General features: G+C 71.7%; 96 protein-coding genes (2 of these 96 running past the window's edge). 42 read left to right on the top strand and 54 right to left on the bottom strand.

Annotated elements, in window-relative coordinates; all coding sequences use genetic code 11:
• The 15 genes from ACFYZQ_RS13450 to ACFYZQ_RS13380 all read right to left on the bottom strand — a co-directional run.
• On the bottom strand, positions 1-145 hold the 5' portion of the coding sequence (locus tag ACFYZQ_RS13450; RefSeq protein WP_389145830.1) for a condensation domain-containing protein. 1,484 nt of this gene lie to the left of the window's left edge; the window shows 145 of its 1,629 coding nt (coding positions 1-145); its start codon is at positions 143-145; its stop codon lies off the left edge, out of view.
• A 10-nt stretch (positions 146-155) separates the two neighbouring features.
• Positions 156-1,451: a cytochrome P450 gene (locus ACFYZQ_RS13445; protein WP_389145827.1), complete on the bottom strand. Its 1,296-nt coding sequence runs from the start codon at positions 1,449-1,451 to the stop codon at positions 156-158.
• Entirely contained in the window at positions 1,448-3,217 is a 1,770-nt protein-coding gene (locus ACFYZQ_RS13440; RefSeq protein ID WP_389145824.1) for an amino acid adenylation domain-containing protein, read from the bottom strand. Before ACFYZQ_RS13440 ends, ACFYZQ_RS13445 begins: the two co-directional genes overlap by 4 nt.
• Before the next feature lie 2 nt (positions 3,218-3,219).
• Positions 3,220-4,011, bottom strand: a complete 792-nt coding sequence (locus ACFYZQ_RS13435; RefSeq protein WP_389145822.1) for a thioesterase II family protein — start codon at positions 4,009-4,011, stop codon at positions 3,220-3,222.
• Complete coding sequence (locus ACFYZQ_RS13430) at positions 4,008-4,880, bottom strand: hypothetical protein (RefSeq protein WP_389145820.1); 873 nt, start codon at positions 4,878-4,880, stop codon at positions 4,008-4,010. Before ACFYZQ_RS13430 ends, ACFYZQ_RS13435 begins: the two co-directional genes overlap by 4 nt.
• Positions 4,881-4,892: 12 nt before the next feature.
• Positions 4,893-6,203 (bottom strand): MFS transporter, encoded by a 1,311-nt coding sequence (locus ACFYZQ_RS13425; RefSeq protein WP_389145818.1) that lies wholly within the window; start codon positions 6,201-6,203, stop codon positions 4,893-4,895.
• A gap of 3 nt (positions 6,204-6,206) precedes the next feature.
• Positions 6,207-6,437, bottom strand: coding sequence for an MbtH family protein (locus tag ACFYZQ_RS13420; protein WP_389145816.1), 231 nt, complete (start codon positions 6,435-6,437; stop codon positions 6,207-6,209).
• A complete protein-coding gene (locus tag ACFYZQ_RS13415) occupies positions 6,434-12,277 on the bottom strand; it encodes an amino acid adenylation domain-containing protein (protein ID WP_389145814.1) in 5,844 nt (1,947 codons plus the stop codon). Before ACFYZQ_RS13415 ends, ACFYZQ_RS13420 begins: the two co-directional genes overlap by 4 nt.
• A gap of 107 nt (positions 12,278-12,384) precedes the next feature.
• A complete protein-coding gene (locus tag ACFYZQ_RS13410) occupies positions 12,385-13,626 on the bottom strand; it encodes a cytochrome P450 (protein ID WP_389145812.1) in 1,242 nt (413 codons plus the stop codon).
• The gene (locus tag ACFYZQ_RS13405) at positions 13,623-14,222 is read right to left on the bottom strand and encodes a GNAT family N-acetyltransferase (RefSeq protein WP_389145810.1); all 600 of its coding nucleotides are present in this window, start codon (positions 14,220-14,222) and stop codon (positions 13,623-13,625) included. Before ACFYZQ_RS13405 ends, ACFYZQ_RS13410 begins: the two co-directional genes overlap by 4 nt.
• 3 nt (positions 14,223-14,225) lie before the next feature.
• The gene (locus ACFYZQ_RS13400; protein ID WP_389145808.1) at positions 14,226-16,586 is read right to left on the bottom strand and encodes a B12-binding domain-containing radical SAM protein; all 2,361 of its coding nucleotides are present in this window, start codon (positions 16,584-16,586) and stop codon (positions 14,226-14,228) included.
• 84 nt (positions 16,587-16,670) lie between these two features.
• Entirely contained in the window at positions 16,671-16,859 is a 189-nt protein-coding gene (locus ACFYZQ_RS13395) for a hypothetical protein (protein WP_389145805.1), read from the bottom strand.
• 19 nt (positions 16,860-16,878) lie between these two features.
• Complete coding sequence (locus ACFYZQ_RS13390) at positions 16,879-17,106, bottom strand: hypothetical protein (protein WP_389145802.1); 228 nt, start codon at positions 17,104-17,106, stop codon at positions 16,879-16,881.
• A gap of 46 nt (positions 17,107-17,152) precedes the next feature.
• Positions 17,153-18,193, bottom strand: a complete 1,041-nt coding sequence (locus ACFYZQ_RS13385) for a radical SAM protein (RefSeq protein ID WP_389145799.1) — start codon at positions 18,191-18,193, stop codon at positions 17,153-17,155.
• A 153-nt stretch (positions 18,194-18,346) separates the two neighbouring features.
• Entirely contained in the window at positions 18,347-19,411 is a 1,065-nt protein-coding gene (locus ACFYZQ_RS13380; protein WP_389145796.1) for an aKG-HExxH-type peptide beta-hydroxylase, read from the bottom strand.
• A 401-nt stretch (positions 19,412-19,812) separates the two neighbouring features.
• On the opposite strand from ACFYZQ_RS13380, the gene ACFYZQ_RS13375 reads away from it, so the two are divergent.
• Complete coding sequence (locus ACFYZQ_RS13375; protein WP_389145793.1) at positions 19,813-21,024, top strand: MFS transporter; 1,212 nt, start codon at positions 19,813-19,815, stop codon at positions 21,022-21,024.
• 788 nt (positions 21,025-21,812) lie between these two features.
• Here ACFYZQ_RS13375 and ACFYZQ_RS13370 read toward each other — a convergent pair.
• From ACFYZQ_RS13370 to ACFYZQ_RS13335, 8 genes are all read right to left on the bottom strand, one after another.
• The gene (locus ACFYZQ_RS13370; protein WP_389145790.1) at positions 21,813-22,886 is read right to left on the bottom strand and encodes an ABC transporter ATP-binding protein; all 1,074 of its coding nucleotides are present in this window, start codon (positions 22,884-22,886) and stop codon (positions 21,813-21,815) included.
• Positions 22,883-23,989 carry an ABC transporter ATP-binding protein gene (locus ACFYZQ_RS13365; protein ID WP_389145787.1) on the bottom strand — a complete coding sequence of 369 codons (1,107 nt, stop codon included), beginning with the start codon at positions 23,987-23,989 and terminating at the stop codon, positions 22,883-22,885. Before ACFYZQ_RS13365 ends, ACFYZQ_RS13370 begins: the two co-directional genes overlap by 4 nt.
• Positions 23,986-24,906, bottom strand: coding sequence for an ABC transporter permease (locus tag ACFYZQ_RS13360; RefSeq protein WP_389145785.1), 921 nt, complete (start codon positions 24,904-24,906; stop codon positions 23,986-23,988). Before ACFYZQ_RS13360 ends, ACFYZQ_RS13365 begins: the two co-directional genes overlap by 4 nt.
• The gene (locus ACFYZQ_RS13355; RefSeq protein ID WP_389145782.1) at positions 24,899-25,885 is read right to left on the bottom strand and encodes an ABC transporter permease; all 987 of its coding nucleotides are present in this window, start codon (positions 25,883-25,885) and stop codon (positions 24,899-24,901) included. The genes ACFYZQ_RS13360 and ACFYZQ_RS13355 overlap by 8 nt, the downstream gene beginning before the upstream one ends.
• A 93-nt stretch (positions 25,886-25,978) precedes the next feature.
• Positions 25,979-27,799 (bottom strand): ABC transporter family substrate-binding protein, encoded by a 1,821-nt coding sequence (locus ACFYZQ_RS13350; RefSeq protein WP_389145779.1) that lies wholly within the window; start codon positions 27,797-27,799, stop codon positions 25,979-25,981.
• A 246-nt stretch (positions 27,800-28,045) separates the two neighbouring features.
• A complete protein-coding gene (locus tag ACFYZQ_RS13345; protein ID WP_389145776.1) occupies positions 28,046-29,089 on the bottom strand; it encodes an NUDIX domain-containing protein in 1,044 nt (347 codons plus the stop codon).
• Between the two features lie 133 nt (positions 29,090-29,222).
• A complete protein-coding gene (locus ACFYZQ_RS13340; RefSeq protein WP_389145774.1) occupies positions 29,223-29,414 on the bottom strand; it encodes a hypothetical protein in 192 nt (63 codons plus the stop codon).
• A gap of 142 nt (positions 29,415-29,556) precedes the next feature.
• Positions 29,557-30,510: an ROK family protein gene (locus tag ACFYZQ_RS13335; protein ID WP_389145771.1), complete on the bottom strand. Its 954-nt coding sequence runs from the start codon at positions 30,508-30,510 to the stop codon at positions 29,557-29,559.
• A 203-nt stretch (positions 30,511-30,713) separates the two neighbouring features.
• Here ACFYZQ_RS13335 and ACFYZQ_RS13330 point away from each other — a divergent pair, with 203 nt between their 5' ends.
• Positions 30,714-31,763, top strand: coding sequence for a LacI family DNA-binding transcriptional regulator (locus ACFYZQ_RS13330; protein WP_389146241.1), 1,050 nt, complete (start codon positions 30,714-30,716; stop codon positions 31,761-31,763).
• A 7-nt stretch (positions 31,764-31,770) separates the two neighbouring features.
• Positions 31,771-32,511, top strand: a complete 741-nt coding sequence (locus tag ACFYZQ_RS13325) for a hypothetical protein (RefSeq protein WP_389145768.1) — start codon at positions 31,771-31,773, stop codon at positions 32,509-32,511.
• 196 nt (positions 32,512-32,707) lie between these two features.
• Here ACFYZQ_RS13325 and ACFYZQ_RS13320 read toward each other — a convergent pair whose 3' ends face one another.
• Positions 32,708-34,012 carry a DUF6986 family protein gene (locus ACFYZQ_RS13320; protein ID WP_389145766.1) on the bottom strand — a complete coding sequence of 435 codons (1,305 nt, stop codon included), beginning with the start codon at positions 34,010-34,012 and terminating at the stop codon, positions 32,708-32,710.
• A gap of 192 nt (positions 34,013-34,204) precedes the next feature.
• On the opposite strand from ACFYZQ_RS13320, the gene ACFYZQ_RS13315 reads away from it, so the two are divergent.
• Positions 34,205-35,098, top strand: a complete 894-nt coding sequence (locus ACFYZQ_RS13315; RefSeq protein ID WP_389145763.1) for an endonuclease/exonuclease/phosphatase family protein — start codon at positions 34,205-34,207, stop codon at positions 35,096-35,098.
• A 54-nt stretch (positions 35,099-35,152) separates the two neighbouring features.
• Here the strand turns inward: ACFYZQ_RS13315 and ACFYZQ_RS13310 are convergent, their stop codons facing one another.
• The 4 genes from ACFYZQ_RS13310 to ACFYZQ_RS13295 all read right to left on the bottom strand — a co-directional run bounded on the left by ACFYZQ_RS13310 (position 35,153) and on the right by ACFYZQ_RS13295 (position 38,316).
• Positions 35,153-36,127, bottom strand: coding sequence for an electron transfer flavoprotein subunit alpha/FixB family protein (locus tag ACFYZQ_RS13310; RefSeq protein ID WP_389145761.1), 975 nt, complete (start codon positions 36,125-36,127; stop codon positions 35,153-35,155).
• Positions 36,128-36,181: 54 nt separating this feature from the next.
• On the bottom strand, positions 36,182-36,967 hold the full coding sequence (locus ACFYZQ_RS13305; RefSeq protein ID WP_388790693.1) for an electron transfer flavoprotein subunit beta/FixA family protein: 786 nt from the start codon (positions 36,965-36,967) through the stop codon (positions 36,182-36,184).
• Positions 36,968-37,184: 217 nt separating this feature from the next.
• Positions 37,185-37,694, bottom strand: coding sequence for a flavin reductase family protein (locus tag ACFYZQ_RS13300; RefSeq protein WP_389145759.1), 510 nt, complete (start codon positions 37,692-37,694; stop codon positions 37,185-37,187).
• A gap of 208 nt (positions 37,695-37,902) precedes the next feature.
• Positions 37,903-38,316 (bottom strand): TlpA family protein disulfide reductase, encoded by a 414-nt coding sequence (locus ACFYZQ_RS13295; protein ID WP_389146238.1) that lies wholly within the window; start codon positions 38,314-38,316, stop codon positions 37,903-37,905.
• A 75-nt stretch (positions 38,317-38,391) separates the two neighbouring features.
• On the opposite strand from ACFYZQ_RS13295, the gene ACFYZQ_RS13290 reads away from it, so the two are divergent.
• From ACFYZQ_RS13290 to ACFYZQ_RS13275, 4 genes are all read left to right on the top strand, one after another.
• Positions 38,392-38,808 (top strand): DUF4395 domain-containing protein, encoded by a 417-nt coding sequence (locus ACFYZQ_RS13290; protein WP_389145756.1) that lies wholly within the window; start codon positions 38,392-38,394, stop codon positions 38,806-38,808.
• Positions 38,809-38,995: 187 nt separating this feature from the next.
• Positions 38,996-39,724: a lysophospholipid acyltransferase family protein gene (locus tag ACFYZQ_RS13285; RefSeq protein ID WP_389145754.1), complete on the top strand. Its 729-nt coding sequence runs from the start codon at positions 38,996-38,998 to the stop codon at positions 39,722-39,724.
• A 117-nt stretch (positions 39,725-39,841) separates the two neighbouring features.
• Positions 39,842-40,660: a hypothetical protein gene (locus ACFYZQ_RS13280; RefSeq protein WP_389145751.1), complete on the top strand. Its 819-nt coding sequence runs from the start codon at positions 39,842-39,844 to the stop codon at positions 40,658-40,660.
• A gap of 12 nt (positions 40,661-40,672) precedes the next feature.
• Complete coding sequence (locus ACFYZQ_RS13275) at positions 40,673-41,065, top strand: hypothetical protein (RefSeq protein WP_389145748.1); 393 nt, start codon at positions 40,673-40,675, stop codon at positions 41,063-41,065.
• Here ACFYZQ_RS13275 and ACFYZQ_RS13270 read toward each other — a convergent pair.
• From ACFYZQ_RS13270 to ACFYZQ_RS13255, 4 genes are all read right to left on the bottom strand, one after another.
• Complete coding sequence (locus ACFYZQ_RS13270; protein WP_389145746.1) at positions 41,004-41,648, bottom strand: transglutaminase domain-containing protein; 645 nt, start codon at positions 41,646-41,648, stop codon at positions 41,004-41,006. The two genes, ACFYZQ_RS13275 and ACFYZQ_RS13270, sit on opposite strands and share 62 nt — an antisense overlap.
• 105 nt (positions 41,649-41,753) lie before the next feature.
• Complete coding sequence (locus ACFYZQ_RS13265; protein WP_389145743.1) at positions 41,754-42,824, bottom strand: threonine aldolase family protein; 1,071 nt, start codon at positions 42,822-42,824, stop codon at positions 41,754-41,756.
• Complete coding sequence (locus ACFYZQ_RS13260; RefSeq protein WP_388791321.1) at positions 42,821-43,567, bottom strand: SDR family NAD(P)-dependent oxidoreductase; 747 nt, start codon at positions 43,565-43,567, stop codon at positions 42,821-42,823. Before ACFYZQ_RS13260 ends, ACFYZQ_RS13265 begins: the two co-directional genes overlap by 4 nt.
• Before the next feature lie 38 nt (positions 43,568-43,605).
• On the bottom strand, positions 43,606-45,003 hold the full coding sequence (locus tag ACFYZQ_RS13255; RefSeq protein ID WP_389145740.1) for a DUF6421 family protein: 1,398 nt from the start codon (positions 45,001-45,003) through the stop codon (positions 43,606-43,608).
• A gap of 370 nt (positions 45,004-45,373) precedes the next feature.
• Here ACFYZQ_RS13255 and ACFYZQ_RS13250 point away from each other — a divergent pair, with 370 nt between their 5' ends.
• Positions 45,374-46,057 carry a glycerophosphodiester phosphodiesterase gene (locus ACFYZQ_RS13250; protein WP_389145737.1) on the top strand — a complete coding sequence of 228 codons (684 nt, stop codon included), beginning with the start codon at positions 45,374-45,376 and terminating at the stop codon, positions 46,055-46,057.
• Positions 46,058-46,074: 17 nt separating this feature from the next.
• On the opposite strand, the gene ACFYZQ_RS13245 is transcribed toward ACFYZQ_RS13250, so the two are convergent.
• Positions 46,075-46,650: a GNAT family N-acetyltransferase gene (locus ACFYZQ_RS13245; protein ID WP_389146235.1), complete on the bottom strand. Its 576-nt coding sequence runs from the start codon at positions 46,648-46,650 to the stop codon at positions 46,075-46,077.
• Positions 46,651-46,684: 34 nt separating this feature from the next.
• Here ACFYZQ_RS13245 and ACFYZQ_RS13240 point away from each other — a divergent pair, with 34 nt between their 5' ends.
• A complete protein-coding gene (locus ACFYZQ_RS13240) occupies positions 46,685-47,077 on the top strand; it encodes a VOC family protein (protein ID WP_389145734.1) in 393 nt (130 codons plus the stop codon).
• Here ACFYZQ_RS13240 and ACFYZQ_RS13235 read toward each other — a convergent pair.
• From ACFYZQ_RS13235 to ACFYZQ_RS13220, 4 genes are all read right to left on the bottom strand, one after another.
• Positions 47,047-47,994, bottom strand: a complete 948-nt coding sequence (locus tag ACFYZQ_RS13235; RefSeq protein WP_389145731.1) for an N-acetyltransferase — start codon at positions 47,992-47,994, stop codon at positions 47,047-47,049. The genes ACFYZQ_RS13240 and ACFYZQ_RS13235 overlap by 31 nt on opposite strands.
• Positions 47,995-48,105: 111 nt before the next feature.
• Positions 48,106-50,682, bottom strand: coding sequence for a cellulosome protein (locus ACFYZQ_RS13230; RefSeq protein ID WP_389145728.1), 2,577 nt, complete (start codon positions 50,680-50,682; stop codon positions 48,106-48,108).
• Positions 50,683-50,782: 100 nt separating this feature from the next.
• The gene (locus ACFYZQ_RS13225) at positions 50,783-51,331 is read right to left on the bottom strand and encodes a MarR family winged helix-turn-helix transcriptional regulator (RefSeq protein ID WP_389145725.1); all 549 of its coding nucleotides are present in this window, start codon (positions 51,329-51,331) and stop codon (positions 50,783-50,785) included.
• Positions 51,328-53,061, bottom strand: coding sequence for an FUSC family protein (locus ACFYZQ_RS13220; protein WP_389145723.1), 1,734 nt, complete (start codon positions 53,059-53,061; stop codon positions 51,328-51,330). Before ACFYZQ_RS13220 ends, ACFYZQ_RS13225 begins: the two co-directional genes overlap by 4 nt.
• Before the next feature lie 163 nt (positions 53,062-53,224).
• Between ACFYZQ_RS13220 and ACFYZQ_RS13215 the strand changes: the two genes are divergently transcribed.
• The 6 genes from ACFYZQ_RS13215 (at position 53,225) to ACFYZQ_RS13190 (ending at position 58,945) form a co-directional block, all read left to right on the top strand.
• Positions 53,225-53,797, top strand: a complete 573-nt coding sequence (locus ACFYZQ_RS13215; protein WP_389145720.1) for a DUF5134 domain-containing protein — start codon at positions 53,225-53,227, stop codon at positions 53,795-53,797.
• A gap of 95 nt (positions 53,798-53,892) precedes the next feature.
• Positions 53,893-54,828 carry a M56 family metallopeptidase gene (locus ACFYZQ_RS13210; RefSeq protein WP_389145717.1) on the top strand — a complete coding sequence of 312 codons (936 nt, stop codon included), beginning with the start codon at positions 53,893-53,895 and terminating at the stop codon, positions 54,826-54,828.
• Positions 54,829-54,898: 70 nt separating this feature from the next.
• On the top strand, positions 54,899-55,588 hold the full coding sequence (locus ACFYZQ_RS13205; protein WP_389145715.1) for a phosphatase PAP2 family protein: 690 nt from the start codon (positions 54,899-54,901) through the stop codon (positions 55,586-55,588).
• A gap of 185 nt (positions 55,589-55,773) precedes the next feature.
• Positions 55,774-56,520 carry an HAD family hydrolase gene (locus ACFYZQ_RS13200; protein WP_389145713.1) on the top strand — a complete coding sequence of 249 codons (747 nt, stop codon included), beginning with the start codon at positions 55,774-55,776 and terminating at the stop codon, positions 56,518-56,520.
• A gap of 75 nt (positions 56,521-56,595) precedes the next feature.
• Entirely contained in the window at positions 56,596-57,279 is a 684-nt protein-coding gene (locus ACFYZQ_RS13195; protein ID WP_389145710.1) for a TetR/AcrR family transcriptional regulator, read from the top strand.
• Positions 57,280-57,601: 322 nt separating this feature from the next.
• Positions 57,602-58,945, top strand: a complete 1,344-nt coding sequence (locus tag ACFYZQ_RS13190) for an FAD-dependent oxidoreductase (RefSeq protein WP_389145707.1) — start codon at positions 57,602-57,604, stop codon at positions 58,943-58,945.
• A gap of 44 nt (positions 58,946-58,989) precedes the next feature.
• On the opposite strand, the gene ACFYZQ_RS13185 is transcribed toward ACFYZQ_RS13190, so the two are convergent.
• A complete protein-coding gene (locus tag ACFYZQ_RS13185) occupies positions 58,990-59,838 on the bottom strand; it encodes a LysR family transcriptional regulator (protein ID WP_389145704.1) in 849 nt (282 codons plus the stop codon).
• A gap of 100 nt (positions 59,839-59,938) precedes the next feature.
• Between ACFYZQ_RS13185 and ACFYZQ_RS13180 the strand changes: the two genes are divergently transcribed.
• Positions 59,939-60,664: an SDR family oxidoreductase gene (locus tag ACFYZQ_RS13180; RefSeq protein WP_389145701.1), complete on the top strand. Its 726-nt coding sequence runs from the start codon at positions 59,939-59,941 to the stop codon at positions 60,662-60,664.
• 64 nt (positions 60,665-60,728) lie between these two features.
• On the opposite strand, the gene ACFYZQ_RS13175 is transcribed toward ACFYZQ_RS13180, so the two are convergent.
• Positions 60,729-62,057, bottom strand: coding sequence for an SGNH/GDSL hydrolase family protein (locus ACFYZQ_RS13175; protein WP_389145697.1), 1,329 nt, complete (start codon positions 62,055-62,057; stop codon positions 60,729-60,731).
• 71 nt (positions 62,058-62,128) lie between these two features.
• Positions 62,129-63,436, bottom strand: a complete 1,308-nt coding sequence (locus ACFYZQ_RS13170; protein ID WP_389145694.1) for a PHB depolymerase family esterase — start codon at positions 63,434-63,436, stop codon at positions 62,129-62,131.
• Between the two features lie 374 nt (positions 63,437-63,810).
• Here ACFYZQ_RS13170 and ACFYZQ_RS13165 point away from each other — a divergent pair, with 374 nt between their 5' ends.
• Positions 63,811-64,617 (top strand): pectate lyase, encoded by an 807-nt coding sequence (locus ACFYZQ_RS13165; protein ID WP_389145691.1) that lies wholly within the window; start codon positions 63,811-63,813, stop codon positions 64,615-64,617.
• A 124-nt stretch (positions 64,618-64,741) separates the two neighbouring features.
• On the opposite strand, the gene ACFYZQ_RS13160 is transcribed toward ACFYZQ_RS13165, so the two are convergent.
• A complete protein-coding gene (locus tag ACFYZQ_RS13160; protein WP_389145688.1) occupies positions 64,742-65,317 on the bottom strand; it encodes a hypothetical protein in 576 nt (191 codons plus the stop codon).
• A 284-nt stretch (positions 65,318-65,601) separates the two neighbouring features.
• On the opposite strand from ACFYZQ_RS13160, the gene ACFYZQ_RS13155 reads away from it, so the two are divergent.
• Positions 65,602-66,687: a WD40/YVTN/BNR-like repeat-containing protein gene (locus tag ACFYZQ_RS13155; RefSeq protein WP_389145685.1), complete on the top strand. Its 1,086-nt coding sequence runs from the start codon at positions 65,602-65,604 to the stop codon at positions 66,685-66,687.
• Positions 66,688-66,843: 156 nt separating this feature from the next.
• On the opposite strand, the gene ACFYZQ_RS13150 is transcribed toward ACFYZQ_RS13155, so the two are convergent.
• Positions 66,844-67,521 (bottom strand): uracil-DNA glycosylase, encoded by a 678-nt coding sequence (locus ACFYZQ_RS13150; protein ID WP_389145683.1) that lies wholly within the window; start codon positions 67,519-67,521, stop codon positions 66,844-66,846.
• A 221-nt stretch (positions 67,522-67,742) separates the two neighbouring features.
• On the opposite strand from ACFYZQ_RS13150, the gene ACFYZQ_RS13145 reads away from it, so the two are divergent.
• Both ACFYZQ_RS13145 and ACFYZQ_RS13140 read left to right on the top strand, forming a co-directional pair.
• A complete protein-coding gene (locus ACFYZQ_RS13145) occupies positions 67,743-68,729 on the top strand; it encodes an N-acetylglucosamine kinase (RefSeq protein WP_389145680.1) in 987 nt (328 codons plus the stop codon).
• 153 nt (positions 68,730-68,882) lie between these two features.
• Positions 68,883-69,806, top strand: a complete 924-nt coding sequence (locus ACFYZQ_RS13140; protein WP_389145678.1) for a sirohydrochlorin chelatase — start codon at positions 68,883-68,885, stop codon at positions 69,804-69,806.
• Between the two features lie 112 nt (positions 69,807-69,918).
• Here the strand turns inward: ACFYZQ_RS13140 and ACFYZQ_RS13135 are convergent, their stop codons facing one another.
• On the bottom strand, positions 69,919-70,983 hold the full coding sequence (locus tag ACFYZQ_RS13135; RefSeq protein ID WP_389145675.1) for a lactonase family protein: 1,065 nt from the start codon (positions 70,981-70,983) through the stop codon (positions 69,919-69,921).
• A 114-nt stretch (positions 70,984-71,097) separates the two neighbouring features.
• Complete coding sequence (locus ACFYZQ_RS13130; protein ID WP_389145672.1) at positions 71,098-72,588, bottom strand: FUSC family protein; 1,491 nt, start codon at positions 72,586-72,588, stop codon at positions 71,098-71,100.
• Between the two features lie 229 nt (positions 72,589-72,817).
• Here ACFYZQ_RS13130 and ACFYZQ_RS13125 point away from each other — a divergent pair, with 229 nt between their 5' ends.
• The 3 genes from ACFYZQ_RS13125 (at position 72,818) to ACFYZQ_RS13115 (ending at position 75,074) form a co-directional block, all read left to right on the top strand.
• Complete coding sequence (locus ACFYZQ_RS13125) at positions 72,818-73,306, top strand: Lrp/AsnC family transcriptional regulator (RefSeq protein ID WP_389145670.1); 489 nt, start codon at positions 72,818-72,820, stop codon at positions 73,304-73,306.
• Between the two features lie 27 nt (positions 73,307-73,333).
• Positions 73,334-73,462, top strand: a complete 129-nt coding sequence (locus tag ACFYZQ_RS13120; protein ID WP_389145667.1) for a hypothetical protein — start codon at positions 73,334-73,336, stop codon at positions 73,460-73,462.
• A 193-nt stretch (positions 73,463-73,655) separates the two neighbouring features.
• Positions 73,656-75,074, top strand: coding sequence for a DHA2 family efflux MFS transporter permease subunit (locus ACFYZQ_RS13115; RefSeq protein ID WP_389145664.1), 1,419 nt, complete (start codon positions 73,656-73,658; stop codon positions 75,072-75,074).
• A 50-nt stretch (positions 75,075-75,124) separates the two neighbouring features.
• On the opposite strand, the gene ACFYZQ_RS13110 is transcribed toward ACFYZQ_RS13115, so the two are convergent.
• Entirely contained in the window at positions 75,125-75,886 is a 762-nt protein-coding gene (locus ACFYZQ_RS13110) for a LysR family substrate-binding domain-containing protein (RefSeq protein ID WP_389145661.1), read from the bottom strand.
• 58 nt (positions 75,887-75,944) lie between these two features.
• Between ACFYZQ_RS13110 and ACFYZQ_RS13105 the strand changes: the two genes are divergently transcribed.
• The 12 genes from ACFYZQ_RS13105 (at position 75,945) to ACFYZQ_RS13050 (ending at position 95,373) form a co-directional block, all read left to right on the top strand.
• Positions 75,945-76,340 carry a DUF5997 family protein gene (locus ACFYZQ_RS13105; protein WP_389145659.1) on the top strand — a complete coding sequence of 132 codons (396 nt, stop codon included), beginning with the start codon at positions 75,945-75,947 and terminating at the stop codon, positions 76,338-76,340.
• Between the two features lie 212 nt (positions 76,341-76,552).
• Complete coding sequence (locus ACFYZQ_RS13100; RefSeq protein ID WP_389145656.1) at positions 76,553-77,887, top strand: ABC transporter substrate-binding protein; 1,335 nt, start codon at positions 76,553-76,555, stop codon at positions 77,885-77,887.
• Positions 77,884-78,789 carry a carbohydrate ABC transporter permease gene (locus ACFYZQ_RS13095; RefSeq protein WP_389145653.1) on the top strand — a complete coding sequence of 302 codons (906 nt, stop codon included), beginning with the start codon at positions 77,884-77,886 and terminating at the stop codon, positions 78,787-78,789. The genes ACFYZQ_RS13100 and ACFYZQ_RS13095 overlap by 4 nt, the downstream gene beginning before the upstream one ends.
• Positions 78,786-79,739, top strand: a complete 954-nt coding sequence (locus tag ACFYZQ_RS13090; RefSeq protein WP_389145650.1) for a carbohydrate ABC transporter permease — start codon at positions 78,786-78,788, stop codon at positions 79,737-79,739. The genes ACFYZQ_RS13095 and ACFYZQ_RS13090 overlap by 4 nt, the downstream gene beginning before the upstream one ends.
• Before the next feature lie 24 nt (positions 79,740-79,763).
• Positions 79,764-80,666, top strand: coding sequence for a 5-dehydro-4-deoxyglucarate dehydratase (locus tag ACFYZQ_RS13085; RefSeq protein WP_389145648.1), 903 nt, complete (start codon positions 79,764-79,766; stop codon positions 80,664-80,666).
• Positions 80,663-81,919 (top strand): glucarate dehydratase family protein, encoded by a 1,257-nt coding sequence (locus tag ACFYZQ_RS13080; RefSeq protein ID WP_389145645.1) that lies wholly within the window; start codon positions 80,663-80,665, stop codon positions 81,917-81,919. Before ACFYZQ_RS13085 ends, ACFYZQ_RS13080 begins: the two co-directional genes overlap by 4 nt.
• Before the next feature lie 79 nt (positions 81,920-81,998).
• Positions 81,999-82,853, top strand: a complete 855-nt coding sequence (locus tag ACFYZQ_RS13075; RefSeq protein WP_389145643.1) for a DUF4132 domain-containing protein — start codon at positions 81,999-82,001, stop codon at positions 82,851-82,853.
• Positions 82,850-87,871 (top strand): hypothetical protein, encoded by a 5,022-nt coding sequence (locus ACFYZQ_RS13070; protein ID WP_389145640.1) that lies wholly within the window; start codon positions 82,850-82,852, stop codon positions 87,869-87,871. Before ACFYZQ_RS13075 ends, ACFYZQ_RS13070 begins: the two co-directional genes overlap by 4 nt.
• 103 nt (positions 87,872-87,974) lie before the next feature.
• Complete coding sequence (locus ACFYZQ_RS13065; RefSeq protein WP_389145637.1) at positions 87,975-89,144, top strand: AAA family ATPase; 1,170 nt, start codon at positions 87,975-87,977, stop codon at positions 89,142-89,144.
• A 5-nt stretch (positions 89,145-89,149) separates the two neighbouring features.
• Positions 89,150-92,680 (top strand): DUF5682 family protein, encoded by a 3,531-nt coding sequence (locus tag ACFYZQ_RS13060; protein WP_389145634.1) that lies wholly within the window; start codon positions 89,150-89,152, stop codon positions 92,678-92,680.
• The gene (locus ACFYZQ_RS13055) at positions 92,677-94,395 is read left to right on the top strand and encodes a hypothetical protein (protein ID WP_389145632.1); all 1,719 of its coding nucleotides are present in this window, start codon (positions 92,677-92,679) and stop codon (positions 94,393-94,395) included. The genes ACFYZQ_RS13060 and ACFYZQ_RS13055 overlap by 4 nt, the downstream gene beginning before the upstream one ends.
• Before the next feature lie 204 nt (positions 94,396-94,599).
• Positions 94,600-95,373, top strand: a complete 774-nt coding sequence (locus ACFYZQ_RS13050) for a LuxR C-terminal-related transcriptional regulator (RefSeq protein ID WP_389146232.1) — start codon at positions 94,600-94,602, stop codon at positions 95,371-95,373.
• A 419-nt stretch (positions 95,374-95,792) separates the two neighbouring features.
• Here the strand turns inward: ACFYZQ_RS13050 and ACFYZQ_RS13045 are convergent, their stop codons facing one another.
• Genes ACFYZQ_RS13045 through ACFYZQ_RS13035 form a run of 3 tightly spaced genes read right to left on the bottom strand, consistent with a single transcriptional unit; the run spans position 95,793 to position 98,960 of the window.
• Positions 95,793-96,626, bottom strand: coding sequence for a carbohydrate ABC transporter permease (locus ACFYZQ_RS13045; RefSeq protein ID WP_389145629.1), 834 nt, complete (start codon positions 96,624-96,626; stop codon positions 95,793-95,795).
• On the bottom strand, positions 96,623-97,681 hold the full coding sequence (locus ACFYZQ_RS13040; protein WP_389145626.1) for a carbohydrate ABC transporter permease: 1,059 nt from the start codon (positions 97,679-97,681) through the stop codon (positions 96,623-96,625). The genes ACFYZQ_RS13045 and ACFYZQ_RS13040 overlap by 4 nt, the downstream gene beginning before the upstream one ends.
• 1 nt (position 97,682) lies before the next feature.
• Positions 97,683-98,960, bottom strand: coding sequence for an extracellular solute-binding protein (locus ACFYZQ_RS13035; protein ID WP_389145623.1), 1,278 nt, complete (start codon positions 98,958-98,960; stop codon positions 97,683-97,685).
• 331 nt (positions 98,961-99,291) lie between these two features.
• On the opposite strand from ACFYZQ_RS13035, the gene ACFYZQ_RS13030 reads away from it, so the two are divergent.
• Together ACFYZQ_RS13030 and ACFYZQ_RS13025 are read left to right on the top strand one after the other, a co-directional pair.
• On the top strand, positions 99,292-100,044 hold the full coding sequence (locus tag ACFYZQ_RS13030; RefSeq protein WP_389145620.1) for a DeoR/GlpR family DNA-binding transcription regulator: 753 nt from the start codon (positions 99,292-99,294) through the stop codon (positions 100,042-100,044).
• Positions 100,041-101,402 (top strand): 6-phospho-beta-glucosidase, encoded by a 1,362-nt coding sequence (locus ACFYZQ_RS13025; RefSeq protein WP_389145617.1) that lies wholly within the window; start codon positions 100,041-100,043, stop codon positions 101,400-101,402. Before ACFYZQ_RS13030 ends, ACFYZQ_RS13025 begins: the two co-directional genes overlap by 4 nt.
• 6 nt (positions 101,403-101,408) lie before the next feature.
• On the opposite strand, the gene ACFYZQ_RS13020 is transcribed toward ACFYZQ_RS13025, so the two are convergent.
• Positions 101,409-102,431: a glycoside hydrolase family 3 N-terminal domain-containing protein gene (locus tag ACFYZQ_RS13020; protein ID WP_389145614.1), complete on the bottom strand. Its 1,023-nt coding sequence runs from the start codon at positions 102,429-102,431 to the stop codon at positions 101,409-101,411.
• Between ACFYZQ_RS13020 and ACFYZQ_RS13015 the strand changes: the two genes are divergently transcribed.
• A complete protein-coding gene (locus ACFYZQ_RS13015) occupies positions 102,430-102,588 on the top strand; it encodes a hypothetical protein (RefSeq protein ID WP_389145611.1) in 159 nt (52 codons plus the stop codon). The genes ACFYZQ_RS13020 and ACFYZQ_RS13015 overlap by 2 nt on opposite strands.
• A gap of 277 nt (positions 102,589-102,865) precedes the next feature.
• On the opposite strand, the gene ACFYZQ_RS13010 is transcribed toward ACFYZQ_RS13015, so the two are convergent.
• Positions 102,866-104,317, bottom strand: coding sequence for an amidase (locus ACFYZQ_RS13010; RefSeq protein WP_389145609.1), 1,452 nt, complete (start codon positions 104,315-104,317; stop codon positions 102,866-102,868).
• A 342-nt stretch (positions 104,318-104,659) separates the two neighbouring features.
• Here ACFYZQ_RS13010 and ACFYZQ_RS13005 point away from each other — a divergent pair, with 342 nt between their 5' ends.
• A complete protein-coding gene (locus ACFYZQ_RS13005; protein ID WP_389145606.1) occupies positions 104,660-105,844 on the top strand; it encodes a type III polyketide synthase in 1,185 nt (394 codons plus the stop codon).
• 78 nt (positions 105,845-105,922) lie between these two features.
• On the opposite strand, the gene ACFYZQ_RS13000 is transcribed toward ACFYZQ_RS13005, so the two are convergent.
• Positions 105,923-108,085, bottom strand: coding sequence for a SpoIIE family protein phosphatase (locus tag ACFYZQ_RS13000; protein WP_389145603.1), 2,163 nt, complete (start codon positions 108,083-108,085; stop codon positions 105,923-105,925).
• A 173-nt stretch (positions 108,086-108,258) separates the two neighbouring features.
• On the bottom strand, positions 108,259-108,681 hold the full coding sequence (locus tag ACFYZQ_RS12995) for a secondary thiamine-phosphate synthase enzyme YjbQ (protein ID WP_389145600.1): 423 nt from the start codon (positions 108,679-108,681) through the stop codon (positions 108,259-108,261).
• Positions 108,682-108,773: 92 nt separating this feature from the next.
• Here ACFYZQ_RS12995 and ACFYZQ_RS12990 point away from each other — a divergent pair, with 92 nt between their 5' ends.
• The gene (locus tag ACFYZQ_RS12990; RefSeq protein WP_389145597.1) at positions 108,774-109,850 is read left to right on the top strand and encodes an NAD(P)-binding domain-containing protein; all 1,077 of its coding nucleotides are present in this window, start codon (positions 108,774-108,776) and stop codon (positions 109,848-109,850) included.
• A gap of 21 nt (positions 109,851-109,871) precedes the next feature.
• Here ACFYZQ_RS12990 and mltG read toward each other — a convergent pair whose 3' ends face one another.
• Positions 109,872-110,768: an endolytic transglycosylase MltG gene (gene mltG / locus ACFYZQ_RS12985; RefSeq protein WP_389145595.1), complete on the bottom strand. Its 897-nt coding sequence runs from the start codon at positions 110,766-110,768 to the stop codon at positions 109,872-109,874.
• A 63-nt stretch (positions 110,769-110,831) separates the two neighbouring features.
• Positions 110,832-112,634, bottom strand: coding sequence for an ABC transporter ATP-binding protein (locus ACFYZQ_RS12980; protein ID WP_389145592.1), 1,803 nt, complete (start codon positions 112,632-112,634; stop codon positions 110,832-110,834).
• A 125-nt stretch (positions 112,635-112,759) separates the two neighbouring features.
• Between ACFYZQ_RS12980 and ACFYZQ_RS12975 the strand changes: the two genes are divergently transcribed.
• Positions 112,760-112,861, top strand: partial view of a MarR family winged helix-turn-helix transcriptional regulator gene (locus ACFYZQ_RS12975; protein ID WP_389145589.1) — the start only. It continues 348 nt past the right edge of the window; the window shows 102 of its 450 coding nt (coding positions 1-102); the start codon lies at positions 112,760-112,762; its stop codon lies off the right edge, out of view.

Below are 112,861 nucleotides of genomic sequence, written 5' to 3'. Positions count from 1 at the left end.
CGCGGGTCTGTGCCTCGGTGACGACGCGCAGCGCGGTGAGCGAGTCCCCGCCCATCGCGTAGAAGTCGTCGTCCGGTCCGATCTCCGGGTCGCCCAGGTGCGTACGCACGAGGTCCAGCAGCAGGTCGGTGACAGAAGCAGTCATGGATTCCCCCTCAGAGCGGACGGGCCTGGGTCGGCATGCCGCTGCGCGCTCGGGCGCGCAGCCGGGTACGGACGGGCAGCCGGGTGTACCCCGCGACGAAGTTGGAGGCGAGCCGGCGTGGCGGTCCGGCCGGCTCGAGTTCCTCGACGAGGGCGACGATCTGCTCGAAGAGGATCCGCAGGGTCATCCGGGCGACGGCCGCCCCCAGGCAGTAGTGGGGGCCGTAGCCGAACGCGATGTGCCGGTTGTCGGCGCGGGGCAGGACGAACCGCTCGGCTTCGGCGAAGACGGTCTCGTCACGGTTGGCGGAGCCCACCCACACGGCGACGGCGTCCCCCGCCGGCACCCTTCCGCCGCTCAGTTCCACGTCGGCGACCGCGTGCCGCAGGAAGGAACGGGCGGCGGACGTCCAGCGCAGCCCCTCCTCCACGAGCGCCGGGACCAGGTCCGGGTTCTCCCGCACGGCCCGGTACATGTGCGGGTCGTGCGCGAGTGCGAGCACGGTGCCCGCCGCGGTGTGCGCAGTGGTCGCGTTCGCACCGAGCAGCACGCTGTAGCAGTTGACGACGACCTCGTCGCGGCTGAGCGCGGCGCCCTCGACGCACATCGTCGCCAGACGGCGGATGAGGTCCTCGCCCTCGGTGCCCGCCCGCGAGCGTGCCTCGCGCGCGAAGTACTCGAACAGTTCGTGGTGGGCGATGGCGAGCGTCGCCCCGCTGCTGCCCACGCGACAGGCGGGGTCCTCGGGCGCGGCCGCCATGTCCGTCCAGCGGGCAAGGTCCGGCCAGTCCTCCTCGGGGAGGTCCATCAGGGCCGCGGCCGCGGCCATCGGCAGCCTCGCGGCCTGCTCGGCCACGTCCCACACCCCGTCTTCGGCGACGGACCGCACCAGTGTGTCCACAGCTGCCCGGACCCTCTGCTCCGCCGCCACCAGCGAGGCTCCGCTGAACAGGGCCCGCAGCGGTCGGCGCAGCTCGCCATGACGGGGCGGGTCCGTGGCGACGAGCATCTTGCCCGCGGCCGCGTCACCCTTGCCGAGCTGCTGCAGGAGGCTGCCGCGCTCGGAAGTGAACTCGCGGTGGTTGCCCAGCACCCGGCAGGCGTCCTGGTAGCGGGTGACGGACCAGAAGCCGCGTCCGTCCGGCAGTTCCTGGCGGTGCAGCGGAGCTCGTCTGCGCATCGCCGCCCACACCCTGTGGGGGTCGTCCGCGGCGTGGAAGCGCGCGTCGAACAGGTCCACGGCGTCCAAGTCGACCGCGTCGAGGTCTGCCGCGGACCAGCCGCCCGTCGGGCCGTCGCTCCTCATGGTTCCACCCTCGCCTTCTCGACCACGCGGGCCAGCCCGGCGGGGCTCGGGTCCCCGTAGAAGGAGCGCGGCGGTATGTCGACGCCGTATGACCTCCGCAGTTCGTCCAAGAGCGTGACGGCCAGTAGCGAGTGGCCCCCGATCTCGAAGAAGTCGTCGTCGGCTCCGATGCCCACGATGCCGATGTGGTCGGTCCACAACTGGACGATCGCCTGTTCCAGCGGTGACTCGGGCGCACGGTGGGCGGCGCTGAGTTCAGGTCGGTCGGCCACCGTCGCGCCGGCCAGGGCGGCGCGGTCCACCTTGCCGTTCGAGGTCAGCGGCAGCGTGTCCACGATCCGTAGGAGGGCGGGTACGCAGTAGTCCGGCAGTACGCGCCTCAGCCGCTCCCGCAGGTCGAGCACGGACACCTGGCTCCCTTCGGTGACGACCACGCGTCCGACCAGCCGGCGCTCCCCTGAGGGTGCTCGCTGGACGACTACGGCCGCCCGGGCCACGTGGGGCAGCGCGGCCAGCGCCGACTCCACCTCGCCGGTCTCCACCCGGAAGCCCCGGATCTTCACCTGGCCGTCGTCGCGCCCGAGGAACTCCAGCGTGCCGTCGGGCAGTCGCCGCACCCGGTCACCGGTGCGGTACATCCGGGTGCCCGGGGCGTCGGTGTACGGGTCGGCCACGAACCGCTCGGCCGTCCGCACCGGATCACCCAGATAGCCGTGGGCCAGGCCCTCGCCGGTCGCGTAGAGCTCACCGGTCCCACCGTCCGGCACGGGACGCAACCGTTCGTCGAGGACCCGCACCCCGCTGCCTGCGATCGGCCGACCGATCGGGACCGTACCGGTGGCCGGTGCCTCGCGCACGGGGTGGCAGCAGGTGAACGTGGTGTTCTCCGTGGGGCCGTATCCATTGACGACCGTCGTCGTCGGCAGCGCGGTCACCGCGCGCGCGACGTGCGGCACGGACAGTACGTCGCCGCCGGCCAGGAGATGGCGCAGCCCGCGCAGGTCCTCCAGGCCGCAGTCCACGACCTGGTGGAAGAGCCCGGCGGTCAGCCACATCACCGTGACGCCCTCGTGGGCCGCGTACGCGGTCAGTTCGGCGACGGAAGGCCGCCCGGGCGGGGCGACGGCCAGCCGTGCCCCGTTGAGCAGCGCTCCCCAGACCTCCCAGGTCGAGGCGTCGAAGGCGAGGGGCGCGAACTGCAGGAACACGTCCCCCGCGCGAATGTCGGCAATGTCCGTACCGACCACCAACCGCAGCACCGCCCGGTGCGGGACGCACACCCCCTTGGGACGGCCCGTGGATCCCGACGTGAAGGCGACGTAGGCGATGTCCTGCGGACCGGTCCCGGCGGCGGGCCGCGGGGCCGGTGCATGACCGGCCGCCGCTCCGGCAGCGCCGGCACCGAGCACGACACGGCCCTCGGCCCGCAGTTCGGCGGCGGCGCCAGGCTCGGCCAGCACCACCTTCACCGATGCGTCGTCGAGCATCTTCCGCCCCCGCTCAGGGGGCTGTCGCGCGTCCAGGGCGAGATAGGCGGCACCCGCCTTGAGCACGGCCAGCAGCATCACCACGGCTGCGGCGGAGCGTTCGGCGTGGACGCCGACCACGTCCCCGGGCCGCACTCCGTGCTGCTCCAGCAGACGCGCCGTCCGCTCGGCCCAGGCGTCGAGTTCGGCATAGGTCAGGTCGCCGTCGTGGGCGGTGACGGCGGGGGCGCCGGGTGTTTCGCGGACCCGTCGGGCGAACACACCGTGGATGGTCTGCATCGTCAGCCGTGCCCTTCTGTGTGACCGGTTCCCGCTCCGCTGGGCTGCGGGCTTCCCGGCTCGGCGAGCAGACGGGCGAGAAGTTCCGTCAGCTTGTCCGGCGCGGAGAGGAAGGTGTAGTGGCCGCCGTCGAGGACGGGGAACCGGACGTCCGCCGAGTACTCCTGCCAGGGCCGGATCTGCTCCGGGGTGATTTCGTCGTCGTCCGCCCAGTGCAGTGCGGTGATGCCGACGGGCAGACGGAGCGGTCGCTCCCGGCGGTAGCTGCGGTTGGCGTCGAGGTCCTGGTGGAGGACCTCCAGCGTCAGCTCGATCAGGGCTGGATGCGGGGTGCCGCCCCGCTCGACGATCAACCGGCCCAGTTCCTTGCCGAGTTGCTCGTCATCCATGTCCAGGAAACGGTCCTGCGGACAGTGGTGCGGGGGTACCTGGGCCGAGACGACCAACTGGTGCGGCAGTGGCAGGCCGTTCTCGGCGAGCAGGGCGACCGTCTCGAAGGCGGGCAGCGCTCCGGCGCAGTGCCCGAACAGCAGGAAGGGTCGATCCAGATAGGGCAAAAGCTGGTCCACCAGGTCGCGCGCGAGCACTTCATAGGTGCCGTAGTGCGGCTCCCGGACGCGATTCTCCCTGGCGGGAAGCTGGATCGGGCACACCTCGGCGGGGCCGATCCACCTGGGCCAGCCACTGAACATCGAGCCGCCGACACCGGAGTACGGGACGCAGAAGACACGAGCCCCGGCGGCGTCGGACGGCTTGCGCAGCAGTCGGCTCGGAAGCCCACGGACGTCGTTCATGTCCACGACACCACGGTCTGGTCGTCGACGAAGCCGAGGATGCCGGCCAGCGTGGTGCGACGCAGTTCGGGATCGGTGTTGGGCTCCACCGCGTGGACGTGCGCACCGTTGAACACGTAGACGTCCCCCGCGTGCACCTCGACCCACTGCAGCTCGATTCCCTCGAGGGTGTCCAGCGGATAGGGGGAGCCGGTGTAGTGCAGGCCCAAGGCCCGTTTGCAGGAGTCGTCCGGCCTGATGTTCCAGTAGGCGAGCCGACCGCCGTCGCCGTTCTCCAGGCATATGTTCAGGGCCGCGGGCTGGTACGCGGCGACCTTCTGTATCTCGAAGTCGGCCTGTTGCGGTTCGGTGCACTGCGCGAGGTCGTCGTGCGGGGCCAGCGCATACTCCCCCCGACCGTGCCAGGAGCGCAGCAGCCCGCGGCATGCCTCCCGGCCGTCGTGCCGGGCCAGGCGCGCCCTGGCGCCCTCCTCGGCGAGCGCCCGGTTCAGACCCTCGTGGAAGAGCGTCAGGGGATCGTCGGGAACTGCCAGCACGTCGTCGAAGGCGGCCGCCACCTCGGCCGTCTCGTCCAGGTAGGCCTTGGTGGTCTTGTGATAGTGGTAAGCGCCCAGGAAGTGGCCGGGGGCTTCCACGCCGCGGGTCTTCCGTGCTGGGCTGGCCCAGAATCGTTCCGCCAGCGCGGAGCAGGTACCGGGCTCGACCATGCCGCGGAACATGACTCCCGCGACGCGGCCGTGCAGGACGTCGAGGACGGCCTGGGGTTCGAAGGTGGCGTACTCGCGGAAGAGGAAGTAGTCGGTGTCGCCGCTCCAGCCGGTCAGACGTCGGCTGGGCGCCGTGCTGTCGGTCGTGGCGAACGCGGTCATGTGTTCCTCCAGTCAGGGGTGGCCGGGGTCCTGTGCGTCGCCGGCCTCGGGGCGGGCATCGGACGGGCCGGGGGCATGGACGCGGACCGTGGACGGCCCGCTTCCGGGGGACTGCCGGTCGTCCGCCGCCCGTACGGAGGGCAGCAGCAGAACGACGGGACCCGCGAGCACGATCAGCACACCGGCCCACAGCAGCGCGGGGCCGACGCCGAGTGCCGCCGACGCGGGACCGGCGAGGGCGAGTCCGAGTGGTACGAACGCGAAGGAGCCCACCGACTCGTAGGACATGACCCGCGCGAGCTTCTCCTCGGGCACGTTCTTCTGCAGGGCGGTGTCCAGCAGCACTTCGTAGACGTCGATGCAGACGCCGGCCGCGAAAGCCAGCGCGGCGGCGGCCACCACGGGCGCCTCGGCGGCGAGCAGGAACAACGGCAGCGGGAAGCCCATGGTCAGCACTGCGGCGAGCCGGATCGGGCGGTGCGTGCGCAGTCGTACGGCCGTGGTGCTGCCGACCACATAGCCGACGGCCTGGGCGGTCAGGATCGCGCTCCAGGCAGGTGCCCCGCCCAAGTGCTCCTTGGCGACCACCGGACCGAGCACGTAGAAGCCTCCGGCCAGCAGCACGTTGACGAAGCACAGTTGCGCCACCATGACCCACACCCACTGGCGTGCCGTGAACTCCTTCCAGCCCTCACGCAGTTCGTGGACCAGAGAAGGGGCCGAACCGGCCTGTCCGGTCGCCGTCAGCCGGATCCCGGACAGGAACGCGGCGGAGATCAGGAACGAGGCCGCGTCGATGGCCAGGGTCGGCCCCGGGCCGACCAGCGCGACCAGGACTCCCGCGATCGCCGCGCCGATGATGTTCCCGCCGCGCATGGCCAGTTGCAGCAGGCCGTTGGCGGACTGAAGGACGTCCCCGGAAACCAGTTGCGGCATGACGGAGCGAGAGGCCGGTTCGAACAGCGCGGCGGCAGCGCCGTTGACACAGGCCAGACAGGCGAGCGACCAAGTGGTGGCGTGTTCGGTGATCACCAGCGCGGCCACCGCGCTCTGCGCGAGTCCGGCCACCACGTCCGCCCCGACCATCACCCGGTACTTCGGCCACCGGTCGGCGACGACCCCGCCCAGCAGGACGAACACCACCTGGCTCGCCAACCGGGCGGTCAGCACCAGGCCGAGACCGGTGGCCGATCCCTCGGGCAGGCCGAGCACGGTGAAGGCCAGGGCGACCGGAGCCATGGCGTTGCCGAGCAAGGAGACGGAACGGGCCGTCAGCAGGTACAGCACCGAGCGGTTGCCCAGCACCTGGAGGTTCGACGGCAACGCTCACCCGCCCATGTCGTCGTCCAGCCGCCCGGCGGTCGCCAGGCCGGATGGCCGGAGATCGGTCCAGTGCTCCTCCACGTACGCCAGGCACTCCGGCCGGGGGCGGTCCGCGAGGGCCACGTCCCAGCCCGGCGGGACATCGGCGAAGGACGGCCACAGTGAGTACCGGCCTTGCGAGTTGCGCAGGACCCGGTACAGCGCGTCCGGATCGTCGAAGGGGTTCGTCGTCATCGTTCGCTTCCGTTCGCACGGGCTGTACCAGCCCGTTCGGGTGGCGTGAGTCGCTCGAGGGCGGCGGAGAGGTGGCGGCCGATCTCCGCGAGCGGGGCGGGGTGGTTCATGTTGGTGTGGGTGGTCTCGATCGGGTGGGAGATCACCTCGCCGCCGACGAACTCCTTCCAGACGTCCGGGGTGGGAGCTCCTTCGGTGCGGCCCTGTGTCGCCATGAAGAACAGCACGTCGCCGGTGATGGTCTTGGGCTCGTACGTGCCCACGATGTGCCGGTTGTGGGCCATCGCCGTCAGAAGGGCGACCAGTTGCGGTTCCCGGAGGCCGGCGAGGGCTCCGGTGTCGTTGCGGAGGATCTCCACCGCCTTGGCGATCTCGGGCGAGCCCTCCTGGGGGATGGCCTCGGGCCGGCTCGGGTCCAGCAAGGCGGCCAGCATCTCCCGGTCGTCAAGACGGTAGTGGTTCGGTACGCCCGGATAGCAGTCCAGCATGGTCAGCAACGCCACCTCGTGACCCTGCCGCTGGAGCCGGGCGGTCATCTCGAAGGCGACGATGCCGCCGAACGACCAGCCGAGGAGGTGGTAGGGGCCGGTGGGCTGGATGGCCCGCATCCGCTCCACGTAGTCGGCGGCCATGTCCTCCACCGTGGCGGGCATGTCGTCCGGGTGGAGCAGGCCCCGTGCCTGGATGCCGTGAACGGGCACGTCGGCGGGAAGGTGCTTGAGGAATCCCGCGTAGCTCCAGCTCAGGCCGCCGCCGGGGTGGATGCAGAAGAGTGGGGGGCGCGTGCCACCCGGGCGCAACGGGAGCACGACCTCCAGTGCAGCGTCCCCGTTGTCGATGCCGACGCGTTCCGCCAGCCCGGCCACAGTGGGCGCCTCGAACAGGCTGCGCATGCCGATCTCGAGGCCCAGGGTGGTGCGCACCCTGCTGATGAGCCTGGCCGCCAGCAGTGAGTGACCGCCGAGCTGGAAGAAGTCGTCGTCGATGCCCACCGTCGACAGTCCGAGGACTTCGGCGAAGAGTTCGGACAGCACTTCCTCGCGTGGTGACCTGGGCCGCCGGGTTCCGACTCGGCCGGTGAGGTCGGGCGCCGGCAGCAGGTCCCGGTCGAGCTTTCCGTTGCCGCGCAGCGGAAGGGTGTCCAGGCTGACGAAAGCGGCCGGCACCATGTGCTCGGGCAGTCGGGCCGAGAGGTGGTCACGCAGCTCGGCGGGGCCGGGAGCGCCCGGCGGCTTCGGTACCACGTAGGCGACCAGCCGTTTGTCACCGGGGTTGTCCTCGCGGACGACGACCGCCGCCCTGGAGACACCCGGATGCTCGGCCAGGACCGTTTCTATCTCGCCCGGCTCGATACGGAAGCCGCGCACTTTGACCTGGTCGTCAGCCCGTCCGATGAACTCCAGGGTGCCGTCCCGGCGCCAGCGGACCAGGTCCCCACTGCGGTACATCCGTTCCCCGGGCACTCCGAAAGGGTTGGCGACGAACCGTGCGGCGGTCAGTCCGGGCTGCCCCAGATAGCCACGCCCGACCCCGGCGCCCGCCAGGTACAGCTCACCCGTGACGCCGACGGGTACCGGGTTCAGCCACTGGTCGAGGACATGGACACGGGTGTTGGCCAGAGGTCGGCCCACAGGAATGACACCGTCGAGGTCCTCCCGGCGAACCCAGTGGACACAGCTCATCATCGTGGTTTCGGTGGGGCCGAGTTGGTTGACCACCTCGCAGCCCCAGACGTCGAGGAGCTCTCGCGCCTCGCCGGTTCGCAGCGTCTCCCCCGCCGTGCCGACCAGGCGCAGCGAGGAGAAGTCGGCCGGGTCGGCCCCGTAGACGATGATCGACTCCAGCAGCGAGGGAACCACACAGAGGATCACCGTGGGTCGGCTGCGGCGGATGGTGCCGATGACGACACCCGGGTCCCTGCTGCCCTCCTCCGGGAGGAGGGCGACGGAGGCGCCCACCGCCAGCGGCCCGAAGATCTCCCGCACCGGCGGCTCGAAGGCCAGGGATGTGATCTGCAGGCTGACGTCCCGCTCGGTCAGGCGGAACCGCTGCGCCATGTCGAGCAGCCGGTTCACCACGCCGCCGTGCTCGATCATCACGCACTTGGGCCTGCCGGTGGAGCCGGAGGTGTAGATGACGTACGCCAGGTCGCTGCCGCCGGTGATGCGGGCAGGCCGTGCCACCGGAGCGGAGGCGAGCCTTCTGTCGAAGTCCGCACGGATCACCTCGGTACCGGTCTCAGCGATGCCGTCGGCGAGGTCGCCCCGGCTGATGAGGAGGGCCGCACCGCTGTCGGCGACCATGTACCGCAACCGTTCCCGTGGCAGCTCAGGGTCCAGGGGCACGTATGCGCCGCCCGCCTTCCACACGCCGAGAAGAGCGGCCACGGCCTCGGGTCCCCGCGGCAGGCACACGCCGACCACCGTGCCCCGGCCGACGCCCCGTGCGCGCAGCAGGTGGGCGTACTGGTTGGCCCGTTCCTCGAGGCGTCGGTAGCTCCAGCGGACGTCCTGCTGCATCAGGGCCACCGCCTCCGGAGTACGGTCCGTCTGTTCCTCGACCAGATCCGCCACAGTCGCCCCGCGTGGGAAGGGCGCGTCCGTGTCGTTGCGGTCGATCACCAGCAGCCGGTGTTCCGCCGGGTCGAGGACGGCGAGGCGACCGAGCGGAACGCCAGGTCGGGCCACCGCGTCCCGCAGCAGACGTACCAGGCTGGCCGAGATGCGCTCGGCGGTCTCCCGGTCGAACAGGTCGAGGCTGTACTCCAGGTCGCCCTCGATCCGCTGCGGCCCACGGGACCGGCCGCCCTGGGCATCGAACTTGAAGGACAGGTCGAACTTCGCGGTGCCGGTGACCACCGGCTGGGGCGAGACCTCGAGGCCGGGCAGGGCGAAGTCGTCCGCGATACCGTTCTGGGCCGCGAACATGACCTGGAAGAGCGGATGCCGGGCGGCCGAGCGGTGCGGATTGAGCACCTCGACCAGCTGCTCGAACGGCAGGTCCTGGTGGTCGTACGCGACCAGGTTGCCGGCTCTCACCCGGCGCAGCAGCTCCGCGAAACCGGGATCGCCCGAGGTGTCGACGCGGGTCACCACGGTGTTGACGAAGAAGCCGACGAGGTCGTGCAGCGCCTCGTCGCCACGTCCCGCGACGGCGTTGCCGATCGGGATGTCGGTGCCCGCCCCGAGACGGGTCAGAGTTGAGGCCACCGCGGCCTGCAGGACCATGTGGACCGTGCAGCCGCTCTGCCGTGCCAGGGCGAACACCTCGGCGCTCAGCGTCTCGTCGAGATCTATGGGGACCGTGTCACCGAGGAAGCTCGGCGTGACCGGGCGAGGACGGTCGGTCGGCAGGCAGAGTTCCTCCGGGGCGTCCTCCAACGCGGCCTGCCAGTGGGCGAGTTGCCGTGCCGCCAGGGCGCTGGGCCGGTCGCCCTCCCCCAGCAGCCGCCGCTGCCACAGCGCGTAGTCGGCGTACTGGACGGCCGGCGGCGGCCATGCCGGCGCCGCGCCGGTCAGCCGGGCGGTGTACGCCTCCGCCACATCCCGCATCAGCGGTTCCAGCGACCAGCCGTCGCCGGCGATATGGTGCACCACCAGGAGCAGCACGCTCCGCTCGAACCCCGTCTCGAACAGCGTGGCCCGCAAAGGCAGTTCGGCGGTCAGGTCGAAGCTGCGTCTCGCCTCCGCGCCAAGGAGGGCGTCGACCTCGTCCGGGCCGGTACTGCGTACGACGAGCCGGGGTGCGGCGTCGGCCGGGTCGAGAATCCGCTGGTACGGGGTACCGTCCCGGTCGATGTACAGCGTCCGCAGGATCTCGTGCCGCCGTATGACGTCCTGGAGGGCCGCTTCAAGGGCCGGAACGTCGACGCGACCGGCCAGGCGCAGGGCGTAGGGGATGTGATAGGCCGGGTTCTCGCCGTGCACCTGGTGCAGGAACCACAGGCGCTGCTGGGCGAAGGACAACGGGACGTCGCCGGAACGTTCCACCGCGGTGAGAACGGGAAGGGAGGGATCCGCGTCCCTGTCGAGTCTGCGGGCGAGGGCCGCGGCGGTGCGGGTCTCGAACAGGTCCTTGAGGGCGATCTCCGCGCCCAGCACGGCCCGTATTCGGTTCACCACGCGGATGGCCGTCAGGGAATGGCCGCCGAGCAGGAAGAAGTCGTCGTCGGGGCCGACCGCGTCGCGGTCCAGGACCTGGCAGAACAGCTCGCGGACCAACTCCTGGCGCAGGGAGCCGGACAACGCACCGCCCCGTGTCCCCGGCGCCTTCGCCGGTGCGGCGGGCAACGCCACCCCCAGTCCCGCCAGGGCGTCGCGATCCAGCTTCCCGTTGGCGGTGAGGGGCAGTGCCTCCACCGTCCGCAGCGTCGCGGGGATCATGTAGTCCGGCAGCCGCTCCCGCAGGTGGGCACGTATGACGGACTCTTCGAGAGGGACCGACGGTGTCGGCACGACGTAGCCGACCAGTGCCGGTGCGCCCTCGATGTCCTCCCGCGCGGCGGCTGCCCGCCGTACGGCGGGGTGGTCCGCCAACGCCGCCTCGATCTCGCCCAGCTCGATACGGAAGCCGCGAACCTTGACCTGCTCGTCGGCCCGGCCGAGATACTCGATGTCGCCGTCGGGCAGTCGGCGGCCCAGGTCTCCGGAGCGATAGCCGCGCACGGGGTGTCCGTTCGGGCCGCGGACGGTCACGAAGCGCTGGGCCGTGAGTTCCGGGCGGCCCAGGTAGCCGAGGGCGACGCCCGGGCCGGTCACCACGATCTCGCCCTGCTGCCCGTCGGGGACGGGCAAGAGGTCTTCGTCGGCGATCAGCACGCCGAGGTCGGGCAGTGGCCGGCCGATCAGGCCGGCGCCGCGGCCGAGGTCCTCGTGCAGCACCCGCCGGAAGGTGGCATGCACGGTGATCTCGGTGATGCCGTACATGTTGACCAGGGCCGGGGCCTGGTCACCGTATTTGTCCATCCACGGTGCGAGATCGGTGAGGCGCAGCGTCTCACCGCCGAACACCACCCACTTCAGGGGCAGCCTGTCGGTGTGGCGGACCTCTTCGGCGACCAGTTGGGCGAAGGCCGTGGGGGTCTGGCTGAGGACGGTCACCCGCTCGGCCGCCAGCAGCCGACGGAACGAGGCCGGATCCCGGGCGGTGTCCCCGGGAACGATCACGATCCTGCCCCCGTGCAGGAGAGCCCCCCACATCTCCCATACGGAGAAGTCGAAGGCGAAGGAATGGAAGAGGGACCACACATCGTCCTGGTCGAAGCCGAACAGGTCGCGGGTAGCGTGGAACAGCCGCAGAACGTTGTGGTGGCTGACCTCGACGCCCTTGGGGCGGCCCGTGGTTCCTGACGTGAAGATGATGTAGGCCCGGCCGGACGGAGTGACGTCCGAAAGGGCGTCAGGCCCGTCCGCGGAGACGTCCGGCAGGTCGTCGACGTACAACACGGGTACGCCGGCGGGAAGTCGGCCGGCCAGCGGTCGCGAGGCCAGCACCAGCCCGGGGGCCGCGTCCTCGGCGATCAGCTCGGCCCTTGCCCGGGGGGCGGCCGGGTCGAGGGGGAGGTAGCAGTTGCCGGTCTTGAGGACCGCGAGCGCGGCGGCCACCATGTCGGACGAACGCTCCAGGAGGACCGCGATCGGCCGGTCCGCCGCCGGCACCCGGCGCAGAATGTGCTTCGCCAATGCGTTGGCGCGCATGTCCAGGCGTCGGTAGCTGAGACTCTCCCCACCGCATCGAACGGCTTCCCGCTCAGGATGCTCCCGCACCACGGCGGAGAAGGCGTCAAGCAGTGTCCCCGGGGAGGAACCAGCACTTGCGGAAGAATCTTCTGAGCTCAGCATCAAACCCCTCGTAAGGCCTCGCTGCACGTTGTGGAAGCGCGACGCAATGCTGGACCGAGAACTGCCGGACGGATCCTTTGTTTCCCGCCGCGAGGGCGAGTCCGGGGTCACCATCGAAGGGTGAGCCGCCTGGGTGACCTGAAGCCGCGGCCTCCGATGCCGTCGGTGTCGAGGACGGGCCGACTCGGCCACACCGTTGTCGTCGCCTGGGCCAGTCCGGCGAGGACTTCGTGGGCCTCCAGGGCGGCCAAGTGCCGGCCGAGGCAGATGTGCGGGCCCGTCCCCATCGCCAGGTGCGGCTGCGGCTGCCGGTGTACGTCCAGGCGGTCCGCGTCGGCCCAGCGGACCTCGTCCCGGTTGGCGGACGCCAGGTTGACGCAGACCAGATCACCCTCGCGCAGCCGCACACCGCACAGTTCCGTGTCGGTGGAGCACCGGCGCAGGACCCAGGTCAGTGGGCACTCCCACCGCCAGCACTCCTGCATGAGGGCAGTGGCGCCGGACTCGTCGGCGCGGGCGGTCTCCAAAAGCGCCGGGTCGGAGAGGACCGCGTACATCAGGGTGGCAAGGGAACGGAACGGGGGCTCGGTGCCGGTGGAGAGCAACAGGCGTACGGCCGGTAGGAGTTCGGGTCCGGTACCGATCAGCGGGTCGTTGCGGCGCAGCAGCCGTCCCACAAGGCTCTGCGGGGGCCACGACGAGGGTGTGCCGAGCCACTCCGTCATCGCGCCGGTGATCTTTCCGTCGGCGTCGTCGATCAGCCCGACGGCCCAGGTGTACAGGGTGCCGATGCGCGTTCCGGGCGGAAAGCCGATGATGCCCGCTATCGCCGTCAGCGCCACCGGGAAGGCCAGATCACGGACCAGGTCTCCACCGCCTCGGTTGGCCAGGGTCCCCAGGCGCGCGACGACGTCCCGGCGGATGAGCGCCTGCCGCTCGGACACGGCCTGCCGGTGGAAGCCTCCGTTCAGCACGTTCCTCCAGGCCCGATGCTCGGCGCCGTCCATCTCCAGGAACGACCGGCCGACCACCTGCCCCATGCTGTCGCCGTAGGCGGAGGACGAGAAGACGTGCTCGTCGCGCAGGACCTGCTCGACCGCGTGGTAGGACACCACGTGCCAGGCCGGAGTCCCGGTTGGGCCGAGCACATCCGTGCCGGTGAACACCTCTTCCAGCGTCGACCGGTGGACTGCGCCCCGGCGGCGCAGGGCGGCGAACTCGGCGTGCGGGTTCCCGAGCCGTGATCCGCTCTGGTCCGCGTCGAAGGCGTTCACCAGGGCGTACGCCGCTGCCATGTCCTCCTCGACGCCGCCGGGGCCGGCGTCGAGGAACGGCGGAGCGGCCGTCATGACACCCCGTCCTCGGTGTGGTGTCCCGCCGGGGAAGTACCCTCGGCGTCGTCTCCGAGGCGACGTACCGCGGTGCAGAGGTGGGTCTCCGCAGGGCGCCGGAGCCGGTTACCGACGGTGGCGGACTGCTGCGGCCCGGGTTGGCGCACCGCGAAGCCCAGCCGCTCCAGGAACGTGATGCCCGGCGCCCAGCTCTGCGGGCAGGTGGCCGTGACGCGCCGTGTCCCCCGGGCTTCGGCCTCCCGCAGCAGGTGCTGCGCCGCCCGTGTGCCGAGTCCCTCGCCGCGGGCCTGCGGGACGACGAGGAACAGCCCCACCGAGCAGGTGGACGGCTCGGGATGGCCCTCCACGGCGTCGACCAGGCCCACCGGGGCGTCCTCGCGCAGCAGTACCAGGAGGTGCTTCTGGTCGAAGTCCGCACCGTCAGGCAGGGAGTAGTACAGACTCTGCACGTCCGCGGGCAGGGCGGTTGAGCCCGTGGCGGCGACGAGGTAGTCGTCGCAGGCCGCCAGCACGTGGGAGACACCGGCTTCGTCCTCCGGTTGCAGCGGCCGGATGGTCAGCCCGCCCGGGGCGCGGATCGTGAAGGCCTCCATGGCTCACACCACCTGACCCTGTTGCGCGTACACCGGTCGTGACGGCCGGGCATCGGCCGGACCGCGGTACAGGAACCCGAACCGCGCCAGGGCGGCGGTGACCTCCGGGTCCGATCCGACTTCCTCGCCGCTCGACCAACGGTGCCACGTGTCGACGGCCGCACCGCGCAACCGGACCGTCACACCGGTCACGGGATTGGTGAGGCAGTGGACGCCGTCACGGTTCTCCACCGCGATGCCGATCTCGGCGCGCAGTCGGCCCGCAACCTCTTCGGCCTGCCGCCGCGAGGGCACCAGGAATCCGTGCCGTACCAGCAGCGTCGCCGTGGCGGCGGGGTCGGCGCCCAGGTAGTGGCACTCGCGGTCGGCCAGCCAGGTCTCGAGCTCGCGCCAGGTGATGCCGTCCAGCTCCCGCCAGTTCGCATCCTTCCCGTTGAGCTGGAGGAACCTGTCGTGCCGTGGGTGGTAGAGCGCGCTGGCCGGTCCGGTGTCGGTCTCGGTGGCCGGCCATGGGACCTGGGAGCACGTGACCTCCGGATCCAGGGCGAGCCGGGCACTGGGGTCCGGTGGCGGCCAGTCGAAGAGGGGCACGGGTGGGGTCTCGGGCAGGGGGGCTCCCACACTCGCCCGCAGAAAGGTGAACTCCTCTATCTCCCGGGCCAGCGGGTCACGGGCTGCGCGGAACCAGACGTTCGTGTCGCCGGCGGATCCCGCTGCGGTCTCGGCGACCCTCAGACCGTCCTGCTGGCTCATGCCGGAGCCGGTGGTGTAGTTCCGCGACAGGCTCAGGTCGTCCTCGGGTGCCGGGGGCTCGATACGGACGCCGAAGGCGTCGGGTTGCGTACCGACCGGCGAGTGCACGTCGAGCACGAAGGGTGAGCCGCCCCAGGTCGTGTGTACGACGCCGTAGGTTTCCACGGACAGGCGCCGCACCGCCTCGGCGAAGGCGACCGTACGTGCCGCCTCCTCTTCCGTCTCGCCGGGGAAGCCGTGGATGACGAAGAGGTGCAGGGGAACACCTGCCGTGAGCATGGCCTCGATGTTCGAGCAGGCGTCGTCGATCCTGGTGCCCTTGCGCATCAGGTCGAGGACGCGCTGACTGGCCGATTCCAGCCCGAAGTTCATCCGGCGGCAGCCGGACGCGTGGAGCAGTTCGGCGAGTTCCCGGTCCAACCCGCGCGCGAACCGCGTCTCGCCGTACCAGTGGATGCCGGCCGCCGTCCGTACGAGCTCCTCGGCGACACCGCGCAGGGTCCGCAGGCTCATGATCTCGTCGACGAACATGAAGAACGGGGAGTCGACTTCCGCACGCAGCCGGTGGATCTCCTCCACCACCGCGTCCGGGGGGCGTTGCCGGAAGGAGTTGCTGGCGAAGGGGATGGAGCAGAAGGCACAGTCCCAGGGGCAGCTCCGGGAGGCGAAGACGGGCAGGACGGGGCCGGGCGCGAGGTACTTGTGCAGCGGCAGCTCGGCATAGGCGGGCATGGCCGACGCCGAGAGGTCGGCACTCTGGCGGGGCGTACGCAGCAGTACGCCGTGGTCGTCCCAGACGGCACCCGGAATCTTCTCGCGGAAGTCACCTCCATGGCTGGGAGGCCCGTCGAGTCCGTCCACGATGGCGGCGAGCGCTCCCTCCCCCTCCCCTGTCACCACCGTGTCGACGTAGTCGAACAGCGGGTGGCGTCGCTGCCAGCGGTCCACCAGCCGGGTCGCGTAGTTGCCCCCGACGACCACGTGCACGTCCGGCCGGACGTCCCGAAGCATCCGCAGGAAGGTGACTCCCGCGATCAACTGGGTGTCGGCGGACATGCTCATCCCGACGACACCGACGGACGGGTCGAGGAAGAGGTCCCGGTCGAGCATGCGGTCGAAGGCCCAGCGGTACGGGTTGCCATCCGGGTCGTCCGTCGCGGCCAGCACCTGTGCCGTCGACTCGGCCGAATAGGCCGAGGTGTTCGACACCAGATCGAACTCACAGTCGGGGAAGGCCCCGGAGATGAGCCACAGCGCGTCACGCAGGGTGCGCCGGGCGGAGTGGAACACCTCGGGTTCACCCAGCGTCGCCAACGACTTCAGGCGTGCTTTCGCCTCTTCGACTCCGGCGATCGCGGCCGGCGCCACGAGCAGCGCGCGCTGCCGTGCCCACTCGTCGCGCAGACCGACCGCCCGGCGTCGGTGCGCCTTGTCCCGCAGCTCCGTCAGGGCGGCCTTCGACAGCAGCCAGTCGATGCACTCGATGCTCAGGTCGTAGGCGGCGGCCTCATAGCCCCGTGCGCGCAGGTCCCCCAGGAGCAGCGGCACTGCCAGGTGCGGCGCGTACGCGTTCCACAGGGGCGGATTCACCAGGACGGTCTTCTTGCCCATCTTCTTCCCCATCGGTCTCGGGGCCGGCCGGCACCCGGGGCGGTGCCCGGGTGCCGGCCGACGAGGCGCGGCCATACGGCGCGGTTACCGGCTCTCCGCCTCCGACTCCGGCGTGGCTCCGGACTCGTCCGGGCGCTTGGCCTTCATCGACGGCAGCAGGGCGTACTGCGCTCCGGTGCGGACTTCAGGCTGCACCACCTCCACGGCGGGGCCTTCACCGGTGGCGCTGGCCGCGGCCATGAGCTGCTCCAGATCCGTCTTCTTCCTGGTCATGAGTGTCACCTCCTCTCCGTCAGGGCCGGGTCGACCGGTTGGTGGTGACCAGCCCGCCTTGCACGAGCTGGTCCATGGCCGACTCGAACGCCTCCTTCAGTTCCGGTTCACTGATCCGGCCCTTGTTGAGTTGCTCGAACATGGCGAAGATCTGCGATCCGGACGATCCGTCGCACAGCTCGGTCACCACCCACGCAACGGGGTTCAAGTAGTGGATGGCCGGCTTGTGCGGGGTGTAGGCGAGCATGCAGTTCCACTCCGGGATGGGGCGGAACCTGGCTGACGAGCTCTGCTCATAGCAATCGGCTCGTCGCCGGTACGGCAGGGCGGACACGTCGTTCGTCAAGGTCGTCGGGGAGCTGTGAGACATCGATCCCTCCATTGGTCTCGGAGCAGAATGGGTCGGGGGCGTCCCAGCGGCCCGTGAACGCGAAGGCCGTGGACCTGCATCCGCCCGAGGAACCCTGCGTCTCCTCACAGGCGTCGCAGCCGTCGTCGACGTGACCGGAGCGATTGCTCACGTAGACCGGGTTCTTCCAGGTCTCGATGAAGCTCACCTCACGGACGTTGCCGTAGTCGGCGTAGTCCCGCAGGTAGGCGCAGCCGACCGAGCGGCCGGTGGCGTCGACCCCGGCGTTCTGCCAGCAGCAGTTGCCGTCCTTGGGGTGCCACGAGGTCATCAGGTGGACCGAGGCGGGAACCCGCAGCGCGTCCAGTGCCGCCATCTGGTCGGGCAGGCGCAGCGCCAGGTCCTTCCAGTGGGTGCGTGCCCGGCCCAGGGGGTAGAGCCGCAGTACGCCGACGCGGGGCACCCCGAGTTCCTCGGCCATGTCCAGCACCTGCTGCAGTTCGCCGACGTTGCGCCGGGTCATGATGATCAGGAGAACCACGGGCAGGCCTGCGGCCTGGGCGTTCTTCACTCCCTCGATCGTCTTGTCGAAGCTGCCCGGGGTCCTGACGTGCCAGTCATGGGTGGCGGCCGTTGCCCCCATGACGTCCACGTACAGCTCGCCGACGCCGATCTCCTTGAGCCGGCGGGCGACCTCGGGTGTGAGAAGGGTGGCGTTGGTCCGCAGGCGGGTCATCACATGGGGCGTCAGTTCGCTCAGGACTTCGAGGACGTCGGGGCGGTTCAGTGGCTCGCCGCCTTCGACGAACACCTCGATGAGCCCGGTCTCGGCCATCTCCTTGACGAGGGCGGCGTATTCGGCGCGGGTGAGTTCCCCGGCGCGGGGCTGGGCGGCGCAGTCTCCGTAACACTGCCGGCATGCGAGGTTGCACGACTGGGTGACTTGCAGCCAGCTCTTGAGGGGCTGATGCAGCACGAGTTCCATGGATCTCCGTCCTGGTCGGCACTGTGGCGTGTGCGCAGCGCGCCGGATACGGCAGCGTCGCGGAGAGGGTGTGGCGGGGGCCGGGCGGGAACCGGGGCCGGGTGTTGCCGGTGCCCGACGAGATGGTTCCCGGTTCGCTGCCGCTCTGGCGGGTTACGACGGCACCGGTGCGTCGACGGCCGCGCTCGAGGGTGTTTGCCGGTGGGCTTGGGTGAGCCAGTTCAGGAAGTCGACGCCGGCCGGGCCGAGACACAGGTGCGCTGACTGGGCGACCTTGTCGAGCAGGCTGGAGGCCCGGAAGTGTGCTGTCCGCGCGGACCGCTCGAGTTCGGGGCCGGGGCATGCGCGGGCGCGCTGCTCGAACCACGCGGCCAGGTGGACGTAGACGTGGGCGGCGGCGAGGGCCCGGTCGACGGGCCAGCGGGACACGGGAGAGTGCCGGTGCCATTCCGGTGCCACGGTGGGGGCGGTGCGCGTGTCGTAGTCGGCGACGAAGATGGACCGCGTCATCTGCAGGTCGTAGAGGCGCAGATGCACGAACTCGTGCACCATCGCCTCGGCCAGCCGTTCGGGGGTGCGCATGCACCGCAGTGCGACGAACGCGGCGCCGGGGATCTCGCGTGTGGAGGCGCTGTCGAACGCGTCGGGGCCGTCGACGGCGACGAGGTAACGGGCGTGCCGGAACAGCCCGGCGCACAGTTCGGGCGCGGTCTCCCGCATCAGGTCGACGGCGTCACGTGCGACCGCTGCCTGTTCGGGGCCGAAGGGGGTCAGGTGGTCGGCTCCCTCACCGGCGCTGAGGTGGCGGCGGAAGAGCGTGGTGAAATCCTGATGGGTCCGGGTGGGCAGGCCCGGGGTCGTGAGCAGGTCCACGTGTTCCCCGGCCATCTCCAACACGTCCCGAGCGCCGGCTCGTTCGGCCTCGGCGGCGAGCGTGGGCTCATCCGGGGTGCGCAGCAGCCTCGCGAGCCCAGCCAACTCGTCCCGGCAGGCAGGGGTGCGGCGGATCTGCCGCACCGCTTGGTCGAGTCTGTGCCGGACGGTGGGTTCTAGGGCGCTGCCGAATGCGATCCGTCGTCCGTCCGGCCCGGCGGGCCAGACGTCCGGGACGACGCACTCGAGAAGGAAGTCGTAGGTCTCGTATAACCGGTCGAGGATACTGGCGGCGTCGGCGAAGACGGGGTGTTCTGCCAGTGTCCCGATCCTGGGCTCTCGCATACTTGTGCCCCTGCTCAGATGCAGACCTTGCGGACCGAAATCACAGTCCTGCGGGTTGGTCGATCGCACGGGAGTAACGTGCCGATAAGCGATCGGGCGCCTTTCGGCGTCGCTTGCGTCGCATCGAACGTGCCATGGGCCGCAATCGCGTGTCAACCACATCGCGGACTTCAGCGGATACCGAATCATCGAATGAGAAAAGACTCCGCAAAATCGCTCTGCGACAGGCGCAGTTGGTTCGGTGCCGGGTACCGAGGTGTGGTGCGGTGTGTCGCAGGAAAGAACCGCAACCGCCGCGCCGCCCCTGGTTCGCCGACAAAGAGAAAACCGGCTCTATGAATTTCGGCTCGCGACCTGCCCTTCGTTCGGCCCCTCTTCGAGCGGCGCCGCCACTCAGCCGATTGGTCACCGCGAACGCGCTCAGCTCGGTCGGGGACGGCGCGCGGTTCGCGGCACTGCCGCTGCTGGCGGCGGCCGTCACACACGACGTGTTCTGGGTGTCCGTGGTCGCCGCCGCGGGGCGGGCGGCCTGGCTGCCGGCGCCGCTCATCGGCACCCTCGTCGACCGCATGGCGGCGCGTCGGTCCATGGTGGGCGCGGATCTGGCACGCTGCGCGCTGCTGGCGGTGCTGACCGCGATCACGGTCGTCGGACGGGTGCCTGTCACGTCGCTGGTGCTGCTGGCCTTCCTGTGCGGCATCGCCGAGGTGTTCTTCGACAGCGCGGCCCAGGCGGTCGTGCCGCGACTCGCGGCGGACCAGCAGTTGGAGCGGACGAACGCCCGGATCATCGGGGCGCAGATCACGGGGACCGGCTTCATCGGTCCTCCGCTCGGGGCGGCGCTGTGGACAGTCGGTGAGCCGTGGCCGTTCGCGGTGGACGCGTTGACGTTCCTCGCATCGGCGCTCCTTCTGAGGGGCTTGCCCACGTGCGCTCCGGGCGAGCGGGCGGAGCGTGGCACCGCGGGTCTGCTGCGTGGCACTTGGGCCGGCCTGCGGCTGCTCGGCGGGGACCGGGTCCTGCGCCGCCTGATGGTGGTGGTCGCGGTACTCGGTGTCGGCCAGCAGGCGGTCTACGCGGTGCTCGTCGTGTACGTGGAGGGCGAGCTCGGCCTGCCCTCATGGGGTTATGGCCTGATGCTGGTGGCGGCGGCCCTCGGCAGCCTGATCGGCGCCAGAACGGCGGCACGGACGGCGCACCGGCTGGGCACCGCCCGGAGCCTGGCGGTGTCGGTGACCGTGTCCGCGCTCACCTACCTGGTCGTCGCGGTGATGCCCTGGTGGCCGCTGGTGGCACTGATGCTGGCCGGGAACAGTGCCGCCGTGGTGCTGTGGAACGTCTGCACGGTCTCGCTCCGGCAACGGCTCGCCCCACCGGACATGCTGGGCCGTGTCACCAGCGGATACCGCCTCGCCGCCTGGGGCACCATGCCCGTCGGTGCCGCGCTGGGAGGCGTCCTGGCCGGACACGTCGGTCCCGGAGCACCCTGGGCCACGGCGGGCCTGCTGCTGCTGGCGTGCCTTCCGCTGCTGCGCGCCATGCCGTCGGCGCCGTCACGACGGGCGGACGACCCCGGCGGGGACACGGCCACGGACGAAACCGCCGGTGGGTAACACCCGTCCCCGGCAGGCGAAACCCGCACGAGTGCCCGCTCGAGGCAATGCCAAGCCGGTCACTTCCGCAGACCGCGGCACTTCGGTCTCACTGCGGGACAAGAGCCTCGGTGAGAGCGGCTTGAAAGCGTCTGGACGGTACCGGTCTCGGCGGTGCGGACTCCTGCCGATTCCTGGCGAACCGGGCGAAGACACACCGAAGACCGCTCGACCGTCGAAGCTTTCCGACCCGAGAGGAGGACACAAGAGCGTGTACCGGCCAAGTGTGGAAGACGCACACACGTTGCCGAAACTTGCCGGTGATCTGTTGGATCACTATCTTTCGGAAATACCGAATGGCGTATGCAGCCGTGTGCGCTTTTTCAGCCGAAAGCACGCGGTAGCGGCTCGCCGGTGGAGGAGATTCATTGCGATCACCCCTCTGTGCCCGGCTCGAGAAATCCCCGTCCCTTTTCGTTCCGCATGACGAGCGGACGGAAAACGAGCGTCACGCGGCCCTGGCATCGGTACTGCGTCCCTTCGCCCGTCACCCGCATTTCGGTGACGCGGACGTCATCACGCGCACCGTCGATTTCCTCTACGAAGTCGCGGCCACAGAGCGGATTTCCGTGCCGGAGGCGGCCGACCCGCACACGGCCCTGAGAAGCAGGCCTGCCGGCAGTGTCGGGCGAGGCGTTCGTCCGTGCCTGCGCCGACGCGGCGCGGCTCAGCGGGATCCCCCGGCCCGCGGCCGCGCTGACTGAAGCGGGAAGAGCAGACGGCCTGCCCCCGCGCTGAACCGGGCGTCTCTACAGCAGCTCCAGGCTCTCCGCGTAGTGGCAGGCCACCGGGTGTCCGCCGCCCCGGTCGATCAGCTCGGGCACCTTCTCCACGCAGGCCGTGCGCTCGCTCTCGGTGAGCCGGCCCGCGAACCTGGGGCAGCGGGTGCGGAACCGGCAGCCGCTCGGCGGGCGGACCGGGCTGGGCACGTCCCCCTGCACGATGATCCGTTGCCGGCTGCGTTCCTTGCGCGGATCGGGCAGCGGGATCGCCGAGACGAGGGCCTGGGTGTAGGGGTGCTCGGGGTGTGCGAACAGCTCCCGGGCGGGGGCTACCTCGACCAGGCGGCCCAGGTACATCACCGCGATCCGGTTCGCGACATGGCGCACCACCGACAGGTCGTGCGCCACGAACAGGAAGGACAGGCCCAGTTCGCCCTGCAGGTCCATCAGCAGGTTCAGGACGCCCGCCTGGATCGAGACGTCCAGCGCCGAGACGGGTTCGTCCAGGACGACCACCTTGGGACGCAGCGCCAACGCCCGTGCGATCCCGATGCGCTGGCGCTGGCCGCCGGAGAACTCGTGCGCGTAGCGGTTGCCGTGCTCGGGGTTGAGACCGACCAGGCGCAACAACTCCCGCACCTCGTCCTTCGCGCCCGGGCCGTAGAGGCCGTGGATGCGCAGCGGCTCGGCGACGATCTCGTGCACGGTGACCCGGGGGTCCAGTGAGGCGTAGGGGTCCTGGAAGACGACCTGCAACTCTCGGCGCACGGACCTCATCTGACGTCTGCTCAGCCCGGTCAGTTCACGACCCCGGTAGCGGACCTGCCCCGACGTGGCGCTCTCCAGGCTCAGCACGGTACGGGCCGTGGTGGTCTTCCCCGAGCCGGACTCCCCGACCAGGCCCAGCGTCTCGTTCTCGTACAGGTCGAAGGAGACCCCGCACACGGCGTGCACGTCGCCGACCCGGCGGCGGACGACACCGCGGGACATCACCGGGAAGTGCTTCACCAGGTCGCGGACCTGGAGGACCGGCTCGCCGGTGCCACCGTGACCGGGCAACGGGGGCAGGGACACGGCGGCGGTCTGCGCGGGAGCGGTCATACGGAGTCCTCCTCGGGGGCGCCGGCGGGTGCCGGGCCGGCGAAACGGGCCAGGGCCTCGGTGTCCGCGCCGACCGCGTCGAACACCTCGTCGGCCCCGGTACCGACGAGTTCCTCGGCGAAGTGGCAGGCGCTGAGGTGCGCGGCCGAGCCGGCCGGGCGGAGCGCCGGCTCCGCGTCGTCGCACGCGTTCCGGCGCATCGGGCAGCGCGGGGCGAACGGGCAGCCGGGCGGCAGGTTCAGCAGGGAGGGCGGGGAGCCGGTGATGGGCGTCAGGCGCTCCTCCTCCCGGTCGAGGCGGGGCAGGGAGCCGAGCAGCCCCAGGGTGTAGGGCATGCGCGGGGTGTAGAAAATGTCCTCGACCGAGCCGGTCTCGACGATCCGGCCGGCGTACATCACGGCGACCCGGTCGGTGTGCCCGGCGACCACACCGAGGTCGTGGGTGATCAGCACGAGGGCCGCGCCGGTCTCGGCCCGGGCGGTCTCCAGTGCGTCCAGGATCTGGGCCTGCACGGTGACGTCGAGGGCGGTGGTCGGCTCGTCGGCGATGATCACATCTGGGTCGTTGGCCATCGCGATGGCGATGACGACACGCTGGCGCATGCCCCCGGACATCTCATGGGGATAGCTGTCGACGCGTCGCTCGGGACCCGGAATGCCGACCGTGCCCAGCAGTTCGACGGCCCGTTCGCGGGCAGTGCGTGCGCTCAGGCCCGGGTTGTGCCGCAGCAGCGTCTCACTGATCTGGTAGCCGACCGTGTAGACCGGGTTGAGCGAGGTCATCGGATCCTGGAAGATCATCGCGATGCCGCTGCCCCGCAGGTCCGACAGCCGCGCGTCGGACAGCCCGAGCAGTTCCGTCCCCCGGAACCGCACCGACCCGCGCACCCGCGCGGAGCCCGGCAGCAGCCCCATCACCGCGAGCGCGGTGACCGACTTGCCTGAGCCGGACTCCCCGACGATGCCGAGCGACTCACCCCGCCGGAGCCGGTAGCCGACGCCCCGTACGGCCCGTACGACACCGTCCTCGGTCGGGAACTCCACGCCGAGGCCCTCGACCTCGAGCACCGGGCCCGACTCCTCGTCCTTGCCGATGACCGTCACTGTCGCACCCTTTGCTGCCGGGGATCGAAGGCGTCGCGCAGGCCGTCACCGATGAAGTTGATGGTCAGGGCGATGGCGATGATGAACGCGCCGGGGATGTAGAAGAGCCAAGGCCGGGTGTCCACCGCGGTCTGCGCCTGGGCGACCAGCAGCCCGAGGGAGGTGTCCGGCGGCTGGACTCCGAAGCCGAGGAAGGACAGCGCGGTCTCGGTGAGGATGCCGGTGGCCACCAGAACTGTCGCGTTGACGATGATCGGGCCGAGCGAGTTGGGCAGCAGATGCCGGAAGATGATCCGCGCGTCCGAGGCGCCGAGCGCCCGCGCCGCCTCCACGAACTCCTTCTCGCGCAGCGACAGTACGGTGGAACGCACCAACCGGGACACGTACGCCCAGGTCAGCCCGGCGACGACCACGGCGATCCAGTACCAGGAGCCGCCGCTGCGCGAGGAGATGACCAGGGCGATCGCGAACAGGGGCAGCGTCAGCACCAGGTCGGCGATCCGCATCAGGAGGGCGTCGACGAACCCGCGGTAGAAGCCGGCCACGGCTCCCCACACCGCGCCGACCAGCGTGGAGCCCAGCGCGATCAGGATGGCGATCTTCAGCGACGTCTGGGTGCCCCGCATGACCTGCGCGTAGGCGTCGTACCCGGAGGCGTCGGTGCCGAAGGGGTGCTTCCAGGAGGGTGGTTGGGAGTTGTCGGGCGTGTACTTCTGGTACGAGTAGTGCCACAGGTGCGGGCCGATGAACGCCCACAGCACGATCAGCACGAACACGACCAGGCTGGTCATGGCGGCCCGGTGGCGCACGAAGCGGCGCAGGACCAGTTGGGTCTGGCTGCGCTGCCGCACCGTGAACTCGTGCGGCGCCTGCGGGATTCTGGCGTCCGCCGACCCGGGTGCCTCTGTTTCAGTCATAGCGGATCCTCGGGTCGAGTACGGCGTAGAGGAGGTCGGCGACCAGGTTGAAGCCGATGACGACGACGGCGGACAGCAGCAGCCAGGCCATGGTCCGGTAGACGTCGAGGGTCGTCGCCGCCTGGACGAGCATCTCCCCCATGCCGTGCCACTGGAAGATCGTCTCGGTGACGACGGCGCCGCCCAGGATGATCGCGATGTCCATCGCGGTGACGGTGGTCAGCGGGATGAGGGCGGTGCGCAGGGCGTGCCGGACCAGCACCCGGCGGCGTCTGAGGCCCTTCGCGCGGGCCAGCCGCACGTAGTCGCTGTCCAGGACTTCGAGCATGGAGGCGCGGGTGTAGCGGGTCCAGGAGGCGAAGGACACCAGGGCGAGGGTGATGGTGGGCAGGACCAGATGGCCGACGCGGTCCATGAACTCGTTCCAGGGAGTGTCGACATCGAGGTACGGCGACTTCTCGCCGATGGTGCCGAGGAACTGGCTGCCGGTCTGTTCGTTGAACCAGATCCCGGCCTGTTTGAGCAGGACGGCGAACCAGAACACCGGCATGGCGAGGAACAGGAAGCCGAAGAAGGTGATGGTGTAGTCGGCGGTGCTGTACTGGCGGATCGCGCTGAACACCCCGAACAGCACGGCCATCACCAGGGCCAGCAGCATCGCGGCGGCGACCAGGGTGACGGTCACCCGGAAGCGGGTGAACAGGTCGTGCCCGATGTCCAGGTTGGCCTGCACGGAGGGTCCCCAGTCGCCGTGCAGCACTCCGGTGATCCAGTTCCAGTAGCGCTCCACGGCCGGCTGGTCGGCGTGGATGTGCCGGGCGAACGCGGCCACGGCGGCCCTGCTCGGGGCGGGCTGCCGCGAGGTGGCGAAGTTGGCCACGGGGTCACCGGAGTTGACGACGACGAGGAACACCACGAACGTCGAGACGATCAGTACGGGGATGGAGACGAGGATGCGGCGCACGGTGTAGGCGAGCATGCGGTCTTCTCTCGGAAGCTTCTCTCGGAAGGCGGACCCGGTCCCGGCCCCGGGGCTGCCGGGGCCGGGCGCTGAGCGAGCTGCCGGTCGGTGTTACTTCTTGAGGCCCCACTCGCCGGTGTTGTACGCCGGGCCCACGTTCGTCGAGTTGTTGCGCATGTTGACGAAGCGGGACTGGACGGCGAGGAACGTCGGCTTCTGGTAGAGCGGGAGCACGTAGGCGGCATCCGTCATGATCTTGTCCGCCTGGTTGAGCAGGGCCGCGGCCTTCGTCTGGTCGGTCTCGCCGACGGCCTGGCTGATCAGCTTGTCGACCTGCTTGTCGCTGTAGCCGCCGTAGTTGCCGCCGCCCCCGGTGGTCCAGGTCTGCTGGGCGTTGGCGCTCGGGAACGGGGAGGCGACCCAGGCGAAGACGATGATGTCGTACTGGTGCCCGGCCAGTACCGTGCCGAGGTCGGCCGCGCCGATCGGCTTGATGGTGACCTTGATGCCCAGGTTCGCCAGATCGCTCTGCAGGATCTGGCACTCGCTCTGCCGGATCTGGTTGCCGGTGGTGTAGCGGCAGTCGAACGGCCCGACCGCCTTGCCGTCAGGCGTCTTCAGGGCACTGCCCACCCCGGTGAACTTGGCGTCCGTGAGGTACTTCTTCGCCTTGGCCAGGTCGCCGGACCCCTGTCCGGTGGACGTCACCACGTCCTGGTAGCCGGCCTGCCCGGGCACGTAGTTGTGGTTGCCGAGCTGCTTCACGGCCGGGTCGAACTGGCCGACCGTCTTGGCCACGATGTCCTTGATGCTGATCGCCGTGAACATGGCCCGGCGCAGCGCCGCGTACTTGCCGAGCACCGGGTTGTGCAGGTTGAGGTCGAAGTGCTCCCAGGTCAGGCCGTTGCCGATGGTGTGGGTGACCCCCGGTATGCCCTTGACCTGCTTGACCAGATCCACCTCGGGCTGCGGATAGATGCCCTGCACCTCGTTGTTCTGCAGTGCGATCGGCTCCTGCGTGGCGTCCGTGATCACCTTGAAGATCAGCCGTTGCAGTGACGCCTTCTTCGCACCCCACCACTTGGGGTCGGGAACGTAGGTGGCGTGGTCGTTGTCGGCCCAGCTCTGCATCTTGTACGGGCCCGCGGTCGCGTACTTGCTCGGCGGGTTCTTCTGGAAGTACTGCCAGCCCTGTGTCATCTGGGCGGCCGTCATGTGCGCCGCGTCGCCGGTCTTGGCACCGGAGAGCTTCTCGGCGACGTGAGCGGGGTAGATCGGGTAACCGCCGCCGAAGAGCTGCTTCCAGTCGGAGAAGGGCTTGGACATCACGACGGTGACGGTCTTGCCGGCGTCGGAGCCGGTGACCGACTTGATGCGGTCGTAGCCCGCCGTGCTCTCCGGCAGGCAGCCCTTCGTCTGCGTCGAGTCACTGGCGGGGGGCGGCGGGCAGTCCTTGCCGTCGTTGGTGCGCCAGTAGTAGACGAAGTCGTCGGCGGTGATGGGCGTGCCGTCGTTCCAGGACGCCTTCGGGTTGATCTTGTAGACGATGGTCTGCGGGCTGGTGCTCGTCTGGCTCACCGAGGAGACCAGATCGGTGTTGAGGGCGACGGTGAAGTCCGGCTGGGGCACGAAGACCTGGGGCAGGACCGGCTCCAGGGCCTCGGCGTTCTCGAAGGTGTTGCCGTTGGTGTCCTGGACGTTCCACTGCTGGATGTTCTTCTCCAGCACGTAGGTGAACGTTCCGCCGGCCTTGGTGGCGCCGGAGTTGCAGGTGTTGGCCTTGCCCTGGGTCGAGCAGGACGCGAGCCCGGCCGAGGTTCCCTTGTCCGAACCGCTGCCCCCGCCGCCGGAGCCGCCGCAGGCGGCGAGGACCAGGGTGAGCCCGGCGGCCAGCGTGAGTCCTCTGACGAGGGCCGAGGATTGCGCGCGCATGTCCCTCCTTCGACCGGCGGATGTCCGGTCCTTTCGCAGCGGCCGACGGCCGCGAGGAAGTGAACTGCGCACTGACGTTAGAACGTTCGTGCAGGTTCTTCGGGATCCTGTTCATACCGGGACGGCGACAATTCACCCTCGCTTTCCCCTCAGAACCTCCCACGGCGGGCAAAGTCGGTCGATCGCGCCCTCGGAACGGCAAAATTTCAGCCAGCATGACCAAATCGGCGCATGTTCGCCGGAGCGTCAGCCGACCGGGACACCCGCCTCCAGATACAGCGCCGCCCCGCGCTCCCTCGCCCGCAGCGCCCAGCGCAGCCGCTCGTAGCGGACGGGTGGCAGCATGTCGGCGGCCTCCTGCTCGGTGACGAAACGCCAGTCGCGCAGCTCGGGTCCCGGCAGCAGCAGCCGCCCGGCCTCGGCGGAGTCCAGCCGCCCGCCGTCGAACAGGAACCGCAGCCCGCCGTATCCGGGGGGCGCCGGCCGCTCCCAGTCCACGACGAGCAACCGCGGTACTTCGTCCAGTCGTATCCCCGTCTCCTCCGCCACCTCGCGCATACCGGCCCGGGCGGGTGCCTCGCCGGGTTCGACCACCCCGCCGGGGAACTCCCATCCGGCCTTGTAGGTGGGGTCGACCAGCAGTACCCGGTCCCGTTCGTCGAAGAGCAGGACTCCCGCGGCGAGGGTCGCCGCGGTGGGCTCCGGGGTCTGCACGATGTCGCAGACGGGCACCTCCCCGCCGCCCACGGCCTCGGCGAGACGGACGGCCGTCTCGTACGGGGTGAGGGCGCTGGTGTCGACGGGATGGGCGTCGACGCTGAGCCACGAGGCCAGGGCCGCGCGATAGGGCTCGATGTGGTCGTACGACCACTGCCTTACCCGCATCTCACCGTCGGCGAGGTCCGGGGGAACCTCCCGCCCCGCTATTCGCTTACGCAGGATCGTTTCGGCCGGGGCGAGGAGGATGTGCCGCACAGCGATACGGCGGGCGGCGAGGCCGCCGAAGATCTCGTCACGGTACTCCTGGCGCAGCAGGGTCATGGGAACCACGAGGGTCCCGCCGAGCTCGGCGAGCATCGCGGCCGCCGTGTCGATCACGAGCCGTCGCCAGATCGGCAGGTCCTGGAAGTCGCCGACCTCGGCGAGGCGCTTGGGCGGCAGCAGGTGCGTGAGCGCTGCGCCGATGACCTCGGGGTCGAAGAGCGCACTGTTCGGGATCAGCTCGATCAGTTCCCGTGCGGTCGTGGTCTTCCCCGCACCGAAAGCGCCGTTGATCCAGACGACGGTCACGGACTCCCCCTCTTCTGTTGGCCCCCTGTGGCTTGCCCGCTCCACACTGCCACGGAAACCACCGCCAGTAGAGGGCGCGATGCCGCCGCCCCGCCCGACGGGACAGCGGCACCGCGCGGTACGACCGGCCGGACTACTGCTGGGACGGGGCTTCGCCGTCCGGGGCGGACCCTTCGCCGCCGATGCCCTTCTCGGCCGTCCCGAGGGTGTGGGAGACGTGCGGGTCCCCATGGACGTCGTGGTCGGCCGCGGGCGACGGGGTGACGGCGGCCACCACGAACCCGGTGGCGAGGGAGGCGATGGCGAGCATGCTGCGCTTCTTCATGCCCGGATCAACTGCGCAGGCGGGCCGGGGTCACGCGACTTCCTGCGGAGGAGTTCGACGCCCACATCGCCGGCACGATCCAGGTGGTCCCGAGTTGCGGTGAGCCGCCCCGGAGGGGCGTGACGTTTCTGCTCCGGTTCGGTCACACACCCGCCGCCGTCGCGTCCGGTTTGCGGGCCAGTGCGGCCGCGGCGGCACCCACGAGGCCGGCGTCCGTGCCCATCTGGGCGGGGGTCACGGTGAGGCCCTGGACGAAGGAGAGGGTCGCGTAGCCGGCGAGGGCCCTGCGCAGCGGCGCGAAGAGGATGTCGCCCGCCTTGCCCACGCCGCCGCCGATCACCGCGACGTCGATCTCGACGAGGGTCGCGGTGGCCGCGATCCCGGCGGCCAGCGCCTGCGCCGCGCGTTCGAAGGAGGCCACGGCGACCGGGTCGCCGGCACGGGCGGCGGCCGCCACCGCGGCGGCCGAGGCGTCGCCGTCCGGGCCCGGCCGCCAGCCGTTCTCGAGCGCGCGCCGCGCGATGTTCGGGCCGCTCGCGATGCGCTCCACACACCCGCGGGAGCCGCACGGGCACGGGTCGCCGTCGAGGTCGACGCTGATGTGGCCGATGTGGCCCGCGTTCCCGGTCGGGCCGGGATGCAGCCGCCCGTTCAGTACCAGGCCGCCGCCGACGCCGGTGGAGACCACCATGCACAGCGCGTTGTCATGCCCCCGGGCGGCGCCCTGCCAGTGCTCGGCCGCGGTGATCGCCACGCCGTCGCCGATCAACTCGACGGGCAGGCTTCCGGTGACCGCCCGGACCCGGTCGACCAGTGGGAAGTCCCGCCAGCCGGGTACGTTCACCGGGCTGACCGTGCCGGTGGCGGCGTTCACCGGACCGGCGCTGCCGATGCCGACGGCACTCGCACGCGCCCACAGGGGCGACCCGGTCAGCTCACCGAGCACCTCCTCCACGGCCCGCATGACGGTGTCGCCGTCCTCCCGGGCGGGCGTCGCGCGCTGCGCCCGCACCAGGATTGCGCCGTGGGCGTCCACCAGCGCTCCGGCGATCTTGGTGCCGCCGATGTCCAGCGCGGCCACGAGGTCGGTGTACATGAGTGTGATATCTCCCCATCAACCAGGTTAAGAAGGGCGGGCCGGTCGCGGTGGGGGCGCGGGCCGGAGATTGCGGTGGACAGTCTCTCGCGGGCCTGACAACGTTGTCTAGGTTCTATGCTCGACGCCACATCCTCATACAAACCGATGAGCGACGCACTACCCCCGTGGACAACAAGGACGACAGGACAGGACAGCGCATCGTGCCCGACACCATCCGCCGAGCGGATCATCCCTCCGGGAACCGCTACGGCAACCGTCCGACCATGAAGGACGTGGCCGCCCGGGCCGGCGTCGGGCTGAAGACGGTCTCCCGCGTGGTCAACGGCGAACCGGGGGTCACCCCGGACACCGAACGCCGGGTCCAGGAAGCCATCGAGGCGCTGGGCTTCCGCCGCAACGACAGCGCCCGGGTGCTACGCAAGGGCCGCACCGCGAGCATCGGCCTGGTCCTGGAGGACCTCGCCGACCCGTTCTACGGCCCGCTCAGCCGCGCGGTGGAAGAGGTGGCCCGGGCCCACGGCGCCCTGCTGATCAACGGTTCCAGCGCCGAGGACCCCGACCGGGAGCAGGAGCTGGCGCTGGCGCTGTGCGCACGACGGGTGGACGGCCTGGTGGTCATCCCGGCCGGGGAAGACCACCGGTATCTGGAGCCGGAGATGAAGGCGGGCGTCGCCACCGTGTTCGTGGACCGCCCGGCCGGGAACATCGACGCCGATGTCGTACTGTCCGACAACTTCGGTGGCGCCCGGACCGGTGTCGCCCATCTCATCTCCCACGGCCACCGCCGGATCGGGTTCATCGGTGACATGCCCCGTATCCACACCGCGGCCGAACGGCTGCGCGGCTACCGGGCGGCCATGGAGGACGCCGGGATCCCCGTGGAGCCGTCCTGGATGTCCCTGGGCGCCACCGATCCCCAGCGGGTGCGCCGGGCCGCCGAGGAGATGCTCTCCGGCCCCTCCCCCGTGACCGCCGTCTTCACGGGCAACAACCGGGTCACGGTGACCGTGATCCGCGTCCTCGCCGAGCACGGCCGCCGCGTCGCCCTGGTCGGCTTCGACGACATCGAGCTCGCCGACCTGCTCCAACCGGGCGTCACGGTCGTCGCCCAGGACGCGGCCGCGCTCGGCCGTACCGCCGCCGAGCGCCTCTTCCAGCAGCTGGACGGCACTCTCGTCGCTCCCGAGCGCATCGAGCTGCCGACCCGTCTGATCACCCGCGGCTCGGGCGAGCTGCCGCCGGCGAACTGAGCCGCCGGTGAAGGGCCGCACGCTCGAGGAACTCGGCCTTGCCGAGGTACCGCGCGAGAACCCGCTGAGCTACCCGGGCGCCTGGCCGGCCGACTCCGGGCTGCTGCTCGGGGACCGGATGCTGCCGCTCGACCGGCCGGTGCACGAGGACCGGACACCGGTCGTGGCGGTCGGCTCCAACGCCTGTCCCGGCCAGCTTCGCCACAAGCTGGCCCGGGCCGGGATCACCTCGGCCCTGCCGATGGTCAAGACGCGGGTGACCGGACTCGACGTGGGAGTCTCCGCGCACGTGAGCCGGATGGGCTACGTGTCCGCCTCCCCCGTCCGCGCGCCCGAGGTCTCACGGGAGTTGTTCGTCATCTGGCCGGACGCGCGGCAGCTGGCCGTGATCGACGCCAGCGAGGGCGTGCCGCTGCCCGGGGGCAACTACGCCCGCGCCTGGCTGCCCGCACCGGACGTGCGGATCGAGCCGGCGGACGGCCGCGCACTGCCCGGCGCGTATGTGTACGTCAACCGGCACGGCGTGCTGCACGACGGCACCGGAGCACCGCGCGCCCACCCCGGGCAGCGGGCGCTGCTCACCGAACTGCTGCTGGGATCGGCGCCGTTGCGGGAGCTGTTCGGCGTCACGGCCGAGCAGTTCTGCGCGCGGGCGCGCGCCGATGCCCGGCTGTGCGCACGGGGCACCCGGCTGTTCGCCGAGCACAAGTGGGTGACGGAGTCCGGGCTCGAACGGTATGTCCGCTGAGGGAGGCGGCCAGGGCCTGCCCGGCGGAACATGCCGCAGACGCGGGGCTGGGCACGCCCTCCCCCGCTCTCGGCTTCTCCCCCCACGCTCGAACGAGCTCGCATGGGGTCACCCCCATGCGCCCCGCTCACCAGCGCCGACGAGGCACCGCCCGTTTCCTGCGACCTGATCCGCCGGACAGGCCCCAGCGGGCCGGCTACCCGGCCGACGCCGTCGTGCCGCCCCGGCGCGGTGCCGCGAAGCTCTCCAGATCGGCCCGGGTCAGTCCGGTCGGCCGGGCCACTTCGGCCATGTCCAGGGCGCCGCAGTCCAGGCCGCGCAGGAGATAGCCGCTGAGGGCCTTGGCGGTGGCGGGTTCGTCCATGACGTCGCCGCCCGTCCGGCCGGCGTACCGGGCGAGGCGGGCGGCCGCCCGTTCGAAGCCCTCCCGGTAGAAGGCGAAGACGGCCGCGTAACGGGTGGGGAGGTGGCCCGGGTGCATGTCCCAGCCCTGGTAGTAGGCGCGGGCCAGGGCGCGGCGGGTGAGGCCGTAGTGCAGCCGCCAGGCGTCGTGGACCTTTTCGGTGGCGCCGACCGGAAGGACGTTGGTCGAGCCGTCCGAGACGCGTACGCCGGTGCCCGCCGCCGCGACCTGCATGACCGCCTTGGCGTGGTCGGCCGCGGGATGGTCACTGGCCTGGTGGGCGGCGGAGACGCCGAGGCATGCGCTGTAGTCGAAGGTGCCGTAGTGCAGTCCGGTGGCGCGGCCCTCGGCGGCCTGGATCAGACGGGCGACCGTGGCGGTGCCGTCGGTGGCGAGGACGGCCTGGCTGGTCTCGATCTGGATCTCGAAGCCGATCCGGCCGGGCTCCAGGCCGCGCGTCCTCTCGAACGCCTCGAGAAGCCGGACCATGGCGGTGACCTGTTCGGGGTACGTGACCTTGGGCAGCGTCAGCACGAGCCCGTCGGGCAGGCCGCCGGCCTCAGCCAGGCCGGTGAGGAAGACGTCGAGGGTGCGGATGCCCCGGTGGCGCACCGCGGCCTCCAGGCACTTCATCCGGATGCCCGTGTAGGGGGCCGCGGTCCCCTTCTCGTAGCCCTCCGCGACGATACGGGCCGCACGGGCCGCCGCCTCGTCCTCCTCGGCGTCGGGGCGGGAGCCGTAGCCGTCCTCGAAGTCGATCCGCAGGTCTTCGACCGGCTCGCGTTCCAGCTTGGCGCGGACCCGGTCGTACACGGGGGCGGCGAGTTCGTCGCCCAGGCCGAGGACGGCGGCGAGGGAGGCGGCGTCCGGGGCGTGTTCGTCCAGGGCCGCCAGGGCCCGGTCACCCCAGGAGCGGACGGTGTCGGCGGCGAAGACGTCGGCGGGGACGTAGACGGTGTGCACGGGCTGCCGGGTGCCGGGGTCTCCGGGGTAGCGGCGCTCCAGTTCCGCGTCGACTGGGGCGAGGGAGGCACTGATCTCCTCGGTGACGGCACCCGCGAGGCTGGTCGCCACCGGCTCCTGTCGGGCCTGACCCATGCCACAGCCTCCTGGTTTCCGCCTGACGGAATCAACAATCCGTAGAGCGAAGTTATCGGCGTGTCTTCTCACCGGTCAACACCGCGTCCACGGCCGGAGCCACCGTGTTCACTCCGGACGCCCAGAGATCCCCTGGGCCCTCTTTCGCGGGGCGGCCCACCCCTTCATCCTGATCCATCGGGAGGGAATCACATGCCGGACCCCAGCAGAATGACCCGCCGCGCGGGCCTGAGGACGACGCTGGCCGCCGCGATCACCGTGCCGCTGCTCGGTGCGCTGGCGGCCTCCGCCGCCGGGCAGACCAGCCGTCGTCTGGACGTCATGACGTTCAACCTGCGTGTGGCGGGCACCACCGAACCCAACAGCTGGGCCGTACGCCGCCCGGTGATGCGGGCGCTGTTACGCCAGGAGGCACCCCACGTCATCGGCACCCAGGAAGGCCTCTACCAGCCGCTGCGCGACATCCACTCCGATCTCGGACCGCACTACGACTGGATCGGCACCGGCCGCCGGGGCGGCAGCCACGACGAGGCCGTGGCGGTCTTCTACGACACCCGGCGCCTGGCTCCCGTCGAGCACGACACCTTCTGGCTCTCCGACACTCCCGAGGTCATCGCCTCGAACACCTGGGGCGCCGCACTCCCCCGTATCGCCACCTGGGTCCGCTTCCGTGATCTGCACGACGGCGGGCGGGAGTTCCACCTCCTCAACACCCACCTCGACCACCGCAGCCAGTACGCCCGCGAACGTGCCGCGGCGCTCATCGCGCAGCGGATCACGGAACTCGGACTTTCCCGGCCGTTCCTGGTGACCGGCGACTTCAACTCGGCGGCCCACGGGAACCAGGTCTACGACACACTGCTGGGCGCCGGACTCGTCGACACCTGGGACGCGGCGGCCGAGCGGGGCGAGGCGTACGGGACCTTCCACGGCTACCGGCCGCTGACCCCGGGCGGCGACCGCATCGACTGGATCCTGGCCGGCCCGGGCGTCACCGCACACCGGACGGCCGTCAACACCTACGCGCGCGACGGCCAGTTCCCGAGCGACCACCTTCCCGTGCAGGCCTCCGTGACCCTGGGGTGAACGAGGCCCCCGTGACCGGCGCGGTCACGGGGGCCTCGTACAGCCTGGCGGCGATCAGCCCTTGCGGGCCTTGATCTCCTCGGTGAGCTGCGGGACGACGTCGAAGAGGTCGCCGACGACGCCGTAGTCCACCAGGTCGAAGATCGGGGCCTCGGCGTCCTTGTTGACGGCCACGATCGTCTTCGAGGTCTGCATACCGGCGCGATGCTGGATGGCGCCGGAGATGCCGTTGGCGATGTAGAGCTGCGGCGAGACCGACTTGCCGGTCTGGCCGACCTGGTTGGTGTGCGGGTACCAGCCCGCGTCCACCGCGGCACGCGAGGCGCCGACGGCCGCGCCGAGGGAGTCGGCCAGCGCCTCGATGATCGAGAAGTTCTCGGCGCCGTTGACGCCACGGCCACCGGAGACCACGATCGCGGCCTCGGTCAGCTCCGGGCGGCCCGTCGACTCACGCGGCGTGCGGCCGGTGACCTTGGTGCCGGTCGCCTTGTCGGAGAAGGACACCGACAGCGCCTCGGCAGTGCCGGCGGCCGGGGCGGCCTCGACGGACGCGCTGTTCGGCTTGACCGTGATGACCGGGGTGCCCTTGATGACGCGGGACTTGGTGGTGAAGGACGCGGCGAACACCGACTGGGTGGCCACCGGGCCCTCGTCGCCGGCCTCGAGGTCGACGGCGTCGGTGATGATGCCGGAGCCGATGCGCAGCGCCAGACGGGCGGCGATCTCCTTGCCCTCGGCGGAGGACGGGACCAGCACGGCGGCCAGGGAGCCCCCGGCGGACACCACCTCGACGGCGGCCTGCAGGGCGTCCACCTTCGGGACGACCAGGTACTCGGCGTACTCGGACGCCTCGTGGGTGAGGACCTTCACCGCGCCGTGCTCGGCGAGGGCGGCCGCGGTGTCGGCGGCGCCGTTGCCCAGGGCGACGGCGACGGGCTCGCCGATGCGGCGGGCCAGCGTCAGCAGCTCCAGGGTGGGCTTGCGGACGGCACCGTCCACGTGGTCGACGTAGACGAGGACTTCAGCCATGGGATTGCTCTCCTGCGAAACGAAGTTGAGGGGCGGTCAGCGACTCAGGGGGCCTTAGATGAACTTCTGGCCCGCGAGGAACTCAGCGAGCTGCTTGCCGCCCTCGCCCTCGTCCTTGACGATCGTGCCGGCCGTGCGGGCCGGGCGCTCGTTCGCGGCCTCGACCTTGGTGAAGGCGCCGTCCAGGCCGACCTCCTCGGCCTCGATGTCGAGGTCGGACAGGTCCCAGGACTCCACCGGCTTCTTCTTGGCGGCCATGATGCCCTTGAAGGACGGGTAGCGCGCCTCGCCCGACTGGTCGGTGACGGAGACGACGGCCGGGAGCTGCGCCTCGAGCTGCTCGCTGGCGGCGTCACCGTCGCGGCGGCCCTTGACGGTGCCGTCCTCGACCGAGACCTCGGACAGAAGCGTGACCTGCGGGACGCCGAGGCGCTCGGCGACCAGCGCCGGTACGACGCCCATGGTGCCGTCGGTGGAGGCCATGCCGGAGATCACCAGGTCGTAGCCGGCCTTCTCGATGGCCTTGGCCAGCACCAGGGAGGTGCCGATGGCGTCGGTGCCGTGCAGGTCGTCGTCCTCGACGTGGATCGCCTTGTCGGCGCCCATGGACAGCGCCTTGCGCAGCGCGTCCTTGGCGTCCTCCGGGCCGATGGTCAGCACGGTGACCTCGGCGTCGTCGGCGTCCTCGGCGATCTGCAGGGCCTGCTCGACCGCGTACTCGTCCAGCTCGGAGAGCAGACCGTCCACGTCGTCCCGGTCGACGGTCAGGTCATCGGCGAAGTGCCGGTCGCCAGTGGCGTCGGGCACGTACTTCACAGTGACAACGATCCTCAAGCTCACGCCGGCTCTCCTACTGCATCGTCTTTTCCGGTCTGCCTCTTGCAGGCAGCATAGGCGCCTCAAGCGGCCGATCCCGGTCGGGGCGACCGCGCGCTCCGAACGAAATATTACTCGTCAGTACACCCAGTTCGTTCCCGCTAAGCAAGCGCTTTGAACTGTGACCTTCGCAACGCAGCGTAACCGGAATCGGACCGCTTCGCAGGAGTGGCGAGCGTGATCAATCCCGCAGACCGCTGAAGCCGCCCTGGTGGTAGAGCAGAGGCCGGCCGTTGCCGGTGGGGTCGCCGAGGAGGACTTCGGCGAGCACGATGCGGTGGTCCCCGGCTGGGATCCGCCCCACGATCCGGCAGACCAGCCAGGCCGGCACGTCGTCCAGCACCGGCACCCCTTCCGGGCCCTCGCGCCAGGCGGTGGGCGAGCCGAACCGGTCGGCGCCGCTGCGGGCGAAGGTGGCGGCCAGCTCCTGCTGGTGTTCGCCGAGTATGTGGACGCCGACGTGGTCGGCCTCCGCCATGACGGGCCAACTGGAGGCCCCGGTGCCGACGCCGAAGGAGAGCAGCGGGGGCTCGGCGGAGACGGAGGCGAGGGAGGTGGCGGTGAAGCCGACCGGACCCGCGTCACCGGCGGCGGTGATCACCGCGACGCCCGCGGCGTGCCGGCGGAAGGTGGCCCGCAGGAGGTCGGGCGAGGCGAGCTGGATGGTGCCGAGATCGGGTGTGGCCGTCATGGAGTTGTCCTTCTCCGGGTGGTGGCGTGGGTGTCCGTCGCTGCTCAACGGCCCGGACAGCGCGCGCTCGCGGTGCGGGCCAGGTCGACGTGGACCCGTCCGAAGAGAAGGAGTTCCGTAGGCATGCGGTCAGGCTGACGATGGTTGGCACGCGCAGTCAAGTACGTCCTGCGATCCGGCAGGTGCCTCGTCGTCATGGGCCCGACCGTCACACGGCCTCCCCGAGCGCCGCTATCACATCGGCCTTGCGCGGCTGGCCGGTGGCACGCCGCACCACCCGTCCCCCGGCGTCGAGCACCAGTACGGTGGGGGTCTTGAGGATCTCGAGCTCGCGCACGAGGTCCAGACGCGCCTCGGCGTCGATCTCGACGTGGGTGACGCCGGGGACCATCCCGGCTACCTCGCCGAGCACCCGCCGGGTCGCCCGGCAGGGCGCGCAGAAGGCACTGGAGAACTGTACGAGCGTTGCCCGCTCGCCGAGTTCGCCGCCCAGCTCGGCCACCCCGAGCCGCTTGCCGTCGTCCCGCCCGCGCACCCGCACTCTCCCGCTCCGCCGCCGCTGCAGCACTCCGTAGACGCCCGCCACCACGAGCGCCGCGACGCACACCACCAGTCCGGTCATCACCTGCACAAGCATTCACGAGACTGCAAAGATTCCCGCCTCCCCGGCGGGTTTCCCATGCGGAATGCTTGATTCATGGACATCGACGTGAGGGGGCCGCGCTTCGGCGCGGCCGTGACGACTGTCGTGCTGGCGGTGGTGCTCGTCACCGGGAGCGCGTGGCTGCTGGCCTGGCAGACCCTGGCGTTCGCGCTGGGTGCGGCCGGGGGCGTGACCCGGTCGCCGTACGGCCTGCTGTTCCGGAAGGCGGTGCACCCGCGGATCGGCCCGCCGACCGAGTTCGAGGGACCTGAACCGCCGCGGTTCGCACAGGCGGTGGGCCTGGTCTTCGCGGGACTCGGTCTGGTCGGGTACACGCTCGGGCCCGAGTGGCTGGGACTCGCGGCGACGGGCGCGGCGCTCGCCGCGGCCTTCCTGAACGCGGCGTTCGGTTACTGCCTGGGCTGCGAGATGTTCCTGCTCATCCGGCGGGTCACGGTACGTACGCAGTAAAGGGGACTTAAAAGGCCGAGGTGGATCATAGGCCGACGTGACGAGAATCTCGCCGCGGCGGGGCGTCAGGGCTGGCTCCCCGACCGTTCTTCGGGCACGATCTGCGAGACGCCGTAAACCTACGGCTGCGTAACCTCCCGCCGGGAGCCCCCTTTCCCAGGCAGAGCAGAAAGGGCCCACCCCGCCCATGGCAGAGCTGGTCTACCGTCCCGTCATCGGTCTCGCCCAGACGTTGTTCAAGGCCTGGGACCTCAAGATCGACTGCAGAGGGTCGGAGAACATCCCGCGCGCGGGCGGCGCTGTGCTGGTGAGCAATCACATCAGCTATCTGGACTTCGTCTTCAACGGCCTGGCGGCGCTGCCGCAGAAGCGGCTGGTGCGCTTCATGGCGAAGGAGTCCGTCTTCCGTCACAGGATCTCCGGCCCGCTGATGCGCGGCATGAAGCACATCCCGGTGGACCGCAAGCAGGGCGAGGCGGCGTACGCACACGCTCTCGACTCGCTGAAGTCCGGTGAGATCATCGGCGTCTTCCCGGAGGCGACGATCTCGGAGTCCTTCACCCTGAAGAGCTTCAAGTCCGGTGCCGCGCGCCTGGCCCAGGAGGCGGGCGTGCCGCTCGTCCCGATGGCGGTGTGGGGTACGCAGCGGCTGTGGACCAAGGGTCACCCGCGCAATCTCAAGCGCAGCCACACCCCGATCACCATCCGCGTGGGCGAGGCGTTCGAGGCCTCCCGCGAACAGTACGCGGGCGCCATCACCCGCCGACTGCGCGAGCGCGTGCAGGAGTTGCTGGAGGCGGCCCAGCGCGCCTACCCCGGCCGCCCGAAGGGCCCGGAGGACTCCTGGTGGCTCCCGGCCCACCTCGGCGGCACCGCCCCGACCCCTGAGGCGCTCAAGGCGGCAGAGGCCCACTGACGTCCCGGAGCCTGCCGGGAACCACCGCGCGCCCCTGATCGTCCATGGACTTCGGGTGCTCTTCGGAACGCCGCCGGAGGAAGGGTTCGCACTCGGAACCGAGGTGGTAGGGGCGGGATGGCATGGCTGCGCAAGTACTGGTTGAAAGTCTTCCTCCTGACGCTGTCCAGCATCCTGGCCGCCGCGGTGTTCGTCGCCTCGGTGGTGGCCGGCGACGACCAGTACCAGGACCGCGACACCGTCCTCTGGCTAGGAGCCGTGCTGGCCCTGATGGTCGTCCTGGTCACGGCGAGTGAGACCGCCCTGAACGAGCGCGAGAAGACCAAGGCGCGGAACGAGGCCAGCAAGACGGCGGCTGAGCTGCGGCTGCTCTACAACGACGTACTGGCCCAGCTCTCCAAGCCACTCGGCAGACTGGCGCAGGAACACGCCAAGGCGTACCAGGCGACCGGTGCGATCCCACCGACCCCCCTGGTGACCGCCCGGTCCGGCGAGACCGTCACGATCCGCCGGTCCATACTCGTCGGTGCCGCCACCCTGACGGCGCCGCTGGATTCCGCTGGGCTGCCCACGGCCCGCAGCGCCTTCTACCGTCTGACGAACCGCGCGCAGCACGAGTTCACGCTCGTCGACTGGGCGGGCCGCCCGTCCGCGCCACGCGCGAAGATGGACGGGTCCGCCGGCAGTCACTTCCTGCACGACATCCTGGAGAACAGAGCCGCCTACCACGCCGGGGCGGCGACGGGGCTGGTCAGCGTCGTCGTGCAGACCGGCGCCGACTACCGGTCCGTCATCGCCGTGCCGGTCCTGGCCGGTTCCGAGGAGTTCGGTGTGCTCGCGGTGGACGCCCCAGGTGCGGCGGACCTGACGATCCCACATGTCCGCCTGCTGCAGTGCCTGGCGGACCTTCTCGGCGCTACTCTTGCGCTGAACTGAACGGGAGACGGCATGCCGGCCACCACGCCTCGCCCCAGCCTCAACATCCTGCGCCTGCTGCGTCGTCGCCCGCCGGATGACCCGGAGCCGCCAGAGGGAATGCGGCACGTCCGGGAGACGCGCGCGATGGCTGACGCGCGCAGGCGGTACGAGGAGCAGGCGCGCGAGGAGTTCGACGAGCGGGTCGCCCGGGCGAGTGGAACGTTCGGGTGGGAGACCTTCAGTCTGTTCATACTCACCGGCGGGGCACTGGCCTGCGCCCTGCTGGGCACGATGCGCGGCGCGATCTGGTGGGCGTACCCGCTGGGCGGTGTGGGTGCACTGTGCCTGATCATGCTGCTGCTCAGAGGGCTCTGGTCGCGCCGCCGCCGCGGCCGCTCCCGCATGCGCGCGCCGCGGGACTGAGCGGGCCGCCCAGGAGCGCCGGGGGCAGGGTCCGCCACAGGTGGGAGCGGTCGGGGGCCGCCCTGAGGGCGCGCAGGACGGCCGGGTGCGGGGCGGCGTACAGAAGCGGGTAGTCTCGCTCACCCGAACCGGGATCCGGCTCGAAGGCCAGCCGCTCCCCGTTCAGGGAGAACTGCGCGTCCACTCCGGGTTTGTTCCCGCGCGGGTCCTGCCGGTGCCAGGCGCCGTTGAAGCGCACGGCGACCAGGCCGTGGACCGTCTCGAACTTCTGGTAGCAGAGCGCAGTGGGGATGTCCTCGGCCCGCAGCAGTGCGGCCAGCGCGTGCGCCTTGGCGTAGCAGACGCCGGTGCCCTGCTCCAGCACGTCCGAGGCGCGCCAGGTGACACGCGGGTCGCCGGCGTCCTGGGAGTGCGGGATGGTGTCACGCACGAACTCGAACGACAGGCGTGCATAGGAATACGAGTCGTCGGCGTTCCGGGCGAGCCGCGCTGCCGTCTCCCGGACCAGCGGATGGTGGTGGTCGATGGCCTCGTCGGCGGCGAGATAGGCCGAAAGGTCAGGCGTCTCCTGGATCAGCTCCATGCCCACAGAGCATAGAAATGCGATCACCCCAGAGTCAATGACTTTTCGGGGTACCGCATATCTATGCATACAGGCGCTCTACACAGAAGCACAGTGCGCGGAGTGCTAGCGCGCCATCTCCTCCTTGACGGCCGCCACGAACGCGTCCACGTCCTCGTCCGTGGTGTCGAAGGAGCACATCCACCGGACCACGCCCGCGGCCTCGTCCCAGAAGTAGAACCGGAACCGCTTCTGCAGGCGCACGCTCACCTCGTGCGGGAGTCGGGCGAAGACCCCGTTGGCCTGGACGGGGTACAGGATCTCCACGCCGTGCACCGCCCGCACGCCCTCCGCCAGCCGCTCGGCCATCTCGTTGGCGTGGCGGGCGTTGCGCAGCCACAGGTCCCGGGCGAGCAGGGCCTCGAACTGCACCGACACGAAGCGCATCTTCGAGGCGAGCTGCATGGACATCTTGCGGATGTGCTTCATCCGGCGGACGGCGTCCTGGTTGATGACCACGACCGCCTCGCCGAACAGCGCGCCGTTCTTCGTCCCGCCCAGCGAGAGGACGTCGATCCCGACCGCGTTGGTGAACGTCCGCATCGGAACGTCCAGGGAGGCCGCCGCGTTGGCCAGCCTGGAGCCGTCGAGATGCACCTTCATGCCGTGGGCGTGGGCGTGGTCGCAGATCGCGCGGATCTCGTCCGGCGTGTACACGGTGCCCAGCTCCGTGCTCTGGGTGATCGACACCGCCTGGGGCATGGCCCGGTGCTCGTCCTCCCAGCCGTACGCCTGCCGGTCGATCAGCTCGGGGGTGAGCTTGCCGTCCGGGGTGGGCACGGTGAGCAGCTTCAGGCCGGCCATGCGCTCGGGGGCGCCGCCCTCGTCGACATTGATGTGCGCGCTCTCGGCGCAGATCACCGCGCCCCAGCGGTCGGTGAGCGCCTGGAGCGCGACGACATTCGCGCCGGTGCCGTTGAAGACCGGGAACGCCTCCGCGGTGGCGCCGAAGTGGCTGCGGATGATCCGCTGGAGGTGCTCGGTGTAGTCGTCGTCGCCGTACGCGACCTGGTGACCGCCGTTGGCCAGGGCTATGGCGGCGAGCACCTCGGGGTGCACCCCCGCGTAGTTGTCACTGGCGAAACCGCGGACCTGCGGGTCGTGATGGCGACGGGCGTCGGTCCTCGGGGGGTTCACGGCTTCTCGGTCAGCCACAGACGGTGTCCGTTCACTTCGGCGGCGGGCTTGCTCCAGACGTCCACGATGGCCTCGGCCAGGTCCTTGACGTCGGTGAAGCCCGCGAACTTCGCGTTGGGGCGTTCGGCGCGCATCGCGTCGTGCACCAGCGCCTTCACCACCAGGATGGCAGCCGCCGACGTCGGCCCCTCGGCGCCCCCGGCCTTCTTGAAGTAGTCGCCGAGGGCCAGCGTCCAGGCCTCGGCGGCGGCCTTGGCCGCGGAGTAGGCGGCGTTGCCCGCGGTCGGCTTACTCGCGCCCGCGGCGCTGATCAGCAGGTACCGGCCGCGCTCGCTGCGCTGCAGGGCCTCGTGGAAGGCCAGCGAGGTGTGCTGCACGGTCTTGACGAGCAGCAGCTCCAGGAAGTCCCAGTCGTCGAGGCTGGTCTTGGTGAAGGTCTCGCTGCCGCGCCAGCCGCCGACGAGGTGGACGAGGCCGTCGACGCGGCCGAAGTCCTTCTCGATGTGCGTGGCCCAGTCGCGGGTGGACTGCAGGTCGAGCAGGTCGACCGTGTCCCCGGTGACGGTGGCGCCGCCCCCGGCGTAGCGGGCCGCGTCCACGGCCTCCGAAAGCCGCTCCGGGTCGTTGTCCGCCCCGACGACGGTCGCGCCGGCCTCGGCCAGCCTGCGCAGCGCGGCCCGGCCGGCGGGCCCACCCGCACCCGCGACCGCGATCACCGCACCGCTGAGAGCCCCGTTCCCCATTTTCTTCGCCTCCTGCTGAGCGGTGTTCGTACGGTCGCTCACGCGGCGACCCTCTCGGCGCCGTCCGCCGTGATGCCCTTGGTGGAGGCGATCACGTTCTTCAGCTTCTTGGACAGTGCCTCATAGAACATGCTCAGCGGAAACTCGTCCGGAAGCACGTCATCCACCAGCTTGCGCGGCGGCTGCGTGAGGTCCAGGGCGTCCGGGCCCTTGGCCCACCTGGACCCCGGGTGCGGGGCGAGGTAGGTGGAGACCAGCTCGTACCCGGCGAACCAGTGCACCAGCTTCGGACGGTCGATGCCGTCCTTGTACAGCTTCTCGATCTCGGCGCACAGCTGGTTGGTGACCTGCGGGGCGCGCTCCCAGTCGATGGAGAGCTTGTTGTCGGTCCAGCGGACGACGTCGTGCTTGTGCAGGTAGGCGAAGAGCAGCTGGCCGCCGAGCCCGTCGTAGTTGCGTACGCGCTCGCCGGTCACCGGGAAGCGGAACATCCGGTCGAAGAGCACCGCGTACTGCACGTCACGGGCCTGCGGGACGCCGTCCGCCTGGAGCCCCACGGCCTCCTTGAAGGCGGTGAGGTCGCAACGCAGCTCCTCCAGGCCGTACATCCAGAACGGCTGGCGCTGCTTGATCATGAACGGGTCGAAGGGCAGGTCGCCATGGCTGTGGGTGCGGTCGTGGACCATGTCCCAGAGCACGAAGGCCTCTTCGCAGCGCTTCTGGTCGTGGACCATGGCGGCGATGTCCTCGGGCAGTTCGAGGCCGAGGATGTCGACGGCGGCCTCGGTGACCCGGCGGAAGCGGGCGGCCTCGCGGTCGCAGAAGATGCCACCCCAGGAGAATCGTTCCGGCGCCTCGCGTACGGCGATCGTCTCAGGGAAGAGCACGGCGGAGTTCGTGTCGTACCCGGAGGTGAAGTCCTCGAACTTGATGCCGCAGAACAGCGGGTTGTCGTAGCGGGTGCGCTCCAGCTCGGCCAGCCAGTCCGGCCAGACCATGCGCAGCACGACCGCCTCCAGGTTGCGGTCGGGATTGCCGTTCTGGGTGTACATCGGGAAGACGACCAGGTGCTGCAGGCCGTCCGCGCGGTTGGCGGCGGGCTGGAAGGCGAGCAGCGAGTCCAGGAAGTCCGGCACGCCGAAGCCGCCGTCGGCCCAGCGGCGCAGGTCCGCCACGAGGGCCTCGTGGTAGGCGGCGTCGTGCGGGAGCAGCGGGGACAGTGCCGTGACGGCGTCGATCGCGCGGCGGACGGCGAGGCCGGCCTCGGCCGGGTCCGGCGCACCGTCGCCCTCGAAGTCGATCGATCCGTCCTTGGACTGCCATGGCCGGATCTGCTCCACGGCATCCTTGAGCGCAGGCCAAGCAGGGTGCTCGACCACCCTGGCCACGGAAGGAACCTGCTCTTCCGAACCCACCTGCACAAGAATTTCCGTCATGTCCCATCCTCCACGGGAGAACCTCGCGTAAGGACACCGTACGCATACGACGTTTCTCCCAGCAAGTAGGGAGGCGGGAAATTATCCTGCTACACCCCATGGTCACCGCTCTTTTTCCTGCCTGACATCGCATCAGCGCACACTTCCGCTGCGAGCGAAGGTATGGACGACGCCGAACGGGGTAGGAGTGCAGACCGCGCGGATCCAGCCAGTCGGTCAATCGCCGGGCCCGGCCGTCACCCCAGACGCGCGTGTACGTGGGGGTCCAACCCGAGGCCCGGCCACTAGGCTGCGAGCCTGCCGCGTGGACAGCGACGTCCGTCCGGTCCGCGCGTGCGACGAGCCGCCGTCGACGGAAGCGAGTTGGACCTTGAACTTCCTTACCATCGGTCACCGCGGGGTCATGGGTGTCGAGCCCGAGAACACCCTCCGTTCCTTCGTCGCCGCGCAAGCGGCCGGCCTCGACCTGATCGAACTCGATCTGCACCTGAGCAAGGACGGTGCCCTCGTCGTCATGCACGACGAGGACGTGGACCGCACGACCGACGGCACCGGCGCGATCGCCGAGAAGACCCTCGCCGAGCTGCGCACCCTGGACGCGGGCGACGGCGAGCGGGTGCCGGTGTTCGAGGAGGTCCTGGACGCCGTGAGGGCGCCGCTGCAGGCGGAGATCAAGGACGTCGCCGCGGCCCGGGCGCTGGCCGAGGTGATGCACCGCCGGAACCTGGTCCCCCGGGTGGAGGTGTCCTCCTTCCACGACGAGGCCATCGCCGAGATCGCCCGTCTGGTGCCCGGTGCCCGCACGGCACTGATCGCCAGCCGGTACGGCACCGACGTCGTGGAGCGGGCCGTGGCGGCCGGCGCCGCCACCGTCTGTCTCAACATCCGCCGGCTGACCCTGGAGATCGTCGAGCACGCCCGCAGGGCGGACCTGAGGATCATCGGATGGGTGGTCAACACCCAGGACCACCTGCGGCTCGTGCGCGCCCTCGGGCTGGACGGCGCGACCACCGACTATCCGGAGATCAAGCGCACGGGCCGCTTCACCGCCTGACCGGCACGCCGGAACGATTATGCGAGCGGCTTGACCAGGAGCTCGAACTGCAGGTCGTCCCGTTGCGGGATGCCGAAGCGCTCGTCGCCGTACGGGAAGGGCGTCATCCGCCCCGTACGGCGGTAGCCGCGGCGCTCGTACCAGGCGATCAGGTCGTCGCGCACGGAGATCACCGTCATGTGCATCTCCGCGACGCCCCAGCTCTCGCGGGCCTGCCGCTCCGCCTCCGCGATGATGACCTTGCCCAGGCCCGCGCCCTGCAGCGCCGGGCTCACCGCGAACATGCCGAAGTAGGCGTGGTCGCCGCGGTGCTCCAGCTGGCAGCAGGCGACGACCCTGCCGTCCCGCTCGACCGTCAGCAGCCGGCTGTCCGGCGCCTTGATGACCTGGAGCACCCCTTCCGGGTCCGTCCGCTGCCCCTGGAGGATGTCCGCCTCGGTGGTCCAGCCGGTCCGGCTGTCGTCGCCCCGGTAGGCCGACTCGATCAGCGCGACCAGCGCGTCCACGTCGGCGTCGGTGGCATCTCGGAAGATCAGTCCGGCAGCGGCGGTGTCCATGGCGAAACGTCTCCGATCTCTGGCGCGGCAGGGCAGAACGAGAGTAAGCCTGCCACTACCCTCCGGGTGCATGGTGCACGTACTCAGCAGCCGGACACTCCTGCGCCCGACCGACCCCGAACGCTCCCGGGAGTTCTACCAGCGACAGCTCGGACTGCCCGTCTACCGCGAGTTCGGTACGGGGCCGGAGCGGGGCACCGTCTATTTCCTCGGCGGCGGTTTCCTCGAGGTCTCCGGGCGGTCCGAGACCCCGCCGTCCCCGGCGGTACGGCTGTGGCTCCAGGTCGCCGACCTCGCGGAAACCCACCGGGAACTGGTCGAGCGCGGTGTCGAGGTCGTCCGGCCGCCTCTGAAGGAGCCCTGGGGGCTGGTGGAGATGTGGGTCGCGGACCCGGACGGGGTGCCGATCGTGCTGGTGGAGGTGCCGGCCGATCATCCGCTGCGGTACCGGCCGGGCATCTGACCGCTTCCTCGGCGCGGCCGGTGCTCCCAGCCTCGGTCCGTGCGGGTCAGTTCGCGAAAGCCGGCCGTGCGCAGTGTGGCGAGCCGGGTGTGGTCGTCGGCGGGTTCGTAGGCGAGGAGGCGGTCGACGCCGGACAGGCGCAGCCAGTCTGCGGCGTGCCCCAGGAGCCGCTGTTCCCACCCGGCTCCGTGCCGTGCGGGGTCGACATGCAGGTTGCCGACGTCGGCGAGCCCGGCGGCGCGGGCCTGGCGCTCGGGGCGGGCGAGGGAGGTGTCGACCTCGACGAAGCCGACGGGCTGCCCGGCCTCGCACGCGGTGAGGCGGGTGCCGCACTCCCCGACCGTGCGCTCGACGGTGACGCCGGGGCGGGGTTCGAGGCGGGGCAGCTCGGACACCTGCGCGAGGAGGATCACCTCGGTGGAACCGGTGTGCCGGAAACCGGCGCGCTCGTAGACGGATCGGACGTGCGGCCAGTTCCGGGGCAGGCCGTAGACCACGGGGGCGGGCAGATCGCCCGAGGCGTACCGGAGGCGGACCTGCCAGCGGGCGAGCTGGGCGAGGCAGGCGGCCATGAGAAGGTCGGCGGCCTTGTCGGTGCCCGGACGGAAGGAGGCCGGCGGATGCCACAGGAACCAGGCGATCTCGCCGGCGTTCCGTAAGTCGGCGCCGACCTCGGCGTCGGAGCGGTAGCGCAGCAGGTGGGCCGCGGCCACGAGCTGCCGGCGCAGCTCGGCGACGAGGGTGACCCGCTCCGCGACCCACGGGTCGGTGACGAATTCTTCCGGCTGCCGCTCAAGGCTGCTGAGCACGGTGTTCACGGAGACGGACACACCGGGGACGACGGCGGCGGCATGGGCGTTGACCAGCTCGGTCAGCTGGTCGCGGTCGTCGCGGTGGAAGGGGCGTACCTGGGACATGCGTGACCTCCGGTCCGGGACGTGATCGGGAGGCCGCCATGCGATGCGGTACGGGCCGAGCGTACGCCGGCACCGACGGCCCCCGCGAGGGATTTCCGGACGCCCCGGCGGTCACGCCAGCGGTGTCACCGTCACCTGGTCGATGACCGGGGCGTGCGCGGAGCGCTGACCGTGGGCGTTCAGGCCGGTGCCGTCGAAGTCGGGGAGTTCGTCGGCGGTGACGACGACGCTGTTGGCGCCCGCGCGCAGGGTGACGGGGACGGAGAGCTCGAAGAAGTTGTTGAAGTGGAAGGTGGTGGGGAAAAGCACGCGTTGCGTGGGGGCGTCGTTCACGGTGAGGTCCGCGTGACGGCAGACCGGGTCGGGGTTGTAGTGGGTGGCGGGCGGCTGCTCGCCGTTGGAGTAGCGGATGGTCAGCGCGTGCCGTCCGGCGCGCTCCGCCGTCACGGTCAGGGTGAGCGCGTTCGCCGGTCCGTCGCCGATGCCGTCCACCGCCTTGCCTCCGGTGGCGAAGGTGTAGGCGCCGGTGGCGTGCGCCCGGCCGGTCAGTACGCCTTCCTCGGCCGGGTACGCAGTGGTGGGCAGCAGGCCGCGGGACGGCCCGACCAACAGCCGGTCCAGCACGAGCCGGTCCGTAGTGCCGGTGACCGTGATCTTGTTGATGCCGCCGGCCAGGAAGAGCGGTACGGCGGTGCGTCGGACCGGTCCGATCTCCTCACCGTTCACCGTGAGCAGGCCCTCCCCCGCTCCGAGGATGTCGACGGTGACGCTCGCCTCGCCGTCGGCGGGGGCGTGCACCCAGAAGGTGGCGGTGCCCCCGCGGGGCAGAACGACCGCGCCGGGTCCGGAGGCACCGCGGTGCGTGTAGTCCACGTGTGCCCCGCTCCCGAGCGAGGCGTACTCGGCGTCGTACAGTGCGGGCGCGGTCACGTGCTCGTCGCGCAGGACCAGGTCCAGCCGGTCGACGACCGCGTCGCCCCGGGTGACTCCCAGGTCGGTGTCGCGGGCGGCCAGGGTGAGGGTGTGGCGGCCCGCGGTCAGTTCCACCCGGGTGTCGGTGCGTCCCCAGACCGCCCACTTGTAGCCGAGGGGCAGCCGTAGTTCCTGCGGCTGTACGCCGTCGACGCGCAGGAAGACGTTGGTGGGGCCCTGCTCGCGCACCCCTTCGGCGAGGTTGTGGGAGTTCGCGAGGACACCGACGTCGTACGTCCCGTCGCACGGCACCTCGACGTCGAAGGCGAGGACCAGGTCGGAACCGGTACGCAGGCCGCCGACGTGGTGGCCGCCGGAGGTGGCGAACTTCTCGACGTCGGCCGGGGAGCCCTCGGGTCCGTGCACGACGTACCCGTCACCGGTGTGCGCGGCGTCCTCCGCCTCGTACGAGCGACGCCAGCCGATCGAGGGCGGCGCCGGAACGGCCCCGTTGCCGCCGGGCGAGAGGATCACCTGGTAGGCGGACATCTCCTGCAGCTCGGGAAGGTCCAGGGTCACCTTGTCGTCCTCGACGGGAAGTTCGAGGTCGGCGAGCCGCAACGGCTGTGCCGAGGCGCCCACTTGTCCCGTCCACGGGATCTCCAGCAGCCGTATGTGCACGACCGTGCCGAACGTCTCCGCGTCCACACCCGCGAAGACCAGCTCCGCGCCGCCGCTTCCGCCCCCGAGGAGCACCCGTGCCTGCCGCTTGTCCCCGTCGAGGGCGGCGACGCCCTGGAGGGTGTACTGCACGTTGGGCTGCGGCGCGGTGACCTGGACCGTGTGGCCGGTGAGCCCGCCGTAGGCGTTGAACAGCCACCACTGGCCGTTGCCCTTGTTGGCCTCGACCGCGGAGTCGTTGAGGTTGCCGTCGATGTTCCAGTACGCCATGTCGGCGTCGACCTTGGACTCCTCCAGGGCGGCGATCCACTGCACCATCTGGCCGGGCACGGACAGGTGGTAGTTGTGGGCGTACTCGTTGATGTTGACCGGCAGCGGGCCGATCCCCAACTCGCGCTCCAGTTCACGGTATGTGGCGACGTTCGTGCGGATCTCGTCCGGTGACGACAGCTCGTGCCAGGTCACCACGTCGGGGAGGACGCCGTGGTCGCGGGCGAACTCCAGGAAGCCCCGGACCTCTTCGTACAGGATGCAGGTGTTGGGTCCGGCGATGCGCGCGTCGGGGTCGAGGCCCCTGATGAGCTCGTACATGTCCCGCCACGCGGCGAAGTAGTGGGTGGGGTCGTCCCGCCAGGAGACCGTGTCGTAGCTCCACTCGCCCGTGCCGAACATGTTGCCCTCGGGCTCGTTGAAGGGCACGTACACCACGTGCGACTTCAGGGGACCGAGGGTCAGCACCTGCTCGACCTGGCGGCGGACCCGGTCCCGGAAGTCGGCCAGCCGTTCCTCGCCCGTGGCGCCGGGCCACTCGTAGGGGAAGCCGCGGTAGATGTCGGTCATGTAGACGTACACGTCCCGGCCACCCGCCGCGACGAAGGACGGCAAGATCTCCAGGGCGTCGGCACCCGGGTGCTGGGTGCCGTCCTGGGCCTTGGTGGCGACCGTGCGGACGTACATGCCCTCGACGACGTTGCGGCTGGGCACACCCTCGCCGTACAGCCCGTACAGGGTACCGCTCGCGCCGCCGTGGACGGGGCCGGTGTCGGTGCCGAGGTCGACGGTGAGCGTCTGGGCGGCGGAGGGTGGGGTGGTCACGACACGTCCTGTTCGTCATCTCGTACGTCAGTCGGCAAACCGAACGTGTCGACCGTAGGGATCACTCCGGGCACCCGTCAACGGTCGCGACGACCGCGGCTCAGGCGCGCAGCGCGCCCATCCGTCCCTCGAGGCGGGTCAGCAGCTCTGCCAGCAGGCCGGCCAGGTCACCCTGGCCCTCCGGCGCCAGCACGGACAGGACGGCGGTCTCGTAGGCGAGTTGCTCGGGCAGGATGCCGTCCACCAGGGCGCGACCGGAGTCGGTGAGACGGAGGTGGGCCACCCGGCGGTCTCGGGTGTCGCCACGGCGCTCGACCAAGCCCCGCTCGGTGAGCTGCTTGAGACGCTTGGTGACGGCCGCACCGGAGGAGAAGGTCTCCCGGGCCAGCTCGCTCGGGGTCAGTTCGTGGCCGGTGCGGCGAAGCGCACCGAGCAGGTCGAACTCGGGGCGGCTGAGCCCGGCCCGGCGCAGGGGGGCGTCCTCCGCCTGCTGCAGGAGGGCGGCGCAGCGGTTGATGCGGCCGATGACCTCCATCGGGCCGGTGTCCAGCTCGGGGTGGACGGCACGCCACTGCCGGACGACCGCGGCGACGGTGTCGCCCCTCGCCGCGTCGCCGTCGGCCGCCGGTCGTCCGCTCGTCCCCGTCATGGCCGTATGTCCTCCGTAGTCCTCGCCCGAGCCGAAGGGCCGGGGCCCTTCGCCGACTCCCCGTCGTCGCCCGGCGGGGCGGACGGGAGTTCGACGACGGGGCCCAGCCCCTGGTGTCGTACCGTCGCGGCGAGCGTACGGTGTCCGGACTGCTCGGCGAGCACGACCCGCTCCTGCGGCAGGGCACGCTGCCACCACTCGCCCGACGCGGCGTCGGCCGTGGCACGCAGTTCCACGAGGGCGGCGGCCAGCGAGCGGCGGGCCGCTTCGAGGACGCGGGGGTCGGGGCACGGCTCGGCGAGCAGGCGGGCGGCACGTTCGCGAGCCCGCTCGGCGGTGGTCAGGGCGTGTTCGAGGCGGTCGCCCGCCCGCCGGTTGGTGACGGCGACGGCGGCGGCGAAACCGACGAGCGCGCCGAGCAGGGTGTCCGCGACCCGATCGTAGATCAACGCCGCGGAGTCCTGTGTCCGGGTGAACTCGGTGACGAACAGTGCCATCGGGGTGACACAGACGCTGCCGAGCCAGTAGTTGCGGGCCATCAGCGCCTCGGCACCGAAGTTGAGCGCGACGCAGCACAGCACCAGGGCCACCGGGTGCGGGTGGACCAGCGGGACCAGCGCGGCGAAGACCAGCACGCCGAGGAGGTTGCCGACGACGCGTTGCACGCCCCGGCTCCAGGTGAGGGTGACGTTGGCCTGGTAGAGGGAGGCGGCGGTGACGACGGCCCAGTAGGGGCGGCCGACACCGAGGGCCAGGGAGACGTAACCGGCGAGTGCGCAGCCGATCGCGGTGCGCGCGGCGATCGGGGCGAGCGGGCCGAGGGCACGCCACCAGGCCGGGTGCGGGGCGGCGCGTTCGGCGTCCACTCCGAGGAGTTCGTCGGCGTCGGCGGCCTCGGGGACGTCGGGCCGGGGTACCCGGCCGGTGCCGCGCAGGGCCCGCGCCCAGCCGCGCAGCCGCTCGGGGTCGGTGTCGGCGGGAGCGACGAGGGCGACCTCCGCACGGACGAGCAGTCGCCCGAGGGCGTGGCGGGTATGGTCGGCACGGGCGCCGGTGGCCAGTGCCGACTGCCATGCCGCGTGCACGGCGGCGGCCGCGGCGGCACGGGTGCGGGCGTGACCGTCGCCGCTGCCGCGCGTGTCGACGTACGCTGCGGCCGCGTCGAGGGCCAGGGCGGTGGCGCGGCGCTCCGGGCCGCAGGGACGCAGCAGGCCGGGCGCCATGCCGACCAGCCAGGCCCAGACGCCGGCGCCCGCGGCCGGTGCGAGATGACCGGGTATCTGACCGAGGGTCTGCGGGGCGAACAGGGCCGCGGAGCTGACGAAGGTCAGGACGACGTTTCCGGGCGGGCCGACGCGGGTGGCGTCGCACACCGCCTTCTGCACGGCGGCCAGGAGCGCACCGACGGTGACCAGGACGACGGCGTCGGTGGTGAGGGACGCCGTGAGCAGGGCGGCGGCGAGCCCGCCCAGCATGCCCAGCACCACCCACGCCAGGGCGCGGGCCCGGGTGGCGTAGGGGCGGTTGTGGCCGTAGAGGGCGCACAGCGCCCCGGCCATCGTGTACATCGCGAGGTCCAGCCGGCCGAGCGCGAGCAGGGTCAGGTTCGGCGGGGCGATCGCGGCGACCACGCTCAGCGCGGGCTTGAACCAGATGTCGGAGGGACGGCCCAGGCGCAGGACGCCGACGAGGGGGAGGCGATGGGGGCGGTGGGGGCGCGCACTGCTCATGGCACAAAATTAGCATGTGTTTTACCTGTAAATCATCTCTGTGGTTGACGCCCCCGCCTGCCGTGCTCCACGGAGTGCTCCCGTGCACCCCGATGCGCTCGCGTGCGCGCCGTACGGACCGGGCATCGCATCCCTCGACCGACAGTGGAGCGCGGAGGTGCGCGTGCACGGACCGACTTCGCCCGGCTGGCTGCTGGTCGCGCTGTGCGCGGCGACCGGGGCCTACTGTCTGCTGCGGATGCGCAGCAGCGTCGAGGAGCAACGCCGTGCCGCGGGCGGCGAGGCACTCATGGGCTTCGGCATGGCCGCGATGGCCGTGCCGGGCGAGGCGTTCAGCCCACCGGCGTGGACCTGGCCGCTCTACGCGGCCGTGTTCGGTGCGGCGGCGCTGCGTGCCCTGTGGGCCGCGCGCGGCAGCCCGCACCATCTGCATCATCTGGTGGGCAGCGCGGCCATGGTCTACATGGCGGTCGCGATGTCGGCCTCCCCCGGCTTCCCCGTATCCCCGGGATCCCCCGGCCCGCAACACGCGCACGGCGGCACGGGGGTCCCGCTGCTGACGGGTGTGCTGCTCCTCTACTTCACCGGCTACGTACTGATCGGCGGAGTCCGGCTGGTCCCCGCCCCCGCCCTGGCCGGTCCGCGGACCGTCCGCTGGGGCGACCGGCCGGAGCTGGCGCGGGCGTGCCGGCTGTCGATGGGGATCGCGATGGTGGCCATGTTGCTGTCCCTCTGAACACACCGGGGCCGCGTGCGGCGCAGGCGTTGCCTGCGTCACTTTGCCACGACGGACCGTACCGCTCGGTAGCCGCCGCTCCTAGAGTGCTGCACATGATGGTCCCCGCGGCACTGCTGCTGCTCGGCGCCCTGACCGCCGTCGTCGGCCCACGGCTGCTCGCCCGGGCGGACTGGACGGACCGTGAACCGGTGGTCGCCCTGTGGGCGTGGCAGTGCGTCGTCGCGGCCGTCCTGTTGTGCTGCGCGTTGTCGATGACGCTCAGCGCCGCCGCTGCCTGGCAGGCGGTGCGGGGGCACGTGTTCGCTTCGGCGCCGAGCGGCGTCGTGGACGCCTATGCCTTCGGCACGGCCGGCCGCTGGGCTGCGGCGACCGCGGTCGCGCTGGCGTGCGGCGGGCTGTGGAGCGCGGCGATGCTGGTCCGCGAGGTGGCGCTGGCCCGCACCCGGCGACGCCGGAGACGGGAAGAACTCCTGGTGCGCTCACCGCTGTTGCCCGGTGAGGAGCCCTCGGGTGGCCGTCTGGTCGTGCTGGAGGGCGAGCGTCCGGACGCCTGGTGGCTGCCGGGCGCCACACCCCGACTGGTCGTCAGTACGGCCGCGTTGCGCCGGTTGAAGGGGCGGCAGCTGGACGCCGTCCTCGCCCATGAGCAGGGACACGCGCAGGCCCGCCACGACTGGCTGCTGCACTGCTCGGCCGCGCTGGCGGGCGGCTTTCCGCAGGTTTCGGTGTTCGCCGCGTTCCGCGACGAGATGCACCGGCTGGTCGAACTCGCCGCCGACGACACGGCCTCCCGCCGCTTCGGCCGCCTGACGACCGCGCTGGCGCTGGTGGAACTCAACGAGGACCGGGGGGTCTTCGGTCCCGCCCCCACCCGGCACACCCACGTTCCGCAACGCGTGCACCGCCTTCTCACTCCCCCGGACCGCCTCACGGCCATGCGCCGCCTGCGGCTGACCGCGGCGGCGGCCGTGGTCCCGGTGATCCCGGTGCTGGTGGCCGTGGTGCCGGGGCTGCGGGCACTGGGGTAGCGCGCGGGCCCGCGCGGTCGGACGGGCCCGGGATTGGCCTCGTCCCGTGTGCTTCGGCGAAGATCGCAGTATGGCCCACCCGTCCCTCGAGTCCCCGCCCCGCCCGCGGGAGTACCGCGCGGCCGTCCTCACCGCCACGGTCCTCGCGCTGTGTTCCGCGCTCCTGCTGACGCTGGTCGCGAGCAGATGGCATCCCCTGGTGGCCCTGGACGGGGACGTCTCGCGCACCACCCACCGGTGGGCGGTCGAGGAGCACGGTGTGACACACACCTTCCGCATCCTGACCGACTGGTTCTGGGACCCGCTGACGATGCGTCTGGGGTGCGCGGCGGCAGCGGTGTGGCTGGTGTGGCGCCGCTCGGCGTGGTGGACGGCCGTGTGGCTGGCGGTGACCTGCGCGGTGGCCGCGGTGGTGCAGCAAACCCTCAAGGACGCCGTCGACCGTCCCCGCCCGGTCTGGCGGGACCCCGTCGACTCCGCCCACTACGCGGCGTTCCCCTCGGGCCACGCCATGACCGCCACTGTGGTCTGCGGCCTGCTGTTGTGGCTGCTCCACCGCTTCGGCGCCGGACGCGCCCTGTGGCGTACGGCCCTCGCCCTCGCCGTCCTCTCCGTGGCGGGCGTCGGCCTGACCCGGGTGTGGCTGGGCGTGCACTGGCCGTCGGACGTGATCGGCGGCTGGCTGCTCGGGGCGCTCCTGGTGGCGCTGGCGGTCGCGGCGTACGAGTCGCCGTGGGGCACTCGGGCACGCTCTCGCTGACGTCCGCGCGGACGCGGGCCGCCGAGGGCGGGCGGTGTCCTCGCGGCGGGTGGGCGAACCGCTGCGGCGGGTGGCCGCGCGGCGCGGGCTGCGCGCTGGTGAACGGGCGTCGGCCTGCGGCGCGGCGGCCCGTAGGGCCCGTGAACGCCTCCCCCGGCCCTGAAGGCGCCGGTAGAGTCCGGCGCATGACCGCCGTCCTCTTCGACTTCTCCGGGACCCTGTTCCGTGTCGAGTCCACCGAGTCCTGGCTGCGCGCCGTACTGGCCGAGTCCGCGCTGGAGCTGCCCGAGCGCGAACTGGCGGCGACGGCACGCGCGTTGGAAGCCGCCGGGGCACTGCCCGGCGGGGCCGCCCCGGTCGAGCTGCCGGCGGAGCTGGCCGGACTGTGGGCGGTCAGGGACGAGAGCGCCGCGCTGCACCGGGCCGCGTACACCGGCCTGTCCCGCCGGGTGCCGCTGCCCGATCCGGGCCTGCACGACGCGTTGTACGACCGGCACATGTCCCCGCGGGCCTGGGCTCCGTACCCGGACGCGGCCGAGGTACTGCGCACCCTGCGCGAGCACGGGATCCCAGTGGGCGTGGTCAGCAACATCGGCTGGGACCTGCGCCCGGTCTTCCGGGAACACGGCCTCGACGCGTACGTCGACACGTACGTGCTGTCCTACGAACACGGTGTCCAGAAGCCTGACCCGCGGCTGTTCGCCACGGCCTGCGAGGCGCTCGGCGTCGACCCTCGGGACGTGCTGATGGTCGGCGACAGCCGGCCCGCGGACGGCGGTGCGGCGGCCCTCGGGTGCCGGGTGCACTTCGTGGACCACCTGCCGGTGTCCGAGCGCCCGGACGCGCTGCTGCCGGTGCTGGACCTGGTGGACACGCCGAGCCGCCCGCCTGAGACGATCCCCCGCGTCGCCCCAGACGGACGGCAGCCCTGAGCGAGCCCCGCGCGAAGCGGTGCCCGATACGTTGAGTATAGTTGGCTGGCAGCCAGTCAACGCAGGAGTTACAGCATGTCCCCGCGCAGCGCCTCGGTCAATGAAGAGTTGCGGCGGCGTTCCCGGGAACGGCTCCTGCAGGCCGCCGTCGAGCTGGTCGGCGAGCACGGGTACGAGGCCACGACCTTGGGCGACATCGCGGACCGGGCGGGCTCGGCACGCGGACTGGTGTCGTACTACTTCCCCGGCAAACGCCAGCTCGTGCAGTCCGCCGTGCACCGGCTGATGCACCGCACGCTGGAGGAGGCGCTGGAGCGTGAGCCGCGCACCGACGACGGGCGGGAGCGGCTGGCGCGGGCCATCGACGCGATCCTGGGCCTGGCCCGGGACCGGCCCGTGCTGATGCGCCAGCACATGGCCGGCCTCCTGCAGGCCGAAGGCCTCGTCCCGTGCCCGGATCAGCGGCGCCTGTCCGAGCTGCTCGGCGACACGGTCGCCAGGTACGGCTCGCATGACGTCCGGGCCGACTACCCCCTGCTGCGCGCGCTGCTGATGGGCGCGGTGTACGCGGCGCTGATCCCGGGCGTGCCGATGCCGATCCCAACGCTGCGGGACGAGCTGTTCAAGCGTTACCGCCTGGACTGGGAGCTGGGCGTCCCGCCCGGGGCCCAGGCTGCCGAGGGCAAGTGCGAGAAGGATCTGTCCCGGTTCTTCGCGACGGAGGAGCGGGCGCGGGACGAGCGGGGCGCCGCCCGCTAGGGCCTGTCCGGCGGATCAGGTCGCAAGAAACGGACGGTGCCTCATCGGCGCTGGCGAGCGGGGCGAATGGGGGTGCCCCCGCGCGAGCTCGGTTCGAGCGTGGGGGAATCGGCAACCGACGACAACGCCGGTGGGGGAACCGCCCGCTCATGGGGGTCCCCCCGCTCGAGCGAAGTCGAGAGTGGGGGGAAGTCGAGAGTGGGGGAGGGCGCGCCAAGCCCCGCGTCTGCGGCATGATCCGCCGGACAGGCCGTAGCAAGGCCCTGGGGCAGTCACTCCATCGGCCCTGTCCGGGGAGTCGCCCCGGTGGGATGCTGGAGCCATGCGTGTCGCCGTCGTCGGCTCCGGGCCGAGCGGGTGCTACACCGCCCAGAGCCTGGTCCAGCTGGACTCCGAGGTCTTCGTCGACGTACTGGACCGCCTGCCGTGTCCGTACGGGCTGGTGCGCTACGGGGTGGCCCCGGACCACGAGAAGATCAAGTCGCTGCAGGGCAGTCTGCGGACGGTGCTGGAGCACGACCGGGTGCGGTTCCTCGGGGGCGTGCGGGTCGGCGGACCCGGCGGGGTGCCGGTGCGGCGGCTGCGGGAGCTGTACCACGCGGTCGTGTACTGCGTGGGCGCCGCGACCGACCGGCACCTCGGCATTCCGGGTGAGGAGCTGCCGGGCAGCTGGTCCGCGACCGAGTTCGTGGCCTGGTACAGCGCGCATCCCGATGCGGTCGAGGCCGGCTTCCTGACCGGGGTCCGGTCGGCCGTGGTCATCGGTGTGGGCAACGTGGCCGTGGACGTCACCCGGATGCTGGCCCGCGGTGCGGCGGAACTCAGCCCGACGGACATGCCGCAGGCGGCGCTGAGCACGCTGGCGGCGAGCGGGGTGCGGGAGGTCCAGATGGTGGGTCGGCGTGGCCCCTCCCAGGCCCGTTTCACCACCAAGGAGCTGCGCGAGCTGGGCAGCCTGCCCGACACCGAGGTCGCCGTGGACCCGGCCGAGCTGGCACTCGACCCGGCGTACGCCGACCCGTCCGGGCTGCCCGCGCCGCAGCGGCGCAACGTGGAGGTGCTGCGCGGCTGGGCGGAGCGGCCGCCCGCGGAGGCGGCGCACCACATCCGGCTGCGCTTCTGTCTGCGCCCCGTCGAACTCCTCGCCGAGGGCGGACGCGTGGGCGCGGTGCGCTTCGAGAGGACCGCGCCGGACGGGCAGGGCGGCGTCACGGGCACCGGCCGGTTCGAGGACGTGGCGGCCCAGTTGGTGCTCCGCTCGGTCGGCTACCGCGGAGTGCCCCTGGAGGGTCTGCCGTTCGACACGGCGAGCGGCACGGTGCCGAACGTGCAGGGCAGGGTGGTGCGCGGGTCCGCCGTGTCGCCGGGTGAGTACGTGGCCGGCTGGATCAAGCGTGGCCCCACGGGCGTGATCGGCACCAACCGCCCGTGCGCCAAGGAGACGGCGACCTCCCTGGTCGCGGACGCCCCCGCGCTCGTCCGCAAGGCCGTCCCGGACGATCCCCTCGCGGTGCTGCGGGCTGCCGGGATCGAGCCGGTGCCGTGGGCGGGCTGGCAGGCGATCGAGCGGGCCGAGGCGGCGCTCGGGGCCTCGCTCGGGCGGAGCGTGGTCAAGCTGGCCGACTGGGAGTCACTGCTGGCGGCGGCACGGACGGCGGCACCTTGAGACCCGGGCCCCACTGATGACCGGGCGCGTGCGCCCGGTTGCGTCTAGAGGCATGTCGCGGTCCGGACGAGGCCGGCGACGGCTCTGGACCGGCTGTGGGGCGGCCACGCGATCACCGTGGTGACCGCCGGCGCGTCCAGCACCGGCACCGCGGCGAGGGCGTCCCCCAGATGTGCCCGGGACGACTCCGGCAGGATCGCACAGGCGCGGCCGAGCGCGATCAGCTGGAGCAACTGCGCATGATCCCGGACCTGTGGACCGGGACCGTCCGGGTAGGCGCCGCCGGGGCCGGGCCAGCGGGGCAGCGGCAGGCCGGGCAGGTCGGCGACCTCGGCCATCCGCACGTGTGTCCGCCTCGTGAGGGGGTGTCCGGCCGGCAGGATCACCACCTGCCCCTCCGTGCGGAGCTCTTCGGTGTCCAGACCGGCCGTCGTGTCGAACGGCCGGTGCAGCAGGGCCACGTCGGCCCGGCCGTCGCGCAGCAGCCGTTCCTGCTCGCCGATACCGCACAGGAGCACGTCGACGGTGACCGCATCGGGTTCGGCGGCATAGGCGTCGAGCAGTCGCGCCAGCAGTTCACCGGCCGCGCCGGCCTTCGCGACGAGGACCACGCCGGCCTGGCCGGTCGCGGCGAGCGCGGCGCGGCGGACGCGACGTTCGGCGGCTTCGACCGCGTCCAGCGCCGCCCTGCCCTCCTCCAGGAGCACCACCCCGGCGTCGGTGAGCGTGACGGCGCGGCTGGTGCGTTCGAGCAGCGCCGCCCCGAGACGCCGTTCCAGTTGGCGGATCGCCCGCGACAGCGGGGGCTGCGCGATCCCCAGCCGCTGTGCCGCCCTCCCGAAGTGCAGCTCTTCCGCGACGGCGACGAAGTACCGCAACTCCCGTGTCTCCACGCCGCCATGCTATCCCCACCTGGGGCGATACCCGTGCGGTATCGCCGCCCACCCGATCGGTGTTGGCCGGCTCCCGCCGGACCGGGACAGGATCAGTCCCATGAGTGAACACAGGACCGCGCTGGTGACCGGCGCGAACAAGGGCATCGGGTACGAGATCGCGGCCGGTCTCGGCGCCCTCGGCTGGAAGGTCGGTGTCGGCGCCCGGAACGAGGAGCGCCGGGAGGCCGCCGTGGCGAAGCTGCGTGCCGCCGGCTTCGACGCGTTCGGCGTGCCGCTCGACGTGACCGACGACGCGAGCGTGGCAGCCGCCGCCGAGCTGATCGAGAACGGCGCCGGACGCCTCGACGTGCTCGTCAACAACGCCGGCATCACCGGCAGTGCGCAACAGCTGCCCACCACGGTCGATCCGGCGACGGTGCGGGCGGCCGTGGAGACCAACGTCATCGGCGTCATCCGCGTCACCAACGCGATGCTGCCGTTGCTGCGCCGCTCGACGTCGCCACGGATCGTGAACATGTCCAGCAGCGTCGGGTCGCTCACCCTGCAGACCACGCCCGGCGCCGAAGTGGGCCCGATCGCCGCCGCCTACTCACCGTCGAAGACGTTCCTCAACGCCGTCACGGTCCAGTACGCCAAGGAGCTGCGCGACACGAACATCCTGATCAACGCCGCGTGCCCCGGCTACTGCGCGACCGACCTCAACGGATTCCGCGGGTTCCGCACCCCGGAGCAGGGCGCGGCTGTCGCCATCAGGCTCGCGACCCTGCCGGACGACGGCCCGACCGGCGAGTTCTTCGACGACGCGGGGACGGTGCCCTGGTGAGCTGTGCCTGCGCACCGGCGCCGGTGCGCAGGCACAAAGTGGTGGCCCTCCGGCGGGGCCGCCCTCACCCCTTGCGGAACAGCCCGGTCGGCACCGCGGCTGCCAGCTTCCCGTACCCCGTCGGGTTCAGGTGCAGCCAGTCACCGTCATGCAGGGTGGGCTGCAGGCGGCGCGGGTTGTCCGGGTCCCGTACCGCACGGTCGAAGTCGATGACCGCGTCGAAGTGACCGGGGGTGCGGATCCAGGCGTTGACGCGCTGCCGGGAGGCTTCGCGCTCGCCCGCCGTGTCGTCGTAGAAACTGCCGCCGAAGGGCGTCACGGTGGCGCCGTAGACGCGGATGCCCTGGGCGTGGGCGCGGACGACGATCTGCCGGTAGGCGGCGATCAGGTCGTCGGTGACCCGGCGCTGGGCATCGGGCGTGGCGTCGGCGGTGCCGATGTCGTTGACGCCCTCGAAGACGATCAGCCACGAGACGCCGCTACGGGAGAGGACGTCGCGGTCGAGGCGGGCGAGGACGTTGGGGCCGAGCCCGTCGTTGAGGACGCGGTTGCCGCCCGCGGCCTGGTTCAGCACGGCGATGCCGGAGGTCGCGGCGCGGCTGCGGAGCCGGTCGAAGAACTGGTCGGGCCAGCGGTCGTTGCCGTTGGTGGTGGAGCCGCGGCCGTCGGTCAGGGAGTCGCCCAGGATCGCCAGGGCCTCGGTGGCCGCGGGTGCCAGGACCTCCACGTCGCTCAGCAGGTACCAGTGGTTGACCGGGGTCGCGCCCGGCAGATCCTGGTCCTGGGTGTGGTCGCCGCCGATCAGGTACGAGGTGGTGCGCGAGCCCGGGTGGGAGGTGAGCGCGAGCGACGGCTGGCCCTGCGCCAGGTACGCCGTGACGGTCAGGGCGGATCCGGCCGGCAGGTCGAGGGCCAGGGGATCGGAGACGACCTGGGCACCCACGGGGACGGTCGTGGAGGCGTGCCCCGAGAAGGTCGCCCGGCGGGTGCTGCCGGGCTCGATCGCGCTGACTCCCGCCTTTCCGCCCTGTGGCAGCGCCACCGTCACCGCGGTGAGCGGCAGCGGGGTGTCACCGTAGGCGTTGGAGAAGCGCAGCCGGATGCGGTGGCCTCCGGTGGTCACCCGCAGGGTCTGCCGCAGGGTCGTGTCGGCCAGGACGGACTTCTCGCCCGTGAACGGCGCGGGCGGCAGGTTGGCGGGTTCGGTGAGCTGCGGCATCGCGGTCCAGGTGTTCACCCAGTGCGGACCGGAGGGCTGGTGGGCAGTGGCTTGCGGTGCGGTGGGCCGGGACCTGACCAGGGCTGTGAGCGCCGACGACGTCACCACGAGGGCGAGCGCGAGGACGCAGGTGCTGATCAGGGTGGCGAGTGGGACACGTCGGGGCGGCTTCACTGGGCTCTTCCTGTACGGGGGGCGGGTGGCGGGTGCGCGCCGTACTCCCCTCCGGCGCGCACCCGGGTCTGTCAACTGACAGTGCAGGCGGTGCCGTTGAGGGTGTAGGCGGTGGGCGCGGCGCTGTTGCCGGTGTGCGTCGCCTGGTAGCCGATGCCGACGCTCGCGTTCGGCGCGATCGTGCCGTTGTAGGAGACGTTGGTGGCCGTCACCGCCCCGGAGGCCGGGCTGTAGGTGGCGTTCCAGCCGCCCGTGATGGTCTGGCCGGAGGGCAGGGTGAAGCCGAGTTTCCAGCCGGTGACCGCTGTCGTCCCGGTGTTGGTGATGGTCACGGAGGCGGTCAGACCGGTGCTCCAGGCGTTCGTGGTGACCGTCACCTTGCAGGGCCCGGCGGGAGGCGGGGGTACGGTGCCGCCGCTGTCGAGGCCGAAGAAGTGCAGCGCGCGGGCCCCCATGCCATAGGTGTACAGGTTGTGTCCGACGCCCTGGAGGCTGATGGCCTCGACGGGGGCCCGGTCACCGGTGGAGCCGTAGCGGGTGCGGGTCCAGCCGGACTGGGGCGAGTCGGTGGCGGCGGGCGTCCGGCTCACGCCGAGGACGTCGGTCCACTGCTTGATCGCCTCCCCGAAGTTGGGGTAGCGCAGCACGTCGTCCTCGGTGCCGTGCCACAGCTGCATCCGCGGCCGAGGGCCGGTGTAGCCGGGGTAGGCGGCCCGGACCAGGTCGCCCCACTCCTTCGCGGTGTGGGTGAGGTTGCCGCCGGAGCACGTGCTGTTCCACTCCGAGCCGTCGGTGGTGGCGAAGCAGCCGAAGGGCACCCCGGAGAACGCGGCGCCCGCGGCGAAGACGTCCGGGTAGTCGCCGAGCAGGACGTTCGTCATCATCGCGCCCGACGAGATGCCGGTGACGAACACCTTGCCGGTGTCGGCAGAGTAGGTGCGGGTCGCCCAGTCCACCATCGACCTGATGCCGACGGGGTCGCTGCCGCCGCCGTGGCGCAGGGCCTGCGGGGAGGAGACGTCGAAGCACTTGCTGGCCCGGGTCACCGACGGGTACACGACGACGAACCCGTACTGGTCGGCCAGTTGGGCCCACTCCGTGCCCGAGTACATCGCGGAGGCCGACCCGCCGCACCAGTGGACGGCCACCACGATCGCCGGGTGCGCGGTGACGCCGCTCGGCACGTACACGTACATCTGCAGGTTGCTTGGGTTGTCGCCGAAGCCGGTGACCTCGGTGAGCTGGGCCGTGGGCACGGCGGCGGGGGCGTCCGTGCGAGCCGCGGCCGGCGGCGCGGTGAGGAACACCGCTGCGAGGAGCGGGAGCAGCGCCGCGAGGAGTGCGGTCAGTGTGCGCCGTAATGGCACCGTGGGGGGCATGTCCTTGTCCCTTCCTGGTTCAGCAGGAGGAATCCGTCGGGGCCGGGGGCCCAGCGCATCGTGGCATGGACATGGCCTTCATGGAAGCGCTCCCACGTGACTTTCCGGCAACTCGGGCAACCCCCGGCGTCTTCTGCGTAAAGCGTTGACTAGAAAGCGCTTGCACCCTACGGTCCCGTTCAGCGACATGACCAGAGGGACGGACATCACCCTTAATATGGCCATTCGCTCGATGCACGGCGTCCCATAGCATGCACGAGGTTCAAGAACATGACCCAGGCGTGAGCCCACCCTCAGCGACGACCACGTGGGCGAGGACACCGGGCACCTGCTCCTTGGGCACCCCACACCACGAGGAAGAAGGGAATCGGGACATGACTTCTTCGGCACGACCGCGCGCCCGCAGGCGCGCCCTGACCGGCACACTGGCCGCCGTCGGACTGTCTGCTGTCATGGTCATGACAGCAGGCACGCTGACTCCGGCGAGCGCCGCCACCTGGCCCACCCCCAACGGCAGCCAGGCGGTCACCGCCACCATCTCCGTCTCGGGCACCAAGGACTACGGGATGAAGCGGCTGTACGGCAGCGGGGACCTGGGCACCGGCGGCCAGAACGAGGACCAGGACCCGATCCTCGAACTGGCCCCCGGCGCCGTCCTGAAGAACGTCATCATCGGCGCCCCCGCCGCGGACGGCATCCACTGCCTGGGCAGTTGCACGCTGCAGAACGTCTGGTGGGAGGACGTCGGCGAGGACGCGGCGACGTTCCTCGGCTCCTCCTCGTCGAACGTGTACACCGTCTCCGGCGGTGGCGCCAAGGAGGCCAGCGACAAGGTGTTCCAGTTCAACGGCGCCGGAACGCTCAACGTCTCGGACTTCGCGGTGCGGAACTTCGGCAAGCTGGTCCGTTCCTGCGGCAACTGCAAGACGCAGTACAAGCGGACCATCAACCTCAACACCATCGAGGCGACCTACAAGGGCAGCGCTCTCGTCGGGATCAACACCAACTACGGCGACAGCGCGACCCTGAAGAAGATCACCGTCGTGGGTGACTCCGGCAAGAAGATCGTTCCCTGCCAGAAGTACATCGGCAACAACACGGGCAAGGAGCCGCCCAAGAACGGCTCGGACCCCGACGGGACGTACTGCAAGTACTCGTCCTCAGACATCACCTACAGGTAGTCCCCCAGGTCCCCAGGTCCCCCGGGTGATGCCCCCCCTGCGGCGGTCGTACGAGGCTCACTCGACGGCGCTTCGTACGACCGCCCCCGTCTGCGCCGTTTCGCGGTGGTGACGGCCCCGCTCCTCAGCCGGTCGTCCTCCCCCACTGCGGGCCCAGTCGGGCCCACTCTGCGTCCCAGTCGGCCATGCGGCGGCGTTCCAGGCGTCCCCGCAGGGCCATGCCGGAGACGAAGGGGACGGCGGCGGCGCTGACGCCGACGAGGGTGCCTATCAGGCCGGCGCGCAGATGGGCCTGGGAGACCGAGGCGGGACGGGTGACCAGGCTGCCCTGCGGGTCGGTCCAGACCGTGACCGGGGCACCCGCCCCGCTGCCGGGTGCGACGCGGGCCTGGCCGGTGTGCGAGGAGCCGTCCGCCGTTTTCCAGCGCACCTCGGCCCACACCTGGTCACCGCTGTTCGCCTTCCCGGGGGCCTTCTCGGTGACCCGGGCCACGGCCGGACGCCATTCGGCTCGCTCCCGGGCCAGCCCGTGCTCGATGGAACCGGCCGCCGCCAGTCCCGACAGCACCCCGGTCAGGACGGTGAGCAGCCAGACGCCGAGCACCAACCAGGCCTCCATCATGTCGGCACGGCGTTTGAGCGGGTTGCGCCGCCACCGCCACAGCCAGACCTTCGGACCACGGAACGCCTTCAAAGGCATCCTCCTCACGAGCGCACGGACAGACCGGCCGCCTTCCCGGCCGCCTTCCCATACGGGGGACACCCCCGTGTTGCTCAGCTCGAGTCCCCCACTCGACGGTCGCACGTGAGCCCGCTTCGCGCGGGCGTCTGGCCGGAAGACGCCGCACCGTTCTTCACGACAGATCGACGCGACCCGCCTGACCTGCGACAACGTCCCTTGCGGAGGTGGCTGTCAGTGCGGGGGTGCAGACTGGCCCCTGTCTGAGAACTGCGTGTGACAAAGACGTCCCGGAGGTGATCGGCATGACCGAGGTACTGCTCGCCGTGGGCACCCGAAAGGGCCTGTTCATCGGGCGGCGGCGAGGTGGCGCCTGGGAGTTCGACGAGGATCCCTGCTTCAACGCACAGGCGGTCTACTCGGTCGCCCTGGACACCCGCGGCGGCACCCCGCGGCTGCTGGCCGGGGGCGACAGCGCGCACTGGGGCCCGTCGGTGTTCCACTCCGACGACCTGGGCCGCACCTGGACGGAACCGGCCCGGCCGGCCGTCAGGTTCCCCAAGGACACCGGCGCCTCACTGGAGCGGGTCTGGCAGCTGCATCCGGCCGCCGCGGAGCCGGATGTGGTGTACGCGGGCACGGAACCGGCCGCCCTCTACCGCTCGGAGGACCGTGGGGAGAGCTTCGAGCTGGTGCGCCCGCTGTGGGAGCACCCCACCCGCTCGCAGTGGGTGCCGGGCGGTGGCGGCGAGGGTCTGCACACCGTGGTGACCGATCACCGCGACCCGCGGGCGGTGACCGTCGCGGTCTCGACCGCCGGAGTGTTCCGCACCACGGACGGCTGCGCGAGCTGGACGCCGTCCAACTCCGGTGTGTCCGCGGTGTTCCTGCCGGACCCGAACCCGGAGTTCGGCCAGTGCGTGCACAAGATCGCCCAGGACTCGGTGAACCCGGACCGCCTCTACCTGCAGAACCACTGGGGGGTGTATCGCAGCGACGACACGGGCGGGCACTGGACGGACATCGGCGCGGACCTGCCGTCCACCTTCGGCTTCGCGGTGGCCGCCCACCCGCACCGCGGTGACACGGCCTACGTCTTCCCGCTCAACGCCGACGCGGACCGGGTGCCCGCCGACCGCCGCTGCCGGGTCTTCCGCACGGCGGACGCGGGCAAGACCTGGGAACCGCTGACCGCTGGGCTCCCCCAGGAGGACCACTACGGCACGGTGCTGCGCGACGCGCTCTGCACGGACGACGCGGACCCGGCCGGCGTGTACTTCGGCAACCGCAACGGCGAGGTGTACGCCTCGGACGACGACGGGGACAGCTGGCAACTGCTCGCGTCCCACCTGCCCGACGTGCTGTGCGTGCGCGCCGCGGTCGTGGGCTGAGGTGTTCGGCGCGCCCCGGATCCAAGGCCCGGGGCAGGCAACGGGTACGGGGCTCGCCTCTGGCCGGCACCGTTGCGCAGTGCCTCTGCCGGCGGCTGTGCAGTGCTTCCGCCGGCGGCCGCAGCGGGCGGGTCGGGGCGTCGGGCGCGCCCTGGGCTACGGCAGTCGCCAGTCCACCGGCTGCGCACCCTGCCCCAGCAGCAGGTCGTTGGCCCGGCTGAACGGGCGCGAGCCGAAGAAGCCGCGGTCCGCCGACATCGGGGAGGGGTGCGCGGACTCGATCGCCGGAAGATCCCCCAGCAGCGGCCGCAGATTACGTGCGTCACGCCCCCAGAGGATGGACACCAGCGGTTTGCCGCGCGCGGCCAGCGCCCGGATCGCCTGCTCCGTGACCTCCTCCCAGCCCTTGCCCCGGTGTGCGCCCGGCTTGCGCGGGGCCGTCGTCAACGCCCTGTTGAGCAGCAGCACGCCCTGCCGCGTCCACGGCGTCAGATCGCCGTTCGACGGCCTGGGCAGCCCGAGGTCGGAGTGCATCTCCCGGAAGATGTTCTCCAGACTTCCCGGCAACGAGCGCACCTCGGGCGAGACCGCGAAACTCAACCCGATGGCCATTCCCGGTGTGGGGTAGGGGTCCTGACCCACGATCAGCACGCGGACCTCGTCGAAGGGCTGCTGGAAGGCCCGCAGGACGTTCGCTCCCGATGGAAGATAGGTCCGGCCCGCCGCTATCTCGGCCCGGAGGAAGTCCCCCATGGTCGCGATGCGTTCGGCCACAGGTTCAAGAGCCTTCGCCCAGCCTGCTTCGACAAGTTCGTGCAAGGGTCGTGGTGCCACGGCGCGTCACTCTACTGGTACGCGCCGCCCCCCGGCACAAACGAAGCCCTCACGCACGGCCGCCGCTCCCGACACTACCCTTTCCGGTCACCGGGCCTTTCCGGTCACCGGGAAGGAGCGGAGAAGCCACTGATGTCCATCCTGCGGGGCCGGGACACCCTCGGCCGGGCCGATGACCTGCTGAACCAGCATGCGGGACAGCCGGTGGACCGGTGCCTGCCGTGACCCGTGAGGGAGCCGGGCCGGGCTTCCTGGCCGTCGATTCGGGGGGCTCCGGCCTGCGGGTCGCCGTGGGGGTGCCCGGAGGCGGTCCGTCCGCGCAACAGGAGTCGCGGGAGCCCGTCCGTACCGGTGCGCGGGGGATCGACCCCGGACACCTCATGGAGCAACTCGTGCCCACGGCCCGGGCGCTGATGGCACGGACCGGGGTCAGCGGCCTGGAGACGGCCGTCGTCGCAGCCGCCGGGTTCGCCTCCCTGGGCGGTGCGCTGCGGACGGATCTGCCGGGCGCACTGGCCCGGGAGCTCGGGGTGCGGGCCGTCGCGCTCACCGCCGACGCGGTCACCGCCTATGTGGGCGCGCTGGGGCCGCGGGCCGGGGCCGTCGTCGCCGCGGGCACCGGGCTGATCGCGCTCGGCACCGATCTGGCGAGCTGGCGGCGGGCGGACGGCTGGGGGCATCTGCTGGGCGACTGCGGCAGCGGCGCCTGGATCGGCCGTGCGGGTCTGGAGGCGGCGTTGCGCGCCCACGACGGGCGCGACGGCGGCTCCGTCTCCCTGCTGGCGGACGCCGAGCGGCAGTTCGGCCCGGTGCGCGGGCTGCCCGGCCTGCTCTACCCGCGTGCGGACCGTGCCGCGGTGCTGGCCTCCTTCGCACCCCGGGTGGCCGCCTGCGCCGAGGACGATCCGGTCGCGGCCGGGATCCTGCGTGCGGCGGCCCGGCACATGGCCGAGTCGGCCGTCGCCGTCTGCCCGCCCACCGGGGCGCCCCAGGTGGCCGTGACCGGAGGGCTGGTCGGGCTGGGCGCCCCGCTCCTGGAGCCGCTGGGTGAGGAGTTGGCACGCCGGCTGCCGCACGCGCGTCATGTCCCGGCCGCAGGAGACCCGCTGCAGGGCGCGATGCGGCTCGCGGCCGAGCTGGCGGTCGGGCAGCTCACCCTGCCGGGAGACGAGGCGTTGTTGTACGTGGTCGCCACAAAAGCGGATTGACTCCTCCGGCGGATGAAGTGTCCGGAAAGTGCCCGAAAGGTGAAGGGTTCACTTCCGATCCGTCCGTAACCCATCAGACAAAACCGGACGGATACCGCTCACCTGCACCCTCCCCGAACAGAGAAGCCCAGGAAACCAGTAACATGCGGCGCCATGAGCTCCCCCACTGGGCCCGCGTCCGGCCTGCCAGTACGAATGCCGCGACCCCGCCAGCCCGGACGGCACCGCCGCCCTGAACCGCTGGTGGCTCCCGAGGGCGCGCCCGCGCTCGTCCTCGCGGTGCCCGGCACGCCCAGCGCCGCCACGCGCAGTCTCGCCGACGAGGTCGTGAGCATCGCCCGCTCCGAGTTGCCCGGTCTGGACGCCCGGATCGGCTACCTGGACGGGGACGACGCGGAGTTCCCGACACTGAAGTCCGTGCTCGCCCGTGCCGCCGACGAGCGCACGGCCCGTTACGAGCAGGCCGTGGCCGCGGGTGTCGACGTCAAGGAGCCCGACGGCCCGGTCGCCGTCGTCGTCCCGCTGCTGGCGGGCCCGGACAGCGCGCTGCTGCGCCAGGTCCGGCAGGCCCTCATGGAAAGCCGGGTCGCGGCCGAGCTGACCGATGTCCTCGGCCCGCACCCGCTGCTCGCCGAGGCGCTGCACGTGCGCCTGTCCGAGGCGGGCCTGGCTCGCGCCGACCGGGCCCGGCTGTTCACCGTGGCGACCGCCGCGGACGGCATCGTCCTGGCCTCCATCGGCGGTGACGAGGCCGTGCAGGCGGCCGGGATCACCGGCATGCTGCTCGCCGCGCGGCTCGCCGTGCCGGTGATGGCGGCGGCCCTGGACCAGGAGGGCTCGATCGCCTCCGTCGCCGACCAGCTGCGTTCCTCGGGCTCGCAGAACCTGGCGCTCGCGCCGTACCTCGTCGGGCCGGAGATCGACGCCGGTCTGCTGCACGAGGCCGCGGCGGAGGCGGGCTGCGCCATCGCGGAGCCGCTGGGCGCCTACCCGGCGATCGGCAAGCTGGCACTGGCCAAGTACACGACGGCCCTGGGGATCGCCCCGCCGCAGCCGCAGGGCACGCCGGTCCGCTGAGGCGTCGCCGCCACGGGGACCTGCGGACCACCGCTGGTCCCTGCGGCAACGTGACCGAAGGCCCGCTCCTCGCCGAGGTGCGGGCCTTTCACCGTGTCCGGGCGGGGCCGGTTCAGTCGAGGACCACGCAGGACGCGGCGGGCACGTCCACGGACCCTTCGTAACGTGGCATTCCGGTCGTCTGGTCGATCGTGAACCAGGTGACGTTCCCGGAGCGTTCGTTGGCCGCGTAGAGGACGCCCCGGGACTCGGCCAGGGCGCGCGGCCAGTCGCCGCCGCAGGGCACGGTCCCGATCAGGCGCAGGATCTCGCCCTCGACGGCGAACGCGGACAGCACGTCCTCGCCGCGGGTGGCGATCCAGACGTGGCGGCCGTCGGGCGAGACGACGATGCCCGACGGGTAGGCGTCGCCGGCCGGGACGTCCGGGAGGACCTGGGTCTCGACCAGCGGCTGCAGGGAGCCGCTGTCACCGTCCCAACGGCACACGGTGACGGTCGGGGTGAGTTCGTTGACGACGTAGGCGTATCGGCCGTCCGGATGAAAGGCCAGGTGGCGGGGGCCGGAGCCGGGGCGCAGCGCGAACTCCCGGTGCAGCGCGGGGGTGCCCTGCCGGAGGGTGCACACCCGGACCGAATCCGTCCCCAGGTCGACGCTGACGGCCCAGCGGCCGCCGGGGGCGGGCTGCACCTGGTGGGCGTGCGGCCCGCGCTGACGTTTCTCGTGCGGGCCGGACCCGGTGTGCTGGAGGCGGCCGGACGGCGCGGACGCGAGGGTGCCGTCGGCACGCAGGGGTACGGCGGTGACGCTGCCCGAGCCGTAGTTGGCGGTCAGGACGTGCCCGTCGTGGAGGCTGAGGTGCGTGGGTCCGCTGCCGCCGACCGGCACCGGGGGGCCCGCGAGCTCCGGCCGGTCGCCGTGCACCCGGTAGGCGGCCACCGCGCCCTCGGCGGTCTCGCTGACCGCGTAGAGCGTGTCCCCGCCGGGTGAGAGGGCCAGGTACGACGGGTCGGGAACGCCGTCGGCACTGCCGAGCAGGCTCAGCGCACCGCTGTGGGGATGAACCGCCGCCATGACGACCCCGGGCCCGCCCGCCGCCGTGAACGACCCGATGAACGCCCTGCGCCGCCGCGTGCCGTTCTCTGTCACTGCCGCCCCTTCCTCGCCGCGCCCGTGCATGCTCGCTCGGCCCGACGGTAGCAGTCGATCACGGGCGGTCTAGACCAGGGCGGAGGTCCCTGGCGCGGCGCCCGGAGGGGGCGCTCCGCGGCCCCCGTCCCGCGGAGTGCCCCCTCAGACTCCGGCCAGTCCTGCCCGCGGCGGGGTCCGCAGGGGCTCCGCCAGTTCGGCCAGGGCGCGTTCCACGCCGTGGATGTGGGCCAGGGCCGGCCCGGTGGGCGGTTCGGCGAGGTGGGTGAGGTGACGGGTGCCGCCCTCGGTGAGCGCCTCGACCGCGGCCTCCACCCGTCGGCAGGCGGCGGCCAGACGGGCGTCGTGGGAGGCGTCCGGGTCGGCGGCGACCGCCGCCAGGCCCCGGATCTCGCGGGCGCAGTCGTCGAGGAGGGCGAGCACCCGGCGGGCACGCCGCTTGCGGCCGAGGGCGGGATTGAGGGGGTGCACGAGCGGGGCGACGGAGAGCCGTACCCGGCCGAGCAGCTGCTCCAGTTCGGTCACGCGGCGCGCGGGATCCGCCGTCCGCCGGCCCGCGAGGCGGGCGGCGGCCTCGGCGGTGCAGGCGTGCACGCAGCGCAGGGCGCGCTGGATCCAGGCGTCGGTGGTGGTGTGCGTGGTGACGGGCAGCACCACCAGCACGGCCAGGACGGCCCCGAGGGCGCCCACTGCGGTCTCGGTCAGGCGCAGCGCGAGCAGGCCGGGATGGAGCACGCCGAGGAGGCCGTAGAGGGACTCGGCGAGCAGCGTCACCCAGAGCATCATCCAGGTGTAGGACACGGCGGCGGTGTAGAAGATGCCGAAGACCGACGCGGCGACGAGGACGGCCGTGGCGAGCGGCGCCCCGTGCAGCGGGACGACGACCGGCAGACCCAGGGCGATGCCGATGACCGTGCCGAGGATCCGGCGGAAGCCGCGGACCAGCGTCTCGCCACGCGAGGCGGTGTTCACGAAGATCCACCAGGTGGCGCCGACGGCCCAGTACCACCGCTGCCCGGACACCAGTTGGCCCACGACGAGCGCGAAGGCGGAGCCGGCGGTCGCCTGGACCGCCTGCCGGGTGGTCACGCGGGCCAGTCCGCTGCCGCCGGGCACGGCCGGTGCCGGGGCAGGCGGCAGCCGCCGCTCGTAGCACCACAGTCCGAAGCGCACCGCCGCCGCGGTGAGCAGGGAGAGCAGGACGGCGGCGTACAGCTCGGGCAGCAGTGCCGGGGTGGCGTGCAGGAACTGGGCCACGAAGAAGGTCATGAAGGCGAACACGCCGAGGCTGTGGCCGCGCGGCCCCCAGCGGCGCGCGTACACGCCCGCGCCGACCACGGCCAGGAAGGCGAGGTCCCGGGCCACCGGGTGGTCGTGCAGCTCGGCCGCCGCGGCGAGCACCGGCAGCCCGACCACGGGCAGCAGCGCGGTCGTGACCGCCTGCCCCCGCACGGTGGCGTCGGTGACGGTGAACAGGGCGAGCAGGGCGGCCAGCCCGCCGGTGACGGCGCCCACGAGGGAATGCCCGGCGAGCCCGCACACCGTGACCGCCGACCCGATCCCGAGCACGGCCCGTGCGGCGAACCTGAGCCGCAGCCGTCCCGGGTCCGAGGCCACGAACACCCTCTTCAGCACCGCTTCCCACCCCTTGCACTCCGGCACACAAAAGGCGCCGCGGGGATCCGCAGCGCCATCGACGCGTACATGAGAGCATCAACTGGGTCACTGGCTCAAGTCTTGCCCGCAAGGCTGATCCAATGGCACAGCACCACAGCTGCCCGAGCATCCGTCGAAAGGCCAACGGGCCAGGTCGTGCGGTACACGCCGACCGGGCTCCGGTGAGCCATTGGTACAGTCGTACGTCATGACCGTGGACGAACTCGACACCCGCATCCTGCGGCTGCTGCTGGAGCAGCCGCGCACCAGCGTGCGCGAGTACGCCCGCATCCTCGGTGTGGCCCGCGGCACGCTCCAGGCCCGCCTGGACCGTCTGGAGCGGGACGGCGTGATCACCGGCACAGGCCCCTCGCTCTCCCCCGCCGCGCTCGGCCACCCGGTGCTGGCGTTCGTGCACATCGAGGTCACCCAGGGCCACCTTGACGACGTCGGGGACGCGCTGGCCGCCGTGCCGGAGATCGTGGAGGCCTTCTCGATCACGGGCGGCGGGGATCTGCTGACCCGGGTCGTGGCGCGGGACAACGAGCATCTGGAGGACGTGATCCAGAAGCTGATCAGTCTGCCCGGTGTGGTGCGCACCCGCACGGAGGTGGCCCTGCGCGAACGCGTTCCGCACCGGCTGCTGCCGCTGGTGGAGTCGGTGGGCAGGGCCGCCCGCGGGGGTATGACCGGCTGAACCGTACCGGCCGTCGAGGAGGGGTCCATGGGCGCCGCCGCGGTGCCTGTCGCCGACCGGGGGAGAGCGCCGTACGGGTCCTGCCGGGACGCGGCGGAACTGGGCCTGCGTGCGGTCGCGGTGTACGTCGAGGGGACGAGCAGGGGCGGGCGGTGACGCGGCGACCGCGCGGGAGATCGACGCGGTGATCGATCCCGCGCAGTCCCGGGAGTGGATCCTCGCGGCGCTGGACGGGTGCGGTGAGTGGCCGGAGCAGCGGGGGGCGTGGACACCTGGTGAGTGCGGCGGGGCACCACCGCCCGGCGGCGCTCCCCGTGCGGCGGACGGCGGCGCATGCCAGCGTGGCCCCATGACCACACTGCAGGCACGGTCGTCCGTGCCCATCGTCGACGAGCGACGGTGGCGCGCGCTCGGGGTGTGTCTCACCGGCGGGTTCATGACGGTGATGGACACGTCGATCGTGAACGTTGCCCTGCCGTCGATGCAGCGTGGCCTGGGCGCCGCGCAGGCCGACCTGTCGTGGGTGGCCTCCGGCTACGCGCTGACGTACGGGCTGTCCCTGGTGCCGGCGGGCCGGCTGGGTGATCTGCGCAGCCGCAGGGAGACCTTCCTCGTCGGGGTGGCGCTGTTCACGCTGGCCTCGGCAGCCTGCGGACTCGCCTCGGCCGCCGGGGGGCTGGTGGTGTTCCGGCTGCTCCAGGGCGCGGCGGGTGGTCTGATCGCGCCGCAGAGTTCGGGGCTGATCCAGCAGATGTTCCAGGGCCGTGAGCGGGCGCGGGCGTTCGGCATGTACGGCAGTGTCGTCGCCGTCGCGACAGCCGTCGGCCCGCTGGCGGGAGGCCTGCTGATCCAGGCGTCCGGCGGCGACGACGGCTGGCGCTGGGTGTTCTACATCAACCTGCCGATCGGCGTGGCGGTGTTCGCGGCGGCGCTGCGACTGCTGCCCCGCTCCCCTGCGCGGGAGGGCCCGCGGGAGGGGCTCGACCTGCCCGGTGTGCTGCTGCTGGGGACCGGTGCGCTCGTGCTGATGCTGCCGCTCGTGCAGGAACAGCAGTGGCCCGGGCGGCGCAAGTGGGCGCTGGTTCCCGTGGCCGCGGTCCTCCTGTTGGCGTTCTGGGCGTGGGAACGGCGGCAGTTGCGGCTGCGGCGGGGGCCGCTGGTGGACCTGCGGCTGTTCAGACGGCGGTCGTTCTCGCTCGGCGCGCTGGTGAGCTTCCTGTACTTCGCCGGGTTCACCTCGGTCTTCTTCGTCTACACGCTGTTCCTGCAGAACAGCCTGGGCTACGGCGCGCTCGCGGCCGGGGCGGCGGCGACGCCGTTCGCGGTCGGTTCGGCTGCCGGCGCCCTGGCCGGGGGCCGGCTGGTCCTGCGGTACGGGCGCATGCTGGTGGTTCACGGTCTGTGCGGTGTGGCAGTGGGACTGCTCGGGGCCGTCGTGGCCGTGCAGTTCGCGCCGGGCCGGGGGGTGGCGTGGGCGGCGGCGCTGCCCCTGCTCGTCGCCGGGATCGGGTCGGGGCTGACCGTCTCCCCGAACACCACGCTCACCCTCGGCCGTGTCCCGGTCCGCCGTGCCGGGGCCGCCGGGGGCGTACTGCAGACCGGTCAGCGGATCGGCTCGGCGGCCGGGATCGCCGCCGTCGGGGCCGTGTACTTCGCCCACCTCGCCGGCCACGGCCACGTTCCCGCGGCGCTCCAGCTCGGCCTGGGTACCGCTCTGCTGTTCGTGCTGATGGCGCTGGGGCTGGCGGTGGCGGATCTTCGGGAGTGATCCCGTGCGGGGCCGGGCAGGTCAGTACCCGGCCCGGACCGCGGTCCCGGTCATGACCGGCGTCGCGGCTTCCCCCGCTTGGTGCTTTTGGCGCCGACGGAGCGGCTCCTCGGATCACGGCCGCTCGTCCTGCCCGCTGCGGGCTTCTGCCGGGCGGCGGCGTCGGGGCGCTTGCGGCCCGGCTGGGTCTCGGGCTGGGCGGTGCGGCCGCGCGTGCTGTTGACAGTGCGGCCGCGGACGATGCCGATGAAGTCCTCGACCAGGTCGGTGGTGGCCTCCTCCGGCCAGGACAGGGCGACGCTCGACTGGGGGGCGTCCACGACCGGCCGGTAGGTGAGGTCGCGACGGTGGTGCAGACGGGCCAGCGACTGGGGGACGACGAGGAGCCCGACGCCGGCGGCGACGAGTTCGACGGCGTCCGCCGTCGTCGCGGGGCGCTCGAAGGCGGGCTCCCCGGGCGGGCCGGCCCAGTCGAACACGTCATCGAGGGGATGGAAGAGGACCTCGTCGGCGAGGTCGTCGAGGGACACCTCTTCGGCCGCCGTGATCAGGTGGTCCTTGGGGACCACGACCACCGAGGTCTCGGTGTAGAGAGGGATCGCGCTGAAGAACGTACGGTCCACGGGCAGCCGTACGAAGCCGGCATCCGCCTCTCCCGCCCGCAGTACGCCGGGGGCCTCGGCGGCCGTCACCTGGAGGAGGGTGAGCGGGATGTCCGGCAAACGTTCGTTCCAGATCCGCACCCATTTGGCGGGCGTCACTCCGGGGACGTACGCGAGCCGGAACGACGGTGATTCCTGCGAGCCTGTCACGCCGCCAGGGTATCGGCCGTGTTCGGACCTCCCGAAACCGGCCGATACCCTTGTCCTCATGAAGTCGCAAGCGAACACCCAGACGATGAAGCCCGCCACCGCGGCGAAGAAGCTGGGTGTGTACCTCCCCGCCACCCCCGCCGAGTTCCAGGAGGGTGTGGTCACGCGGGCCGAGCTGGGCGAGCTCCAGGCCAACCCGCCCGAGTGGCTGCGGGAGCTGCGACGCACCGGCCCGCACCCCCGTCCGGTAGTCGCGGCGAAGCTGGGCGTGTCCATCGCGGGCCTCGCGCGCGGCGGTGTGACCGAGGCGCTCACCACCGACCAGATCGAGGCACTGAAGCAGGCCGGCCCCGAGTGGCTGGAGAAGGAGCGCGCCACCCAGGCGGAAGTCCGCAAGGAGACGGCGCGGATCAAGAAGAAGAACGCCGAGCGCGCCGAGCGCTCTCACCCCTGAGACCGGGGCCGAGCACTTCGGCTCCCCCCGACACCGACGCCCCCGTCGCCGATTCCCGGCGGTGGGGGCGTCGTGCTGTCTGTGGACCCCGCGTGAAACCTCATATCCATGTCTTGACATACGAACGAAACGATCCGTAGCTTGGCCGATCATTTAGATGCGTGAAGCTCGTTCATCAACGTGAACAGAGTGGCACATGAACGGAGGTGCCCATGGGGGTTCACCGACGAAGTCACCGCCCGGCCGCCGCACTCACCGCTGTGGGTCTGATGTTCGGGGCGGCCGCCTGCGGCTCCGATTCCACCGAAGCCGGGTCCGGGGATCCGAACACGCTCGAGGTGTGGACCCGGAGCGACCCGGACTCCGCCGTCACCTACGACCGGGTCTTCGCGGCGTTCACCAAGAAGACCGGTATCAAGATCGACTACCAGCCGGTCATGAACTTCGACCAGCAACTCCAGGCGCGGGCGTCCACCAAGGACCTGCCAGACGTCATGATCAACGACACGGCTCTGATGGGCAGTTACCAGAGCCAGGGCCTGCTGAAGCCGATCGTCCCCGGTTCCGTCCCGGGGCACGGCCAGATCAGCGGACAGTCGTGGGCGTCCACCGTGGGCCGGGACGGCAAGCACTACGGCATCCCGTACTCCCGCCAGGCGATGACCCTGATGATCCGCAAGGACTGGCTGAGCAAACTCGGTCTGAAGGCACCGAGGACCTGGCAGCAGATGATCGACGTGGCCAAGGCCTTCGCCACTCGCGACCCGGACGGGGACGGCAAGAAGGACACCTACGGCATCGTCGCGCCGGCCAGTGCGCAGAACGGCTACGCCGCCTGGTGGGGTTCGAGCTTCCTGTGGCAGGGCGGCGCGAAGATCATCGAGCCGGACGGCAAGGGCGGCTACCGTCCCGCCATGGACTCGGCAGCCGCCGTGCGCACCGTCACCTGGATGAAGGACAACCTCTTCTGCGGCGTCAAGGGTGTCGTCCAGCCGGGCGCCGTCACCGCCGTCACCGGCACCGCCACCAACTTCCAGGACGGCAACGCCGGTATGTACATGACCGGCCCGTACAACATCACCAGCTTCGACGGGATGCTCGGCAAGAAGAAGTACGAGGTCGTGCCCGCCCCCGCGGGTCCGGCGAGCCCGGACGTGCTGGCCGAGGGCGAGAACGTCTACTTCGGCGCCAAGAGCGGAAAGGCGAAGCAGGAAAAGGCACTTGCCGCGTTCCTGATCTCGCCCGAGGGCCAGAGGATCGCCATGACCAGCGTCGGCGGCCACCAGCCCGTCGTCCGCATCCCCACCAACACCACGCTGGACGCGGCCAGGGTGACCGGCGACAAGCGCTGGAGCGTCGTGCAGAAGGCGTACGAGACCGCCTCCGAGCAGTTCCCCAACGCCCCCGACTTCGCCCCGATCAAGCAGGACACGGCCGACAGCCTCAACGCACTGTTCACGTACTGCGGCAGTGACGTCCGCTCCGGCCTGAAGGAACTGAACGACACCCTCGCCGGTGACCTCAAGGACCAGGACCTGTTGAAATGACCGCTACCGTCACCACGCCCGCCCGGCGCAGAGGGCTTGGCCGTAAAGCCGTCCTCCCCTGGCTGTTCCTCGCCCCCGGACTGCTGCTCGCCCTCGTCTTCAAGTTCCTGCCGATGGGCAAGGGCGTCTGGCTCAGCTTCTTCAAGGTGCGGCCCTTCCTCGGCGACAAGTGGGTCGGCCTCGGCAACTACACCCGGGTGCTGAGCGACCACCGCTTCCAGGACGCCATCGGCCACACGATGGTGCTCGGCATCGGGCAGTCGCTGGGCGCCATCGTCGTCGGCTTCGCCCTCGCCCTGCTGCTCGAGGGCCAGGCCCGTTCGCTGCGGATCATACGGACCGCCGTCTTCCTGCCGGTCGTCACCGCGACCGCGGTGGTCGGCGAGCTGTGGCGGCTGATGTACTACCCGACCTCCGACGGCCTGATCAACCACGCCCTCGGCCTGCTGGGCATCGGCCCGGTTCCGTTCCTCGACAACCCGGACACGGCCCTGTGGTCGACGATGGTCATGGGCATCTGGATGGCCGCCCCCTACAACATGGTGATCATCCTCGCCGGACTGGCCGGGGTGGACCGCACCCTGTACGAGGCCGCCGCGATGGACGGTGTCTCGCTGTGGCAGCGGCTGCGGCACGTGACCCTGCCCGCGATCCGGCCCGCCATGAGCATCGTCCTCACCCTCGCCGCGATCCGCGGACTGCGCGTGTTCACCGAGGTGTACGTCCTCACCTACGGCGGCCCGGCCGGCGCCACCGACGTCTGGATGACCCGCGCCTACACCCTCGGCTTCTCCCGCAACGACATCGGCGGCGCCTCGGCGGCCTCCGTGGTCCTGCTCTGCGTGACGCTGCTGCTCACCGTGATGGTCAACTACTTCCGCGAGAGGGGAGACGTACGATGAGCGCCCCCGCCCTCGAACCCGTCCACGCCCCGTCCGGCGAGGTCACCGCCGCCCCCGCGAAGCAAGGCGGCAGGCAGACCCGCGCCACTCCGGCCCGCTTCGACACCGCCCTCGGCTGGAGCGACAGGCCGGGGCCGGCCTGGGCCTTGAGGATCCTGCTCTGCGTGATCGCCCTGGCGGTCTTCGCGGCGCCGTTCCTGACGATCCTGTCCGGTGCCCTGAGCACCAAGCCCAGCGGCTCTTCCCTGTCGTTCCTCCCGCACCACCCGACCCTGCTGAATATGCGGGTGGCGGGCGAGCGGGGCATCTGGGACTACTTCGGCAACTCGCTGGTCATCGCGGGCGGCGCGCTGCTGCTCCAGCTGGTCGTGTCGGTGCTCGCCGCCTACGCCCTGGCCCGGCACCGGTTCCGCGGGCAGGCCCTGGTGCTCACCCTGTTCATGCTGACGATGATGCTTCCCGAGGAGGTCATCGCCATCCCGTTGTCCCTGGTCCTCGGGCATGTCCCGGTCGTCGGCGTGGACCTGAAGGGAACCGTCTGGGCGGTGATCCTGCCGCTAGGCGCCTGGGGCTTCTCGGTGATGCTGCTGACCGAGTTCATGAAGGACATCCCCGCCGAGATCGAGGAGGCGGCCCGGCTCGACGGCGTCGGCGAACTGCGGCTGCTGTGGCAGGTCGTCCTGCCGCTGTGCAAGCCCGCGCTCGGCGTGGCCGGCGTGCTCGGCTTCATCATGATCTGGGACCAGTACCTGCTCCCCCTGATCGCCGCCAAGGACCCCACCGACTACACGGTCACCGTCGCCCTGTCCATCCTGCGCACCGACCCGCAGGTCGGTTCCGGGGTGGTGCTGGCCGGTGCGGTCATCGCGCTCGTCCCCAGCCTGATCGTCTACCTGCTCCTCCAGCGCTCGCTGGTCACCGGCATCGCGGCCGGCGCCACCAAGGGCTGAGCACCCCACTTGTACGAGGGAGACATGAAGTTCCAAGGAGTGCTGTTCTTCCCGGTCACGCCGTTCACCGCGGACGGCTCGCTGGACGAGGAACGGCTGGCCCGGCACATCGAGTCCGGGGTCGTCGCCGGGGCGGGCGGCGTGTTCGTCGCCTGCGGCACCGGTGAGTTCCACGCACTGACGCCCGAGGAGATCGAACGGGCCACCCGGGTGGCGGTCACGACGACCGCCGGCCGGGTCCCGGTCCTGGCCGCCGCGGGCGGCCCGCCCCCGGTCGCCCGCGACCAGGCCGTACGCGTCGAACGGGCGGGCGCGGAAGGCATCCTGCTGCTGCCGCCCTGTCTGGTGAGCGCGCCGCAGGAAGGCCTGCTGCGGTATGTGGAGGAGGTCACCGCCGCGACCCGCCTGCCGGTCGTCTTCTACCAGCGGGGCACCGCCCGGCTCACCGCGTCCACGGCAGCCCGGGTCGCCGCACTGCCCGGTGTGGTCGGCCTCAAGGACGGCATCGGCGACATCGAGCGGATGCACCGTGTCGTCCGTGCCGTGCGGGCCGTACGCGAGGACTTCCAGTTCTTCAACGGCCTGCCCACCGCCGAGATGACCGCGCCCGCCTACCGCGGCATCGGCGTCGAGCTGTACTCCTCCGCGGTCTTCGCGTTCGCGCCCGAGATCGCCCTGGCGTTCCACCGGGCCCTGGAGGAGAACCGGACAGCCCTGGTGCAGACACTCCTCGACGAGTTCTACGGCCCTCTCGTCGAACTCCGCGACGAGGTACCCGGATACACCGTCTCCCTGGTCAAGGCCGGAGTGACCCTCCGCGGACTCGACGTCGGCGGTGTACGGGCACCCCTGCTCGACCCCACCCCCGAGCACGTCGCCCGGCTCGCCGAACTCATCGACCGTGGACTGGAGGTGGTGCGTGCATGACCACCGAGGCGACCCGCATCCGCGAACTGATCATCACCCCGATCGCCTTCCGCGATCCGCCGCTGCTCAATTCCAACGGTGTGCACGAGCCGCTTGCGCTGCGCATCATCCTCCAACTGGTGCTGGAGGACGGCACGGTGGGCCTCGGCGAGTCCCCGGGCGGCGAGGCCCGCCTGGAGCGGCTGCGGACCGCCGCGAAGACCGTCGTAGGCATGGACGTCTTCGACACGACCGCCGTCGCCGCCGCGATCGACACCGCCCTGCTGCCCACGGTACCCAGCTCCCACGAACGCGGCTGGACCACCTCGGCCGTCGAGGTGGCCTGTCTGGACGCGCAGGGCAGGCTTCTCGGACGCCCGGTCAGCGATCTGCTCGGCGGCACCGTCCGCGAGTCGGTGCCCTTCGCCGCGTACCTCTTCTACAAGTGGGGTGAACACCCGGCCCTCGACGGCCGCCCGGCCGTCCGCGACGACTGGGGCGAGGCGCTCGACCCCACCGGGATCGTCGAGCAGGCCCGGCTCATGCAACAGCGGTACGGTTTCCGCTCGTTCAAACTGAAGGGCGGTGTCTTCCCGCCCGACGAGGAGATCGCCGCGATCAGGGCGCTGGCCGCAGCCTTCCCGGGGCAGCCGCTGCGCCTGGACCCCAACACCGCCTGGACGGTGGAGACGTCGGGGTACGTGGCCCGCGAACTCGACGGCGTCCTCGAGTACCTGGAGGACCCGACCCGGGGAATCGGCGGTATGGCGGAGGTCGCGCGCCAGTCCCCGCTGCCGCTCGCCACCAACATGTGCGTGATCGCATGGGAGCACCTCAGGCCCGCGGTCGAGCAGGACGCGGTGCAGGTACTGCTCACCGACCACCACTACTGGGGCGGGCTGCGCCGCACCCGCGAACTGGCCGCCGTGTGCGAGGCGTTCGGCATCGCCCTGTCGATGCACTCCAACTCGCACCTGGGCATCAGCCTGGCCGCCATGACCCATGTCGCCGCGGCGATCCCCCGTCTCGACCACTCCTGCGACACGCACTACCCGTGGAACTCGGCCGACGACGTGATCGTCCCGGGTGTGCTGGAACTGCGCGACGGAGCGGTCCGGGTCCCCACCGGTCCGGGCCTCGGGGTGGAGCTCGACCACGACGCCCTGCACCGGCTGCACCGGCTGTATGTGGACTCCGGTGTGCGCAGCCGCGACGACACCGGGTACATGCGCCGGATCCACCCCGAGTACGAGCTGCGGCTGCCGCGCTGGTGACTCCCCCGCCCGTCGGGCGTTGTCAGTGGCCTGCCCTAGAGTTCCCGTCACTTGATCACGGTGGTGCGGGGAGGCACGCATGGGGTGGGTGCAGGCGGGCGACTACGAGGTCGCCCTGGACGGCGGAAAGGTGGTGTGCCGCAACGCGTCGGGGCGGCGGCTGAAGTCCGTCCCCGCGAAGCTCGCCGACGATCCGTCGGTGGTGGGGCTGCGGCAGCTCGCCGAGTGGCTGGAGCGGCACGAGCGCCAGTGCCTGGCCGACGTCGAGCGGTGGATGGTCCGCTCGCTTCCGGTGCCCCTCGCCGTCATCGCCCGGGTGTGGCCGGACCCGGCCTGGCGGTCCGCCCTGCGCGACCTCGTGGTCACCGACGCGGACGGCGCGGTCGCGGGCTTCCTGCGGGACGCCGACGGCGAGCGCGGCCTCGGTCTGGTCGACCTCGACGGCGACACCGTGCGCGTGGCCCCCGGCCTCGTACGTATCCCGCACCCGGTGCTCCTCGAGGACCTGGAGGAGCTGCGGGAGTTCGCCGTGGAACTCGGCGTGGAGCAGCGGGCCCAGCAGCTCTTCCGCGAGGTGTTCCGCCGCCCCGCCGCCGTCGACGCCGACAGCACTCAGGTCGAGGACTACGCGGGCGGCTCGTTCAAGGAACTGCGCTTCCTGCACGGCAGGGCGACCCAGCTGGGCTACCGCGTGCGTGGCGGCAACTCCGTGTACTCCGTGCTGGAGGACGGCCGCGGTATCGAGGCCCGGGTGTGGGTCGGCGACTACGACGGCTACGAGGAGACCGAGACCGGGCCGCTGATGTGGACCGACACCGCCGGCCGGGCGCTGAAGCTCGGTCAGGTCGGCCCGGTGGCCTGGTCGGAGGGCATGCGCATGGCGGCCGCGCTGTACGCCGGACGCGACATCGAGGACGAGGAGCGGGCGGCATGACCACGTACGAAGAGACCACCATCGCCGCGCTGCTGGACTCCGGCGCCGTCCTGCCCCCGGGCAGCACCGCCCGCGAGGACGCCGACACCCTCACCGTCCGCACCTACACCCACTCCGCCCTGGACGACCGTCAGGTGGTCCGGCTGGTGCCGGGCACCCTCGGCGAGGCGGAGGACCTCGCGCTGGAGTTCCTCGGTCTGACCCGGGAGGCGGAGACGCCCGAGGTCGGCCAGGTGCGCCGGGAGACCCTGGGCTTCCCCGCCTGGGCGCTGGTCAACGACCCGGCGAACGGGCACCACGCCCTGGCCCTGGTCAAGGACGTCGAGCGGCTCGCCCGCCAGGCCAAGTCCCGCCCCGGCAACGCCAAGGACGGCTTCGAGGCGCTCGGCGTGCGGCTCGGTCGGGCCGTGCCGCACTTCCTGCCGACCTTCTACGAGCAGGCCGCCCGGGTCTTCCTGCAGCACGAGAACACCACCTACGCCGCCGCGTTCTTCGGCAAGGCCCGCGAGGCCGAGCGGGTGCACGCGCTGACGGTCGACGAGGAGCGGCAGCGGGCGGTGTTCCTGGAGTTCGCCTTCGCCGGGGCCCTGACGGTCAAGGCGCTCAAGGAGCATGTGAAGGATCTCGCGCGACGGCTCGACCCGGCCGCGGCGTGGGCGCAGTTCCGGCAGCTGACCGTGGAGCGCTGCGCGGCCGGGATGCCGCCGTACGCCTCCCTGCCGCAGGACGCACGCGGTCTGATCAAGGCGGCCGGCCTGGACCGGGTGACGGAGGAGTGCGCCCTCCTCGCCGACCTGCTCGCCTCGCCCGCCGCCGTGCGCGCCCCTGCCTCCTTCTGGACCGCCTACCGCGCCACCCTGCCGGTCCTCGCCGAGCAGCGGCCGGCGGTCCGGGCCCGGCTGCTGGAGATCATGCCGGCGGGGCTCGGCCGGGAGGTCGAGGACGACGAGTTCTGGCTCACGCTGCTGGCGGAGTGCGGCGCGGACCGGCTGCTGACCGGAGAGGACGAGGAGGGCGACGGCACGGGGCCCGGTGTCGACGCCGCCGACTGGCTGGGCCGTTGGGCGCTGCACCGCAAGCACGGCAGCGCTTACACCCGGCGTTCACCGGCCACACTGGCGCTCGCCCGGCGGATGGCGCCGAGGCTGCGCGCCGCCGGGCGGCCCGTCGACCTGTTCAGCGGCCGCTGGCACGCCGGTGCCGACCTCGACCTGCTGGACCTGTGCGCGGCGCAGGGCGTTCCGCTCGCCGTGCCCGACGCCGAAGTGAACGTGTACCTGGCCCTGGAGCGCTGGCTGCCCGACTCCGCGCTGCCGGGCCGGCGTGATCTGGTCGCCACCGCGGCGGACCCGCGGCTGCGGCGCCTGCTGCACCGGGCCATCGGCACGCTGGGGAACGGACAGCAGGTCACTCCCGAGGTGCTGGCCGCCCTCGCCGCCCATCCCGTGCTCGGTGACGTCCTGCGCGAGTGGCTGGACGAGGGGGCCGGGGAGTTCACCCGCGCCGTGGGCCTGCCCGGCGCCCGCACCGCCCTCGATCGGCTGCGCCCCTTCCGTTCGGTCGCTCTCCGGACCGCGCCCGAAGCCGTCGCCCGGATCGCGCGGCACGCGGTCGCCCCGCTGCTCGGCCGTACGCTGCGCGCGGGCATCCTGGACGAGCTGGGCTGGCCCGCCCTGGAGGAGGGGCTGCGGCTGCTCGACGGCAAGCCCAGGAAGGGGGAGGACAACACGCTCACCGTCACCGAGGCCTGGCCCGCGCTGATCCTCGCCCGCAAGCACAAGGCGGTCGTCGTCGGTCCCGAGGGGATCCTGCTCGAGCACGAACTGCGCCTGCCCGACGACCTCGACCGCTGGCAGCGCCCCAGGTTCCGGTACACCGACGGCGAGCTGCTGGTGATGTGGCGGCAGGGCAGCAAGCAGTCCGGCTACTGGTCGTCGCGGCCGTCCGAGGTGTTCCCGCTCGCCGGCGAGCAGCTCCCCGGCTACTGGTCCGTCCACGACACCGCCACCCCCTCGATCCCGCTGCCCGGCGGGGGCCGGGCCACCGGAGGCCGCACGCTGCACGCCGGGGACACCGTCCTGCCGGCCGGCCGCGCCGTCATCGGCGACGGCACGACGTACTGGCGGCAGGGCAGACAGGGCAGGCAGACGGTGTGGCTCGAGTACGACCCGGCCACCGGTACCCATGGCCGCGCCTCGCTGCCCGCGTTCCTGCGGTCCGGCATCCGCGAGGACGCCTCTCTGCTGCCCGAGGACTGCGAGGTACTGCCGCTGCAACCTGGCCTGGAGAACAGCCCGTTCGGCACCGACGGCACGGTCCTCGGCCGCTGGGTGCGCACGGAGGGAAAGGGCGCCGAGGAGGTGACGACCGCGGGCACCCCCGACGGCCGGACCGTCAGCCTGCCCGTCGAGCAGGGGTGGCGGCGGGTGCCGCTCGGCGCGCTGCGGCTGCCCGGCGGCGCCGAGCCCGTCGTCGGGCAAGGCCATCGGACGGTGTTCCTGTACGCCGGCGAGGACACCTCCGCCGCCGGGGTGCTCGGCCGGGTGACCCTGCACGAGCAGGGCGGAGAGTACGCCGCCGGCACCCGGTTCGTGCCGCCGGTCGCTTTCTGGCACGCCCTGCGGCCCCGCGACGAGCTGTCGTCGGCCGTGCTGCGCGCCCTGACGGACGAACAGACGGCCGAGGTACTGCGCGTGACGGCAGAGGCACTGGCCGAGCGGCTGGAGCAGGTGGCCCGGGCGGGAGGTTCCAGGTCGTCCACCGACGCCGCCGGCACCAAGCCCGCCGTGCCGACCGCCGACGTGGTGGCCCGGCGTGCCGTGTCCCGCGCCCTGCCCGGCGTTGCCGACGAGCGGATGCTCATCGGCGTGGCCGCGCTCGTGCGTACGGCACTGCGGATCGCCGAGTCGGCCGCCGCCTTCGCGGCACCGCCCGTGGAGCGGCCGCGGCCGGACCGCCGGCGGACCGAGGGCATGTTCGCCGACTACGGTCCCGAACTCGGTGACGACCGCGCACTGTCCACGGCCTCCGCCGGACTGGCCCACCTGGGCTCGTGGTGGGGCGGCCAGCGGTGGAGCACGCTGCGTCAGATCCGTTCCGTGAACCACGTGCTGTCCGGCAGGCCCGCGGACGGCAAACCGCTGCCGGACCGTGAGCGGATCGCTGCGCTCGGCGACGGCTGGCACACCGATGAGCACACGATTCCCGGCATAGGCATGGTGTGGACGAACCTGCTGTCCGTGCTGCGGCCGCTCTCCTACCGAGCCGCCTCCGCCGCCCTGCCCGACACCGAGCGCGAGGCACTGCTCCTGCTGTTCGAAGCGTTGACCGAGGGGCCGCTCGTCACCGCTTCCGGGGACACGCTCCGCGAGATCGTGCTGAGCGAACCGCACGACAAGCAGGAGCGGGTCGGTCAGGTGCTGCGCAGGGCGGGCCGCACGGTCGTGATCCTCGGCTGCCAGAGCATCGACGTCCAGCGCGAACGCGTCAACTGGCTGGCCCTCGACCACGACCCGGCCGGCGCGTTCGGTGCCGTGGCCCACTTCACCCTGGACCGGGAGACCGGGCACACGCCGGAGATCTCCGCCGACCGGCTGGCCACGCTCACCCGGCTGATCCGGGACAAGGGCGCCGTGCCCTGGCGGCCGGAGGCCCCGGCCGCGCTCGCCGCGGAGACACGTGACGGACTGGGTCCCGTGCAGGCCACCGTGCTGCTCGCCGGACTGCCGGATCATCCGGGCGCGGAGGTGTTCGCCACGATCGGGCTGAAATCGCGCCAGGTCGACTTCGGCAACCGCATGCTGGCCTCACTCGGCGTGGTCGGCCGCAAGTCGCTCGTCGCCGCCCTGATGCCCGGGGACCCGGCAGACCTGTGGGTATCGGGCCCGGACATCGGAGCCGCGGGCCGGGTGTGGGCCGAGCGCCACGGCTCGCTCGTACGCCTCACCGAGGAGCTCGCCGCCGAGCTTCCGGTGGGCGCCGGTGCCGCCGAGCAGGTGCTCAACCCGGGGCGCACACCGTGGCTGAGCCGCACCACGGTCCTGCGGCCCGACAAGGACGGCGACCTCGTCTGGGCGGACCCGGCCGCGGTCCCCGGCCGCCACGAGCTGACCGGCGCCGTCACGGCCCTGGCCGCGCTCGCCTACTGGCTGCCGTACGGGCACCCGCTGCGTGTCGCCCTGCCGGACGGTCTGGCCGCGCTGCGCCGCCGGCTCACCGATCCCGAGCTGCTGCTCGACCTGGACGTCGCCTGGGCCGAGAAGGGCGGTACGACCGCCGTCGAGCTCCGCAAGGCGTACGGGTTGCCCGCCACCGGCGGCGCGGACGCCCACGGGCGGACCCGGGTCGGCGAGGCGCTCGTCCTGCGGCCCTGGTACGGCGACAGCGAGTGCGTCCTGGTCCGCCCGGCCGCGCTGACCGGCCCGGACGACGACGTCCTGCCGCTCCTCGAAGGCCTGGTCGGGCCCGCGCGCGGCGAGGGCCTGCGGGCCCTGCGGACGGTCCTCGGCGACGAACTCGCCCTGGCCGTCGCAGCCGGCGGCGACGCCGACGGGCCGGTCGGCCACGCCCAGGATCCGGCCGTCAGCGTTCCCGCGCTGGTCGTCGACGTGGCCGCCGCGCACGGCCTGGGAGAGGACGCGGCGGCGCTCTACCTGCAGCTGCTGGCCCTGCCCGACCCGACGGACCGCAACTGCGCCCGCTGGACCGGGTGGAAGCCCGCCCGGCTGAAGAAGGCCCGTGCCGAACTGGCCGCCACCGGCCTGGTCGTCGAGGCCAAGCGCCCGCGTGCCGGGCGGACCCTGTTCCTGCCGTGCGGCTGGTACGACCTGAAGTCCCCGGCGCTGCCGGTGGAGACCTGGAAGGAAGGGCTGTACCCGGTCCCCCGGCATCACCGTGCCGTGCCGTTGCTCCCGGTGCCCGCGCTGTTCGCCCGCGCCTGGGACCGGGTGCGCGAGGGCGACGCCCCCGCCTACGAGGAGCTCACCACGCGGGCCACGCGCAGGGGGCGCCGCCGATGAGCGCCCCTGGCGAGCAGCCGACGCCCACCGCGCCGCCGCTGAGCACCCCTGACGGGCGGCCGACGCCCACCCTCCGTACCCGCGCCCCGAAGGACCGCCGCCGATGACCACCACCCTCGTTCCCGACGCCACCCGGCAGATCGTCCCGCCCGAGGACCGGTTCGCCACCGAACTGGCCTTCCTCGCCGCGTACGACGACGGGCCGCGTCCGCCCGCCTGGCGGCTCACCCCGCGTGCCGTCGTCACGTTCGTCATGGGCAGCGACGGCCGGGCACTGCGGCTGCCCGACGGTGCGGAGGTGCCCGAGGGGGTTCCGCGCCGACTGGTGGTGGAGGGCAAGTTCGTCGGCGACCGGGCGCTGGTCGAACGGTGTGTGGTCACGCTCGCCGGTGAGCGCGGGCTGCTGCTCGTCGGCGAGCCGGGCACCGCCAAGTCCATGCTGTCCGAGCTGCTGTCCGCCGCTGTGTGCGGCACCAGCGGTCTGGTCGTGCAGGGCACCGCGGGTACGACCGAGGACCAGCTCAAGTACGGCTGGAACTATGCCCTGCTGCTCGCCAAGGGACCCAGCCGGGAGGCGCTCGTGCCCTCGCCCGTGCTCGCCGCGATGCGCCGGGGCGCCATCGGCCGGGTCGAGGAGGTCACCCGGTGCCTGCCCGAAGTGCAGGACTCGCTGGTGTCGTTGCTCTCCGAGCGGCGTATGGCGGTCCCCGAGCTGACGGGCACCGAGGACGCCCTCGCGCACGCCGCGCCGGGCTTCAACCTGATCGCCACGGCCAACCTGCGGGACAAGGGCGTCTCGGAGATGTCCGCCGCGCTCAAGCGGCGTTTCAACTTCGAGACGGTCGGCCCGATTCCGGACCTCGACGCGGAGACCGCGCTGGTGCGCAGGCAGGCGCGGGCCGCCGTCGAGCGGGCCGGGGCGCCGTTCCAGGTGGACGACGCCGTCCTGGAGGCCCTGGTCACCGCCTTCCGTGACCTGCGCGAGGGCCGGTCCGCGGAGGGCTGGGAAGTCGAGCGGCCCTCCACTGTGATGAGCACGGCCGAAGCGGTGTCCGTCGCGGGCGCGCTGGGGCTGGCCGCGGCCTACTTCCCGGGGGACCGCGACGTGCTCGGGCTGCTGCCCGGCCATCTGCTCGGCGTGGTCCGCAAGGACGACCCGGCCGACGCGGCCCGCCTGCGCGGCTACTGGGACGGCCCCGTGCGGCGCCGCGCCGAGCAGGGGTCCGCCACCTGGCGCACCCTGTGGGACCTGCGCACGGTCCTGGAGGGCTGACGGCCGTGCCCCTCTCCGCTCCCCTCTCCCCCGACGAAGCCGTCGCGGCCCTCACCGGTCCGGCGGCGCCCTACCTCATCGGCGTACGGCATCACGCGCCGTCGCTTGCCGCGGTCGTGCCGGCGTTGCTGGACGTGGCGAAGCCGGACGTGCTGCTCGTCGAACTCCCCGCCGAGTTGCAGGAGTGGCTGCCCTGGCTCGGCCACGAGGAGACCCGTGCCCCGGTCGCACTCGCCGCCGCGCCCGGCGACGGAAGCAACGGCCCGGCCTTCTATCCGTTCGCCGACTTCTCCCCGGAACTGGCCGCCGTCCGCTGGGCGGCCCGGCACGAGATCCCGGTCGTCGCCTGCGATCTGCCGCTGGCCGACCGGGCGTGGGGCGAGGAACGGCGTGACCGGGGCCGGGCCACCGGGCCGGGTCTCGCCGGCGCCCTGCGGTCCCGGCTGACCGGCCGCCCCGGTGAAGACCTGTGGGACCGTCTCGTCGAGGCCACGGCCCCAGGCTCGCCGCCCGAGGCGGTGCGCCGGGCCGCGCTGCTCGCGGGGTGGGCGCTGCGCGAGGACGCGGCGGGGTCGGGCGGGGTCCCCGAGGTGGACCTGCGGCGTGAGCGGTGGATGCGAGGCCGCCTGGCCGACGCCACGGCGGGCGGCGAGCGGGCGGCCGTGGTCGTCGGTGCCTTCCACGCACCGGCGTTGCTGCCCTCGCCCGAGGAGGACGCACGGGACTGTGCTGTCCCGGCCGGGACGGGTGACGGCCCCACCTGGACCACCTCGTTCATCCCGTACACCTACGCGCTGCTGGACGAACGCTCCGGTTACCCCGCGGGCATCCGGGACCCGGAGTGGCAGCATCTGGTCCTCGAGGCGGCGGGTGATCCGACCGCGCTGGAGGAGGCACTGACCCGGGCTGCCGTGCGGGTGTGCGCCCGGCTGCGTGCGCTCGGCCATCCGTCGGGGCCCGCCGACGCCCGGGAGATCAGCCGGCTCGCCGGAGACCTGGCGCGGCTGCGCGGACTGCCCGCGGCGGGTCGCGGCGAGCTGGTCGAGGCGGTGCAGACGGTGCTGGCCCAGGGCGAACCGTACGGCCGGGGGCGGGCCGTCGCCCGTGCGATGGAGCAGGTGCTCGTGGGCACGCGCGGCGGACGCCCCGCACCCGGCGCACCGCGCAGTGGCCTCGCCCCCGCCGTGGAGGCGGAGCTGTCCGCTCTGGGGCTGCCCGGGCCGCAGGACGGGGCGTCCGGCGAGGCCCGGGACCTGCGCCTCGACCCGCTCCGCTCCGACCTCGACCGCCGCCGCGAACTCCTGCTGCGCCGGCTGACGGTGTGCGGTGTGCCGTACGCGGAGGCGAAGGAGGTCGTCGGCGCGGGCGGCGCGGAGGCGCTCACCTCGCGCTGGGAGGTGCGCTGGACGCCTGCCTCCGCGGTCATGCTGGCCACGGCGGGAGTGCGCGGGGTCACCCCGGCGCAGGCCGTGGAGGGCCTGCTGCGCGAGCGGCGTCGCGCGGAGCGGGACGAGGGCGGCCCCACCGCCGCCCAGGCCCTGCGCGGTCTCGAGCAGGCGGCTGAGTGCGGGCTTCCGGGCCTCGCCGACGAGCGGCTCGCGGACACCGCCGAGGTGCTGCCGCAGGCCGGGACGCTGCCCGAACTCCTCGCCGGGTTCGCCCTGCTGGACCGGCTGCGGTCCGGGCACATCGCCGGGCTCGGCGCCGACGAGGAGCGTACGGCTCGGGCCGCGGCCGTGGCCGAGGCGCTCACCGCAGCCGCGGTGCGCCAGGTGGACGGACTCAGCGGATCGGAGGACCCCGCCGACGCCCACGCCCTGCTGGCCCTCGCCCACCGCGCCGACCGGTTGGGCGGCATCCGGCTCGCCGACGCCCTCGCCCGGCTGGCCGCCGACGGTTCCCCACTGATGCGCGGCGCCGCCGGGGCCGTACGCGCCCTGCTCGGCCACGAGGACGCGGAGGCCCTCGGCGGACGCGTGGCCTCCTGGGTGGACACCGCCTGCGACCCGGAGTCCCGGTCCGCGCTGACCGCCCGGCTCACCGGGCTGCTGACCGCCGCCGGCCAGCTCCTGGAGGCCGCGCCGCCCGCCCTGGAGCCTCTGCTCGCCCGGGTGTCGGAGCTCTCCGACCAGGACTTCCTGGACCGGCTGCCCGCACTGCGGGGAGGCTTCGACACGCTGAGTCCGGCCGCCCGGGACCGGCTTCTGGCCGGTGTCGAGGAGCGCCTGGACAGCAGCCGTGCGGCGGACACCGGTGACGTCGACCCGGCGGCCCTCGCCACCTGGACGCGCGCGGACCTGGCGGCGCGCGAGGTGTTGCGGACGCTGGGGCTGCTTCCGCCGCCCCGCGCGGCGGACGGGCGCGGGCCGGCCGACGGCGTCTCAGGAACCGGCGCGTCCGCCGCACCGGACACTCCGGGCGGGGACCACCGGCTCGCCCCCGCCGACCGCTGGCGTCTGCTGCTGGGCCGCCGCACGGACCGACTGCCCCGGTCGGCGGCCGCCCTGGCCACCGCGCTGGACGAGCTGTACGGCGGCGGACGCGGCGAGGGCAGCCGGGGCGACCTCACCGGAGCAGGCCGGGGCGGCGGGCGGGAGGCGCCGTACCCCTCAGTGCGGGAGTGGTCGCAGGAGCTGGCGGCGCTGTTCGGGCCCGGCATCCGGGAGGAGGTGCTGGCGGCGGCCGCCGCGGCAGGCCGCCGGGACGTGTTCACCGAACTCGACCCCGACGCCGTACGGCCCTCGGTCGACCTGTTGCGCAGTGTGCTGCGGCACGCGGGCGGGCTTCCCGAGGCCCGGCTGGCCGCGCTCCGGCCGCTGGTGCGGCGCCTGGTCGACGCCCTGACCCGGCAACTGGCCACTCGGCTGCGCCCCGCCCTGCACGGCACGGCCCTGCCCCGCCCCAGCCGGCGTCCGGGCGGCGGCCTCGATCTGGCCCGCACTCTGCGAGCCAACCTGGCGACCGCGCGGCGCGCACCGGACGGCACGGTCCAGGTCGTCCCCGAGCGGCCGGTCTTCCGCACCCGCGCCCGCCGGGCCGCCGACTGGCGGCTGATCCTGGTCACCGACGTGTCCGGGTCCATGGAGGCGTCCACGGTCTGGGCCGCTCTCACGGCCTCCGTGCTGGCCGGGGTGCCGACCCTGTCCACGCACTTCCTCGCCTTCTCCACCGAGGTCATCGACCTCACCGACCATGTCGAGGACCCGCTGTCGCTGCTGCTCGAGGTGAGCGTGGGCGGCGGCACGCACATCGCGGCGGGGCTGCGGCACGCCCGCGAGCTGGTGACCGTGCCCTCCCGCACCCTCGTCGTTGTCGTCAGCGACTTCGAGGAGGGCTACCCGCTCGGTGGGCTGCTCGCCGAGGTCCGTGCCCTGGTCGGGGCCGGCTGCCATGTCCTGGGCTGCGCGAGCCTCGACGACACGGGACGGCCCCGGTACTCGACCGGCGTCGCGGGACAGCTCGTCGCCGCGGGGATGCCCGTCGCGGCCCTCAGCCCGCTCGAACTCGCCCGCTGGGTAGGGGAGAAGATCGCATGAACCCGGACCTGCCTCCGGTCGCCCCGTCCGTGACCGCCGAACTCGTCGGGGCGCTGCCGCCCCGGTTGCGGGGGCGACTGGACGCGGGCGTCACCAAGCTGGCCGCCCGGCCGGTCGTCGTGGACGGCGACCTCGTGCGCATCGCCGTCGACGACGACACCGACCTGGAACTGCACGCGCCCGGCGGCCTGGTGGGCAGCGCGGACGCGATCCGCTGCGGATGCCTGCTCGCCCCCGCCTGCCTGCACCGCGCCGCGGCCGCTTCGGCGGCGCCGGTCGCCGAACCAGGACCGTCCGACCCGACGGAAGCGGCGCCCCCCTCCCCCGCCGGGCAGGAACCGCCCGCGGAGCCCGGGACGGCCACCGCCGACCAGTGCGCCGCCGCCCGGGCGGTGCGTGAAGCGGCGGCGGCCGTGCTGGACGCGGGCACGGACGGCGCGGGCGCGGTGCTCCAGGCGGAGTTGCTGCGCGCCGCGCACACCGCGCGGCTGGCGGGTCTGCCCCGGGCCGCCGCCTCGGCGGTCTCCGCGGTCACGGCGGTGCGTGCGGCCCGCGCGGCCGCTCCGGCGTACCGGCTGACCGACCTCGTCGCCGACCTGCGCGAGACGCTGTCCGTGGCGCACCGGCTGCCCGCCGCCACCGGCCCGGAACTCGCGGCCCTGCGTGGCACGGTACGGCAGCCGTACACACCCGACGGTTCACTGCGCCTGTACGGCCTGTTCTCCGAACCCGTCCTCACGGCGACCGGCTATGCGGGCGCCGTCACCTGGACCGCCGACGCCGACGGCCGGCTGCACACGGTCTCCGACGTCGCCCCGGGCGGCGCCGGGCGGGCGGTGGGCGCGGCCGACCGTGCGGTGCGCATCGGTGACACCACCCTGACCCACCGCGAGTTGTCGCGTGCCGGGCTGGCGGTGTCCGGTGCCACGGTGTCGCCGACGGGACGGCTGGGTGCGGGGGCGGGGGTACGGGCGGTGCGCGCGTCCGGTGCCGACTGGAGCGGCGAGCCCCTCGACCGGCTGTGGGCCGTGCCCGTCGGCGACCAGGTCCGGCGGGCCCTGGAGGGCGGTCACGATCTGCTCTTCCTCGAGGTCGTCCTCGCCGGCACGGTCCGTGAGGCGGCGGGCGACTGTCTGCTGGCCGACTGCGGTGGACGGATGCTCCGGCTGGCCGGCGCCCACGACCACCCCGCGCTCCCCGACCGCGACAACCTCCGTCTGCTGGCCGCCGCCACGGGCAGCCGGCTGCGGATCATCGCCCGCCTCGTCCCGGCCGCGCAGCCCCGGGCCCTGCTGCTCGCCACGGAACACCCCACTGCCGCGGGGACGCGTGTGGACCTCGGTCTGGATCGCCTCCAGCACGCCGACCCGCCGGCCGAGGCGCCGTCGGCCGCCCGCCTCCCCGGTGCCGCTCCGGACGAGGCGCCGCTGCATCTGCTGCGCCGTCGGGTCCACCAGGCCGCCGCGGGAGGCCGGCGCGTGCTGGCCTTCCCCGGGGAGGGCGGCGGCGACGGTCGCCGGCTGCGCGACCACGGTCTGGCGACGGCGGGCGACCTGCTGGAAGAGCTCCGGTCCGCCGCCGCGGACCGCGGTCGCGACGCCTTCGGCCGCCTGCTGCCGGGCGACACGGACCGTTTCGCCCGTGCCTGGCTCGCCGCCGCGCTCTACACCGAGGAGGTGGACCGCGCGCTGTGCGCCGCGGCGTGGGCTGCGTGAGGTCGCCCGAGGACCACGTACGGTGCGGGCCGCCGCTCCCCCCGCACCGGCGGCCCGCACAATGGTGGAGGACAGCCGACCGATGCCGGTGTCGCTCGGTTGCAGTCTGGACCGGTGAGCGGCCCTGTCGGTATGCGTACAACTGCGTACGGCGACAACCGGAGAGAAACAGTGGCAAACGGCCTGAGCGGGGCTTATGAGCACATGCTGTCGATCGCCGTGGCGGCGCTCCACGAGCGGGAACCAGGGCGTCTGTGGCCTCTGCTGGCCTCCGCCCTGCCGGGCCTGTGCGGCGGAGAAGCGCTGATCTACAAGCTCGACGACTGGAGCGAAAGCAGCGGCACCGTCGGCATGTCACCCGGCGTCGCCGCCGCCTTCGACCGCCTCGGGGACGGCGCGCTGGGGCTGCTGCGCTCGGGATACCCGTTCGCGGACCACTACGCGGGCGACGACGACCGCGCACCCGTCACCGCACGCCGGGCGGCGGGTCGCGCATGGGCGTCGAGTTCGACGGCGCGGCTGATCGCGGACGCCATGGGCATGGACTACGTGCTGGGGATCCCCCTACGGCGGTCCGCGACGCCCGTCACCGGATGCCTCGTCTACCGCTCCGACACGGACTTCACCGACGATCACGTCCGACTCGCCCAGCGCCTGCAGCCGCTGCTGGCCGCAGTCGACGAGCAGCGCCAACTTTTGGAACGCTGGCGGGCGGCCGCCGCCGCCCCGCAGGATACGCCGGAGGCCGAGGCTCTGACGCCCCGTGAGACGACCGTCCTCCTGCTGCTCACCGACGCCCTGACCGCCGCCGCGATCGGTCGCCGTCTCGGCATCTCCTCCCGCACCGTGCACAAGCACATCGAGAACATCTACCGCAAACTCGGCACCCGCGACCGGATCAGCACCGTGCTGCGCGCCCAGCGGCTCGGCCTGGTGGCCACGCCCGGCGACCTGCCGGACCGTGCGCCGTCCGGCTAGCCCGTCACTCGCCCGCCGGACCGCGAGTCGCCGTCGTATCCGAATCGCCTGATTCATCCGAGTTCTCCGAGTCGTCCAGGTCGTATGGGACCTCGGCGATGCGCCGCTCTTCCCCGGCCAGGAGGTCCGCGTAGCGGGCGGCCAGTTAGGTGTCACCACAGGTCTGCGCTGCCGCGTGGGCCGCGCGATATAGGGCCGGGGGCGTGCGCTCGACGGTGCCGACGAGAGCCGTGCCGGTGATGAGGGACTCGTGCGCCAGGTGCGGAGGTTCACCGACCCCGGGGACACGACTCGCGGCCGGTCGCCGTGCCAGCGGGAAGGGCCTCCCCGATGCCCGCGCACATGTCGACCGCCACCAGCTTCCGCCCGTAAGGGGCGGTCACGCTCGGCCCGCCGAGCGCATGCGGATCGACACCGCCTCAGCGCAGGGCGCCCTTGGTGGCGTCGGCGATGAAGCCGCGGGCGAAGAAGGTGAACACCAGCAGCAGCGGGATCACCGACAGCAGCACTCCGGACATCACCATGCTGTAGTCGGTGGAGTGGCCCGCGTACAGCTGGGCCAGCGCCACCTGGAGGGTGAGACGGTCGGGGTTGACCAGCATCACCAACGGCAGGATGTAGTCGTTCCAGGCGCCGATGAACGTGTAGATCCCGAGGAACGCCAGGGCCGGGCGGACGCACGGCAGCACCACGTTCCAGTACAGGCGGAAGAACCCGGCGCCCTCGATGCGGGCGGCGTCCAGCAGTTCGTCGGGGACGCTGCTGCTGGTGTACTGGCGCATCCAGAAGATACCGAAGGCGTTCGCGGCGGCCGGCACGATGAGCGCCTGCAGGGTGCCCAGCCAGCCCAGCTGCGCCATGATCTCGTACTGCGGGATGATCGCCAGCTGGGTCGGCAGGATGTACATCGACAACAGCACGCCGAAGAGGAACTTCTTGGCCGGGAAGTCGTACTTGGCGAAGGCGAAGGCCGCCAGGGAGTCGAAGAACAGCACCAGCACCGTCGTACAGACCGCGACGATCACCGTGTTGAGCAGCGACCCGAAGAAGTCCATCTTTTCGAACAGGTGCCGCAGGTTGGTCATCAGGTTGCCGCCGAACCACAGTTTCGGCGGGTAGCTGTAGATGTCCTGCGAGGTGTTCGTCGCCATGACGACGATCCAGTAGAACGGGAAGACCGAGATGACCACGCCGAACATCAGCAGCACATGGACGCTCAGCCCCCGGACACGCTTGCGGTACAGGCCGTTCATGGCCGTCGCTCCTTACGCTGCACCAGGCGCCAGTTGATGAGGACGATGAGCAGGATCAGCAGGAAGAAGGCCCAGACGATCGCGGCACCGTAGCCGAAGTCGTTGTTGTCGAAGGCCTGGTGGTAGAAGTACAACAACGTGGTCAGACCGGCCTGGCCGGGTCCGCCGGAGTTGGGATTGGTGGCCGCCTCGCTGCCGAACAGCACCTGTGGTTCGGTGAAGCTCTGCAGGCCGGTGACCGTGGAGATCACCACGGTGAAGAGGATGATGGGCCGCAGCAGCGGGATCGTGATGGAGAAGAAGGTCCGCGCCGGGCCGGCGCCGTCCATCTTGGCGGCCTCGTAGAGCTCCGAGGGAATCGCCTGGAGGCCGGCGAGATAGATGATCGCGTTGTAACCGGTCCACTGCCAGGTCATCAGCGCCGCGATCACCAGTTTGATCGTCCACTCGTTGCTCATCCAGGGCACGGCCGACAGGTGCAGGCCCCTCAGGATCGCGTTGATCAGACCGAAGTTGTTGCTGAAGATCGCGCCGAAGAAGATCGCGATGGCCACCAGCGAGGTGACGCTCGGGATGAACAGGGCGACCCGGTACAGGGCCGTGAACCGCCGGGTGGAGTTGACCAGCACCGCCAGCACCAGCGCCATGAAGAGCATCGGCACGGTCGACAGCACCCAGATGACCAGGGTGTTGCGGATGGAGAGCCAGAACACCGGGTCGTCCCACAGGAAGCGGAACTGCTGGAACCCGACGAAGTGCATCGCCCCGATGCCGTCCCACTTCTGGAACGCCAGGTACACGGTGTAGAGCACCGGGAAGAGCATGAAGACCGAGAAGAGGATGTAGTAGGGCGAGATCGCCAGGTACTGCGGCCAGAACCGGGCGACGCGCCGCCGCGGCCCGGGCCGGGCCCCGGCCGACACCGGCCGGATCCGGCGGCCGTGCCGGCCCGGGCCGCCTGTGCGGCGGCCCGGAGCCGGTCGGCCGGCGGATCCGGTGCCGGATCCGGAGGACGGTCCGGTGTGGGCCGGGCCGGCTACCGGGCTTGACGTCATGTCACTTCACTCCCTGGCGCTGGGCGATCTGCTTGGCCTGGCTGACCGCGTCCTTCCAGGCCTGGTCGGGGTCCTTGCCCTTGGCCTCGATGGTGGTCAGCTCGCTGAAGTAGGGCGCCGAGACCGCCGCGTCGGCCGGGGCCTCGTAGGCGGCGGGGATCTTCTCCGCGGCCGGGCCGAAGATCTCGATGGTCTTCTGACCACCGAAGAAGGGGTCGCCACCGGTCAGTGCGGGCAGCTTGTACGCGGCCGGGGCGGTCGGGAAGAGAGCGGCGTCGGTGAAGCCGCGGGCCTCGTTCTCGGGGTCGAGGATCCAGGCGATGATCTTGAATGCCTCTTCGGGGTTGCCGCTGGTCGCGGGGATGGCGAGGAAGGACCCGCCGAGGTTGGACGGCCCGCCGGGCAGGTTCGCCACCCGCCATTTGCCCTTGGTGTGCGGGGCGGCGTTGCTGATGTCCAGGGCGTGCCACGCGGCGCCTATCTCGGTACCGAGGGCGCCGTTGCTGATGGCCGCGTTCCAGGTGTTGTCGTTGATCTTGGCGTCGATGCCCAGGGTGTAGGGCTTCACCGCGGTGGTCCAGGCGGTGCGGATGTGGTCCTGGTCGCCGATGAACTTGTTGTTCTCGTCGATGAACCTCTTGGTGCCCTGGCCGATCATCATCGTGAACACCGAGCTGATGTTGTTGACCAGGAAGGTCTTGGGCAGGGCCTTGTGCAGTTCGACACCGGCCTTGAAGTAGTCCTCCCAGGTGGACAGCTCCGAGGAGACCTTGGCCGGGCTGGTGGGCAGTCCGGCCTTCGCGAACAGGTCCTCGCGGTAGAAGGTGGCGCAGGGGCCGATGTCGATGGGGAAGCCGATGAGCTTGCCGTCCTGCGTGGTGGCCTGCTTCAGCTTCCATGACAGGTACTGCGGCATCAGCTTGTCCGCGCCGACCGTCTTGAGGTCGATGAAACGGTCGGCGTTGGGCAGGAAGGAAGCGATGTCCTCGCCCTTGATGCCGGTGATGTCCGGGGCGCTCTGAGCGGCTCGCAGACCGGTGAGCAGCTTGGTCTTGAAGTCACCGCCGACCACGGCGGTCTTGAGGGTGACGCCGGAGAAGTGCTTCTTGGCGTCCGCGACGACCTTGTCGCTCAGGCCGCCGGACCAGTACCAGAGGGTCAGGTTTTTGCTGTGCTTGCTGCCGCCCGAACCGGATTGGCCGCCGCATGCCGCGGTGACGCCGGCCGTGGCGGCCGTCAGTGCGGTGGCCTGAAGGAATCGTCTGCGGGAAAGGTCCACGATCTTCTCCTAGTTTTCGGCGTGTCCGACAGGACCTGTGAGTCGTGGGCTACGAGGGGGATGGGGCAGACCGGATGGCTGAAAAGCATCGGCGTGGTGGGAACTCTTCAGCCACCCGGGGCTTTTGACCTGGTCCTCTCGGACGGTGCCGACGCGTCTTGACGGCGGAATGCACCGTTGATCCGCTTCGACCGGAGTGGGGTCCGGATCTGGCTCCGAATTACGCAAGAGATTGCACCCGGTGCGCGGGTTTGACAAGAGGCAAGCAGGTATCGAGACATTCATGCGCGACTTTGCTTGAGTTTGGCGAGTTCGCGAGTATGGTCAGCGCATGCTCTCTGACCGAAGGCACCAGCTGATCCTGCGCTTCCTGCGTGCGGACGGGCCTACGACGGTGGTCTCCTTGGCCGAAAAGATCGGTGCGAGCCAGGCCACGATCCGGCGAGATCTCGTGCAGCTGGAGGACGAGGGACTGCTCAAGCGGGTCTACGGCGGCGCCGCGCCCCTCGACGGTGAGGACGACCCGTTCGCCGACGTGGCCATGGTCCGGGTCGAGGCGAAGGACGCGCTGGCCGTGTGGTGCGCCGACCTGGTCAGGGACGGCGAGACGATCCTGCTCGACATCGGCACCACAGCCCTTCGGGTGGCCCGCAATCTGCACGGCCGCACTCTGACCGTGATCACCAGCAACCTGGCCGTCTACGAGGAACTCCAGGACGACAAGGGCATCCAGCTGATCCTGCTGGGCGGCGTGGTGCGGCGTGACTACCGCTCGCTGGTCGGCTTCCTCACCGAGGACAACCTGCGGCAGATCCACGCCGACCGGTTGTTCCTCGGCACCAGCGGGGTCCGCCCCGACGGCCAGGTGCTGGACACCACCGCCGTCGAGGTTCCCGTGAAACGGGCGATGATCGCCGCCAGCGCACAGGTGGTCCTGCTGGCGGACGCCGGCAAGTTCCCCGGCACCGGCATGGCCCGGGTGTGCGGCCCGGAGGAGATCGACATCGTGGTGACCAACGCCCCGGGGGACGAGAAGACCTGTAATCGACTGCGTGAGGCGGGAGTTGAGGTGGTCGAAGTATGAGACTCACGATCCTGGGCGGTGGAGGTTTCCGGGTCCCGCTGGTCTACCGGGCGCTGCTGAGTGACCGCGGCGAAGGACGTGTCACCCACGTGACCCTGTACGACCTGGACGCCTCCCGGCTGACGACCATCGGCAAGGTCCTCGCCGACCAGGCGGCCGGGCACCCCGACCCGCCCACCGTCGCGGTCACCACCGACCTGGACGAGGCGGTGACCGGGGCGGACTTCGTGTTCTCCGCCATCCGTGTGGGCGGCCTAGCCGGACGGGCGGCGGACGAGCGGATCGCCCTGGAGGAAGGCGTCCTGGGCCAGGAGACCGTCGGCGCGGGCGGCATCTCCTACGGGCTGCGCACCATCCCGGTGGCGCTCGGTATCGCCCGTCGCATCGCCGCCCTGGCACCCGACGCCTGGGTCATCAACTTCACCAACCCCGCCGGCATGGTCACCGAGGCCATGACCGCGCGCCTGGGCGACCGCGTGATCGGGATCTGCGACTCTCCGGTGGGCCTCGGCCGTCGCGTGGCCGGAGCACTCGGCGTCGACCCGGCGCGCACCCGCCTCGACTACGTGGGCCTGAACCACCTGGGCTGGCTGTGCGGTCTGTACGCCGACGGCCGGGACCTGCTGCCGTCACTGCTCGAGAACGAGGCCGCGCTGACCTCCTTCGAGGAGGGCAAGCTCTTCGGAGCCGACCTGCTGCGCACGCTCGGCGCACTGCCCAACGAGTACCTCCACTACTACTACTTCCACCGCGAGTCGGTCGGCTCCGCGCGAGCCCTGGGGCAGACGCGCGGCGCCTTCCTCCACTCCCAGCAGCAGCGCTTCTACGACGCCATGGACACCGTCGGCGTCGACTCGCCCGCTCCCCGCGCCGCCTGGAACGCATGGGACGCCACCCGCCTGGAACGCGAATCCACCTACATGGCCGAGAACCGCGACGCCGTCGGCATGGGTGAACGGGACTCCTGCGATCTGGAGTCCGGCGGGTACGAGCAGGTGGCGCTCGCCCTCATGCGGGCCATCGCTCTGGACGAGCGCACCACGCTGGTCCTCAACGTCCGCAACCGCGGCCGCATCCCCGTCCTCGACGACGACGCCGTCATCGAGGTCCCCTGCCACGTGGACGCCAACGGTGCCCGGCCCATCGCCGGAGCCCCGCTGCCCGACCACGGCCAGGGCCTGGTGCACGCGGTCAAGGCCGTCGAGCGGGCGGTGATCCAAGCCGCCACCACCGCCGACCGCGCCCACGCGGTCAAGGCACTGACGATCCACCCGCTGATCGACTCGTACACCGTCGCGAAACGCCTCCTCGACGCCTACCAGCGGCACTTCCCCGAGCTCGGGTACCTGGGCCGGTGACGGTTCTCAGCGGCAGTCGAGCAGGCCCGCGTGGCGCTTGGCGTCGAGTATCCGGCGCACACTGTCGTCGACCTTGGCCCGGAACGTTGCGTCCTGCCGCATCCGGGTCTGGATGGCCTGTGCCATCGCCGGTACGGTGCTCGGCTGCACCGTGAGGACCATGTCTCCGCCGGCCGCGACGAAGTTCACGGCCCGCTGGGCAGGGCTGAAGGAGCGTACCGCGACCGCGTTCCCGAGGTCGTCCGAGATGACCACTCCCTTGAAGCCGAACCGGCTGCGCAGCAGGTGATCGATGACCGTCGGTGAGAAGGCCGCCAGATGCCTGGGATCGATCTTGGTGTAGGTGGCCGACGAGACCATCACGAACGGTGCCCCTGCCCGGATCCCGGCCCGGAACGGCGTGAGGCTGGAGCTGTCGGCGGTCGTCACCGAGTCCACGACGTTCGCGGTGGTGTCGGTGTTCCCGATCACCTGGCCCAGCCCGGGAAAGTGCTTGAGCGTGGTCATCACGCCCGACTGCGCGAAACCGGCGGCGAAGGCCCCGGTGTGGGAGGTCACGGTGTCCGCGGTATGGCCGTACTCGCGCTGGAAGGAACCGATGGGGATGTTGCGGGTGCCCAGAGCGGCCGGGACCACGTCGGCGACCGGTGCCAGGTTCAGGTCGACCCCGGCGGCCTTGAGCTGCTCGGCCCATCCCGCGGCCTGGGCACGCAGCGTCGCGGTCGGCCAGCTGCCCTGGGTCAGGCCGCTGGGCATGGCCGAGAAGCCGGGGCCGTGGAGCACCTGCACCCGGCCGCCCTCCTGGTCGGTCGCGACCAGGAGTCCGACCCTCCGGCCGGCGACCTGGTCCGCTTGGCCCCGGAAACCGTCGACGAGTTCTCTGGTGGCGGCCGTACCGGCGGTGCTGCGGCCGGTCAGCATCACGGACCCGACATGGTTGTCACGCAGGGTGCGCAGCTGGGCCTGGTCGGGCAGGGCCGCGGACACGCCCCCCATGAGGAGCTGTCCGGCCCGCTGAGCAGTGGTCATGCCGGACAGGTACCGGTCGATGCAGGTGGCGGCCGATGTCGACGGAGCGGTGCTCGCGGGGGCCGGGGCGGCATCGGCGCTGGTGCGGCTCGGCAGCGCACTGGCGGCACCCGGGTCCCGCGTGCCATGGCTGGCAGAGGGGGATCGGGGGGAGTGAGCTGTTCCCCCGGGCGCGGCTGACGCACCGCAGCCTGTGACGGCGAGCGCCAGAGTGACCAACGGGACCCCGGTGCGCAGGGCTGTGCGGCGGCTCCTGTGCTGCTGCCGGACGCGTATTGTCATGCTTTCTCTCCCGGCGTGGACGAGCCGGGCTGCCGCGTGCTGCGCAGCCGCTTCCGTCACGGCGAGCCCGGCTTGCTGCATCCCCCACACCGTACGTTATTGGGCATTTGTTCGCCCCCGGAGGGCGTGAGCGGCGGACCGGTGCGGCGGCACTACTTCGGTGCCTGGAAGCCGCCGATCCTCTGCTCGAGCAGCTCGGCCAGACGCAGCGGGGTGCGGTCCTCGAACATCGGGCCGATGAGCTGCACTCCCACCGGCAGGCCCTCCGGGGACCGGCCCGCCGGCACGGCGGTGGCGGGTAGGCCGGGCATGGTGGGCAGACCGGCCCAGACGAGCTGGTCGAGGTACGGGTACTCGGCGCCGTCGATGTCGATCCGGCGTTCCCTCGGGTCGGGGTTGTGGTCGTGCGGGAACGCCGGAGTGGGAGTGATGGGGCACACCACGGCGTCGAACTCGGCGAAGAACTGCCGCCAGCCGTGGCGGTGGCGTTCACGACGGTTGTTCGCCTCGATCCAGTCGCGGTGGCTGAACACCATGCCGCGCAGCCGCGCCGCGTCGAGGCTCTGGTCGTCCGCGCTCAGTCCGGCGGCACGGGCCTGCAGGTACTCGTACGTCTCAACGGGAAAACGCGCGCTGGTGCTCGAGAACAACAACTGCGTGTAGAGCACAGCGGCCTCGGTCAGATCGGGCAGCAGTGGACTGTGCCGCAGGACGCGGGCGCCGTCGTCGGCAAGCGCGTCGGCCACCCGGTTCACGCCCGCCCGCACCGCGGACCCGGTCGGAATGAGCGGATGGTCGTCGAGGACCAGCACCCGGAAGTCACGGAGCCGCTCGTGGCGCGCGGGCGGCAGCCTCAGGTCGTACGCGACGCCGTGCGTCAGCGGGTCCGGTCCGGCCATCACGTCGAGCAGGAGCGTGAGGTCGCGGGCACTGCGCGCCATCGGACCGACGACGACGAGGTCGGCCTCGGCCGGGAAGGCCGGCACGGCCGGCGGGACCATGCCGCGGTTCGCCGCCAGCCCGAGTGTCGGCTTGTGCGCGTACACACCGCAGAAATGCGCGGGTGTGCGCAGCGAACCGGCGAGGTCGGAGCCGATGGACAGCGCGCCGAACCCGGCCGCCAGGGCCGCCGCCGAGCCGCCGGAGGATCCGCCGGACGTACGACGGTGGTCCCACGGGTTGTTGGTGGTGCCGTAGATCTCGTTGAAGCTCTGAATGTCCTGCAGCCCCAAAGGCACATTGGTCTTACCGAGCACCACCGCGCCCGCTGCCTTGAGTCGCGACACCTGCACCGCGTCCTCGGCCGGCATGTGGTTCCGGTGCGGCGGCATGCCCCACGTCGTGGGCAGCCCGGCGATGTCGTAGGACTCCTTGACCGTCACCGGAATACCGAGCAGCGGCAGGTCCTCACCCCGGGCGCGTGCCTCGTCGGCGCCGCGCGCGGCGGCCCGCGCGCGGTCGAAGTCCGGCACACAGATGGCGTTGATCGCCTTGTCGTCCCGTTCGATACGGGCGATCGCCTCGTCGGTCAGTTGGACAGAGGTCACTTCACCAGCGCGTAAGGCAGCCGCGAGTGCTTCGGCCGTCTGAAGACTCGATTCCATGCGTCAGACCGTAACGGCCTCTGGGGCGGGTCATGAAATGGCTTCTGCCGCAAGAGAGTTGACGTCCCGATACCGCCGTTCCGGCTGACGGTGAGCCAAGTAGGGCTTGTTGCACAGTTCTGGGGGTTCCTGCCTCGACGATGTGCGCCACGTCACGCATTTCCAGGAATGTCTCAGTTGTCTGCATCACAGCGGAAATGTCCATTTATCGTCCATGCTCGAGCCGGATGCCGACTCCCGAAGTGGAGCGTATCCGCAACCCCTTGGGCATGGAGTTCCAAAGTGACCCATGACACAGCATTCGCGACATTCCCTCATGTTCCCTCTGAAAGGTGCCTCATTATGGCCGCTTACCTCTGTCCTCCTGCCGTGATACACGGCGAGCACGCCGTGGAGACCAGCCAGATCGTTGCGGAGGTGCGCGACCGGCATCCGCACGCGGCGTGGGCGCCGCGGATCGACGGCATCGCGGCGAGCACGGGCATCGAGACCCGCGGGTGGATGCTGCCGCTGGAGGCCGCCGTCGCGCCCGGCAACGGCGGCGGCCTGCGGGCCGTCGGCATCGGATCGGCCCAAGAGGCGCTGGCACGCGACGGGTTCACCCAGCAGGACGTGGACCGCGTGATCGCCGCACTCGAGGCGATACCCGCGCCGCAGACCGTCCAGGAGCGCACCGCGCCGGCCTGGGAGGCCGTGCAGGCCTACGGGGAGCGTGCGGCCCGCGGTGCCCTGCAGATAGCCGGGCTGGACGCCGCGGACGTCGACTGCCTGATCACCAGTCACTCCACCACCCCCGCGCTGCCGGGTCTGGACATCGCCCTCACCAACAGGCTTCCGCTCCGCGACGACGTGATGCTGCTGCCGGCCACGCAGTGGGCCTGTATCGCGGGGACCCGGTCCCTGGCGTTGGCGGCGGATCTCGTGGCCGCGGACCCCGACCGGGTGGTCCTCGTCGTGATCGCGGAGGCGCTGAGCACGACCTACCAGCCCGCGGACGGCACTCTCGAGTCCCTGATCGTCCGGTTGCTGTTCGCGGACACCGCGGTCGCCGCGGTGGTCACGGGCCGCCCCAGGCGTGAGTCGACGCTGCGGCTGGACGCCGCCTGGCACCACACCCTGCCCGGCACCCAGGACCTGCACCGCCTGGACACGCGGGCGGACGGCACCCACTTCGTGATGGACCGGCGCGGGCCGCGCGCCGTACAGGAGACGGTCACCGCGATGTGGGAGTGGCTGCGCGTCCGTTACCAGGACGAGCCCGACTCCTGGCATCCCGACGCGCTGCTGGCACATCCCGGCGGCACCCGGGTGCTGGAGTACATGGAGCAGACGATGCCCGACGCGTGGCCGTCCGGGCTGCTGGATCACAGCCGGGACAGCTACACCAGCGGCAACCGCGGAGGCGCCGCCGTGTTCGACATCATGCGGCGGGCGTACGACGCCGGGCAGAAGCCGGGCGATCGCGCCGTCCTGTACGCGGCGGCACCGGGCCTCACCGCCACCGCCCTGGAAGGGGAGTGGCTGTAGTACGCCGACCGAAGCGCACGCCGCCCCTGCCCTCGCCGTGCTCCCATGGGCCGGTGAAGCCCCCGGCCCATGGCCGCGTCACCTCGCGACTTCCGCCCAGACCACTTTTCCGGTGTCCGTCCATCGGACCCCCCACCGGGTGGTGAGTCTGTGCACGACGTGCAGGCCACGACCGTCGTCGTCGAGGAGACCGCCCCGGCCCAGACGTGGCCTGCCGTTGCCGGTGTCACCCACCTCGCACAGCAGGCCGTGACCGGTCCTGATCAGCCGTACCGTGACGGGGCCGGTGGCGAAGCGCACCGCGTTCGTGACCAGCTCGCTGACCAGGAGCAGCACGTTGTCCCGGGTGTCCCCCCTGGTACGCCATTTCCGCAGCAGCGCGGAGACCTGCGCGCGGGCACGGGCGGGTGCGTCGTCGCGGGCGGGCAGCCGCCAGGTCGCGGTGTCCCCCTTGCGGTAGCCGATCATCCGCGCCAGTAGCAGGGTCACATCGTCGCGCCGGCGCACAGGTGCCAGCGCGGAGACGACGTGCCGTGCCGTCTGTTGCAGGGAGTCCCAGGGGTGCACCCTGGACACGGCGTCCGCCAGCCTGGCGATGCCCTCGTCGATCGACTCGACCGGATTCTCCACCAGGCCGTCGGTGTAGAGGGCGAGCAGGGAGCCCGGAGGCGCGTCGAACCTGTGTACGTCGAACGGCTCCCGCAGCGCGAACTCGGCGCCGAGGCCGGGGTGCGGGCGGACCGCGAGCGGACGCGCGTGCCCGTCCGGGGAGACCAGGACCGGCGGGAGGTGACCGGCGCTCGACAGGGCGACATGGTGGCTGACCGGGTCGTAGAGGGCGATGCAGCAGGTCGACCCGAGGGCGCTGTAGCCGGCCGCCAGCCCGGACTCCGCGTCGTCCAGCAGCGTCACGGTCTTGTCCAGGTGCTCCAGTACCTCGTCCGGCGCGAGCCCCGCGGACAGCAGCGCGCGGGCCTCCATGCTCAGCTGGCCCATGGTGGCCGCGGCTCCAAGACCGTGCCCGACGACGTCGCCGACCACCAACGCGGTACGGCCGTCCGGCAGCGGAAAGCTGTTCACCCAGTCGCCGCCGACGCCCGCGCTGTCGGGGGTGGCGGGCTGGTAGACGCTGGCGATCTCGACGGTGTCGCCGCCGGTCCGGGGCAGCAGCCGGCGCTGCAACGCCAGCACCTGTGTGTGCTCGCGCTGGTGCTGACGGGCCAGGTCGACGTGATGGGCGGTCCTGGCGACCAGTTCCTGCAGGTCGAACAGCTCGCTGTCGCGGAAGGGGCAGTCCGCCCGCCGCCAGACCTCCGCCACGCCCAGCACCACGGGCGGCGCGCGGTCCAGGACCAGCGGTATGCAGGCCACACCCGCCGACCGGTCGCCGGGCACCAGGGCACGCATCACTCGCGGACTGCCGAGCACCCGTTCAACCGTCTCCCGGTCGGGTATGACGATGGCCTGTGGTGCGTCGTCCCGGCGTACCGCCTGCGCCAGCAGGCGACTCGCGTCGCTGGGGAGATCGTCGCCCGGAGTCACGTAGCCCTCCGGCCACGCCCGGTCCGGCACCAGGGCCGCCCGCCGCAGCCGGATACGCCCCTGCCCCTGACCGGTGACCCCCTCGCCCGTCCACACGGCGAAGTCGAGGTCGACGGCGGCCACGTCCCCCCAGGCCAGCAGGGACTGCGCCAGCGACTGCGCGGTCTCGCCGATGTCCAGCGAGGTGCCGATCGCGGTCTCGGCCGCGTACAGGTGCAGCCTCCTGGCCATGGCGATCAAGGAGACGGTCAGGCCCTCCTGGGGCGCGGCGGCGGGCAGGATGCTCAGCGAGACCACCAGCTCCGACCCGTCGCAACGGCGCAGGCGCTGGATCCGGGCGACGTGTGCCTCACCGGTCTCCAGAACCTGCCGCAACCGTCGTGTGACCGTCGGTACGTCCCTGGGGGGCAGGAGATCGACGAAGGAACTCCCGATCACGGCGTGCAGCCCCGCGAACACGGGGGCGTCCAGATTGCAGCGGGTGATTCTCAGGTCCCTGTCCAGGTTGACCGCGCCGAGAATCTGATCCTGCTGGCCGGCCGCCGGGTCGCCGGGTACGCCACGGCGGACGGCACGGTCGTCCTGCGCCTGGGCAGGGCCGGCGGCCGCGGCCGCTCCGCCGCCCGGGATGTAGCGCCCCAGGGCGCTGCTGACCAGGCCGAACGCCGAGGAGGACGAGGGAGAGGGTGTGGAGTCCATGCGGCTCTCTCAGCAATCCCCGGCGCAGCGCCGGGGCCGTACTCGAAAACCATGCGCCGGGGCCCCGAGCCCCCTGACCGCACACCTCATTGAATAACACCGGGGGTCGCTTCGCCCACACCAGCGGATCGCGCGGTGACCGCGGACGGTGAGGGAACGCCGCGACCGGGCTGTCACCCCAGGAAGCTCAGTCGCACCTGGCGGTCCGGATTGTCCCTGTTCGTGTCCACCAGGCACACCGACTGCCACGTCCCCAGTTCCAGCCGTCCGTCGACCACCGGCAGGGTCGCGTGCGGGGGGACGAACGCGGGGAGGACGTGGTCGCGGCCGTGGCCGGGGCTGCCGTGGCGGTGCTGCCAGCGGTCGTCGGCGGGGAGCAGGGTGTGCAGGGCGGCCAGGAGGTCGTCGTCGCTGCCGGCGCCCGTCTCGATGATGGCGATGCCGGCGGTGGCATGGGGGACGAAGAGGTTCAACAGGCCGCTGCGGCCGGCCGCCACCTCGCCCAGGAAGGCCTCGCAGTCGCGGGTGAGGTCCGCGACCCGCTCCCGGGAACCGGTGGCGACGTGCAGCACTCGGGTGGTGAAGGCGTCTGACATGCCCCCATCCTCACCGCTGCGCCGGGTTTCACACGTCACCCCGGCCCGAGCTCGCGGGAAGATCCCCGGGCACCCCCGGTGTTCGTACCGACGTGAACAGCATGCGTGAGGTCGACGTGGTCGTCGCAGGCGCCGGGCAGGCGGGTCTGTCGAGCGCCTATCACCTGCGGCGCGCCGGCTTCGAGCCGGGCCGCGACTTCGTGGTCCTCGACCACTCCCCCGCGCCGGGCGGCGCCTGGCAGTACCGGTGGTCGTCGCTGACGTACGGCAAGGTGCACGGAATGCACTCCCTGCCGGGAATGGAGCTGACGGACGCCGACCCGGCGCGGCCTTCCGCGGAGGTCATCGGAGAGTACTTCGACACCTACGAACGGACCTTCGATCTGCGGGTGCGGCGGCCTGTGCGGGTACGCGCCGTGCGCGAGGGCGAGGCCGGGCGGCTGCTGGTGGAGACCTCGGACGGCACGTGGTCGACGCGGGTGCTGATCAACGCCACCGGCACCTGGGACCGGCCCTTCTGGCCGCGCTACCCCGGCCAGGAGAGTTTCCGGGGACGGCAGTTGCACACCGCCCGGTACACGGGGCCCGAGGAGTTCGCCGGGCAGCGGGTGATCGTGGTCGGCGGGGGCGCCTCCGGCACCCAGCACCTGCTGGAGATCGCCCCGTACGCGGCCTTCACCACCTGGGTCACCCGGCGTCCGCCGGTCTTCCGCGAGGGGCCGTTCGACGAGGGCGCCGGCCGGGCCGCGGTCGCGCTCGTGGAGGAGAGGGTGCGGCAGGGACTGCCACCCAGGAGCGTGGTCTCGGTCACGGGCCTGCCGTTCAACGAGGCGATCCGGCAGGGACTGCGGGACGGCGTGCTGGACCGGCTGCCGATGTTCGACCGCATCACTCCCGACGGGGTGGAATGGGGGGACGGGCGGCGCGTGGCCGCCGACGTCATCCTCTGGGCGACCGGCTTCCGGGCGGCCCTCGACCATTTGGCGCCGCTGCGGCTGCGCGAGCCCGGCGGCGGGATCCGGGTCGAGGGGACGCGCGCGGTGGCCGACCCGCGTGTCCACCTCGTCGGGTACGGGCCGTCGGCCAGCACCATAGGCGCCAACCGGGCGGGGCGCGCGGCCGTGCGGGACATCGGACGGCTGCCGGCCGCCGAGCCGGCCGCCGCGTGACGCCCCGGCCGCCGCGGCCGGTCACGCGGTGGGCTGGGTGGTCCTGCTCTGCGACGGCTGCGGGGTCCGGCCGGGGCTCGGCTGCCGCGTCCTGCTCTGCTGCAGGGCGTTGAACTCGGCCACGTTGCGCTGGTGCTCGGCGTAGTCGGCGGTGAAGCGGGTGTCGCCGGGCTTGACGGTGACGAAGTACAGCCAGTCGCCGGGCGCCGGGTTGACGGCCGCGCGCATCGCCGCCTCACCCGGGTTGTCGATCGGGGTGGGCGGCAGACCCATGCGCTGGTAGGAGTTGTAGGGGCTCTCGATACGGGTGTCGTCCGTGGTCGTCCGGACCGTCCTGCGGTTCAGGGCGTAGTTGATGGTGGAGTCCATCTGCAGGGGCATGCCGCGCTGGAGCCGGTTGAAGACGACCCGGGCCACCTTCCCCATGTCGGCCTTCGAGGCGGCCTCGGCCTGGACGATGCTCGCGATGGTGACCGCCTGGTAGACGTTCATCGCGTTGTGCTGCGCGCCGGCGGCGATCGGTGCCCCGTTGAACTTCCGGTTGGCGGTGTCGATCATCGACTGCAGCAGGGACTGCGGGGGCGCCTTGTGGTCGATCGGATACGTCGCCGGGTAGAGGTAGCCCTCCGGGTTGCCCTGGGCGTCGCCCGGCAGCTTCAGTGCGGCCTTGCCGATGGACCTGCGGGTGGTACCCGCGGGAAGGGCGAGGGCCTTGTCGACGGCCTGGTAGACCTGGCTCGCGCGCCAGCCCTCCGGGATCACCAGTGTCATGGGCCGGGCGGCTTCCCCGTCGTCGCCCAGGGTGAGCAGCGGCACCGCCACGGCGGTGCCGGCCAGGACGGCGCCGGTCGCGACGAGGGCGATACGGCCCCGGCGTGTCAGTCGGATCGTTCTCCGCGGCTGAGTGTTCGTCTGCATGCGGGCACGGTAACCCGCATACCGTCACAAAACCGGCATATCACAGGATATCCTGCAGTATCTTCAGCTTGTCGGTTCCAGTTGCGCGTCCCGCCGGACCAAGGCCGCGTACCGTCCGTCCAGCTCCAGCAGTTCCTCGTGCGTCCCCCGCTCGGCCACCCGCCCGGAGTCCAGCACCACGATCTGGTCGGCGTCCCGGACGGTGGACAGGCGGTGCGCGATGGTGAGTGTCGTCCGGTCGGCCGACAGGGCGTCGATGGCCTCCTGCACCGCGGCCTCCGTACGGGTGTCCAGGGCGCTGGTCGCCTCGTCGAGGATGAGCACCGGCGGGTCGCGCAGGATGGTGCGGGCTATGGCCAGGCGCTGCTTCTCGCCGCCCGAGAAGCGGTGGCCGCGCTCGCCGACCACTGTGTCGTAGCCGTCGGGCAGCGCGGCGATGTGGTCGTGGATCTGGGCTGCCTTCGCCGCCGCGTGCAGTTCCTCGTCGGTGGCGTCCGGCTTGGCGAAGCGGAGGTTGTCGGCGACCGAGGCGTGGAAGAGGTACGTCTCCTGGGAGACGACGCCGACCGCGCGGGCGAGGGTGTCGAAGTCGAGGTCGCGCACGTCGACGCCATCCAGGGTCACCCGGCCGCCGGTGACGTCGTACAGCCGGGGCACGAGGTAGCCGAGCGAGGACTTGCCCGCGCCGGTCGGGCCGACGATCGCCAGGCTGCCGCCCGCCGGGACGGTGACGTCGATGCCGTCGAGGACGGGTCCGCCCTTGCCGTCGTAGCGGAACTCGACGTCCTCGAAGCGGACCTCGCCCCTGACGCGGTCGAGGTGGACCGGCCGTTCCCGTTCGGTGATGTCGATCGGCAGGTCGAGGTACTCGAAGATGCGCTGGAAGAGCGCGAGCGAGGTCTGGATCTGCACGCCGGTCGACAGCAGGCTGACGGCCGGGCGGAACAGGCCCTGCTGGAGGGAGACGAAGGCGACGATCGTGCCGAGCGAGGTCTGCGGGCCGCCCAGTCGGAGGGCCGTCCCGGCGGTCCAGTAGATGACGGCGGGCATGGCGGCCATGACGATGGTGATGACGGCCATGCGCCAGCGGCCCGCCATGTTCGACTTCACCTCGAGGTCGACCAGCCGCTCGGACTCCTCCGCGAAGGACGCGGTCAGGGACTCGGCCCGGCCCATGGTGCGGCCGAGCAGGATGCCGCTGACGGAGAGCGACTCGGTGACCGTGGCGGCCATCGCGGCCATCTGCTTCTGGCGCTGGGTGGTGATCTTCTTGCGCTCGTTGCCGACGCGGCGGCTGATCCACACGAACACCGGCAGCAGGAGCAGTGAGACGAGGGTAAGCCGCCAGTCGAGCGCGACCATCGCGACGATCGTGGCGACGACGCTGGTGAGGTTGGAGACCAGCGAGGTGGCGGTGGAGGTCACGGTGGCCTGCATGCCGCCGATGTCGTTGGCTATGCGGGACTGCACCTCGCCGGTGCGGGTGCGGGTGAAGAAGGCGAGCGACATGCGCTGCAGCCGGCCGTAGACGGCGGTGCGCAGGTCGTGCATGACGCGCTGGCCGACGGTCGTGGAGATCAGCGTCTGCAGCACACCGAAGACGCTGCTGAGCACGGCGCTCAGGATCATGCCGAGCGCGAGCAGGCTCAGCAGGCCGGTGCGGCCGTCGGGGATCGCGACGTCGAGGGTCTCCTTGAGGAGGAACGGCGTGGCGACCGAGACCAGGGACGATGCGCCGACCAGCAGACCGACGATCGCGAGCCGGGCGCGGTACGGACGGAAGAGCTTCAGTATGCGGCGCACCTGCCGGGGCTGGTCCTTGGCGTCGGCAGGCGGGGTCCAGGCGTTCTCACGGTCGGGATGCATGGGCTCCTACGGGGGTGAGCGGGCGTCGGCGTCGAGACCGTGCAGGCCTGACCGACGGCGGTCGATTGATCATAGGTCATTGTTACCTATACTCACAATGAACTGCATCCTGATATTGTTCCCGCATGACCACCCCCGATCCCGAGGGCCTGCTCGCGGAGCAGTTGCTGCGGCTCACCCGCCGGGTGCACCGCATCCAGAAGCGCCACCTGGAACAGTGCGACCTG

The sequence above is a fragment of the Streptomyces sp. NPDC001843 genome (assembly GCF_042891955.1).
GTDB lineage: Bacteria > Actinomycetota > Actinomycetes > Streptomycetales > Streptomycetaceae > Streptomyces.
Note: the sequence above shows the minus strand (reverse complement) of the source record. Positions and strands in the feature narration are given on the sequence as shown.

What these genes read in the sequence shown, in the direction of transcription:
- ACFYZQ_RS12980 (WP_389145592.1), bottom strand. Translation starts at nt 112,634, where the DNA reads ATGCATCCCGACCGTGAGAACGCCTGGACCCCGCCTGCCGACGCCAAG.
- ACFYZQ_RS13320 (WP_389145766.1), bottom strand. Translation starts at nt 34,012, where the DNA reads ATGGGTCAGGCCCGACAGGAGCCGGTGGCGACCAGCCTCGCGGGTGCC.
- ACFYZQ_RS13370 (WP_389145790.1), bottom strand. Translation starts at nt 22,886, where the DNA reads ATGACCGCTCCCGCGCAGACCGCCGCCGTGTCCCTGCCCCCGTTGCCC.
- ACFYZQ_RS13210 (WP_389145717.1), top strand. Translation starts at nt 53,893, where the DNA reads ATGATGGTCCCCGCGGCACTGCTGCTGCTCGGCGCCCTGACCGCCGTC.
- ACFYZQ_RS13390 (WP_389145802.1), bottom strand. Translation starts at nt 17,106, where the DNA reads ATGCTCGCCTACACCCCGCACAAGCCGGCCATCCACTACTTGAACCCC.
- ACFYZQ_RS13055 (WP_389145632.1), top strand. Translation starts at nt 92,677, where the DNA reads ATGAACCCGGACCTGCCTCCGGTCGCCCCGTCCGTGACCGCCGAACTC.
- ACFYZQ_RS13275 (WP_389145748.1), top strand. Translation starts at nt 40,673, where the DNA reads ATGCCGGCCACCACGCCTCGCCCCAGCCTCAACATCCTGCGCCTGCTG.
- ACFYZQ_RS13125 (WP_389145670.1), top strand. Translation starts at nt 72,818, where the DNA reads ATGACCGTGGACGAACTCGACACCCGCATCCTGCGGCTGCTGCTGGAG.
- ACFYZQ_RS13090 (WP_389145650.1), top strand. Translation starts at nt 78,786, where the DNA reads ATGAGCGCCCCCGCCCTCGAACCCGTCCACGCCCCGTCCGGCGAGGTC.
- ACFYZQ_RS13000 (WP_389145603.1), bottom strand. Translation starts at nt 108,085, where the DNA reads ATGGACTCCACACCCTCTCCCTCGTCCTCCTCGGCGTTCGGCCTGGTC.
- ACFYZQ_RS13180 (WP_389145701.1), top strand. Translation starts at nt 59,939, where the DNA reads ATGAGTGAACACAGGACCGCGCTGGTGACCGGCGCGAACAAGGGCATC.
- ACFYZQ_RS13240 (WP_389145734.1), top strand. Translation starts at nt 46,685, where the DNA reads ATGGTGCACGTACTCAGCAGCCGGACACTCCTGCGCCCGACCGACCCC.
- ACFYZQ_RS13105 (WP_389145659.1), top strand. Translation starts at nt 75,945, where the DNA reads ATGAAGTCGCAAGCGAACACCCAGACGATGAAGCCCGCCACCGCGGCG.
- mltG (WP_389145595.1), bottom strand. Translation starts at nt 110,768, where the DNA reads ATGCAGACGAACACTCAGCCGCGGAGAACGATCCGACTGACACGCCGG.
- ACFYZQ_RS13260 (WP_388791321.1), bottom strand. Translation starts at nt 43,567, where the DNA reads ATGGGGAACGGGGCTCTCAGCGGTGCGGTGATCGCGGTCGCGGGTGCG.
- ACFYZQ_RS13405 (WP_389145810.1), bottom strand. Translation starts at nt 14,222, where the DNA reads ATGGAGGCCTTCACGATCCGCGCCCCGGGCGGGCTGACCATCCGGCCG.
- ACFYZQ_RS13155 (WP_389145685.1), top strand. Translation starts at nt 65,602, where the DNA reads ATGACCGAGGTACTGCTCGCCGTGGGCACCCGAAAGGGCCTGTTCATC.
- ACFYZQ_RS13165 (WP_389145691.1), top strand. Translation starts at nt 63,811, where the DNA reads ATGACTTCTTCGGCACGACCGCGCGCCCGCAGGCGCGCCCTGACCGGC.
- ACFYZQ_RS13015 (WP_389145611.1), top strand. Translation starts at nt 102,430, where the DNA reads ATGCCGGACAGGTACCGGTCGATGCAGGTGGCGGCCGATGTCGACGGA.
- ACFYZQ_RS13190 (WP_389145707.1), top strand. Translation starts at nt 57,602, where the DNA reads ATGCGTGTCGCCGTCGTCGGCTCCGGGCCGAGCGGGTGCTACACCGCC.
- ACFYZQ_RS13440 (WP_389145824.1), bottom strand. Translation starts at nt 3,217, where the DNA reads ATGCAGACCATCCACGGTGTGTTCGCCCGACGGGTCCGCGAAACACCC.
- ACFYZQ_RS13010 (WP_389145609.1), bottom strand. Translation starts at nt 104,317, where the DNA reads ATGGAATCGAGTCTTCAGACGGCCGAAGCACTCGCGGCTGCCTTACGC.
- ACFYZQ_RS13295 (WP_389146238.1), bottom strand. Translation starts at nt 38,316, where the DNA reads ATGACCGGACTGGTGGTGTGCGTCGCGGCGCTCGTGGTGGCGGGCGTC.
- ACFYZQ_RS13200 (WP_389145713.1), top strand. Translation starts at nt 55,774, where the DNA reads ATGACCGCCGTCCTCTTCGACTTCTCCGGGACCCTGTTCCGTGTCGAG.
- ACFYZQ_RS13045 (WP_389145629.1), bottom strand. Translation starts at nt 96,626, where the DNA reads ATGAACGGCCTGTACCGCAAGCGTGTCCGGGGGCTGAGCGTCCATGTG.
- ACFYZQ_RS13115 (WP_389145664.1), top strand. Translation starts at nt 73,656, where the DNA reads ATGACCACACTGCAGGCACGGTCGTCCGTGCCCATCGTCGACGAGCGA.
- ACFYZQ_RS13005 (WP_389145606.1), top strand. Translation starts at nt 104,660, where the DNA reads ATGGCCGCTTACCTCTGTCCTCCTGCCGTGATACACGGCGAGCACGCC.
- ACFYZQ_RS13270 (WP_389145746.1), bottom strand. Translation starts at nt 41,648, where the DNA reads ATGGAGCTGATCCAGGAGACGCCTGACCTTTCGGCCTATCTCGCCGCC.
- ACFYZQ_RS13075 (WP_389145643.1), top strand. Translation starts at nt 81,999, where the DNA reads ATGGGGTGGGTGCAGGCGGGCGACTACGAGGTCGCCCTGGACGGCGGA.
- ACFYZQ_RS13020 (WP_389145614.1), bottom strand. Translation starts at nt 102,431, where the DNA reads ATGACCACTGCTCAGCGGGCCGGACAGCTCCTCATGGGGGGCGTGTCC.
- ACFYZQ_RS13410 (WP_389145812.1), bottom strand. Translation starts at nt 13,626, where the DNA reads ATGACGGCCGCTCCGCCGTTCCTCGACGCCGGCCCCGGCGGCGTCGAG.
- ACFYZQ_RS13445 (WP_389145827.1), bottom strand. Translation starts at nt 1,451, where the DNA reads ATGAGGAGCGACGGCCCGACGGGCGGCTGGTCCGCGGCAGACCTCGAC.
- ACFYZQ_RS13170 (WP_389145694.1), bottom strand. Translation starts at nt 63,436, where the DNA reads ATGCCCCCCACGGTGCCATTACGGCGCACACTGACCGCACTCCTCGCG.
- ACFYZQ_RS13430 (WP_389145820.1), bottom strand. Translation starts at nt 4,880, where the DNA reads ATGACCGCGTTCGCCACGACCGACAGCACGGCGCCCAGCCGACGTCTG.
- ACFYZQ_RS13355 (WP_389145782.1), bottom strand. Translation starts at nt 25,885, where the DNA reads ATGCTCGCCTACACCGTGCGCCGCATCCTCGTCTCCATCCCCGTACTG.
- ACFYZQ_RS13255 (WP_389145740.1), bottom strand. Translation starts at nt 45,003, where the DNA reads ATGACGGAAATTCTTGTGCAGGTGGGTTCGGAAGAGCAGGTTCCTTCC.
- ACFYZQ_RS13030 (WP_389145620.1), top strand. Translation starts at nt 99,292, where the DNA reads ATGCTCTCTGACCGAAGGCACCAGCTGATCCTGCGCTTCCTGCGTGCG.
- ACFYZQ_RS13120 (WP_389145667.1), top strand. Translation starts at nt 73,334, where the DNA reads ATGGGCGCCGCCGCGGTGCCTGTCGCCGACCGGGGGAGAGCGCCGTAC.
- ACFYZQ_RS13160 (WP_389145688.1), bottom strand. Translation starts at nt 65,317, where the DNA reads ATGCCTTTGAAGGCGTTCCGTGGTCCGAAGGTCTGGCTGTGGCGGTGG.
- ACFYZQ_RS13310 (WP_389145761.1), bottom strand. Translation starts at nt 36,127, where the DNA reads ATGGCTGAAGTCCTCGTCTACGTCGACCACGTGGACGGTGCCGTCCGC.
- ACFYZQ_RS13085 (WP_389145648.1), top strand. Translation starts at nt 79,764, where the DNA reads ATGAAGTTCCAAGGAGTGCTGTTCTTCCCGGTCACGCCGTTCACCGCG.
- ACFYZQ_RS13070 (WP_389145640.1), top strand. Translation starts at nt 82,850, where the DNA reads ATGACCACGTACGAAGAGACCACCATCGCCGCGCTGCTGGACTCCGGC.
- ACFYZQ_RS13225 (WP_389145725.1), bottom strand. Translation starts at nt 51,331, where the DNA reads ATGACGGGGACGAGCGGACGACCGGCGGCCGACGGCGACGCGGCGAGG.
- ACFYZQ_RS13095 (WP_389145653.1), top strand. Translation starts at nt 77,884, where the DNA reads ATGACCGCTACCGTCACCACGCCCGCCCGGCGCAGAGGGCTTGGCCGT.
- ACFYZQ_RS13040 (WP_389145626.1), bottom strand. Translation starts at nt 97,681, where the DNA reads ATGACGTCAAGCCCGGTAGCCGGCCCGGCCCACACCGGACCGTCCTCC.
- ACFYZQ_RS13135 (WP_389145675.1), bottom strand. Translation starts at nt 70,983, where the DNA reads ATGCACGGGCGCGGCGAGGAAGGGGCGGCAGTGACAGAGAACGGCACG.
- ACFYZQ_RS13420 (WP_389145816.1), bottom strand. Translation starts at nt 6,437, where the DNA reads ATGACGACGAACCCCTTCGACGATCCGGACGCGCTGTACCGGGTCCTG.
- ACFYZQ_RS13285 (WP_389145754.1), top strand. Translation starts at nt 38,996, where the DNA reads ATGGCAGAGCTGGTCTACCGTCCCGTCATCGGTCTCGCCCAGACGTTG.
- ACFYZQ_RS13220 (WP_389145723.1), bottom strand. Translation starts at nt 53,061, where the DNA reads ATGAGCAGTGCGCGCCCCCACCGCCCCCATCGCCTCCCCCTCGTCGGC.
- ACFYZQ_RS13350 (WP_389145779.1), bottom strand. Translation starts at nt 27,799, where the DNA reads ATGCGCGCGCAATCCTCGGCCCTCGTCAGAGGACTCACGCTGGCCGCC.
- ACFYZQ_RS13100 (WP_389145656.1), top strand. Translation starts at nt 76,553, where the DNA reads ATGGGGGTTCACCGACGAAGTCACCGCCCGGCCGCCGCACTCACCGCT.
- ACFYZQ_RS13340 (WP_389145774.1), bottom strand. Translation starts at nt 29,414, where the DNA reads ATGAAGAAGCGCAGCATGCTCGCCATCGCCTCCCTCGCCACCGGGTTC.
- ACFYZQ_RS13435 (WP_389145822.1), bottom strand. Translation starts at nt 4,011, where the DNA reads ATGAACGACGTCCGTGGGCTTCCGAGCCGACTGCTGCGCAAGCCGTCC.
- ACFYZQ_RS13050 (WP_389146232.1), top strand. Translation starts at nt 94,600, where the DNA reads ATGCTGTCGATCGCCGTGGCGGCGCTCCACGAGCGGGAACCAGGGCGT.
- ACFYZQ_RS13140 (WP_389145678.1), top strand. Translation starts at nt 68,883, where the DNA reads ATGAGCTCCCCCACTGGGCCCGCGTCCGGCCTGCCAGTACGAATGCCG.
- ACFYZQ_RS13395 (WP_389145805.1), bottom strand. Translation starts at nt 16,859, where the DNA reads ATGACCAGGAAGAAGACGGATCTGGAGCAGCTCATGGCCGCGGCCAGC.
- ACFYZQ_RS13360 (WP_389145785.1), bottom strand. Translation starts at nt 24,906, where the DNA reads ATGACTGAAACAGAGGCACCCGGGTCGGCGGACGCCAGAATCCCGCAG.
- ACFYZQ_RS13315 (WP_389145763.1), top strand. Translation starts at nt 34,205, where the DNA reads ATGCCGGACCCCAGCAGAATGACCCGCCGCGCGGGCCTGAGGACGACG.
- ACFYZQ_RS13235 (WP_389145731.1), bottom strand. Translation starts at nt 47,994, where the DNA reads ATGTCCCAGGTACGCCCCTTCCACCGCGACGACCGCGACCAGCTGACC.
- ACFYZQ_RS13065 (WP_389145637.1), top strand. Translation starts at nt 87,975, where the DNA reads ATGACCACCACCCTCGTTCCCGACGCCACCCGGCAGATCGTCCCGCCC.
- ACFYZQ_RS13280 (WP_389145751.1), top strand. Translation starts at nt 39,842, where the DNA reads ATGGCATGGCTGCGCAAGTACTGGTTGAAAGTCTTCCTCCTGACGCTG.
- ACFYZQ_RS13205 (WP_389145715.1), top strand. Translation starts at nt 54,899, where the DNA reads ATGGCCCACCCGTCCCTCGAGTCCCCGCCCCGCCCGCGGGAGTACCGC.
- ACFYZQ_RS13415 (WP_389145814.1), bottom strand. Translation starts at nt 12,277, where the DNA reads ATGCTGAGCTCAGAAGATTCTTCCGCAAGTGCTGGTTCCTCCCCGGGG.
- ACFYZQ_RS13195 (WP_389145710.1), top strand. Translation starts at nt 56,596, where the DNA reads ATGTCCCCGCGCAGCGCCTCGGTCAATGAAGAGTTGCGGCGGCGTTCC.
- ACFYZQ_RS13400 (WP_389145808.1), bottom strand. Translation starts at nt 16,586, where the DNA reads ATGGGCAAGAAGACCGTCCTGGTGAATCCGCCCCTGTGGAACGCGTAC.
- ACFYZQ_RS12995 (WP_389145600.1), bottom strand. Translation starts at nt 108,681, where the DNA reads ATGTCAGACGCCTTCACCACCCGAGTGCTGCACGTCGCCACCGGTTCC.
- ACFYZQ_RS13385 (WP_389145799.1), bottom strand. Translation starts at nt 18,193, where the DNA reads ATGGAACTCGTGCTGCATCAGCCCCTCAAGAGCTGGCTGCAAGTCACC.
- ACFYZQ_RS13080 (WP_389145645.1), top strand. Translation starts at nt 80,663, where the DNA reads ATGACCACCGAGGCGACCCGCATCCGCGAACTGATCATCACCCCGATC.
- ACFYZQ_RS13335 (WP_389145771.1), bottom strand. Translation starts at nt 30,510, where the DNA reads ATGTACACCGACCTCGTGGCCGCGCTGGACATCGGCGGCACCAAGATC.
- ACFYZQ_RS13380 (WP_389145796.1), bottom strand. Translation starts at nt 19,411, where the DNA reads ATGCGAGAGCCCAGGATCGGGACACTGGCAGAACACCCCGTCTTCGCC.
- ACFYZQ_RS13290 (WP_389145756.1), top strand. Translation starts at nt 38,392, where the DNA reads ATGGACATCGACGTGAGGGGGCCGCGCTTCGGCGCGGCCGTGACGACT.
- ACFYZQ_RS13025 (WP_389145617.1), top strand. Translation starts at nt 100,041, where the DNA reads ATGAGACTCACGATCCTGGGCGGTGGAGGTTTCCGGGTCCCGCTGGTC.
- ACFYZQ_RS13300 (WP_389145759.1), bottom strand. Translation starts at nt 37,694, where the DNA reads ATGACGGCCACACCCGATCTCGGCACCATCCAGCTCGCCTCGCCCGAC.